Annotated in this window: 104 protein-coding genes, 1 tRNA gene and 1 riboswitch (1 of these 106 running past the window's edge); of the genes, 49 read left to right on the top strand and 56 right to left on the bottom strand. The window is 71.9% G+C overall.

Annotated elements, in window-relative coordinates:
• The 7 genes from ACIP5M_RS22455 to ACIP5M_RS22425 form a co-directional block, all read left to right on the top strand.
• A protein-coding gene (locus ACIP5M_RS22455) for an MBL fold metallo-hydrolase (RefSeq protein WP_401199656.1) crosses the window boundary here: on the top strand, nt 1-171 show its 3' portion. Its footprint begins 879 nt before the window's first position; the window shows 171 of its 1,050 coding nt (coding positions 880-1,050); its start codon lies beyond the left edge, outside the window; its stop codon occupies nt 169-171.
• Between the two features lie 94 nt (nt 172-265).
• Nucleotides 266-355, top strand: a riboswitch (cobalamin riboswitch).
• Nucleotides 356-484: 129 nt separating this feature from the next.
• Complete coding sequence (locus tag ACIP5M_RS22450) at nt 485-1,735, top strand: prenyltransferase/squalene oxidase repeat-containing protein (RefSeq protein WP_401199654.1); 1,251 nt, start codon at nt 485-487, stop codon at nt 1,733-1,735.
• Nucleotides 1,735-2,385: an SCO2322 family protein gene (locus ACIP5M_RS22445; protein WP_401199652.1), complete on the top strand. Its 651-nt coding sequence runs from the start codon at nt 1,735-1,737 to the stop codon at nt 2,383-2,385. The genes ACIP5M_RS22450 and ACIP5M_RS22445 overlap by 1 nt, the downstream gene beginning before the upstream one ends.
• A gap of 140 nt (nt 2,386-2,525) precedes the next feature.
• Nucleotides 2,526-3,743: an energy-coupling factor transporter transmembrane component T gene (locus tag ACIP5M_RS22440; RefSeq protein WP_401199650.1), complete on the top strand. Its 1,218-nt coding sequence runs from the start codon at nt 2,526-2,528 to the stop codon at nt 3,741-3,743.
• Complete coding sequence (locus ACIP5M_RS22435) at nt 3,740-5,671, top strand: ABC transporter ATP-binding protein (protein ID WP_401199648.1); 1,932 nt, start codon at nt 3,740-3,742, stop codon at nt 5,669-5,671. The genes ACIP5M_RS22440 and ACIP5M_RS22435 overlap by 4 nt, the downstream gene beginning before the upstream one ends.
• Nucleotides 5,668-6,579, top strand: coding sequence for an ECF transporter S component (locus ACIP5M_RS22430; protein WP_401199646.1), 912 nt, complete (start codon nt 5,668-5,670; stop codon nt 6,577-6,579). Before ACIP5M_RS22435 ends, ACIP5M_RS22430 begins: the two co-directional genes overlap by 4 nt.
• 283 nt (nt 6,580-6,862) lie before the next feature.
• Nucleotides 6,863-7,318, top strand: a complete 456-nt coding sequence (locus tag ACIP5M_RS22425) for a transglycosylase SLT domain-containing protein (protein WP_401194178.1) — start codon at nt 6,863-6,865, stop codon at nt 7,316-7,318.
• 112 nt (nt 7,319-7,430) lie between these two features.
• On the opposite strand, the gene ACIP5M_RS22420 is transcribed toward ACIP5M_RS22425, so the two are convergent.
• Genes ACIP5M_RS22420 through ACIP5M_RS22410 form a run of 3 tightly spaced genes read right to left on the bottom strand, consistent with a single transcriptional unit; the run spans nt 7,431 to nt 12,123 of the window.
• The gene (locus ACIP5M_RS22420) at nt 7,431-7,805 is read right to left on the bottom strand and encodes a hypothetical protein (RefSeq protein ID WP_401199644.1); all 375 of its coding nucleotides are present in this window, start codon (nt 7,803-7,805) and stop codon (nt 7,431-7,433) included.
• Nucleotides 7,806-7,834: 29 nt separating this feature from the next.
• Nucleotides 7,835-9,319: an ADP-ribosyltransferase gene (locus ACIP5M_RS22415; RefSeq protein WP_401199642.1), complete on the bottom strand. Its 1,485-nt coding sequence runs from the start codon at nt 9,317-9,319 to the stop codon at nt 7,835-7,837.
• Complete coding sequence (locus tag ACIP5M_RS22410; RefSeq protein ID WP_401199640.1) at nt 9,316-12,123, bottom strand: helicase HerA domain-containing protein; 2,808 nt, start codon at nt 12,121-12,123, stop codon at nt 9,316-9,318. Before ACIP5M_RS22410 ends, ACIP5M_RS22415 begins: the two co-directional genes overlap by 4 nt.
• Nucleotides 12,124-12,716: 593 nt before the next feature.
• Between ACIP5M_RS22410 and ACIP5M_RS22405 the strand changes: the two genes are divergently transcribed.
• Nucleotides 12,717-14,063 (top strand): M48 family metalloprotease, encoded by a 1,347-nt coding sequence (locus ACIP5M_RS22405; protein WP_401199638.1) that lies wholly within the window; start codon nt 12,717-12,719, stop codon nt 14,061-14,063.
• Complete coding sequence (locus tag ACIP5M_RS22400) at nt 14,060-16,006, top strand: hypothetical protein (RefSeq protein WP_401199636.1); 1,947 nt, start codon at nt 14,060-14,062, stop codon at nt 16,004-16,006. The genes ACIP5M_RS22405 and ACIP5M_RS22400 overlap by 4 nt, the downstream gene beginning before the upstream one ends.
• A gap of 100 nt (nt 16,007-16,106) precedes the next feature.
• On the opposite strand, the gene ACIP5M_RS22395 is transcribed toward ACIP5M_RS22400, so the two are convergent.
• Complete coding sequence (locus tag ACIP5M_RS22395; RefSeq protein WP_401199634.1) at nt 16,107-17,276, bottom strand: steroid 3-ketoacyl-CoA thiolase; 1,170 nt, start codon at nt 17,274-17,276, stop codon at nt 16,107-16,109.
• A gap of 244 nt (nt 17,277-17,520) precedes the next feature.
• Between ACIP5M_RS22395 and ACIP5M_RS22390 the strand changes: the two genes are divergently transcribed.
• Entirely contained in the window at nt 17,521-18,765 is a 1,245-nt protein-coding gene (locus ACIP5M_RS22390) for a cytochrome P450 (RefSeq protein ID WP_401199632.1), read from the top strand.
• A gap of 292 nt (nt 18,766-19,057) precedes the next feature.
• On the top strand, nt 19,058-19,267 hold the full coding sequence (locus tag ACIP5M_RS22385; RefSeq protein ID WP_401199630.1) for a hypothetical protein: 210 nt from the start codon (nt 19,058-19,060) through the stop codon (nt 19,265-19,267).
• Between the two features lie 90 nt (nt 19,268-19,357).
• Here ACIP5M_RS22385 and ACIP5M_RS22380 read toward each other — a convergent pair whose 3' ends face one another.
• Nucleotides 19,358-21,379 carry a bifunctional glycosyltransferase 87/phosphatase PAP2 family protein gene (locus ACIP5M_RS22380; protein WP_401199629.1) on the bottom strand — a complete coding sequence of 674 codons (2,022 nt, stop codon included), beginning with the start codon at nt 21,377-21,379 and terminating at the stop codon, nt 19,358-19,360.
• Nucleotides 21,380-21,498: 119 nt separating this feature from the next.
• Between ACIP5M_RS22380 and ACIP5M_RS22375 the strand changes: the two genes are divergently transcribed.
• The gene (locus ACIP5M_RS22375; protein ID WP_401199627.1) at nt 21,499-21,849 is read left to right on the top strand and encodes an antibiotic biosynthesis monooxygenase family protein; all 351 of its coding nucleotides are present in this window, start codon (nt 21,499-21,501) and stop codon (nt 21,847-21,849) included.
• 147 nt (nt 21,850-21,996) lie between these two features.
• Here the strand turns inward: ACIP5M_RS22375 and ACIP5M_RS22370 are convergent, their stop codons facing one another.
• A complete protein-coding gene (locus ACIP5M_RS22370; RefSeq protein WP_401199625.1) occupies nt 21,997-22,392 on the bottom strand; it encodes a nuclear transport factor 2 family protein in 396 nt (131 codons plus the stop codon).
• Between the two features lie 108 nt (nt 22,393-22,500).
• Between ACIP5M_RS22370 and ACIP5M_RS22365 the strand changes: the two genes are divergently transcribed.
• Complete coding sequence (locus tag ACIP5M_RS22365) at nt 22,501-22,995, top strand: GNAT family N-acetyltransferase (protein WP_401199624.1); 495 nt, start codon at nt 22,501-22,503, stop codon at nt 22,993-22,995.
• A gap of 10 nt (nt 22,996-23,005) precedes the next feature.
• Here the strand turns inward: ACIP5M_RS22365 and ACIP5M_RS22360 are convergent, their stop codons facing one another.
• Nucleotides 23,006-25,075, bottom strand: a complete 2,070-nt coding sequence (locus ACIP5M_RS22360; protein WP_401199622.1) for a DHA2 family efflux MFS transporter permease subunit — start codon at nt 25,073-25,075, stop codon at nt 23,006-23,008.
• Nucleotides 25,076-25,085: 10 nt separating this feature from the next.
• Nucleotides 25,086-25,907 (bottom strand): hypothetical protein, encoded by an 822-nt coding sequence (locus ACIP5M_RS22355; RefSeq protein ID WP_401199620.1) that lies wholly within the window; start codon nt 25,905-25,907, stop codon nt 25,086-25,088.
• Nucleotides 25,908-25,956: 49 nt separating this feature from the next.
• Here ACIP5M_RS22355 and ACIP5M_RS22350 point away from each other — a divergent pair, with 49 nt between their 5' ends.
• Nucleotides 25,957-26,130 (top strand): peptidoglycan-binding protein, encoded by a 174-nt coding sequence (locus ACIP5M_RS22350; protein WP_401199618.1) that lies wholly within the window; start codon nt 25,957-25,959, stop codon nt 26,128-26,130.
• A gap of 28 nt (nt 26,131-26,158) precedes the next feature.
• On the opposite strand, the gene ACIP5M_RS22345 is transcribed toward ACIP5M_RS22350, so the two are convergent.
• Complete coding sequence (locus ACIP5M_RS22345) at nt 26,159-26,701, bottom strand: DapH/DapD/GlmU-related protein (protein ID WP_401199616.1); 543 nt, start codon at nt 26,699-26,701, stop codon at nt 26,159-26,161.
• 460 nt (nt 26,702-27,161) lie between these two features.
• Here ACIP5M_RS22345 and ACIP5M_RS22340 point away from each other — a divergent pair, with 460 nt between their 5' ends.
• Complete coding sequence (locus tag ACIP5M_RS22340; protein ID WP_401199614.1) at nt 27,162-27,854, top strand: HAD-IA family hydrolase; 693 nt, start codon at nt 27,162-27,164, stop codon at nt 27,852-27,854.
• 158 nt (nt 27,855-28,012) lie between these two features.
• On the opposite strand, the gene ACIP5M_RS22335 is transcribed toward ACIP5M_RS22340, so the two are convergent.
• The 4 genes from ACIP5M_RS22335 to ACIP5M_RS22320 all read right to left on the bottom strand — a co-directional run bounded on the left by ACIP5M_RS22335 (nt 28,013) and on the right by ACIP5M_RS22320 (nt 31,997).
• Nucleotides 28,013-28,993, bottom strand: coding sequence for an LLM class flavin-dependent oxidoreductase (locus tag ACIP5M_RS22335; protein ID WP_401199612.1), 981 nt, complete (start codon nt 28,991-28,993; stop codon nt 28,013-28,015).
• 13 nt (nt 28,994-29,006) lie between these two features.
• The gene (locus ACIP5M_RS22330; RefSeq protein ID WP_401199611.1) at nt 29,007-29,537 is read right to left on the bottom strand and encodes a hypothetical protein; all 531 of its coding nucleotides are present in this window, start codon (nt 29,535-29,537) and stop codon (nt 29,007-29,009) included.
• Between the two features lie 67 nt (nt 29,538-29,604).
• Complete coding sequence (locus tag ACIP5M_RS22325; protein WP_401199609.1) at nt 29,605-30,492, bottom strand: alpha/beta hydrolase; 888 nt, start codon at nt 30,490-30,492, stop codon at nt 29,605-29,607.
• A gap of 92 nt (nt 30,493-30,584) precedes the next feature.
• Nucleotides 30,585-31,997 (bottom strand): MFS transporter, encoded by a 1,413-nt coding sequence (locus ACIP5M_RS22320; RefSeq protein ID WP_401199607.1) that lies wholly within the window; start codon nt 31,995-31,997, stop codon nt 30,585-30,587.
• 166 nt (nt 31,998-32,163) lie between these two features.
• Here ACIP5M_RS22320 and ACIP5M_RS22315 point away from each other — a divergent pair, with 166 nt between their 5' ends.
• Nucleotides 32,164-33,099, top strand: a complete 936-nt coding sequence (locus tag ACIP5M_RS22315) for a helix-turn-helix domain-containing protein (RefSeq protein ID WP_401199605.1) — start codon at nt 32,164-32,166, stop codon at nt 33,097-33,099.
• A gap of 34 nt (nt 33,100-33,133) precedes the next feature.
• Here the strand turns inward: ACIP5M_RS22315 and ACIP5M_RS22310 are convergent, their stop codons facing one another.
• The 11 genes from ACIP5M_RS22310 to ACIP5M_RS22260 form a co-directional block, all read right to left on the bottom strand.
• Complete coding sequence (locus ACIP5M_RS22310; RefSeq protein ID WP_401199603.1) at nt 33,134-34,405, bottom strand: acyltransferase family protein; 1,272 nt, start codon at nt 34,403-34,405, stop codon at nt 33,134-33,136.
• Between the two features lie 268 nt (nt 34,406-34,673).
• Nucleotides 34,674-35,921: an FG-GAP repeat domain-containing protein gene (locus ACIP5M_RS22305; protein WP_401199601.1), complete on the bottom strand. Its 1,248-nt coding sequence runs from the start codon at nt 35,919-35,921 to the stop codon at nt 34,674-34,676.
• Complete coding sequence (locus tag ACIP5M_RS22300) at nt 35,918-36,691, bottom strand: hypothetical protein (RefSeq protein ID WP_401199599.1); 774 nt, start codon at nt 36,689-36,691, stop codon at nt 35,918-35,920. The genes ACIP5M_RS22305 and ACIP5M_RS22300 overlap by 4 nt, the downstream gene beginning before the upstream one ends.
• A gap of 29 nt (nt 36,692-36,720) precedes the next feature.
• Nucleotides 36,721-37,917, bottom strand: a complete 1,197-nt coding sequence (wecB, locus tag ACIP5M_RS22295) for a non-hydrolyzing UDP-N-acetylglucosamine 2-epimerase (protein WP_401199597.1) — start codon at nt 37,915-37,917, stop codon at nt 36,721-36,723.
• 410 nt (nt 37,918-38,327) lie between these two features.
• Complete coding sequence (locus ACIP5M_RS22290) at nt 38,328-40,010, bottom strand: FAD-dependent oxidoreductase (RefSeq protein WP_401199595.1); 1,683 nt, start codon at nt 40,008-40,010, stop codon at nt 38,328-38,330.
• A gap of 9 nt (nt 40,011-40,019) precedes the next feature.
• The gene (locus ACIP5M_RS22285) at nt 40,020-41,291 is read right to left on the bottom strand and encodes an MFS transporter (protein ID WP_401199593.1); all 1,272 of its coding nucleotides are present in this window, start codon (nt 41,289-41,291) and stop codon (nt 40,020-40,022) included.
• A 14-nt stretch (nt 41,292-41,305) separates the two neighbouring features.
• Nucleotides 41,306-42,091 carry an SDR family NAD(P)-dependent oxidoreductase gene (locus ACIP5M_RS22280; protein ID WP_401199591.1) on the bottom strand — a complete coding sequence of 262 codons (786 nt, stop codon included), beginning with the start codon at nt 42,089-42,091 and terminating at the stop codon, nt 41,306-41,308.
• 109 nt (nt 42,092-42,200) lie between these two features.
• Nucleotides 42,201-43,637, bottom strand: a complete 1,437-nt coding sequence (locus tag ACIP5M_RS22275; protein WP_401199589.1) for an MFS transporter — start codon at nt 43,635-43,637, stop codon at nt 42,201-42,203.
• A 74-nt stretch (nt 43,638-43,711) separates the two neighbouring features.
• On the bottom strand, nt 43,712-44,764 hold the full coding sequence (locus ACIP5M_RS22270; RefSeq protein WP_401199587.1) for a ParB/RepB/Spo0J family partition protein: 1,053 nt from the start codon (nt 44,762-44,764) through the stop codon (nt 43,712-43,714).
• Nucleotides 44,765-44,961: 197 nt separating this feature from the next.
• Nucleotides 44,962-45,885 (bottom strand): UTP--glucose-1-phosphate uridylyltransferase GalU, encoded by a 924-nt coding sequence (gene galU, locus ACIP5M_RS22265; RefSeq protein WP_401199585.1) that lies wholly within the window; start codon nt 45,883-45,885, stop codon nt 44,962-44,964.
• Nucleotides 45,886-45,947: 62 nt separating this feature from the next.
• Nucleotides 45,948-46,535, bottom strand: a complete 588-nt coding sequence (locus ACIP5M_RS22260; protein ID WP_401199583.1) for a TetR family transcriptional regulator — start codon at nt 46,533-46,535, stop codon at nt 45,948-45,950.
• Nucleotides 46,536-46,849: 314 nt separating this feature from the next.
• Between ACIP5M_RS22260 and ACIP5M_RS22255 the strand changes: the two genes are divergently transcribed.
• On the top strand, nt 46,850-48,082 hold the full coding sequence (locus tag ACIP5M_RS22255) for an IS701 family transposase (protein WP_401199581.1): 1,233 nt from the start codon (nt 46,850-46,852) through the stop codon (nt 48,080-48,082).
• A gap of 67 nt (nt 48,083-48,149) precedes the next feature.
• Here ACIP5M_RS22255 and ACIP5M_RS22250 read toward each other — a convergent pair whose 3' ends face one another.
• The 3 genes from ACIP5M_RS22250 to ACIP5M_RS22240 form a co-directional block, all read right to left on the bottom strand.
• Nucleotides 48,150-49,517: a phosphomannomutase/phosphoglucomutase gene (locus tag ACIP5M_RS22250; RefSeq protein WP_401199580.1), complete on the bottom strand. Its 1,368-nt coding sequence runs from the start codon at nt 49,515-49,517 to the stop codon at nt 48,150-48,152.
• A gap of 127 nt (nt 49,518-49,644) precedes the next feature.
• The gene (locus tag ACIP5M_RS22245; protein ID WP_401199579.1) at nt 49,645-50,610 is read right to left on the bottom strand and encodes an NAD-dependent epimerase/dehydratase family protein; all 966 of its coding nucleotides are present in this window, start codon (nt 50,608-50,610) and stop codon (nt 49,645-49,647) included.
• Nucleotides 50,607-51,293: a ScbR family autoregulator-binding transcription factor gene (locus ACIP5M_RS22240; protein ID WP_401199577.1), complete on the bottom strand. Its 687-nt coding sequence runs from the start codon at nt 51,291-51,293 to the stop codon at nt 50,607-50,609. The genes ACIP5M_RS22245 and ACIP5M_RS22240 overlap by 4 nt, the downstream gene beginning before the upstream one ends.
• Nucleotides 51,294-51,399: 106 nt before the next feature.
• Here ACIP5M_RS22240 and ACIP5M_RS22235 point away from each other — a divergent pair, with 106 nt between their 5' ends.
• Nucleotides 51,400-52,392, top strand: coding sequence for a ScbA/BarX family gamma-butyrolactone biosynthesis protein (locus tag ACIP5M_RS22235; protein WP_401199576.1), 993 nt, complete (start codon nt 51,400-51,402; stop codon nt 52,390-52,392).
• A 140-nt stretch (nt 52,393-52,532) separates the two neighbouring features.
• Here ACIP5M_RS22235 and ACIP5M_RS22230 read toward each other — a convergent pair whose 3' ends face one another.
• Nucleotides 52,533-53,114, bottom strand: coding sequence for a TMEM165/GDT1 family protein (locus tag ACIP5M_RS22230; RefSeq protein WP_401199574.1), 582 nt, complete (start codon nt 53,112-53,114; stop codon nt 52,533-52,535).
• Nucleotides 53,115-53,623: 509 nt separating this feature from the next.
• On the opposite strand from ACIP5M_RS22230, the gene ACIP5M_RS22225 reads away from it, so the two are divergent.
• The 4 genes from ACIP5M_RS22225 to ACIP5M_RS22210 all read left to right on the top strand — a co-directional run bounded on the left by ACIP5M_RS22225 (nt 53,624) and on the right by ACIP5M_RS22210 (nt 58,804).
• Nucleotides 53,624-54,277 (top strand): HNH endonuclease family protein, encoded by a 654-nt coding sequence (locus tag ACIP5M_RS22225; RefSeq protein WP_401199572.1) that lies wholly within the window; start codon nt 53,624-53,626, stop codon nt 54,275-54,277.
• 128 nt (nt 54,278-54,405) lie between these two features.
• Entirely contained in the window at nt 54,406-56,067 is a 1,662-nt protein-coding gene (locus ACIP5M_RS22220; RefSeq protein WP_401199570.1) for an alkaline phosphatase D family protein, read from the top strand.
• Nucleotides 56,068-57,156: 1,089 nt separating this feature from the next.
• The gene (locus ACIP5M_RS22215) at nt 57,157-57,783 is read left to right on the top strand and encodes a DedA family protein (protein WP_401199568.1); all 627 of its coding nucleotides are present in this window, start codon (nt 57,157-57,159) and stop codon (nt 57,781-57,783) included.
• 502 nt (nt 57,784-58,285) lie between these two features.
• Entirely contained in the window at nt 58,286-58,804 is a 519-nt protein-coding gene (locus ACIP5M_RS22210) for a hypothetical protein (protein ID WP_401199566.1), read from the top strand.
• A gap of 260 nt (nt 58,805-59,064) precedes the next feature.
• Here the strand turns inward: ACIP5M_RS22210 and ACIP5M_RS22205 are convergent, their stop codons facing one another.
• Both ACIP5M_RS22205 and ACIP5M_RS22200 read right to left on the bottom strand, forming a co-directional pair.
• Entirely contained in the window at nt 59,065-59,292 is a 228-nt protein-coding gene (locus tag ACIP5M_RS22205) for a DUF2277 domain-containing protein (protein ID WP_401199564.1), read from the bottom strand.
• 15 nt (nt 59,293-59,307) lie between these two features.
• Nucleotides 59,308-59,970 carry a hypothetical protein gene (locus ACIP5M_RS22200; RefSeq protein ID WP_401199562.1) on the bottom strand — a complete coding sequence of 221 codons (663 nt, stop codon included), beginning with the start codon at nt 59,968-59,970 and terminating at the stop codon, nt 59,308-59,310.
• A gap of 305 nt (nt 59,971-60,275) precedes the next feature.
• Between ACIP5M_RS22200 and ACIP5M_RS22195 the strand changes: the two genes are divergently transcribed.
• The gene (locus tag ACIP5M_RS22195) at nt 60,276-60,551 is read left to right on the top strand and encodes a hypothetical protein (RefSeq protein WP_401199560.1); all 276 of its coding nucleotides are present in this window, start codon (nt 60,276-60,278) and stop codon (nt 60,549-60,551) included.
• Nucleotides 60,552-61,008: 457 nt separating this feature from the next.
• On the opposite strand, the gene ACIP5M_RS22190 is transcribed toward ACIP5M_RS22195, so the two are convergent.
• A complete protein-coding gene (locus ACIP5M_RS22190) occupies nt 61,009-62,070 on the bottom strand; it encodes an HNH endonuclease (protein WP_401199558.1) in 1,062 nt (353 codons plus the stop codon).
• 178 nt (nt 62,071-62,248) lie between these two features.
• Between ACIP5M_RS22190 and ACIP5M_RS22185 the strand changes: the two genes are divergently transcribed.
• Complete coding sequence (locus ACIP5M_RS22185; protein ID WP_401199556.1) at nt 62,249-62,842, top strand: hypothetical protein; 594 nt, start codon at nt 62,249-62,251, stop codon at nt 62,840-62,842.
• A 618-nt stretch (nt 62,843-63,460) separates the two neighbouring features.
• Here ACIP5M_RS22185 and ACIP5M_RS22180 read toward each other — a convergent pair.
• Entirely contained in the window at nt 63,461-64,063 is a 603-nt protein-coding gene (locus tag ACIP5M_RS22180) for a hypothetical protein (protein ID WP_401199555.1), read from the bottom strand.
• Nucleotides 64,064-64,747: 684 nt separating this feature from the next.
• Here ACIP5M_RS22180 and ACIP5M_RS22175 point away from each other — a divergent pair.
• Complete coding sequence (locus tag ACIP5M_RS22175; protein ID WP_401199553.1) at nt 64,748-64,909, top strand: hypothetical protein; 162 nt, start codon at nt 64,748-64,750, stop codon at nt 64,907-64,909.
• A 383-nt stretch (nt 64,910-65,292) separates the two neighbouring features.
• Here ACIP5M_RS22175 and ACIP5M_RS22170 read toward each other — a convergent pair.
• Nucleotides 65,293-65,367 (bottom strand) — tRNA-Val (locus ACIP5M_RS22170).
• A gap of 105 nt (nt 65,368-65,472) precedes the next feature.
• On the opposite strand from ACIP5M_RS22170, the gene ACIP5M_RS22165 reads away from it, so the two are divergent.
• From ACIP5M_RS22165 to ACIP5M_RS22155, 3 genes are all read left to right on the top strand, one after another.
• Nucleotides 65,473-66,717 (top strand): hypothetical protein, encoded by a 1,245-nt coding sequence (locus tag ACIP5M_RS22165; RefSeq protein ID WP_401199551.1) that lies wholly within the window; start codon nt 65,473-65,475, stop codon nt 66,715-66,717.
• 286 nt (nt 66,718-67,003) lie between these two features.
• Nucleotides 67,004-67,552 (top strand): DUF4383 domain-containing protein, encoded by a 549-nt coding sequence (locus tag ACIP5M_RS22160; RefSeq protein WP_401199969.1) that lies wholly within the window; start codon nt 67,004-67,006, stop codon nt 67,550-67,552.
• A 95-nt stretch (nt 67,553-67,647) separates the two neighbouring features.
• Nucleotides 67,648-67,866, top strand: coding sequence for a zinc ribbon domain-containing protein (locus tag ACIP5M_RS22155; protein ID WP_401199549.1), 219 nt, complete (start codon nt 67,648-67,650; stop codon nt 67,864-67,866).
• A 78-nt stretch (nt 67,867-67,944) separates the two neighbouring features.
• Here the strand turns inward: ACIP5M_RS22155 and ACIP5M_RS22150 are convergent, their stop codons facing one another.
• The 4 genes from ACIP5M_RS22150 to ACIP5M_RS22135 all read right to left on the bottom strand — a co-directional run bounded on the left by ACIP5M_RS22150 (nt 67,945) and on the right by ACIP5M_RS22135 (nt 73,204).
• A complete protein-coding gene (locus ACIP5M_RS22150) occupies nt 67,945-68,604 on the bottom strand; it encodes an O-methyltransferase (RefSeq protein ID WP_401199547.1) in 660 nt (219 codons plus the stop codon).
• The gene (locus ACIP5M_RS22145) at nt 68,601-69,431 is read right to left on the bottom strand and encodes an HAD family hydrolase (protein WP_401199546.1); all 831 of its coding nucleotides are present in this window, start codon (nt 69,429-69,431) and stop codon (nt 68,601-68,603) included. The genes ACIP5M_RS22150 and ACIP5M_RS22145 overlap by 4 nt, the downstream gene beginning before the upstream one ends.
• Nucleotides 69,428-71,920, bottom strand: a complete 2,493-nt coding sequence (locus ACIP5M_RS22140; protein ID WP_401199545.1) for a phosphoribosyltransferase — start codon at nt 71,918-71,920, stop codon at nt 69,428-69,430. The genes ACIP5M_RS22145 and ACIP5M_RS22140 overlap by 4 nt, the downstream gene beginning before the upstream one ends.
• Before the next feature lie 108 nt (nt 71,921-72,028).
• The gene (locus tag ACIP5M_RS22135) at nt 72,029-73,204 is read right to left on the bottom strand and encodes an HpcH/HpaI aldolase/citrate lyase family protein (RefSeq protein ID WP_401199543.1); all 1,176 of its coding nucleotides are present in this window, start codon (nt 73,202-73,204) and stop codon (nt 72,029-72,031) included.
• Nucleotides 73,205-73,398: 194 nt separating this feature from the next.
• On the opposite strand from ACIP5M_RS22135, the gene ACIP5M_RS22130 reads away from it, so the two are divergent.
• On the top strand, nt 73,399-74,154 hold the full coding sequence (locus tag ACIP5M_RS22130; protein ID WP_401199967.1) for a TerD family protein: 756 nt from the start codon (nt 73,399-73,401) through the stop codon (nt 74,152-74,154).
• 104 nt (nt 74,155-74,258) lie between these two features.
• Here ACIP5M_RS22130 and ACIP5M_RS22125 read toward each other — a convergent pair whose 3' ends face one another.
• The 6 genes from ACIP5M_RS22125 to ACIP5M_RS22100 form a co-directional block, all read right to left on the bottom strand.
• Complete coding sequence (locus ACIP5M_RS22125) at nt 74,259-74,999, bottom strand: Tellurium resistance (RefSeq protein WP_401199541.1); 741 nt, start codon at nt 74,997-74,999, stop codon at nt 74,259-74,261.
• A 114-nt stretch (nt 75,000-75,113) separates the two neighbouring features.
• Nucleotides 75,114-76,253 carry a DUF475 domain-containing protein gene (locus tag ACIP5M_RS22120; RefSeq protein ID WP_401199539.1) on the bottom strand — a complete coding sequence of 380 codons (1,140 nt, stop codon included), beginning with the start codon at nt 76,251-76,253 and terminating at the stop codon, nt 75,114-75,116.
• Nucleotides 76,254-76,278: 25 nt separating this feature from the next.
• On the bottom strand, nt 76,279-76,854 hold the full coding sequence (locus tag ACIP5M_RS22115; RefSeq protein WP_215013771.1) for a TerD family protein: 576 nt from the start codon (nt 76,852-76,854) through the stop codon (nt 76,279-76,281).
• 182 nt (nt 76,855-77,036) lie between these two features.
• On the bottom strand, nt 77,037-77,612 hold the full coding sequence (locus ACIP5M_RS22110; RefSeq protein ID WP_030160471.1) for a TerD family protein: 576 nt from the start codon (nt 77,610-77,612) through the stop codon (nt 77,037-77,039).
• A gap of 152 nt (nt 77,613-77,764) precedes the next feature.
• Entirely contained in the window at nt 77,765-78,223 is a 459-nt protein-coding gene (locus ACIP5M_RS22105) for a peroxiredoxin (protein WP_401199537.1), read from the bottom strand.
• Nucleotides 78,224-78,385: 162 nt separating this feature from the next.
• The gene (locus ACIP5M_RS22100; RefSeq protein WP_401199535.1) at nt 78,386-78,811 is read right to left on the bottom strand and encodes a DUF3052 domain-containing protein; all 426 of its coding nucleotides are present in this window, start codon (nt 78,809-78,811) and stop codon (nt 78,386-78,388) included.
• A gap of 395 nt (nt 78,812-79,206) precedes the next feature.
• Between ACIP5M_RS22100 and aceE the strand changes: the two genes are divergently transcribed.
• On the top strand, nt 79,207-81,939 hold the full coding sequence (aceE, locus tag ACIP5M_RS22095) for a pyruvate dehydrogenase (acetyl-transferring), homodimeric type (RefSeq protein ID WP_401199533.1): 2,733 nt from the start codon (nt 79,207-79,209) through the stop codon (nt 81,937-81,939).
• A gap of 104 nt (nt 81,940-82,043) precedes the next feature.
• Complete coding sequence (locus ACIP5M_RS22090; RefSeq protein ID WP_401199531.1) at nt 82,044-82,859, top strand: potassium channel family protein; 816 nt, start codon at nt 82,044-82,046, stop codon at nt 82,857-82,859.
• On the opposite strand, the gene ACIP5M_RS22085 is transcribed toward ACIP5M_RS22090, so the two are convergent.
• Nucleotides 82,840-83,220, bottom strand: coding sequence for a peptidase inhibitor family I36 protein (locus ACIP5M_RS22085; protein ID WP_401199529.1), 381 nt, complete (start codon nt 83,218-83,220; stop codon nt 82,840-82,842). The two genes, ACIP5M_RS22090 and ACIP5M_RS22085, sit on opposite strands and share 20 nt — an antisense overlap.
• Before the next feature lie 398 nt (nt 83,221-83,618).
• On the opposite strand from ACIP5M_RS22085, the gene ACIP5M_RS22080 reads away from it, so the two are divergent.
• From ACIP5M_RS22080 to ACIP5M_RS22070, 3 genes are all read left to right on the top strand, one after another.
• On the top strand, nt 83,619-84,290 hold the full coding sequence (locus ACIP5M_RS22080) for a TetR family transcriptional regulator (RefSeq protein ID WP_401199527.1): 672 nt from the start codon (nt 83,619-83,621) through the stop codon (nt 84,288-84,290).
• A 236-nt stretch (nt 84,291-84,526) separates the two neighbouring features.
• Nucleotides 84,527-85,666, top strand: coding sequence for an alpha/beta hydrolase (locus ACIP5M_RS22075; protein WP_401199964.1), 1,140 nt, complete (start codon nt 84,527-84,529; stop codon nt 85,664-85,666).
• 75 nt (nt 85,667-85,741) lie between these two features.
• Nucleotides 85,742-86,614, top strand: coding sequence for a DUF4429 domain-containing protein (locus ACIP5M_RS22070; protein WP_401199525.1), 873 nt, complete (start codon nt 85,742-85,744; stop codon nt 86,612-86,614).
• Nucleotides 86,615-86,629: 15 nt separating this feature from the next.
• Here ACIP5M_RS22070 and ACIP5M_RS22065 read toward each other — a convergent pair whose 3' ends face one another.
• Both ACIP5M_RS22065 and ACIP5M_RS22060 read right to left on the bottom strand, forming a co-directional pair.
• On the bottom strand, nt 86,630-87,694 hold the full coding sequence (locus ACIP5M_RS22065) for an aldo/keto reductase (RefSeq protein WP_401199523.1): 1,065 nt from the start codon (nt 87,692-87,694) through the stop codon (nt 86,630-86,632).
• Complete coding sequence (locus tag ACIP5M_RS22060) at nt 87,691-88,116, bottom strand: MerR family transcriptional regulator (protein ID WP_401199522.1); 426 nt, start codon at nt 88,114-88,116, stop codon at nt 87,691-87,693. Before ACIP5M_RS22060 ends, ACIP5M_RS22065 begins: the two co-directional genes overlap by 4 nt.
• A 79-nt stretch (nt 88,117-88,195) precedes the next feature.
• Here ACIP5M_RS22060 and ACIP5M_RS22055 point away from each other — a divergent pair, with 79 nt between their 5' ends.
• Nucleotides 88,196-89,014 carry a serine hydrolase domain-containing protein gene (locus ACIP5M_RS22055; RefSeq protein ID WP_401199961.1) on the top strand — a complete coding sequence of 273 codons (819 nt, stop codon included), beginning with the start codon at nt 88,196-88,198 and terminating at the stop codon, nt 89,012-89,014.
• Here ACIP5M_RS22055 and ACIP5M_RS22050 read toward each other — a convergent pair.
• Nucleotides 89,001-89,663, bottom strand: coding sequence for a pirin family protein (locus tag ACIP5M_RS22050; protein WP_401199520.1), 663 nt, complete (start codon nt 89,661-89,663; stop codon nt 89,001-89,003). The genes ACIP5M_RS22055 and ACIP5M_RS22050 overlap by 14 nt on opposite strands.
• 81 nt (nt 89,664-89,744) lie before the next feature.
• Here ACIP5M_RS22050 and ACIP5M_RS22045 point away from each other — a divergent pair, with 81 nt between their 5' ends.
• From ACIP5M_RS22045 to fabF, 5 genes are all read left to right on the top strand, one after another.
• Nucleotides 89,745-90,962 (top strand): CdaR family transcriptional regulator, encoded by a 1,218-nt coding sequence (locus tag ACIP5M_RS22045; RefSeq protein ID WP_215013755.1) that lies wholly within the window; start codon nt 89,745-89,747, stop codon nt 90,960-90,962.
• A gap of 89 nt (nt 90,963-91,051) precedes the next feature.
• The gene (locus tag ACIP5M_RS22040) at nt 91,052-91,969 is read left to right on the top strand and encodes an ACP S-malonyltransferase (RefSeq protein ID WP_401199517.1); all 918 of its coding nucleotides are present in this window, start codon (nt 91,052-91,054) and stop codon (nt 91,967-91,969) included.
• Nucleotides 91,970-91,988: 19 nt separating this feature from the next.
• Nucleotides 91,989-92,993, top strand: coding sequence for a ketoacyl-ACP synthase III (locus ACIP5M_RS22035; RefSeq protein ID WP_401199515.1), 1,005 nt, complete (start codon nt 91,989-91,991; stop codon nt 92,991-92,993).
• 55 nt (nt 92,994-93,048) lie between these two features.
• The gene (locus ACIP5M_RS22030; protein WP_215013752.1) at nt 93,049-93,297 is read left to right on the top strand and encodes an acyl carrier protein; all 249 of its coding nucleotides are present in this window, start codon (nt 93,049-93,051) and stop codon (nt 93,295-93,297) included.
• A 79-nt stretch (nt 93,298-93,376) separates the two neighbouring features.
• Complete coding sequence (gene fabF / locus ACIP5M_RS22025) at nt 93,377-94,642, top strand: beta-ketoacyl-ACP synthase II (RefSeq protein ID WP_401199513.1); 1,266 nt, start codon at nt 93,377-93,379, stop codon at nt 94,640-94,642.
• 143 nt (nt 94,643-94,785) lie between these two features.
• Here the strand turns inward: fabF and ACIP5M_RS22020 are convergent, their stop codons facing one another.
• Entirely contained in the window at nt 94,786-95,280 is a 495-nt protein-coding gene (locus ACIP5M_RS22020) for a DUF3145 domain-containing protein (RefSeq protein WP_401199512.1), read from the bottom strand.
• Between the two features lie 250 nt (nt 95,281-95,530).
• Between ACIP5M_RS22020 and ACIP5M_RS22015 the strand changes: the two genes are divergently transcribed.
• Nucleotides 95,531-96,430, top strand: coding sequence for an SGNH/GDSL hydrolase family protein (locus ACIP5M_RS22015; RefSeq protein ID WP_401199510.1), 900 nt, complete (start codon nt 95,531-95,533; stop codon nt 96,428-96,430).
• A gap of 111 nt (nt 96,431-96,541) precedes the next feature.
• Here the strand turns inward: ACIP5M_RS22015 and ACIP5M_RS22010 are convergent, their stop codons facing one another.
• Nucleotides 96,542-98,980 (bottom strand): beta-glucosidase, encoded by a 2,439-nt coding sequence (locus tag ACIP5M_RS22010; protein ID WP_401199508.1) that lies wholly within the window; start codon nt 98,978-98,980, stop codon nt 96,542-96,544.
• A gap of 151 nt (nt 98,981-99,131) precedes the next feature.
• On the opposite strand from ACIP5M_RS22010, the gene ACIP5M_RS22005 reads away from it, so the two are divergent.
• From ACIP5M_RS22005 to ACIP5M_RS21990, 4 genes are all read left to right on the top strand, one after another.
• Complete coding sequence (locus tag ACIP5M_RS22005; protein WP_401199506.1) at nt 99,132-99,713, top strand: TetR/AcrR family transcriptional regulator; 582 nt, start codon at nt 99,132-99,134, stop codon at nt 99,711-99,713.
• An 84-nt stretch (nt 99,714-99,797) separates the two neighbouring features.
• Nucleotides 99,798-100,739: an endonuclease/exonuclease/phosphatase family protein gene (locus ACIP5M_RS22000; protein WP_401199504.1), complete on the top strand. Its 942-nt coding sequence runs from the start codon at nt 99,798-99,800 to the stop codon at nt 100,737-100,739.
• A 53-nt stretch (nt 100,740-100,792) separates the two neighbouring features.
• Nucleotides 100,793-101,497: a carbon-nitrogen hydrolase family protein gene (locus ACIP5M_RS21995; RefSeq protein ID WP_401199502.1), complete on the top strand. Its 705-nt coding sequence runs from the start codon at nt 100,793-100,795 to the stop codon at nt 101,495-101,497.
• A 13-nt stretch (nt 101,498-101,510) separates the two neighbouring features.
• Nucleotides 101,511-102,236: a hypothetical protein gene (locus ACIP5M_RS21990; RefSeq protein WP_401199500.1), complete on the top strand. Its 726-nt coding sequence runs from the start codon at nt 101,511-101,513 to the stop codon at nt 102,234-102,236.
• Nucleotides 102,237-102,304: 68 nt separating this feature from the next.
• Here ACIP5M_RS21990 and ACIP5M_RS21985 read toward each other — a convergent pair whose 3' ends face one another.
• The 4 genes from ACIP5M_RS21985 to ACIP5M_RS21970 all read right to left on the bottom strand — a co-directional run bounded on the left by ACIP5M_RS21985 (nt 102,305) and on the right by ACIP5M_RS21970 (nt 105,177).
• Nucleotides 102,305-102,640 carry a winged helix-turn-helix transcriptional regulator gene (locus ACIP5M_RS21985; protein ID WP_401199498.1) on the bottom strand — a complete coding sequence of 112 codons (336 nt, stop codon included), beginning with the start codon at nt 102,638-102,640 and terminating at the stop codon, nt 102,305-102,307.
• Between the two features lie 160 nt (nt 102,641-102,800).
• Nucleotides 102,801-103,601: an EI24 domain-containing protein gene (locus ACIP5M_RS21980; protein WP_401199496.1), complete on the bottom strand. Its 801-nt coding sequence runs from the start codon at nt 103,599-103,601 to the stop codon at nt 102,801-102,803.
• 66 nt (nt 103,602-103,667) lie between these two features.
• Nucleotides 103,668-104,090, bottom strand: a complete 423-nt coding sequence (locus tag ACIP5M_RS21975; RefSeq protein ID WP_401199494.1) for an organic hydroperoxide resistance protein — start codon at nt 104,088-104,090, stop codon at nt 103,668-103,670.
• Between the two features lie 64 nt (nt 104,091-104,154).
• The gene (locus ACIP5M_RS21970; RefSeq protein WP_401199492.1) at nt 104,155-105,177 is read right to left on the bottom strand and encodes an NADP-dependent oxidoreductase; all 1,023 of its coding nucleotides are present in this window, start codon (nt 105,175-105,177) and stop codon (nt 104,155-104,157) included.
• 95 nt (nt 105,178-105,272) lie between these two features.
• On the opposite strand from ACIP5M_RS21970, the gene ACIP5M_RS21965 reads away from it, so the two are divergent.
• The gene (locus ACIP5M_RS21965) at nt 105,273-105,698 is read left to right on the top strand and encodes a MarR family winged helix-turn-helix transcriptional regulator (protein WP_401199490.1); all 426 of its coding nucleotides are present in this window, start codon (nt 105,273-105,275) and stop codon (nt 105,696-105,698) included.
• A gap of 16 nt (nt 105,699-105,714) precedes the next feature.
• On the opposite strand, the gene ACIP5M_RS21960 is transcribed toward ACIP5M_RS21965, so the two are convergent.
• Nucleotides 105,715-106,446, bottom strand: coding sequence for a hypothetical protein (locus tag ACIP5M_RS21960; protein ID WP_401199488.1), 732 nt, complete (start codon nt 106,444-106,446; stop codon nt 105,715-105,717).
• Nucleotides 106,447-106,524: 78 nt separating this feature from the next.
• On the opposite strand from ACIP5M_RS21960, the gene ACIP5M_RS21955 reads away from it, so the two are divergent.
• A complete protein-coding gene (locus tag ACIP5M_RS21955) occupies nt 106,525-107,124 on the top strand; it encodes a hypothetical protein (RefSeq protein ID WP_401199486.1) in 600 nt (199 codons plus the stop codon).
• A gap of 51 nt (nt 107,125-107,175) precedes the next feature.
• Here the strand turns inward: ACIP5M_RS21955 and ACIP5M_RS21950 are convergent, their stop codons facing one another.
• Nucleotides 107,176-107,901 (bottom strand): esterase/lipase family protein, encoded by a 726-nt coding sequence (locus ACIP5M_RS21950; protein WP_401199485.1) that lies wholly within the window; start codon nt 107,899-107,901, stop codon nt 107,176-107,178.
• 211 nt (nt 107,902-108,112) lie between these two features.
• On the opposite strand from ACIP5M_RS21950, the gene ACIP5M_RS21945 reads away from it, so the two are divergent.
• On the top strand, nt 108,113-109,150 hold the full coding sequence (locus ACIP5M_RS21945; RefSeq protein ID WP_401199483.1) for a rod shape-determining protein: 1,038 nt from the start codon (nt 108,113-108,115) through the stop codon (nt 109,148-109,150).
• Complete coding sequence (locus tag ACIP5M_RS21940; protein WP_401199481.1) at nt 109,147-110,700, top strand: GAF domain-containing protein; 1,554 nt, start codon at nt 109,147-109,149, stop codon at nt 110,698-110,700. Before ACIP5M_RS21945 ends, ACIP5M_RS21940 begins: the two co-directional genes overlap by 4 nt.
• A gap of 46 nt (nt 110,701-110,746) precedes the next feature.
• On the opposite strand, the gene ACIP5M_RS21935 is transcribed toward ACIP5M_RS21940, so the two are convergent.
• A complete protein-coding gene (locus ACIP5M_RS21935) occupies nt 110,747-111,187 on the bottom strand; it encodes an Lrp/AsnC family transcriptional regulator (RefSeq protein WP_401199958.1) in 441 nt (146 codons plus the stop codon).
• Nucleotides 111,188-112,073 lie beyond the last annotated feature (886 nt).

Raw genomic sequence — 112,073 nt, 5'->3', positions numbered from 1 at the left:
CCGTGGGGGCTGGCGGAGCGGATGGAATGGAACCGGCCCTGGGAGCAGATCCCGTACGGCTCCCGCAACATCGCCGTCTCGGAGGCCGAGGCCCACCTGCGGCGGCTGGTGAAACAGGGCCGCGCGGAGCCGGTCCCGGGCAGCGACCCGGTGGCGTACCGCGCCCTGTGAGCACCGGGCGGTAAGGGGCGCCACCGGCCGGCGCCACCGGCCGGTCGGGCTACGGGCCGGTAGAGTGAGCCCGTCGTCCACACTCTCGTACGGGGGGAAGCCGGTGCGATTCCGGCGCTGACCCGCAACCGTGACCCACCCCCGGCGCCTCCGCGGCGCCGCCCGGGCGGGGAGCCGGAATGCCCCGTACCGACGTGCGCGGCTCGCGCCGCCGGGTCCCCCGGCGGCCGGCACCGTCGAGGTAAACGGAGCCGGAGCCCGGTACCCCCGCGTGCCTGCCTCCCGCTCCCCAGCAGGAGAGGCACCCGCCCCCATGAACGTCCGCCGCAGCGCCGCCGCGCTCGCCGCCTCCGCCGTGCTCTGCGTGGGCGTGGCCCCCGCAGCCCTCGCCGACACCGCGCCGCCCGCCTCCCCCTCCGCGCCGCCGGTGATCCCCTCCGGGCTCTACGGCAAGAACGACCCGACGTACGACGGAGTGTGGCGGCAGTCCTTCGCGCTGCTCGCCCAGCACACCGTCGGCGTCAAGCCCGCCCCGCAGGCCGTCGACTGGCTCGTGGGCCAGCAGTGCGCGAACGGCGGCTTCGCCTCCTTCCGGGCGGACGCGGGCGCGGCGTGCGGGGCGACGACGATGTTCGACACGAACGCCACCGCCGCGGCCGTGCAGGCTCTCAAGGCCCTCGGCGGCAAGGACGAGGCGGTCAAGAAGGGCGTGGACTGGCTGAAGTCCGTCCAGAACGAGGACGGCGGCTGGGCCTTCGTCCCCGGCTCCCCCAGCGAGGCCAACTCCACCTCCCTGGTGATCAGCGCGCTCGCGGTGGCCGGCGAGAAGCCGGCCGAGGTCAGGTCGAAGGCCGGCAAGTCGGCGTACGAGGGCCTGCTCCCCTTCCAGCTGGGCTGCGCCGCCGAGCCGGCGTCCGACCGGGGCGCCTTCGCGTACCAGCCGGTCGACGGCAAGCTGCTCGCCAACGGCGACGCTACGGCCGCCGCGGTGCTGGCCGGCCTCGGAAAGGGCTCGGCCGTCGTCCCGTCCGGCACGGACACCCCTGCCGCGCCGCTGCCCTGCCCGGGCGGAGCCACCGACCCGGCGTCCGCCGCCCAGGGCGCGGCCGGCTACCTGGCCGAGGCGCTCAAGAAGGACGGTCACCTGACGGCCGTGACCCCGGGCCAAGTCCTGCCGACCCCGGACACCGGCAACACCGCCGACGCGGTGATCGCCCTGGCCGCCGCCGGCCACAAGCAGTCCGCGGCGGGCGCGCTGGAGTGGCTCAAGGGCAACTCCGCCGAGTGGGCCAAGGGCAGCCCGGCGGCCCTCGGCACGCTGATCCTGGCCGCGCACGCGACCGGCACCGACCCGAAGTCCTTCGGCGGCGCCGACCTCGTCTCGCAGCTGAACGCGACCGGCCCGGCCCCGCAGGGCGCGGACACGAGCGCGACCGAGGTGGACGGCGACGCCGGCAAGGGCTCCGGCAACCAGAACGTCTGGTGGATGATCGGCGCGGGCGCCGCGGCCGGTGTGGGCATCGGCATCCTGCTGAGCGGCCGCCGGAAGAAGAACCAGCTCTGATGCGCCGCCTGCCCGCGTGGGCCGCTGTGTTCGGCATCGTCCTGACCCTCCTGGCCGCCACCCCGGCGATGGCGTCGAGCTACCGCTACTGGTCCTTCTGGGACGGCTCCGGCGGCGGATGGGCGTACGCCACCACGGGCCCGTCGATGGCCCGTCCGGCGGACGGCTCCGTGCAGGGGTTCCGCTTCGCCGTGAGCAAGGACGCCGGGGACCAGGCCGCGCAGCCGCGGGCCGCGGCCGACTTCGGGGCCGTGTGCGGGGCCACCGCGCCGGTGGAGGGCCGCAAGCGGGTGGCGGTCGTCATCGATTTCGGAGTCCCGGCGGACGCCCCGGCGGGCGAGGCCCCGCCGCAGGCGGAGCCGCGGACGGCCTGTGCGCAGCTGCCCGCGGAGGCCACGGCGGCCGAGGCGCTGGCGGAGGTCGCCAAGCCCCTGCGGTACAACGGCGCGGCGCTGCTGTGCGCGATCTCGGGCTACCCCCGGCAGGGCTGCGGCGAGCCACTGGCCGACGGCCCCGCCGAGGCGGGCACCCCGCAGCCGAAGCCCCCGGTGCAGGACGACGGCCCGTCGGCGGGTCTGCTCGCGGGCCTCGCGGCGGTGGCCGCCCTGGCCGCGGCCGCCGTCTGGCAGTCCCGCCGCCGCAGCCGATGACGCCCCCGGCCGACACGCCGGACCCGACGACCGGAGCCACCGGGTCCGGTGCGGCCGAGCACGGCGCGACGGCCGCCGGCGGCGGCCGGGCACTCACGGGGGCCACCCGCCGGAGGGCTGCTCCCCGCACGGGGTACCCCGTGCGGCCGCAGGCCGGGCGCGTCCCCACCGGAGCCGCACCCGGCGACGCGACCCCGCCGGGCCGGAGCGGGCCCGCGGCGTCAGGCGCCCCGCAGGGGCCGACGTACAAAAGGAACAGGCCCTGGCAGGCCCCCGAGGCGCGCCGGGCCACCGCCCTGCACGCCGGTGCCTGGTGGCTGTGGGCCCTCGGTCTCGCCACCGCCGCCTCGCGGACCACCAACCCGCTCCTCCTCGGCCTCGTCGTCGGCGTCGCCGGATACGTGGTCGCGGCCCGCCGCACCGCCGCCCCCTGGGCGCGTTCCTACGGGGCCTTCCTCAAGCTCGGCCTCTTCGTCATCGGCCTGCGGCTCCTCTTCTCCACGCTGCTCGGCTCCCCCCTCCCCGGCACGCACACCCTCTTCACCCTCCCGGAGCTCCCCCTGCCCGCCTGGGCCCAGGGCATCCGGTTCGGCGGGAAGGTCACCGCCGAGCAGCTGGTCTTCGCCTTCTACGACGGGGCCAAGCTGGCCGCCCTCCTCATCTGCGTGGGCGCCGCCAACGCCCTCGCCAACCCGGCGCGGCTGCTGAAGTCGCTCCCGGCCGCCCTGTACGAGGCCGGGGTCGCGGTGGTCGTGGCCATGACCTTCGCGCCGAACATGGTCGCCGACGTCGTCCGGCTGCGCACCGCGCGCCGGCTGCGCGGCCGCCCCACCGGCGGGATCAAGGCCATCCTCCAGATCGGCCTGCCGGTGCTGGAGGGCGCGCTGGAGCGTTCGGTCGCGACGGCAGCGTCGATGGACGCGCGCGGCTACGGGCGTACGGCGCACGTCCCGCCCGCGGTGCGGCACACCACCAACGCCCTCACCCTCGGCGGTTTGCTCGGCATGTGCGCGGGCACCTACGGGCTGCTCGCCGCGCAGGGCGCCGGCTACGGGCTGCCCGTTCTCGGCATCGGCCTGGTCCTGGCCCTGGCCGGGCTGCGGCTCGGCGGCCGCCGGTCGGTGCGGACCCGCTACCGGCCCGACCGGTGGGGCGCCCGCGCGTGGCTGGTCGCCGCATCGGGTGCGGCCGTCGCCGCCCTCCTCGTATACGCGGGCACCGTCGACCCCGAGGGCCTGCGGCCGGGGGTGGTCCCGCTGGTCGCGCCCGCGCTGCCGCTGTGGCCGGCGGCCGCGATCCTGATCGGCCTGCTGCCCGCCTTCGTGGCACCCGTACCGCCCAAGGAGGCGTCCCAGTGATCCGCTTCGAGCAGGTTTCCGTCACGTACGAGGGCGCGGCCGGTCCCTCGCTCCAGGGCGTCGACCTGGTCATCCCGGAGGGTGAGCTGACGCTCCTGGTCGGCCCGTCCGGGGTCGGCAAGTCCACGCTGCTGGGGGCGGTCTCCGGGCTGGTCCCGCATTTCACCGGGGGCACGCTGCGGGGGCGGGTGACGGTGGCGGGCCGTGACACGCGCACGCACATGCCGCGGGAGCTCGCGGACGTGGTGGGGACGGTCGGGCAGGATCCGCTCGCGCACTTCGTGACGGACGTGGTGGAGGACGAGCTGGCGTACGGGATGGAGTCGCTGGGGCTGGCCCCCGCGGTGATGCGGCGGCGCGTGGAGGAGACCCTCGACCTGCTCGGCCTGAACGAACTCCGCGACCGGCCGATCGCCACCCTCTCCGGCGGTCAGCAGCAGCGGGTCGCGATCGGATCGGTGCTGACGCCGCACCCCCGGGTCCTGGTGCTGGACGAGCCGACGTCCGCGCTGGACCCGGCGGCGGCGGAGGAGGTGCTGGCCGTGGTGCAGCGGCTGGTGCACGACCTGGGCACGACCGTGCTGATGGCCGAGCACCGGCTGGAGCGGGTGGTGCAGTACGCCGACCGGGTGCTGCTGCTGCCGGGGCCGGGGGCGGTACCGCTGCTCGGCACCCCGGCCGAGATCATGGCGGTCTCGCCGGTCCACCCCCCGGTGGTCGCCCTGGGCCGCCTCGCGGGGTGGTCCCCGCTCCCGCTCTCCATCCGCGACGCCCGCCGCCTGGCCGGCCCCCTGCGCTCCCGCCTCTCGCCTCCCGGCGGGGGTCACGGGCCCCACCCCAGCCCCCACCTGTCCGTTCCCGACCGTCACGACGTCTCCCAGGGCTCCGCCCCGGACCCCGCGCCTCACACGCCGGCGAGGCCGGATGCGGCCCCGTCCGCTTCTGACAACAGCACCACGTCCCAGGGCTCCGGACTGGCCGGGGGCTCGGCCGAGGTCGACGGAGGGCCCGTGGCGCGTCCGTCCTCGCCGGCGTGTGAGGCGCGGGTCCGGGCGGAGCCCGGTTTCGGGAAGGGGCGGGGTGGGGGAAGCCGCCCGCAGGGCTCCCGCCCCGGCCTGCTGGCCCGCTTCCGCAAGGCCTCGGCCGCCTCGCCCCCCGCCGCCCCCGCCCCGGCGGGAGTGGTCGCCGAGGCCCGGAACCTCGGCGTGCGGCGCGGCCGCGTCGAGGTGCTGCACGGGATCAGCCTCGAGGTGGCCCCGGGCGAGACGGTGGCCCTCATGGGGCGCAACGGCGCCGGCAAGTCCACCCTCCTCGGAGCCCTGGTCGGCACCGTGCCCCCCGCCACCGGCACCGTCACCGTCGGCGGCGCCACCCCGCACCGGACCGCCCCCGCCGAGATGGTCCGCCGCGTCGGCCTCGTCCCGCAGGAGCCCCGCGACCTCCTCTACGCCGACACGGTGGCCGCCGAGTGCGCCGCCGCCGACTCGGACGCCGGCGCGGCCCCCGGTACCTGCCGGGATCTGGTCTCCGCCCTGCTCCCGGACGTGCCCGACGACACCCACCCCCGTGACCTGTCGGAGGGCCAGCGCCTGGCCCTGGCCCTGGCGCTGGTGCTCACCGGCCGGCCCGCCCTGCTGCTCCTCGACGAGCCGACCCGCGGGCTGGACTACGCCGCCAAGGCCCGCCTCGTGGAGATCCTGCGCGCCCTGGCGGCGGACGGCCATGCCATCGTCCTGGCCACCCACGACGTGGAACTCGCCGCCGAGCTGGCCCACCGCGTGGTGGTCCTGGCCGGCGGGGAGGTCGTCGCGGACGGCCCCACCGCCGAGGTGGTGGTCTCCTCCCCCGCCTTCGCGCCGCAGGTGGCCAAGATCCTCGCGCCGGACCACTGGCTCACCGTGCCCCAGGTCGCCGAGGCCCTGTCGTGAGCCGGCGCTCTCTGCTGCCCCCGCGCGGCACCGGGACCGCACGGGCCGTGCGCACCGCCCGGCCCGTGCGGGTCGGGCCCCGGGCCGCCGCGGCCCTGGTTCTCGTCACCCTCATCGGCGTCGCCGCCTTCGGCTGGCCCCTCCTCGCCGACCGGCAGTCGGGACTCGCCCACTCCCAGGACGCCCCCTGGCTCTTCGCGGCGCTGCTCCCGCTCCTCGTCGCCGTGGTCGTCGCGACCATCGCCGACCACGGCATGGACGCCAAGGCGGTGGCGATGCTCGGGGTGCTCGCCGCCGTGGGGGCGGCGCTGAGACCGCTGGGCGCGGGCACCGCCGGCCTGGAGCCCATGTTCTTCCTGATGGTGCTCAGCGGCCGCGTCCTCGGACCCGGCTTCGGCTTCGTCCTCGGTGCGGTGACGATGTTCGCGTCCGCCCTGCTGACCGGCGGTGTCGGGCCGTGGATGCCGTTCCAGATGCTGGCGATGGGCTGGTTCTCGCTGGGCGCGGGGCTGCTGCCCGGGCCGGAGCTGATCAGGGGCCGGGCGGAGCTGCTGATGCTGGCGGCGTACGGCTTCGTGGGCTCGTTCGCGTACGGCACGGTCATGAACCTCCAGGGCTGGGTGATCCTGCAGGGCATGGGCCAGGGCATCTCCTTCCACCCCGGGGACCCCCTGCCGGCGAACCTCACGCGTTTCGCCGCGTACTGCCTGGCGACCTCGGTGGGCTGGGACCTGGGCCGGGCGGCCCTGACGGTCGTACTGACGCTGACGCTGGGCTCCACGCTGCTGAAGGCGCTCCGCCGGGCAACGCGAAAGGCCGCTTTCTACGCGCGTGCGTCCTTCGATTCGAGGGACGAAACCGGCCTCGACCCGGCCCCCGAGAGGGGTACGAACACACACGAAGGGTGACATTCGGGCCCTTCGGCGGTGAGCCGCCCCACAGGACCCAGGTCACATACGAACCGGCATAGTGGCCTGTCGATGCCCCGTATGTCCCGTGTTGTGCCGCCTCCCACCTGCACGGATGCCGCTCCTGGCCAAGAGGGGCCGGTGTGCCCCGTCTGCGAATCCCGTTAGTAAGGGGGTTCGTTGCCAGGGGGTCCGGGGGTCTGTAGAACTGGATGAGTCGCAAGGCGCCGGGGTGCTTCACCCCCGCCGACGAACCCCTCTCCTCCGCGTGAGTGGCTCACGCATGTCTTCGGCATGCCCGCGACCGCCCTTGTCCCCTTCGGAAGGTCAATCCGTGTCCAACGCCGTCATCCGCCGCATCGCCGCTTCCAAGAAGACCCTCGTGGGCTCCGTCCTCGCCCTGGGCGTCGCCGGTTCCATGCTTGCCGCCGTTCCGGCGCAGGCCGCCCCGACGAGCGCCAAGGCGATCGCCCAGCAGATGATCAAGGACCCGGCCCAGTTCGCTGCGTTCAACAACATCGTTTCCCACGAGAGCGGCTGGGACTACACCGCCACCAACGCCTCCTCCGGCGCCTACGGCCTGGTCCAGGCCCTGCCGGGCTCGAAGATGGCCTCCGCCGGCGCGGACTGGAAGACCAACCCCGCCACCCAGATCAAGTGGGGCCTGGACTACATGAACGAGCGCTACGGCTCCCCGGTCGGCGCCTGGAACTTCTGGCAGAACAACCACTGGTACTAAGCCACCAGCGGACAGCAGACACAAGAAGCCGCTCGGCCGGGACCTCCCGGCCGAGCGGCTTCTTCACGAAAGCCGTGCGGCCGACGCGAAAGCGCCGGCCGCACGGACGTGTTCAGCCCTTTTCCGCTTCCAGCGCGGCCAGGCTCGGAGCCTGCCCCTCGGCGTCCGCAGGCACGTGCCCGGCCTTCGGGTCGTCCGGCTGACCGGTCCAGTGCCGCAGCGCCTCCAGCGCGGTGAGCCCCTGCGCCTTCGACTCCCGCAGCCGGTCGGTCCAGGCGAAGGCTGCCGCGCGGGAGGCGGTCCCGGCGGCGGGCAACGCAAGGAAGCCGGCAGCGGCCTCCGTGGTCGAGGCCCAGAGATGGCCCACGGTCACGCCGCCGCGGATCACCGGCGCGTAGACGACGGCGGTTTCCGTCCGGTAGGCGTAGTCGTCGGGCATGCTCACCGTGGTGAACTGCGGGTCCTCGGACATGGGTCCGCGTCGCATTTTCTCTCCCTCTCGATGGGGCGCTCTCATCAGCGAATGATCTCACCGTGGACGTGATAGCGGTGGTCGTCCTCGTCGTAGGTGGCGTCCGTGACGAGGTAACTCTGGCCACGGCCGAGGAGCAGTTCACGTTCCGAGTCGAACTGGGACAGGCCTTCCATGTAGATGGCCGGGGTGCCCTCCGGGACCTTGAGGTGGAGTACGACTTCCTTCTCGGGGGCGAAATCGGGATCCGACCCGAGAGCCGTGGAAAGGTATCCCGGGTCGGTCTGGACACTGCCTTTGACCTTCTCGATGGGGCAGTTGAAGGAATTCAGTCCGGTCTCCCGCATGACGGTGAGGTCCTCGGGGACGGGCTGGAGCTCCAGCCCCTCGTCCATCCTCTGAATGCTGTTGTCGACTTCCGGCGAGCCCGGCGCGTGGCCGCGCAGATAGCCGTTGATGTCCTTGTAGTCGGGCGCACCCTCCTCGCCCTCCTTCTTCTCCCCGCTGTAGCCGTAGAGCGCGTCCCGCTGCTCGCCGGTCAGGAGGTTCTGAGCCTCGGCCCATTCCGTCCGGCCGTACTCGGCGCCCTCCTCGTTGCTGGAGAACTCCCGCACCGCGGAGCCGTCATCGGGGCCCTCCGGTGCGGATTCCGGGGCGGCCGCCTGCTGCGGCTCGTCGGAGGCCTCGGCCTCCTGCTCCTCTTCGTCGCGCGGCAGTTCCGGCGCGGGCGGGGATGCCTCGTCCGGCTCCTCGACGCCGAGTGATGCGGTGTACTCGGGCGAGTACGGCACGGAGTCGTCGTAGGGCTTGAGTTCCAGTTCCAGCTCGGGAAGCTCGTCGTCCGGCTCCTCGGGCGTGGGGTCGTCGTCCCCCGTCACGTCGCCCGCATCGTCATCGCCGCCGTCCTCGACGTCCGCCACCTCGTCACCCTCAGCCGCCGCTTCCGGCTCGGCAGAGTCGTCAGGTGTCTCGGGCTCGTCCGGCTCGGCGTCGTCATCCTCCACCGCATCATCGGCGTGGTCATCCTCCGCCGAGTCGTCCGCGGCCTCGTCAACCGCCGACGGCGCCTCCGGGGCCGCCGAGTCCTCCAGGGTCTCGGGCTCGTCCGGCTCGGCGTCGTCGTCCTCCGCCGAGTCGTCCGCGGCCTCGTCAACCGCCAACGGCGCCTCCGGGGCCGCCGAGTCCTCCAGGGTCTCGGGTTCGTCCGGCTCGGCGTCGTCGTCCTCCGCCGAGTCGTCCGCGGCCTCGTCAACCTCCGACGGCGCCTTCGGGGTCGCCGAGTCCTCCAGGGTCTCGGGTTCGTCCGGCTCGGCGGAGTCCTCGGCATCGGCATCGTCGGTGTCCGCCGCCTCGTCGGGGGCTTCGGGTTCCTCCGGCTCGGCGTCCGGGTCCGCCGACGCGTCGGGGGCGGCCTCGAGGGGCGTCGGTTCCGGGGCCTCCTGCGGTTCCCCGACGGGTTCCGGGACCTCCGGTGGTGGAGGAGGCGACGGGGCGTCCGCCGTGGATTCCGTTGTGTCGAGCTCGCTCATCGCGTGTCCCCCGTGGACGGTTGCGGCACCGCCGGCTTGCGCGGCCGGCGTTCGAAGACGGTGAGTGCGCGGGCGAACCGCTTGGGCCACTCCTCCGACGGGTCCGCGCAGCCGACGATCTGCTCCAGCGCGGACGGCGTGTGGCGCCCGTGGTAGTACTGCCGGGTCTTCGTCCCCTTGCGGGCCTTCCAGCGCGGTTCGGCGACCGGGCAGGGGTCGGCCCCGTCGAGCTGGGCCCGCATCATCGCGGCGACGTGCCCGGCCAGGGCGGCGGGCGAGTCCGGGGCGCCCACGCGGCTGTGCACGGCGCGGTCGACGGCCTGGCCGATGGCGCAGTCCAGCAGGCGCCGGTCCGAGGTCCGGTACGGAGCCAGGTCGCGGCGCATCGCCTCCCCCGGCAGGGGTGTGGTCCAGCCCAGCAGGTGCGCCGCCACCGCCATCTCGGCCCAGAGGGTGATACGGAGCTCGTCCTGCTCGGTCAGGCGTTGCGCGGTGCGCAGTTGCCGCAGCGTGCAGGGTGCCGCCGAGCAGTCCTCGCCGCAGGCCCCGCTGCGCGGCGTGACCATCGGCGCCGGGGACGCCGGGCGGATGGCTGCCGCGTCCTCGCGCGCGGTGCCGTCCTCCATGCGCACCAGCAGGGGGTAGTCCATGCCGTCGGTGAAGACGGCGGCCTCACCGGGCTTGAGGGTGACCAGGTACTCCGACTGTGCCTCGGTGATGTTCATCGTGGCGCCGACCGCCTCGCGGTCATCCCGCGCCGGGAGGCGGTGGACGACCTTGGCCGCGGTGTTCTTGATGACGTCGGGCACGAGCTTGCTCGGGATCTGATCGGCGATCACCAGGCCTTCGCCGTAGGCGCGGATCTCGGCCAGCAGGCCCGCGAACATCTCCACCGCGTGGGCGCTCGCCCCGCCCTCCTCCGCCCGCCGCAGCAGCCGGTGGGCCTCTTCGAAGACGGTCATGTGGCGCAGCGGGAAGGAGATCCGGCGGGTCGTGCGCTGTTCCATGCGCAGGTACTCGATGAGGCGGATGAGGATGGTCCCCATCAGGAACGCCTTGTCCTTGTCGTCTCCGACGTCCTCGATCTCGAAAACAACGTTCCGCTTGAGCAGTTCGCCGAAGTCGATGGGGTGACCGCCCTCCAGGAACCGGCCGGTGGTGCCGAGCCGGAGGCTGGCGAGCCTGATCTTGATGAAGCCCTGGACGTTGTCGGTGATCTCCTTGCCGTAGCCGATCTCGGCGACGATGCGCAGCGCCGTGTGCTCCAGGTCCTCCAGCGTCGGATAGCGCGGCTCGGTCCCGGCGAACCGCGGTTCGCCGAGGGTCAGGTCCCAGCCGAGGTCCTCGTAACAGCGGGTCAGAGCGGCGCTCAGCACCTGCGGGAAGGGCTCCTGCGGGTCGAAGGAAGCGAGGAAGAGGGCGCGGACCATGTCGAGGTGGGTCTGCAGGGGGAAGCGTTCCCCGTCCGCGAAGACGGACGGTTCCAGGGGGTTCAGGCCCGCGGGGAGGGAGTCGCGGTCACCGGGCTTGATGACGATGACCTCGTGCTCGTCACCCAGGCGCGCGGACATGAACCGGTACTCCGCCTTGGCCGGCTCGACGACCAGCCACGGCAGCCGCTCCCGCGTGGCCGCTTCGAGCAGGCCGCGTACGGTCTGGGACTTGCCGCCGCCGGTCGCCCCGCACACGAAGGTGTGCCGGTTGAGGGTGGAGCGCGGCAGGTCCAGGGCGCCCACTGGGCCCCGGTTGCGGTCCAGGACCGTGCCGAGCCGGATCGGGGCGGCGCCCGGCGGGGCGGTGCGGGCTGCGTTCTCCGGGGTCACGTCGAACTCCGGGCGCAGGGCGAACCGTACGCCGGGTATCTCCTGGGCCGGGGGCCGGGCCAGCGCCGCCAGCAGCTCCGAACTCCCGTGGAAGGGGAAGCTCGCGGGCTCCGACGGGTGGGCCGGCGGGCCGGCCGTGAGCACCGTCGGGAGGTCGCCCACCTGCCCGGTCGGCTTGAGCGCGTAGGGGAGCCCTTCGAGATCCGCCGACGCGCAGACCAGGGCGGCCACCCGCTGGGCCTCGTCGGGCGTACGGCCACCGGCCAGGAGGCGTATGCGCCACAGCCCGGTGGCCGGGGCCTTCGCCAGCTCCCTGTGCCGGCGTTCCAACCGCGAGGCTTCCAGGGCGTATTCGGGCGAGCCCGCCGCCTTGGACTGTGCCCTGCGCTGCCGGTCCGCGGCCTCGCCCGTCAGCTCGTCGAGCTCCTCGGGCAGCACCGGCTCGGCCAGCACCAGCCAGGCGAACGCCTCCTGCCACACCCCGAGCAGGCAGTCCTCGAGGGTGGGGCGCAGCCGGGACGCCCCCTGGTCCCGGGATTCGTCGTCGACCAGCAGTCCGTCCGCCACTCCGGCGACGGCGGTCCAGTGCGGGAACCGCGCCAGGGCGCCGGCGGCGACGCCCGGGGCCTGCCGTCGCGCCCGGGCCCCGGCGGGGAGCCGGAGCAGGGCCGTGTCCGGATCCGAGGGGTCGTCGCCACCGGCCAGCGAGGAACCGCCCAGGAAGACGTCGAGGGGGTGGGCCGCCGACGGACGGGACCAGCCGACGAGGATGCCGCCGCGGCCCGGGTCGGCGGGGTTGCGGGCGTGGAAGGCGGAGACGAGGGCGGCGAACCGGTGCGCGCGCAGCTCGTCTTCGGGGCCGGAGGGGCGGGAGGCGTCGGGCCGCTTCCGGGGCACCTCGGCCAGCGCGTAGGTGGGCATGCCGAGGAAGCGGTGCCATACCTCGCCGGGGGTTTGCCCGGGTGCGGTGTACGACGTCATCGCCGGCTCGTGTCCGGTCCGCGTCCGCGCAGCGTGGTCGACACAGTTCCGCCCCCGTCGTTCGGTCTCGTCGCCAGCATCCTAGAGTGATCAAGGTTCCGCTCCAACCTGCTTACGGGGCCGTCCCATTGCCCGGAAGTCAACTGGACGTCAGGCCGCGTCTGATGCAGCATGACCCGTCTACAGGTCGATGAATGACTCTCCGCTTCGGCGGATTCGGGGGCGGGTCGAAATCACTGGGATGTCCCATGGACCGTCTGCCGGGAGCATTTGGCCAACTGTTTCCATTTCAGCGCCATATGTAGCGCCAGGCACCACTAGGGCGGAACTCCGTGAACCAACCCGTCGATCCTCGGCAGCCTCAACATCCCCCGGGTAGCGGCGAATTCGCCGAGCCGGTTTCCCCTCAGGCTCCGCCGCCGAACCCGTACGGGCAGCAGCATCCCGGGCCCCAGGGGCAGGCGGCTCCGCCGGGCGCACCGTTCGTCCCGCAGCAGGCCGGGCCCTACCCGCCGGCTCCGCCGGCCGCGGCGCCAGGACCGGGAACGGCACCGGGTTACCCGGCCGCTCCTTCCGCTCCTGCCGCGCAGGCGATGGGCTACCCCGCGACACCCCCGAACCAGCCGCCGGGCTACCCGGCCGCTCCCCCCGCGCAGGCCCCCGGCTACCCCGCCGCCCCGCCCGCGCAGCCGTACGCGGCCTACGGCCAGCCGTACGCGCCCACTCCGCCGGCGCCGGCGCCGACACCGCCGCCGCATCAGCAGCACCAGCAGCAGCAGGCGCCCGGTCCCTTCGGTGCACCGGCCCACTCCGCAGGCTTCCAGCCCACCGGCCACCCGCCGGCGGGCACTCCCGCCCCGTCCGCGCCGCCCACGCTCGCGAAGCCGGAGCCCGGGCAGGCGCCGCCGATGCCCGGTGGAGCCCCGGCGCCCGCGTACCCGCCGGTCCCGCACCAGCCCGGCGCGTACGACACCGCCGGCTACCAGGCCCCGTACGACCCGACCGCGCCGCCGCCCACCCGTCGCGGCGCGGACTCGTCGTCCATCACCACGCTGCTGCTGAACCTTCCCCTCTTCCTGGGCAGCTTCCTCGTCATCTGGCTGATCTCCCAGCTGTTCCCGACCGGGCTGGACATCGTCTTCGTCATCGCCTGGCTCGCGTCCGGCGCGCTGATGTTCCACCGCCCGACCGAGCGCACCCTGGCCCGCTTCCTGTACAAGGTCCGCCAGCCCACGGCCGCCGAGCTGGCCCGGCTCCAGCCGCTGTGGGACGACGTCACCCGGCGCGCCGGTCTCGACGGCTCGCGCTACGACCTGTGGGTCGAGGACAGCGACCAGGTCAACGCCTTCGCCGCCGCGGGCCACATCGTCAGCGTCACGCGCAAGTCGCTGGGCGGCCTCCCTCCGGAGCAGCTCTCCGCGGTCCTCGCCCACGAGCTGGGGCACCACGTCGGCGGGCACGCCTGGTCGGGGCTGCTCGGTGTCTGGTACGCGTTCCCGGCCCGGATCGTGATGTACGTCGTGAAGTTCCTCGTGACCTTCATCTTCCTGGTCGCCGCGCAGATCGCGTGCCTCGGCGCACTCGTCTTCGCGCTCGTCATCGGCGCGATCGCGGTGTCCCTGGCCCTGACCTTCCCGCCGGCGCTGGCCCTGTTCGCCGTACCGGTCCTCCTCGCCTGGGCGGGCCGGGCCGGTGAGCTGCGGGCCGACCGGTTCGCCGCGGAGATCGGGTACGGGCCCCTGCTGCTGGCCACGCTGACCGGCTGGCTCGACCAGGGCTCCGACGACGACCACGGCCAACAGGGCGTGATGGCCCGGCTGATGGCCACGCACCCGCCGATCCACCAGCGCATCCGCGCCCTGGAGCCGTTCGCGTACGGGCCCGCCGGCCCCGCCGGACCGGTCGGGCACGGAGGACCGACCGGGAGCCTGCCCTCATGACCGTGCAGAACTCCGAGGCCGCGCCGCCCGGCCGGTACCTGCGCCTCTTCGACTCGGGGCAGCGGCTCGGCTGGACCTACCGCGACCCGGAATCGCTGCGCACCCCGTTCCCCGAGCCGGAACCGCAGCGCCAGCCCATACCGGTGGCGTACGAGAACCGGGCGCACGCCGCCCGGCTGGCCCACGAGCAGCGCAAGGGGTCCACCGCCAAGGTCGGTGGCGGGATCGCGGCGCTCTTCCTGCTCCTGGCCACCGTGGGCGGCACCATGATGGTCGTACTCGCCGTGGCCGCCGCGGCGGCGACGGTGGCCCTGGTCGTCCACGCCGGGCAGTCGGCCACGACGGCCGGCGCCCACCTGGAGGCCAAGCGCGCTGAATTGGAGCACCACTTCCAGTACGCCTGGCAGTCCTGGCACCAGCGCGCCCTCCAGCACGCCGCGGCCCAGGACCAATGGGTGCGCAGCCTCGACGCGTGGGGCGCGCTCCCGGCGGGCCCCGGCACGCGGCGCCTGGACATCTTCGGCGGCAGCCAGCGCAGCCGGGAGGGCTTCCTCACGGTCTTCGGCACCTCGACCCTCCAGCAGCAGCCGCTGATCGTGCTGGACCTGACGCAGGCCCTCATCTGCGAGGAGCTGTCCGCGCTCGCCGAGGTGGCCGGTGTCCCCGTCGACGTGCAGCTGCTGCCGAGCCGCATGGCCGAGAGCGGCATCCTGAGCGGCCTCACCGCGCAGGAGCTGGTCGACAGCCTTGTGGAGGCCGTGTACGCCGGGGACTCCGAGGGCAGCCGGGCCGCACGGGCCCTGGACACCAGGATCCTGCAGCAGCTGTGCGGGGTGCTGGGTGCCGAGGTCACTCCGGCCCGTCTGGGAGCGGGCCTGCGGGCGCTGATGGGCGAGATCGACGACACCGATGCCCTCACCCGCGATGAGCGCAACCGCATCGCGGACGATCTGCTGGCCGACAAGAACAAGGACCAGATGCGGGACAGCCTGCTGCGGCTCGCGTCGTTCCTGCATCCGCTGGAGCGCCTGGGTGCGGAGCGCGGCGGGCGCGGGCCCGGCTATCTCACCTGCATCGCGCTGGACTTCAGCACGGGATCGGCCAGTACGGAGCTGCTGGCGGACCTGGCGGTGCAGAGCGTGACCCGGCGCCTGGCCACCTTCCAGGAGACGGCGCCGTCGGTGGTCGTCGCGCTGGGTGAGCAGGGCCTCCAGCGGCGGTACCTGGAGCAGCTGGCCAGTGTCTGCGAGCGCCGGGGGGCACAGCTCACCGTCCTGCACCCGCACTTGCGGGAGGGGTCGCAGGAGGTGATCGGCGGTGGCACGGTCGGCTTCATGAAGCTGGGCAACCATCAGGAGGCCGGTATCGCGGCGGACTTCCTGGGCCGCCACCACTCCTTCGTCCTGCACTCGCTGACGGACACCGACGGGACGACGGTCAGCACCTCCCTGGCCAAGACGGTCGGGTCCTCGGTGAGCCGGGGCACCACGTACAGCGAGTCGGTGACCCGCGGCTCGAACTGGGGCAGCTCCAGCACCTACCAGGGCGGGGACAATCCGTTCTCGACGAGCAGCTCCAGCAGCTCCGGGGGCAGTCACAGCAAGACCACCGGCACGTCGACCAGTACGACCCACTCGACGAACGAGTCCACCTCGTACACGACCAGCGAGGGCACGAACACCAGCTTCGCCCGCGGCCGGCAGCGCGTCTACGAGTACGCGGTCGAGCCGACGCAGCTCCAGGCGCTCGCCGACTTCAGCCTGTTGCTGGTGGAGCGCAGGCCGGACGGTTCGGTGACGGTGCACCCGGCGGACTGCAACCCGAACATCGTCCTGCTGGACGGGGTGAGCACCCAGCCGCTGCCGTGCGCGGCGCCGGTGGCGCCGGCCGCGCCCGCCCCCCACGCCGTGCAGGCCGGGTACGGGGCCGGCGCGATGCCGTAGACAGCGGCTTCGGCAGGCATGTGAAGGCCCCGGTGGCCGGCCTCCCCAGGCCGGTCTCCGGGGCCTTCTGCATCCCATCCCACGGGGTCTGTGTGAGCGCCTACAGGCGCTGGATGATCGTGCCGGTCGCCAGCGCCCCGCCCGCGCACATGGTGATCAGCGCGAATTCCTTGTCGCGCCGCTCGAGCTCGTGCAGGGCGGTGGTGATGAGCCGGGCGCCGGTGGCGCCGACGGGGTGGCCGAGGGCGATGGCGCCGCCGTTGACGTTGACCTTCTGGAGGTCCTGGTCGAAGACCCGGGCCCAGCTGAGGACGACGGAGGCGAAGGCCTCGTTGATCTCGACGAGGTCGATGTCCTTGAGGGACATGCCGGCCTTGCCGAGCACGGCGCGCGTCGCGTCGATCGGCCCGTCGAGGTGGTAGTGCGGGTCGGCGCCGACGAGGGTCTGGGCGACGATCCGGGCGCGCGGCCGCAGCTTGAGCGCGCGGGCCATCTTGCGCGAGGCCCACATGACGGCGGCGGCCCCGTCGGATATCTGCGAGGAGTTCCCGGCGGTGTGCACGGCGGTCGGCATGACCGGCTTGAGCCGGGCCAGTGCCTCCATGGAGGTGTCGCGCAGGCCTTCGTCGCGGTCGACCAGCCGCCACATGCCCTGTCCGGCGGCCTGTTCCTCCTCGGTCGTCGGGACCTGGACGGCGAAGGTCTCGCGCTTGAAGCGCTCCTCGGCCCAGGCGGCCGCGGCCCGCTCCTGGGAGAGCACGCCGAGCCGGTCGACGTCCTCGCGGGTCAGGCCGCGGTGCCGGGCGATCCGCTCGGCGGCCTCGAACTGGTTGGGGAGGTCGACGTTCCACTCGTCCGGGAAGGGTTTGCCGGGCCCGTGCTTCGATCCCGAGCCGAGCGGGACCCGGCTCATGGCCTCGACCCCGCAGGCGATGCCGATGTCCATGACCCCGCCGGAGATCATGTTGGCGACCATGTGGTTGGCCTGCTGGGAGCTGCCGCACTGGCAGTCGACGGTGGTCGCGGCGGTCTCGTAGGGCAGGCCCATGGCGAGCCAGGCGTTGCGGGCCGGGTTCATCGACTGCTCGCCGGCGTGGGTGACGGTGCCGCCGACGATCTGTTCGACGCAGTCGGGCTGGATTCCGGTACGGGCGAGGAGCTCGCGGTAGGTTTCGCCGAGGAGGTAGGCGGGATGGAGGTTGGCGAGCGCGCCCCCGCGCTTGCCGATCGGGGTGCGTACGGCTTCGACGATGACGGGTTCCGCGGCCATGAGCTCGTCCTCTCCTGCACTGCGCCAGTGCGGCGGGCCGTCCCGGCGCCCCGCCCCGAACTAGTACGCGTTCTAGTTCTCCCCCGCAGTCTTATGACCTGGGGCCCCGTCACGCAAGGGTCTTGCACGCGCCCTGCACGGATTCCACACGCAACAGTTGGCGCCGCGGCCCTTGTCACTTCTAGAACTCGTTACTACCTTCAAGCCAACTTCTGATGGGCCGTCAGACTTTGGAGTTGCCCCGATGTCCTGTCCCGCGCTGCCCGAAGGCTTCGACGCCACCGACCCCGACCTGCTCCAAAGCCGGGTCCCGCTCCCGGAGTTCGCACAGCTGCGGCAGACCGCCCCCGTGTGGTGGTGCCCCCAGCGGCGGGGCGTCACCGGCTTCGACGACGAGGGCTACTGGGCCGTGACCCGGCACGCGGACGTCAAGTACGTCTCCACGCACCCCGAGCTGTTCTCCTCCACCACCAACACGGCGATCATCCGATTCAACGAGCACATCCAGCGTGATGCCATAGATGCCCAGCGTCTGATCATGCTGAACATGGACCCGCCGGAACACACCCGCGTACGCCAGATCGTGCAGCGCGGTTTCACCCCGCGGGCCATCCGCGGCCTCGAGGACGCCCTGCGGGACCGGGCCCGGAAGATCGCGCAGGAGGCGGCGGCAGCGGCGGCCGACGGCAGCTTCGACTTCGTCACCCAAGTGGCCTGCGAGCTCCCGCTGCAGGCCATCGCCGAACTGATCGGCGTACCGCAGAAGGACCGCGCCAAGATCTTCGACTGGTCGAACAAGATGATCGCCTACGACGACCCGGAGTACGCGATCACCGAGGAGGTGGGTTCCAACGCGGCGATGGAACTCATCGGCTACGCGATGTCCCTGTCCGCCGAGCGCAAGGAGTGCCCGGCCAAGGACATCGTCACGCAGCTCGTGGCCGCCGAAGGCCAGGGCAACCTGGCCTCCGACGAATTCGGCTTCTTCGTGCTCCTGCTGGCCGTGGCGGGCAACGAGACCACGCGCAACGCCATCAGCCACGGCATGCACGCCTTCCTGACCCACCCCGACCAGTGGGAGCTCTACAAGGCGACCCGCCCCTCCACGGCCGCGGAGGAGATCGTCCGCTGGGCCACGCCGGTGGTGTCCTTCCAGCGCACCGCCACCCAGGACACGGAGCTGGGCGGCCGGAAGATCAAGGCGGGCGACCGGGTCGGCCTCTTCTACTCCTCCGCCAACCACGACCCCGAGGTCTTCGAGAACCCGGGCGCCTTCGACATCACCCGCGATCCGAACCCCCATCTCGGCTTCGGCGGCGGCGGCCCGCACTTCTGCCTCGGCAAGTCCCTGGCCATCATGGAGATCGACCTCATCTTCAACGCCCTGGCCGACACCCTGCCGGACCTCCGCCTCACGGGCGAAGACCCGCGCCGCCTGCGCGCGGCCTGGCTCAACGGCATCAAGGAACTCCGCGTCAGCCACGGCTGACGACGGACCCAGGACGGCAGGGACCACACCTCCCACGCCCCGGCCCCTGCCGTCCGCTGGCCCGTTCGGGTGGCGCCCCGGCCGCACCGGGGTGATCCTTACAGACAGCGGCGATCCAGCCGGAGGGCCGCCGGAGCCAGTGCGCCCCGGCGCCCTCCGGCCTGACCACGCCGACATCGCGGAGGTCACCTCAAGGTAGGGAGCACGCCATTCCGTACGGCCGCAGAGCGGTTCGAAGGTCGTCGCTCTGTACGGCCCGGGGGCGCTGAACGAGGGGGCGCGCGTCGTCCTGTTGGGAGACAGCGGCGAGAAGGTGGTCTCCGCCGCCTACAAGGGCCGTGATCTTGACTGGAAGTTCGTCAGGACGCTCTCCCCCGCCGCCGGCGGCGGACGGGACGTGTACTACGTGACCCTGGACGAGTTCCCGTTCGACGGCTGGCTCGACCTGACCGTCCAGGCCGGCGACCGGCGCACGGCGGACCGGGTCTCGCTCGCCTGGTAGCCGGGGCGGCGAGAGGGCGGCGGGGACGCTCGTCCGGCGTCCCCGCCACGAAGCCCGCCGTCTGGGAGGCGGTCGGGTTCGGATGCCCGCTCAGGACGCCCGTGCGGGGGTCTTGAGCTGGGCTCCCCCGCTCGGCTCGGTGGCCGTTCGCTGCGGCGGCACCTGCAGGTGGAGGCGGCGCGGGCCCGACAGCGCGTACACGAGGCCGAAGCCGGCGGCGACGACTGCCGCGCCGCCGACCGCGTCGAGCACCCAGTGGTTGGCGGTGGCGACGATCGCGCAGACCGTGATCAGCGGGTGCAGCACGCCGAGCAGCTTCTGCCAGCCCTTGGGTGCCAGCACCACGATCACGATCCCGCACCACAGCGACCAGCCGAAGTGCAGCGAGGGCATCGCCGCGTACTGGTTGGAGATCGCGGTCATGGCCCCGTACGACGGGTTGGCCAGGTCCTGCGGCCCGTGGACGGTGTCGATGAAGCCGAGCCCGGGCATCAGGCGGGGCGGGGCGAGCGGGTAGAGCCAGAAGCCTATGAGGGCGAGGACGGTGGCCAGGCCGAGGGAGGCCCGGGCCCAGCGGTAGTCGCCGGGGCGGCGCCAGTACAGGATCCCCAGGATCGTCAGCGGGACCACGAAGTGGAAGGAGGTGTAGTAGAAGTTGAAGAACGCCTCCAGCCAGGGGGTGTTCACGACGGCGTGGTTCACGGCGTGTTCGATGTCGATGCCCAGCACCCGCTCGATGCCGTGGATCTGGCTGCCGTTGCCCTCGGCGAGGGAACGGCTGGTGGGGGCGGCGGCGCGGATGTGCGAGTAGAGCGAGTAGCCGACCCGTATCAGCAGGAGTTCCAGCAGCAGGTTGGGCCGGGACAGTACGCGCCGCCAGAACGGCAGCAGCGGCACCCGCGACCAGCGGGCGGCGGCCGGGCGTCCGTAGGCGGTGGGTACGGGTTCGCGCCAGTACGGCGACGAGCGCGGCAGGAACGGCACGGCGCAGGCGGCGGCCAGCGCGGCGAGGAGCAGCACGTTGTCGCGTACGGGGGCCAGTGCGGCCAGGTTCGGCAGCAGTACGTCGCTGGGCAGGGTCATGGCGAGGACCACGGCCACCGGCCACACGGGCCGGTCGGCGGCGCGCCGGCCGACCTTGCCCGCGACGGCGAGCAGGACCCACAGCAGCTGGTGGCGCCAGCCGGCCGGGGACACGGCGACGGCCACGCAGCCGGTGATGGCGACGGCGAGCAGCAGCTGCCCGTCGCGGGCGTAGCGGGCGGCGCGGCGCAGGCCGAACCAGGTGATCCCGGCCGCGAGGGCGACGTAGAGGACGATCTCGCCGGGGCCGCTGAGCCCGAGCCGCAGCAGCGCGCCGTGCACGGACTGGTTGGCGAGGCCGTCGGGGGCGCCGCCGAGGCCGGTGCCGGCCACGTGCTGGATCCAGTACGTCCAGGAGTCGCGGGGCAGCGCCGCCCAGGACAGGGCGGTGGCTCCGGCGAAGGTCAGGGCGGCGGCACGGGCGGTGGGGCGGCGGCCGGTCAGCCACAGCAGCGGGGCGAAGAGCAGCAGCGCGGGCTGCAGGGCGGCGGCGAGGCCGACGAGGAAGCCGGCGGGGCGTTCGCCGGGGACGCGGAAGACGGCCAGGAGCACCAGCAGGACGGGCAGCACGGCGGTCTGCCCGGGCGAGGCGGCCTCGCGGACGGGCAGCGAGACCATCATCAGGGCGGTCAGCACGGGCGCGGCGAGCAGCGCGGTGCGGCGCGGGACGGGGTCGGGCAGACCGCGCGCGGCGACGAGCCCGACCGCGGCGACGAACAGCAGCGTCACGCAGGTCCAGGCGACCTCCAGCGACGGCGCGGCGAGGCCGAGGAGGGGCTTGAGGACCAGCCCGGCGAAGGGGGTGCCGGTGAACTGGCCGGCGTCGTAGAGCGTGCCGGGGAGGCTGCCGGGGAGGTGGAAGCCGCTCAGCCACTCGCCCGGTGGGACGCGCAGCACGGCGGCGGCCTGTCTGACGGCGAGGGCGCCGGCCAGCGCCCACAGCAGGAGACGTGCCGCCCCGAGTCTGCCGCCATCGCCTATGACTCCGGCATGTCCGTTCGCACCGCTGTGCTCTGCCGCGTTAGCCACGCCTCGCCGGCCTCCCGCCCTGTTGACCGCAACCCTGACTTTGCCTGGCTGCCGCGTTTGGTGCCCCGTTCCATTACCTGGACGACGATATCTCCCGCGGGATACCTAGGATGGCCCGCATGAGCATCGTGAAGATCAATGCGCTGACCGTTCCCGCCGAGCAGCGGGAGGTGCTGGAGCAGCGCTTCGCCTCGCGGGCGGGGGCTGTGGAGTCCTCGGACGGCTTCGAGTGGTTCGAGCTGCTGCGGCCGGTGGAGGGCACCGACCAGTACCTGGTCTACACGCGCTGGCGCTCGGAGGAGGATTTCCAGGCGTGGATGGAGGGGCCGATGAAGGCCGCCCACCAGGGCGGGAGCGGGAACGCGGGCGCGGACGGCGGTGAGGGCGGCGGGCGGCCGAAGCCGGCGGCGACCGGGTCGTCGGTGTGGTCCTTCGAGGTCGTGCAGCAGGCGGCACCGAAGAAGGCCTGAGACATGGGACACGTGTGAGGCCCGGGGCGGCCGCCGGCCGGCCGCCCCGGGCCTCACACCCCCTGCTGTCTCCGGGCCTCGGGCTCGGACCTCGGGCCTTGGGCCTCGGGGCTCGGGGCTCGGGTCGGGGGTCTGGGGTCTGGGGCTTCAGCTCCAGAAGGTGTCTTCCTCGTCGATGTCCGCGGTGCACTGGTCGACGTCGGTGATCTTCCCGCCGACGATGGTGAAGAAGAGGCCCTGGTGGATCTCGATCCCCCGGTCCCCCCGGTCACCGCGCGCGGTATGGAAGCTCATGACGTGCCCGCGCCCGTCCGCCAGTACCGATTCCAGGTGGACCTGGAAGGTGCCCTTCGTCTCCTCGCCGAGGCGGCGGTAGAGGTCGAGGACGTTCTCCCGCCCCTTGTGGTGCCCCGACAGCGGGTTGCTGCCGGGCACGTGGTGGATGACGTCTGCGGTCATCAGCGAACCGACGGTCTCCAGGTCGCCCTTGCCGAAGGCCTCGTAGCCGCGGCGGACCACGGCACAGTCGGGATGTTCAGCCATGTCTTTCACACCCTCCACGCGCACGCGATTTGTCATCTTTTCTCATCATCGACCCGTGCCTGTGGATATTCCACGCGGGGGATCGGCCGCGAACTCCACAATGACGCCATGAGCACTTCCACCACCTCATGGACCGTGGCCGCCGAGCCCTTCACCACTCCCGACGCCACCGCCCTGCGCCGCGCGTACTACGCCGAGGTCGCCGGGCGGTACTGGAAGCGGACCGTGACCGAGGACGAGATCGACCAGGGGATGCTGGACTTCCCTGCCGACGATCTGGCCCCGCCGACGGGCCGGTTCGTGGTCGGCCGGCTCGATGGCGAGCCGCGCTCCTGCGGCGGGATACGTCTGATCGACCCCGTCACCGCCGAGCTCACACGGGTGTACGTCGACCCGCGCGCCCGCGGTACCGGAGGCGGGGCGGCGCTGCTCGAGGTCTTGGAGGCGGAGGGCCGCGCGCTGGGAGCCGAGCGGGTCCGGCTGGACACGAGGTCGGATCTCGTCGAGGCCCGCGCGTTGTACGCGCGCAGCGGGTACGAGGAGATACCCGCCTACAACTCGGGCCCGTATGCGGAGCACTGGTTCGAGAAGCGCCTCGTCTGAGCGGTCCGCGTCAGCGCACCGCGTGGTCCCGCCGCGGCGCGGCGTCGTAGGGCTCCTCGGCGTCGGATCCGCAGAGCTCGGCGTTGATCTCGCTGACGAGCTCGACCAGGTCGGTCGGCCGGTCCGGGCCCCACCAGTCGCCGAGCAGTTCGGCGAGGGAATCCTGGCGTGCGGCCGCCAGCTTGGCCGCCGCCTCGCGGCCCTTGTCGGTCAGGACCAGCGGCAGTCCGTCGCGGACGGCGAGCCCGCGTTCCTCGATCTGGCGGGCGGCCTCCGTGATGGCCTTCAGCGGGACGATGGTCCGCTCGGCCAGCAGGGCGGGTTCGGCGGAGCCGTACTTGTTGATCCGCAGCAGCAGCCAGCTCGCCGCGGGCAGCAGGTCGTAGCCCGCCTTGTCGGTGATCTTCTCGTAGACGTGCCGGCGGCCTTCCCTGGTGCCGAGCACCGACAGGGCGCGGGCGACCTCGTCGCGGGAGGAGCGTTCGACGGGGTTGGAGGCGAGGGTCTCCGTCACGTCGGGTGCGGTGACCGAGGCGCGCAGCTTGTCCTCCCTCAGGAACCAGGCGACGAGGAAGGCCAGCAGGACGACGGGCACGGCGTAGAGGAAGACGTCGGTGATGGAGGTGGCGTAGGCGTCGAGCACGCGGGGGCGCAGCTCGGCGGGGAGTGCGCCGATGGCCCGCGGGTCGGCCTCCAGTTGCGGCGCGCTCGCGCCGGGTGGCAGTGGGATGCCGGCGAGGGCGGTGGCGAGCTTGTCGTCGAGCCGGTTGGTGAAGACCGTGCCGAAGATCGCGACGCCGAAGGAGGCGCCGATGGAGCGGAAGAAGGTGGCGCCCGAGGTGGCGACGCCCAGGTCGGCGTAGCTGACGGCGTTCTGCACGACCAGTACCAGCACCTGCATGACGAGGCCGAGTCCGACGCCGAAGACGAAGAAGTAGGCGCTCATCTCCCAGGTGGAGCTGGTGCGGTGCAGCTGGTGCAGGAGGAGCAGGCCGAGGGCGGTGACGGCGGTGCCGGCGAGCGGGAAGACCTTCCACCGGCCGGTGCGGCTGACGATCTGGCCGGAGCCGGTGGAGGCGAGCAGCATGCCGAGCACCATCGGCAGCATGTGGACGCCGGACATGGTCGGGGAGACGCCCTGGACCACCTGGAGGAAGGTCGGCAGGTAGACCATCGCGCCGAACATCGCGAAGCCGACGACGAAGCTGATCACCGAGCAGAGGGTGAAGGTGCGGATGCGGAAGAGACCGAGCGGCAGGACGGGTTCGGCGGCCTTGCGTTCCACGAGGACGAAGACGACGAGCAGCACGGCGCCGAGCACGGCGAGCCCGATGATCCCGGCCGAGCCCCAGCCCCAGGTGCCGCCGAGGGAGGCGACGAGCACGAGGCAGGTGGCGACGCAGGCGACGAGGAAGGTGCCTAGGTAGTCGATGGTGTGCTTCGAGGAGCGCACGGGGATGCGCAGGACCGCGGCGATCACGACGAGGGCGACGAGACCGATGGGGAGGTTGATGTAGAAGACCCAGCGCCAGGACAGGTGGTCGACGAAGAGCCCGCCCAGCAACGGGCCCAGGACGCTGGTCGCGCCGAAGACGGCGCCGAAGAGCCCCTGGTACTTGCCGCGCTCGCGGGGCGGGACGATGTCGCCGACGATCGCCATGGACAGCACGATCAGTCCGCCGCCGCCCAGGCCCTGGAGGGCGCGGTAGCCGATGAGCTGGGGCATGTCCTGGGCGAGACCGCAGAGGGCGGAGCCGATGAGGAAGAGGACGATGGCGTACTGGAAGAGCTTCTTGCGCCCGTACTGGTCGCCGAGCTTGCCCCACAGGGGGGTGGCGGCGGTGGAGGCGAGCATGTAGGCGGTGACGACCCAGGACAGGTGGGCCATGCCGCCGAGGTCGCTGACGATGGTGGGCAGTGCGGTGGAGACGATGGTCTGGTCGAGTGCGGCGATGAGCAGGCCCAGGAGCAGGGCGCCGATGGAGACGAGCACCTCGCGGGAGGTGCGTTCGGCGGCCGGACCGGACTTCTGCGAGCCGGGACCGGGGTCCGGGGCTTCCGTGGTCACATCCTGAGCCATCGATTCCTCCTCAGGCCGGATCAACATCTCCATCCTGCGTGGTGTGTCCGGTTATGGCCTCTCGGACGGGGTTGGGTGGCGCGCGGCGGGTCTGCATAATCGCTGGCAACAGCCAGGGAGGCATTCCAGTGAGCGGTGAGCACTGTCCAGATTGCGGCGCTGTGGGCGCCGGCTGCCGGTGTGCGCCGGTTGCGGGTTTCGACCCCTTGCGCGTCCGTCCGTACGTGTCGTTGCCCGATCCGGCCGAAGCCGACGACGCGGCGCCCCCGCCGCCTCCGCCGCTGCCGCGCGTGGTGGTGCCGGAGCAGGGCGGCACCCCGGCGTACGGGATACCCGTACCGCCGGTCCAGCCGCCCTGGCCGGATTCGGACGCGACGGTCCGCCTGCCGTCGGTTCCGGCGGCGGGTCCGGCGGGTCCGGTGGCGCCGGCATCGGCACCCGGGACGGCGCTGTCCGAAAACACACGGGGCGGGGGCCCCGAGGAGCGGACCGGTGGCCGGGCTTCCCGGCGGCTGCTGCCGATCCTGCTCGGTGCCGGCGCGGTGATCGCCGTGGGCGGGACGGCGGCGGCACTGTGGGTGCTTCCGGCTTCCTCCGGGAGTGATACCGCGCTGCTCGACGCGAAGGCGTCGTCGCCCGTCCCGAGCATGGCCCCGGCCGAGTCGTCCCCGGGCCCGAGTACCTCGTCGACGGGCAGCCCGTCGGCTTCGGCCTCGCGTTCGGCGTCACCGAGCGCTTCGAAGTCGGCCTCGCCGAGCGCGTCGCGCTCCTCGGCGTCGGCATCCCCGAGCACGTCGCCGAGCCCGAGCCGCTCCGCGAGCCCTTCTTCCAAGCCTCCGGCACAGGGGCCGACCCTGCGCTACGGAGACTCGGGCCCGGAGGTGGAGAAGCTCCAGCGACTCCTGGCGGCGCGCGGCCTGTACTCGGGCAAGATCAGCGGCCGGTTCGACTGGAAGGTCGAGAACGCGGTGTCGACGTTCCAGTACGAGAACGACATCGACGAAGACGAGTGGGGCGTCTACGGCCCGGTGACCCGACGGGCACTGGAGGGCTAGACGATCGCCGGCGAGGGCGCTGGGGCCATCACCACTTTCGGTGCACTGTCGCCTTGCTTCCGGTCACCAAACTCGCCGGCGGAACGTCCTCGGCCACGACCGCGCCGGCCGCGACCACGGCGTCACGGCCGATGCTGACGCCGGGCAGGATCGTGGCACCGGCACCGATCCACACGTTCTCCGCCACGTCGATGGGTGCGCCGGTGAGGTACAGCCGCCGCTCCCCCGGATCAACCGGGTGGCCGCTGGTGATGAACGTGACCTTCGGTCCGATCATCACGCGCTCGCCGATCCGGATGCCGGCGTAGTCCAGGAACGTGCAGTTCTGATTGATGAAGACGCGCTCGGCGAGGTCAAGGTGCAGGCCGTGGTCCGTGTAGAACGGCGGATAGATCGTGACCCTCGGCGGCAGCGGCTTGCCGAGGATCTGTTCGAACAATTCCGCCTTGCCCGCTTCGTCTTCGAAGGGCAAGACGTTCAGGCGGGAAGTGAGCTCGGTGACCCGCAGGACCCTCTCGGCCATGGCCTGGAACTCGGCACTGTGGATGCGCATGAGACGGTCACTGGGCATGCCACGATCCTTCCTGTGTACCGGTGAGTGGACAAGACCCGCCGGATCATCAAAGCCGCGGGTGGCGACGGAAACGAAAACGAGGGCCTACAGGATCGCGTGACCGGTTGAAGTCGTCCCCGGATCCGACGCCCGGCGCCATGGCGGCCGGCCGTGGGGACCCCCTCAGCTCACCGCCGCCGAACTCGTCACGCCGCAATGATGCGGGCCGGCCGTGCCCGCCTCCACCGCCAAGCCAGGGGCTCCGCCACGCCCGCAGTCACCTGCGACACCTCCTCCCGACACCTCCTCCCGTACCTGCCCGCGGGAAGAAGTGGGGCATCGGCAAGCTCACACCCGCGGTGGTGGCGCGGATCGCCCATGTTTTGTATCGTGTAGGAACAAAGTGGTTCCGTCCTCATTCCCTGACCGGGGGACGGAACCACTTGTTCTCTTCTCCCGCCCCCTCTGGAGCCCGCCGATGCCGGCCAGCACCACCCCCACCACCGCGCCCGTCGTCCTCACCGCCAAGGCCCTGCTCCTGGACATGGACGGCACGATCGTCAACTCCGACGCGGTGGTCGAGCGCTGCTGGCGCGACTGGGCGGTGTCGCACGGGCTGGACCCCCAGGAGGCCCTCAAGGTGGTCCACGGCCGCCAGGGCTACGCCACCATGGCCGTCCTCCTGCCGGACCGCCCGATGGAGGTCAACCACGCGGAGAACGCGGTGATGCTCGCCCGCGAGACCGCCGACACGAACGGGGTGGTCCCGGTCGCGGGTGCCCCTGCGTTCATGGCGGCGATCGACGGACTGCCGCATGCCCTGGTCACCTCCGCCGACGCCGCCCTGGCCACGGCCCGGATGACCGCGGCGGCCCTGCCGATGCCCGAGGTCCGGGTCACGGCCGAGTCCGTCGAGGCCAGCAAGCCCGACCCCGAGGGCTTCCTCAAGGGCGCGGCCGCGCTGGGCGTGGCCCCGGCCGACTGCATCGTGTTCGAGGACTCCGCCGCCGGCATCGCCGCCGGTCGGGCCGCGGGCATGCGCGTGATCGGCGTCGGCCCCCGCGCCGCCGCCCACACCCCGACGGCCCACGTCGCCGACCTGACGGCCCTCGCCGTGACTCCCGCCGCCGACGGCTCGATCCACCTCACGCTCCACCCGGCAGCCGCTTAGGGGGTGTCTTACGGATCAGGCCGGGCTCACGGTGTCCGGCACCGCGCCTCGCCGCGTTGTCCTCACTCGCCGCCGCTCCGCGTCGACTCCCTCGTCCGCCTTGCGATGCACGGCACCAGACACCGCTCCCTCATCCGGCCTGATCCGTAAGACACCCCCTAGCCGGACTGCCTGGCCCAGGCCGTCGTGGCCAGGGCCGCCGGCTCGGGGGCCGGGAGGGCGAAGGCCTCCGCCAGGAGTTCGTACGAGCGCAGGCGGTCGGCCGGGTCCGGGGTGAGGGTGTTGATGATCAGCTCGTCCACGCCGTGGGTCAGGGCCAGCGTCGTCAGCGAGCCGTGCACCTGCTCCGGCGTCCCGGAGACCAGAGCCGTGCGGTGCACCTTGGCCCGCTCCAGTTCCGCGCCCGTCCAGCGGTGCCTGCGCGTGGTCTCGTACGAGGGCATGGGCCGGTCGTGGCCGAGGTCCTTGCGGGCCCGCCACAGCAGGAGGCTCTGGGCGAGTTCCTCGGCCCGGCCGGCGCTGTCGGCGGTCACCACGCGCACGGCGAGCGCCCCGCCCGCCCGTCGGCCGGTGGACTCGGTGAACGCGTCGCGGTAGTCGCCGAACGCCTCCCGGCCGCCGCCCGGGGAGAAGAAGTGCCCGAAGGCGAAGGCGGTGCCGAGCCGCCCGGCCAGCCGTGCCGACTCGCGGCCGGCGCCCAGCAGCCACATCTGCGGCGGTACGGGGGCATGCGGGACGACCCCGTCGGGGCCCAGCAGGGCGCACAGGCGGGCGAGGCGTTCGGGGAAGTCGCGCGCGGGCCCACCGGCGCGCCCGATCCCGAGGTCGACCCGTCCGGGGTGGAGGGAGGCGAGGACTCCGAAGACCTCGGCGACCTTCGACGGTTCGTAGCGGGGCAGGAGTACGCCGCCGGTTCCGATCCGCATGCGGGAGGTGTGGGCCAGCAGGGCCCCGGCGAGGATCTCCGGCGCGCTGCTCGCGAAGCCCGGGGAGCCGTGGTGTTCGGCGGCCCAGTAGCGGGTGTAGCCGAGTGCTTCGGCGGCGCGGGCGAGGTCCACGGAAGCGCGCAGCGCCTGGTCGGGGGTGTGGTCCTCGCCGACCGGGGTCTGGTCCAGTACGGACAGGCGCAGCTGCGTCATGAGGTGGTGCCTTTCAGTGCTGGTGGGCGGGGGCCGGGGTGGGGACGCCGGAGGCGCCGGCCACGGTCGCGGGGACGATCCTGAAGTCGGCCTGGAAGACGAGGTTGTGCAGGTCGGCGGCGGCGATGGCCCGCATGGTGGGGAGTTCGGCGGCGGCCTGCGCGTCGTCGAAGACGTTGAGCGGCCATTCGGAAACGGTGGCTCCGCGCAGGTGCGGGTGGTGGAAGGAGCTGCCGTAGTGCGCGTACAGCGTCACCGGCGGGATGTCGGCGGCCGACTGCTCGTCCCACCACAGCGTCCAGGCGTGGAAGAGGCTTCCGTCGCCTGCGCGTTGGACGCCGGTGGCGTCCACCACGCCCTGGCCGAGGAGCAGTTCCTCGTTGAGTTCGCGCAGTGCCTGGCGGGCGTAGGGGTCGAGGAGCCGGGTGGCGGTGCGGAAGTGCTCCTCTTTGTCGGGACGGGTGACGGCGTCTCCGTGGCGGCCGTCGCGCAGATCGGCGAAGTGCCGCAGCAGGGCGTCGAGGTTGGGGACGTCGGCGGTCATGTCGGCTCCGTGGGTCAGGGTGTGTGGTGTGACGTATGAGGTGTGGAGATGAGGGGGGACGGGGAGGTCAGGTGCCCGTCCCGTCCGGGGTGGTGAGGAGGTGCAGGGCCAGTCCGAGCCAGGCGCGCAGGGATACCGTCGAGTGGTGTCCGGGGCCGCCGGGGCCGCGGCCGGGCTGGAGGAACGCCCCGTGGCCGGTCTCCTTGAACTCCCGCAGGGCGACTTCGACTCCGGCCGCCCGCAGCAGGCGCGCGTAGCGGTGCACGTCGTCGCAGACGGGGTCGAGTTCACCGGTGGCCATGACGACCGGGGCGAGTCCGCGCAGGTCGGAGGCCTCGAAGGGGGTGCTGTAGAGGCGCGTTCCGTCGGAGGCGACCGGCCGTCCCGGCTGGCGGTAGTCCTGCCAGGCCGCGGTCAGGTAGGGGGCCGTCGGGAACATGTCGGGGAAACGGTGGTACGAGGCGGCCGCGCAGCGGGGGTCCAGGGGCGGGTAGGCGAGGACCTGGGCGGCGAGTTCCAGCCCGCGGTCGCGGCAGGCGAGGGCGGCGGAGGCGGCGAGGGTGCCGCCCGCGCTGTCCCCGCCGACGGCGACGAGAGGCCGGGGAGCGCCGGTGTCCTCGGTGGCGGTGGCCTGCTCACGGGCCCAGCCCAGTGCGGACAGGATGTCCTCGACCATGGCCGCGTGGCGTACGTCGGGGGCGAGCCGGTAGTCGACGCTCACCACCGCGAAGCGGGAGAACTGGGCGAGTTCGGCGGTCGCGGCGTGCCAGTCCCGGGCGGATCCGGCGCGCCAGCTTCCGCCGTGGGCCCACACCAGCCAGCCCTGGGGGGTGGCCTCGGCCGGCGGGAACACGCGGGCCGGGAGGGGCCCGGAGGGGGTGGGGATGGACACCTGTTCCCAGCGGACGGCGGCGGCACGGCCGGGACCGTCGGCTGATCGTGTGGGTGTTGCCATCGGGGTTCCTTTCCTTGGGTGGTCAGCGCTCCGCGCCGTGCCCGAGGCCAACGTTCGCGGCCCGGGCAGGGCTGTCACAAGGCGGAGTTGCCTTAGTGGGCGCGGGTGCTGCGGAGGAAGAGAGCCGTGGTGAGGGTGCCGGCGAGGACGATGGCGGTGTTGACGATGATCGCGGTGGTGATGCCGGCGTGGATGTCGGTGTTGGCCGCCGCGATCGCGGACATGATCGGCGTGCCCATCGTGATACCGATCTGCTGGGTCATCGTGGCCAGACCCGTCGCCATGCCCTGCTCGTGATCCGGCAGACCCGTCGTCGCGGTCACCATGAACCCGACGATCACCAGCATGTTCCCGATACCACCCGCGAACGTGGCCACCAGCAACAGCCACATGCTCGCCGACGTCTCACCCAACGCGATCAGACTCAACGTCGCCGCCGCCTGCAACAGACCACCGACGATCAGCGTGGTGCGGGTGCTCGTCGCACCGATCACCCGCGGAGCGATCGAACCACCGATGACCGTACCGATCCCCAGCACACCGAACGACAGACCGGCCGTCAGCGGCGAGAAGTCCAGGACCTCCTGCAGGTAGAGCGTCATCAGGAAGACCAGGCTCGTCTCCGTCAGGAACGCGATCAGACCCGCGATATTGCCCCAGGCCACCGTCTTCTTCTTCAGCACACTCACCGGCACCAGCGGACCGGCCGACCTCGACTCGATCGCATAGAACACGATCAGCAGCACCACACCCGCCGCCAGCCAGCCCAGCGCAGCACCCGAACCCCAACCGTGCTCACCCGCCTGCGTCAACCCGTAGATCAAAGCCAGCAGACCCAACGTCACCGCGGTCGCACCCGGCAGATCCAGCTTCGGACGCGTACTCGGACGAGACTCCTTGATCACGGCGGGAGCGATGAGGAGCACGGCCAGCGCGACCGGGACGTTGATGAAGAACGCCCACCGCCACGACAGCAGATCCGTCAGCACCCCGCCCAGGATCGCGCCCGTCGTGAACCCGGCAGACATCAGAGCACCGTTGAGACCCAGCGCCTTCTGACGCAGCGGGCCCTCCGGGAACGACGTCGTCAGCAGAGACAGACCCGCCGGCGTCACCGCCGCCGTCGCAAGCCCCTGGAATACACGCGCCACGATCAGCATCTCCGGACTGTTCGCCAGACCACCCGCCAGGGAGGACAGGCCCAGAACCGCCAGACCCACCAGGAACAGCCGACGCCGCCCGAACAGATCCGCCACCCGGCCGAACAGCAGCGTGAAACCAGCCGCGCACAACGCGAACGCCGTCGCGATCCACTGCAGATTCGACAACGAGAAACCAAGACCGTCACCGATCACCGGCAACGCCACATTCAGGATCGAAAAGTCCACCGCCAGCATGAACTGCGCCACCAGCAACACCACCAGAACGAGCTTCAAACGCCCGTCCAGACGAACCGGACCCTCCCCCACGCCCGTATCGACCCGCGCACCTTCGACAACAGCCACGGCCACACTTCCTCTCGATCACGCAACACGGTGTTGCGGGATCGACTCTGGACCGGCCGGAAAGGGTTACCCAGCCCCCTGGTTGTGCTGGCGCCGCGCAAGCTAGCACTGCCAGGGCCACCTTCAGGGGCCGCGCTCGGTGCCCTCCCCCGGCACACTGGAACGCATGGACACACCCACCGCCCTGGGCGAATTCCTCCGTACCCGCCGGGCCCAGCTGCAGCCCGAGGACGTCGGGCTGCCCTCCCACGGCACGCGTCGGCGCGTGCCCGGGCTGCGTCGTGAGGAGCTCGCGCTGTTGGCCGGCGTGAGCATCACGTACTACACGCACCTGGAGCAGGGGCAGAGCACGAACGCCTCGGACAGCGTCCTCGACGCCCTGGCGCGCGCCCTGCGGCTGACCCCGGACGAGCACGCTCACCTGCTCAACCTGGCCCGCCCGCCGCGCGCGAAGCGGGCGCAGTCGCCCCGGCCCGAGTACGCCCGGGACACCACGCGCCGGCTGATCGCCTCGATGCCGCAGGTCCCCGCCGTCGTCCTGGACGGCCGTAACAACGTGCTCGCCTGGAATCCGCTGGGCCATGCCCTGCTCGCCGGGCACCTGGACTTCGCGAGTCCCGACGATCCGGCCGTACGGCCCAACCTCACGCGGATGCTGTTCCTCGACCCGCACACCCGCGAGCTGTACACGGACTGGAAGAACGAGGCCAGGGTGGCGCTCGCGGCGCTGCGCCTGGTCGCGGGGCGCAATCCGGAGGACCGCGCACTCGCCGAGCTCATCGGTTCCCTGATGCTGCAAAGCCCCGATTTCGCGACGCTGTGGTCGAAGCACCCGGTGCGGGACTGCACCGTCGGGACGAAGACGCTGCACCATCCGGTGGTGGGCCCGCTGACGCTCGACTTCGAGAACCTGCACCTCACCGACGGCACCAACCACCGGATGCTGCTCTACAGCGCCCCGGAGTCCTCCCCGTCCGACGCGGCGCTGAGCATGCTGGCGAGTCTGACGGCCGGTGCGGTGGGCGGCGCTCCGGGGCGGGAAACCCCGAAGCCCGCGTCGGCGGATGCGGACGCGGGCGGGGGCGCGGGCAGAGAGCGGTAGGACCGGTGCGGGGCGCCTACGGGACGGGCGGGGGTCAGCTGGTGCGGCCTGCCGTCGCGACGGGGACCGGGTCCGGGGCGGGGACGGCGGTGGGGTCGGGAACGGCGGCGGGGGCAGTGGCCCGGCTCCCGTACGGTTCGCTCACCGCGGCCGGGGCCTGCTGCGTACGGCGCCGGCTGCGGCCGAAGCGGCGCATGGCCGGCATCTCGACGAAGCGGAACAGGAGCCAGCCGCCGAGCAGTGAGGCGCAGAAGAAGCCGGCGATGACGAGGAGGGCCACCGGGACGCTGTAGGTCTCGGTGCCCAGCAGCGAGCGGAGGTAGAAGATCGTGACGCCCTGGACGAGGTAGAACCCGAAGGACACCTCGCCGAGCCAGACCATGGGCCGGCTGCGCAGGAAGGTGGCGCGGCCCTCGACGTCGGCGCTGGCGGTGGCGCCGATGAGGGCGGCGACCGGGATGATCGTGGCGACGACGAAGCCGTACTGGAACGGGGCGACGAGCGCGGCGGCGTAGCCGAGGACCGTCAGGGCAAGGGCGGCGCCGAAGCCGACGCGCTTGGGCCACAGGCCGGCCAGGACGACCCGGGCGAGCAGGATGCCGAGGGCGAACTCGAAGACCCGGCCGAGCGGCAGCAGGTAGCCGAACCAGAACTGCATGCCGGAGACGGGGGTGATGGTGGACTTCGGGGTGTCGGGGACGAGGTAGGTCGAGATGAGCTGGATGGCGACCATGCCCGCGACCATGAGGGCGCTCCACACCCACAGGGCGTTCCCGCGGATCTTGCGGATCGGGATGATCAGCAGCGGGAAGAGCACGTAGAAGAGGAGTTCACTGCCCAGGGACCAGCTCGGCGGGTTGACACTGAGGTTGACGGTGGGCTGCGGGAACCAGGTGTGGATCAGGAACAGGTTCGGCAGCCAGTCGGCGACGCTGGTGACCGCCGCGCCGGCGAAGAGGATCATCGCGGCGGCGAAGACGACGACGTGGTTGGGGAAGATCTTCAGCAGGCGGCGGCGGATGAAGGCGGTGAAGCGCTCGCCGGGCTTGGAGGCCCAGGCGAGGACGAAGCCGGACAGGACGAAGAAGAAGGAGACGCCCAGGTAGCCGGCCTTGCTGAAGGCGGTCGAGAACCAGTCGGCGATCGTCGCGTCGGCGAAGGGGTTGATGGGGGCGTTGGGCGGGATCGGGGAGTCCGTCAGGGACGAGTGGAAGAAGAAGACGAGGAGTGCGGCGAAGAACCGCAGGCCGGTCAGTGAGGGCAGCTTCGCCCGCTTCGCGGCGTCGGAGGACGTCGAGGAGGCCACAGGAGATCGCTCTTTCGGAAGAGGTTTCGTGAGGGACGGCGGCCGGGGCCGTGCGCCGGCGCGTGCGGTGCACGGTCCCGGCGGCGCGAAGGGGCGTCGCGGGACTGCCCGGAGGGACCGCGGGACGGCCGGGGGGCCGGCCGAGCGGTCCGAGGGGACCGGCCGGGGTGGGGCCGGGGGGACCGGCCGAGGTGGGGCCGTGGGGACCGGCCGGGAAGGGCGTGGGGACCGGCCGGGAAGGGCGTGGGGACCGGTCCTGGGTGCGGGCCTACTGCTCGATTTCGTTGCGGTAGACCATGAGCTTGGCGTCCTTGGCCACGTAGTAGTTCTGTACGGAGTAGGCGATGGTGGCGAAGTCCAGCCGGCCGTCCCCGTTGAAGTCGGCCGTGGCGATGCGGGCGACGGATTCCTCGGACACCCGCCACTTGGCCCAGACGCCGTTGGCCGCGTCGATGGCCTTGTAGTACATGACGCCCTGCCAGGGCCACGGGCCGCGCAGTGCGACGAGGAACTCCTCGTCGCCGTCGCCGTCGAAGTCGGCGCAGACGATCTGGTGGCCGGGGCCCTCGCCGTTCTCGTTGGGGTCGCCGTACACGTCCAGCAGGACGCGGTTCCAGCCGTCGCCGTCGGCGGCCTTGGTGTAGACGGCGACGGTGTTTCCGTGGAAGGGCTCGATGGCGGCGACGTAGGCCATCGGGTCGTCTCCGAGGCGGCCGGCGTTGAGGTCGCCGCTGCCGCGGAAGCCGGTCTGTTCGAACTGGGTGAGCTCGCCGGTGCCGATGAGCTCGCGGATCCACTCCTGGCGCGCCTCGTCGTAGTAGAGCCAGGTGACACCCTCGTCGGAGGCGAGGAGCAGGGATTCGAGGTCGGAGCCGGGGACCAGGCCCTTCTTCTTCTCGGCGCCGTGGATCATGCGGAAGTGGCTGTCGTCGATGACGGTCATCGGCCATTCCTCGGCGGTGTGCACGTCGTCGGGCTGGGTGAACAGGACGACGGGCAGGACCGCGTGGACGTCTTCCTTGGCGACGATGGGCAGGCCGATGATCTGGAGGCGGTCGGTGCGGGTGAAGTGGCCGGCGCGCAGGCGGTGCATTCCGGTGGCGCGGCCGACGTAGTGGCGCTTCCAGCGCGATTCGTCCTTGTCGGGGGTGCCGGGGTTCTCCAGCCAGTCGATCTTGCCGCCCTCGGTGTTGGCGTCGTGGATCGTGCCGATCGGTCCGTAGAGGTCGTAGCAGACGATCACGTCGGGGTGGCCGTTGCCGCTGACGTCGGCGAAGTCGGCGCCGACGGGCATCTTGATGCGGTCGGCTATGAGGCGGCGGGTCCAGTCGCCGTCGTTGGCGTACCAGTAGATCTCGCCGAGGCGCAGGCCGTAGCCGAAGAGGTCGGGCTTGCCGTCCCCGTCGATGTCGGGGGCCTCCAGCCAGTAGCCGTCACGGAGCTGGTCGGCGACGACCTCGGCGGTGAACTTCGGGGTGCGCAGGGCGGTTTCGGTGTTCTTGCCGGCGGCGGTCATGAGCGGTTCTCCTGGAGGGTCGGGACGGGCAGGGTGCGCAGAGCGCGGGGTACGGGGTGGTACTCGAGGGCGAGCCAGATGCAGTCGGTGTCGGCCCGGTACTGGTGCATCGGGTAGTGGTAGGTGCACTGGGGGCCGGTCGCGCAGAAGGGGTCCGGGGTGGTGTAGCCGGGGCTCATCAGGACGTCCTGGTAGAGGGAGGCCTGGTCCTGGTTGCGGAACCGCTGCATGCGTCCCAGGCCGTGGACCTGGGTGTGGACCTCGATGAAGTCGTGCTTGTTGTGGATGAAGCAGTCAGTGCCGGCGGGTGAGAACCACAGATTGGCGCGGACGTCGAACTCCCGCAGGTACTCCTCCGAACGGCTCTCGCCCAGCACGTAGGTGGGGTCGAACAGGACGGTGTTGATGTCGTCCTGGGGGCTGCGGTAGAGGGGTGTCTCCCGGGGGAAGTCACCGTGGTCGTCCAGGTCTGCGAGGTGTGACCAGCCGGGCTCCTCGATGATGCCGCTGACATCGGCGTCTTCCGCGGCGGGGCGCAGCAGGAGCAGGGCGTCGGCCTGCTCGATCCGGGTGTCGGCGAGCACCGTGGAGGAGAGCGGGGGGATGGTCTTGCGGAATTCCTCGGCGATGGTCACGGGCGTCACGCCGGGGTTGACGACGATGGTGCGGCCTTCGACGGTGTAGTCCACGGCGTCGCGGACGAGCGCGGCCCTCAGGTACGGGGTGCTGAAGTTCAGCGGGCGTTCGATGGCGGACGGGGTGGCGCTCATGCGGGGCTTCCTCTCGGTGTCGGTGCCGGTCAGGTGCGGGCGAAGTCGGCGGTACGGGCGAGTTCGACGCTGAGCTCGTCGACGGTGGTCTCGGGGACGAAGGGGAGGGGGGCGGGCCCCAGGCCGAAGTAGTGGGCGAGGGCGGCGACGGTGCGCTCGGTGGCCCGGCCGTCGCCGTACGGGTTGGCGGCGTTGGCCATCCGGTCGTAGGCGTGCCGGTCGCGCAGCAGTCCCAGGGTGTGGGCGACGATGCCGGCGGTGTGGGTGCCGACGAGGCAGGCGGTGCCGGCGACGATGGCTTCGGACCGCTCGGTGACGTCGCCGAGGACGAGGGTGGGCTTGCCGAGGGCGGGGCCTTCCTCCTGGCTGCCGCTGCTGTCGGAGACGATGACGTCGGCGCGGGCCATGAGCTTGCAGAAGCTCAGGTAGGGCAGCGGGTCGACGACGGTGATGTGCGGGTGGGCGCCGATGTGGGGCAGCAGTGCCTCGCGGACGACCGGGTTGCGGTGCAGGGGGACGACGACGCGGACGCCGGGCTCGTCGGCGATCTCGGCCAGGGCCCGGCCGATGTTCGGCAGGTGCGGCCATGCCTCGCGGCGGTGCGCGGAGGCGAGGACGACACGGCGGGGGTCGTGGTCGAGGTCGGCGAGGGCCGGGTCGCCGTAGTCGGTGGCGCGGCCGCTGGCCCAGCGCAGGGCGTCGATGACGGTGTTGCCGGTGACGGTGACGGTGTCGGCGGCGATGCCCTCGCGCAGCAGGTTCGCCAGGTTGCCGGGGGTGGGGGCCAGGTGGAGGGCGGCGATCTGGGCGACGAGGCGGCGGTTGCCCTCTTCGGGGAAGGGGGAGCCGAGCCGGCCGCTGCGCAGCCCGGCCTCGACGTGGACGACGGGGATCCGCTGGTGGAATCCGGCGAGGGCGCCGGTGAGGGTGGTGGCGGTGTCGCCGTGAACCAGGACCGCGTCCGCGGGCCGGGAGGCGAGGTAGTCCTCCAGGCCGCGCAGTGAGCGGTAGGTGACCTGGGAGAGGGTCTGCTTGGGGGCCATCACCTTGAGGTCGACGTCGGCGGTGAGGCCGAAGGCGTCGAGGGTTTCGTCGAGCATCTGGCGGTGCTGCCCGGTGGAGATCACGACGGGCTCGAAGCGCGGGTCGTCCTGGAGGGCGCGGATGACCGGCGCGAACTTGATGGCTTCCGGCCGGGTGCCGAGGACTACGGCGACGGAACGCATGGTTTCCTCTTCTTCCTTGTACGGGGAGGTCGAATACGGGAGTCGAGCCGGGGCAGGGTGGAGAACAGCGCGGCAAGGCGGTGCCGCGGGCCTGCTGACGGGGTGGTGGCCAGGGGATCGGATCTCGCTGCGAGGGGGCCTTTTCGGCTGCCCTCTTCCGGCCGAGACACAGCTTTCCCGGAGCGGGTCGGGGAGTCAACGAACGCCGGCGGGCGCTCGAACACCTGCGCGGGAAAACGCAGAAGCCCTGCGCACCGGAGACCGGGCACAGGGCTTCTGAGCTGGGAAAACGCGGGTGTACGCCAGGGACGTGCAGGGTGGCTGCACGGGGACGGCAACGCGTCGGCGGCTCACCGCGGACGGCTGCGCGCCGGCGGCCGGCCGGCGGCCGACGGGCGGCTGGCGGGCGGCTAGCGGGCGGGCTTGATGGACATGGAGTGGCGGAAGAAGTCGGAGGGGTCGTACCGCTTCTTCACCTGCTGCAGGCGCGGGTAGTTGTCCTTGTAGTAGAGCGTCTGCCACGGCACGCCGGAGCGGTTGCGCCGCGGGTCGGTGATGTCGCGGTCGGGGTAGTTGATGTAGCAGCCGTCGGTGTTGTCGTCGATCAGCGGCACGCCTCCGGTCGCCGAGAAGAAGTCCTCGTAGAGGTCCCGCAGCCAGCCGAGGTAGTAGCCGTCCTCGCTCTCGTCCTCCCAGAAGGTCTGGAAGCACATCTTGAAGATGGAGGACCGCTGGGCGTTCGCCGTCGCGTCGGGAGCGGCGGCGTTGACCTGCCCGCCGAAGGAGAACAGCACCAGCATGGTGTCCGGATTGGTGAAGTCGGGCCGGCTCATGTAGCGGTACAGCGCGGAGATCTGGTGGTCGGTGAAGTTCTTCTTCATGTACGCCGACTTGTGCGCCCCGCGTGAGGTCGGATTGGTGATGGTCGGATTGTTGGTGCCGACCAGGCGGGTCGCCTGGAGCCAGGGCAGGGTCTTGGGCTCGGCGAACTGCGGCATCGCGGGCAGCTCTCCGGTGGGGCGGGTGAGCGCCTTGGGGGTGACGCCGGTACCGGCCGTGATGGCCGCCAGGTAGTCGTCCAGCAGCTTCCGGGCGTTCGGCACGGTCGCGTCGACCTGGGTGAACATGCCCAGGCTGCCGTGGGCCTTGGAGCTGACGTTGAACAGGCTGGAGAGGTTGCGGTACGGGGAGTCGGGCCCGCTGTTGGCCGCGTGCCAGGCGCCGAAGTTCTTCAGGAGCCGGGTGAACTTGGCCTCCGTCAGCTGCTCCCACGGGAAGTCGACGGCGCTCACCAGGACCGTCGACGGCGGGGATATCAGCTGGTCGGCCGGCTCGGACCCCTTGGCGTCCGGGGAGCGGAACCAGTAGCGCGTCACCAGACCGAAGTTGCCGCCGCCCCCGCCGGTGTGCGCCCACCACAGGTCGCGGTGGGGGTCGTTCTTCTCCCGGGTGGCCACGACCGTGCGTACGCCGCCCTTCCCGTCGGTCACCACCACCTCGACGGCGTACAGGTGGTCGACGACGAGGCCGTGGGCGCGGGAGAGCAGGCCGTAGCCACCGCCCACGATGTGCCCGCCGGCGCCGACGCTGTAGCAGATGCCGCCGGGGATGGTGACGCCCCAGCCCTTGTAGAGGGCCTCGTACACGTTCATCAGGCGGGCGCCCGGCTCGACGACGAACGCGCGGAAGGCGGGGTCGTACCCGACGTGCGTCATCTCCGAGAAGTCGATGATGACCTCGGTCTCGGGGTGGGCGGCGAAGTCGGCGAAGCAGTGGCCGCCGCTGCGCACCGAGACGCGCTTGCCGGCCCGGACCGCGTCCCTGAGGGCGCGCTCGGCGTCCGCGGTGGAGCGGACCATCTTGACGTACTCGGGGCGTGCGACGAAGCGCTGGTTGTTGCCGGTGGTCAGCAGCGGATAGCGCGGATCGCCCGGCTTGACGACGGCTCCGGTCCCGGCGGCCGCGGCGGCCGCGCCCGAGGGGGCGGGGGAGGCGGCGGCCGCGACGGGGCCGGACAGCGCTCCGGCCACGGCCGCGCCTCCGACGACGGCGGCACTGCGGGTGAGCATGGTCCGGCGGTCGACACCGTTCATGGGTCTGCCTCAACTTCCGTTCGATGGTGGGGTGCCGTGCCCGGCACCGGCGGAGAGGGATGGAGCGGGGAGCGGTTGAGCGGGGAGCGATTGAGCAGGGGCGGATCGAGTGGGCAGCGGGCGCGGCGGCCCGCTCTTGCGGTCGAGCCGGCCGGAGAGCGCCGCGGTGCCCAGGCCGGCCGCGGCCAGCCCGGCGCCGATCCAGGTCGGCGCGGTCCAGCCCAGGCCGTGCGCGACGGCGAGGCCGCCGAGCCAGGCCCCGAGGGCGTTGCCGAGGTTGAAGGCCGCGATGTTCGCGGCGGAGGCGAGGGCCGGAGCCCCGGCCGCCTGCTGCATCACGCGGGCCTGGAGCGGGGGTACCGTCGCGAACCCGACCGCCCCGAAGACGGCGAGGGTGATCGCGGCGGGCAGGGCGGCCCGCGCGGTGAAGGTGAACACCACCAGGACCAGGCTGAGGCCGCCCAGGATCACGTACAGGCTGGGCATCAGGGCCCGGTCGGCGGCCCGGCCTCCGAGCACGTTGCCCACGGACAGCCCGACGCCGAAGAGGACGAGGAGCCAGGCGACCGCCCCGTCGGAGAAGCCGGCGAGTTCCGTCATCATCGGCGCGAGATAGGTGAAGGAGGCGAAGAGCCCGCCGAAGCCGAGCACGGTCGTCATCAGGGCCAGCCACACCTGCGGCTTGCGGAAGACGGCGAGTTCACCGCGGAGCGAACCGCTCTGCGGCCGTGGCTGGGCCGGGACCAGGGCGATGAGGGCGAGCAGGCCGACGACGCCGATGCCGGTGACCGCCCAGAACGTCGAGCGCCAGCCGAACTGCTGGCCCAGCGCCGTTCCCAGGGGCACGCCGAGGACGTTGGCCAGGGTGAGGCCGGTGAACATCAGGGCGATGGCACTGGCCCGCCGGTCCGGTGCCACCAGGTCGGCGGCGACGACGGACCCGATGCCGAAGAACGCGCCGTGGGTGAGGGCGGCGATCAGCCGGCCGCCCATGAGGGCGGTGTAGTCACCGGCGAGCGCGCACAGCAGATTGCCCGCGATGAAGATGCCCATGAGGGCGACGAGCATCGTCTTGCGCGGCAGCCGGGCGCCGGCCGCGGTCATCAGGGGGGCGCCGACGACCACGCCGAGCGCGTAGCCGGTGACCAGCATGCCCGCGGAGGGGATGGACACGGACAGGTCGCCGGCGACGTCCGGGAGCAGGCCGACGATGACGAATTCGGTGGTCCCGATGCCGAAGGCACCGAGCGCGAGGGCGAGGAGGGGAAGGGGAAGACGCATCGGCCCGGCCCCGGTCAGATCTGCCGCAGGGCGCCGCCGTCGACGCTCCACTCGGCGCCGGTGACCTGGTCCGCGAGGGGGGAGAGCAGGTAGGCGACGACACCGGCGACATCGTCGGGGGTACCGATACGGCCGCTCGGGAGCCGGCGTTCCTCGCGGATGAAGTGGTCGACGGCCTCGTCGGCCGGCAGGCCGAAGCGGCGGCCCAGCTGTTCGGCGAAGCCGCCGGGCGCGTCGAAGAGCGCCGTTCGGGTGGGCCCCGGGGAGACCACGTTCGAGCGCACGCCCCGTACGCCGAACTCGGCGGCCAGGGACTTGGACAGCGACAGCAGTGCCGTCTTGGTGGCGGCGTAGTCGACGATGCCGGGGTCGGGGAAGCGGGCGGCCTCGCTCGCGATGTGGACGAGGGCTCCCGATCCCGCGTCCAGGAGTGCGGGCAGGGCGGCGCGGGTCATGCGTACGGCGGAGTGGAAGTTGACCTCGAAGGTGCTCTTCCACTGCTCGTCGGTCACGTCGAGGAAGCCCGTACGGGATTCCAGGGCCCCCACGTTGTTGACGAGGCCGTCGAGCCGGCCGTGGCGCTCCAGCACGGTGTCGACCACCTGCCGGGCGGCGTCGGGGTCGGTGAGGTCGGCGGTGACGGTGCTCACCCGGTCGCCGGGGGAGTCGGTGCTCCACGGCTTGCGGGCCACGCCGACGACGGTGGCGCCTTCGCCGGCCAGCAGGCGGGCGGTTGCCCCGCCGATGCCGGACGAGGCTCCGGTGACGAGGTAGACACGGTCTTCGATACGCAGGTCCATCAGGGGTCCTTGGGAAGGGGAGGCGACCCGGCCCGGTCGGCGGGTCCGCTGGTGCGGAGCCGGTGGTGCCGGGTCGCCTCTTCGCGGGGGATGCCTCGGCTCGACGCGCTCAGCCGGTGGCAGCGGGGTTCTTGGCTGCCTTGGCGCGGAGGAAGAGGACGGTGGTGAGGGTGCCGAGGAGCACGATGGCGGTGTTGACGATGATCGCGGTGGTGATGCCGGCGTGGATGTCGGTGTTGGCCGCCGCGATCGCGGACATGATCGGCGTGCCCATCGTGATACCGATCTGCTGGGTCATCGTCGCCAGACCCGTCGCCATGCCCTGCTCGTGATCCGGCAGACCCGTCGTCGCGGTCACCATGAACCCGACGATCACCAGCATGTTCCCGATACCACCCGCGAACGTGGCCACCAGCAACAGCCACATACTCGCCGACGTCTCACCCAACGCGATCAGACTCAACGTCGCCGCCGCCTGCAACAGACCACCGACGATCAGCGTCGTGCGGGTACTCGTCGCACCGATCACCCGCGGAGCGATCGAACCACCGATGACCGTACCGATCCCCAGCACACCGAACGACAGACCGGCCGTCAGCGGCGAGAAGTCCAGGACCTCCTGCAGGTAGAGCGTCATCAGGAAGACCAGGCTCGTCTCCGTCAGGAACGCGATCAGACCCGCGATATTGCCCCAGGCCACCGACTTCTTCTTCAGCACACTCACCGGCACCAGCGGACCGGCCGACCTCGACTCGACCGCATAGAACACGACCAGCAGCACCACACCCGCCGCCAGCCAGCCCAGCGCCGCACCCGAACCCCAACCGTGCTCACCCGCCTGCGTCAACCCGTAGATCAACGCCAGCAGACCCAACGTCACCGCGGTCGCACCCGGCAGATCCAGCTTCGGACGCGTACTCGGACGAGACTCCTTGATCACCGCGGGAGCGATCAGCAGCACCGCCAGCGCGACCGGGACGTTGATGAAGAACGCCCACCGCCACGACAGCAGATCCGTCAGCACACCACCCAGGATCGCGCCCGTCGTGAACCCGGCAGACATCAGAGCACCATTGAGACCCAGCGCCTTCTGACGCAGCGGACCCTCCGGAAACGACGTCGTCAGCAGAGACAGACCCGCCGGCGTCACCGCCGCCGTCGCAAGCCCCTGGAACACACGCGCCACGATCAGCATCTCCGGACTGTTCGCCAGACCACCCGCCAGCGACGACAGACCCAGAACCGCCAGACCCACCAGGAACAGCCGCCGCCGCCCGAACAGATCCGCCACCCGGCCGAACAACAGCGTGAAACCAGCCGCGCACAACGCGAACGCCGTCGCGATCCACTGCAGATTCGACAACGAGAAACCAAGACCGTCACCGATCACCGGCAACGCCACGTTCAGGATCGAAAAGTCCACCGCCAGCATGAACTGCGCCACCAGCAACACCACCAGAACGAGCTTCAAACGCCCGTCCAGACGAACCGGACCCTCCCCCTCCCCCACAGCCGCGTCAACCCGCGCGCCCTCGACAACCGACATCGCCATACTTCCTTTCACACACTTGATGGAGGCCTCCCGCGCGGAAGGCCGGTACTCACCGGGGAAAATCCGGCTCAGGCAGGGGTTTCCGCCGAGGCACGGCGGCCCAGTTCGTCGGACAACTCCTGCCAGTCCCGCGCGACCTGGGCGGCCGCGGCGGCCGCGGTCTCGGCGCGGTACAGGGGGACCGCGGCGATGAGCCGTTCGCGCTGGCGCAGCCCGCTCACCTGGAGGTCGAGCATGCGGAGCAGGAGCCGCCCTGCTTCGCTCAGCCTGAGCAGGGGGTCCTTGCAGAGGCTGCCGACCAGGGTGGGCAGTGACTGCCCCTGGCCCCGGTCGCCGCCCTGTCCCCGCTCCCGGGCCGGCGCCGTTGCCGGAGCGGGGGGCGGGGTGTTCGCGGAGCGGCGCAGGGTGGCCGGTACGGGGTCCGCCCCCTCGTCGATCCGGCGCCGCACGTCCCGTACGGTCGACGGGGCGATGCCCGCCTCCCGGGCGATCTGGCGCAGGGAGGCGGTGGGACGGCCGGCGAGCAGCCGGGCGGCCGCCTCGCGGCCGCGTGCCGGGTCGGACGGCCGTACGCGCCCGTCCTGGCCGACCCGGGCCTGCGGCACCGGTGCCGCCGGACCCTCGCGGCGGCGCAGGGCCGCCACGGTTTTGGGCGCCAGCCCGGTCCGCCGTGCGATACCGCGGTCGGACCAGTCCGGGTGGGACCGCAGGATCCGCAGCGCCGCGGCGGTCCGCTCCGCATGGGTCAGCGGGAGCCCGTGACTGATGTTGGCCTCGACGGAGAGGACGAACGCGTCCTCGGCACTTCCGTCGAAGTACCTCACCCCGACCGTGCGCTGACCGCGCAGTTCGGCGGCCCGCAGCCGGTGCGTCCCGTCGATGATCCGCATGGTGGCGCGGTGCACGAGCAGAGGCGGCAGCGCCTGGCCGGACTGGGCGAGGGCCTGTGCATGGCTCTCGTCCACCCGGACGGTGCGCGGGGAATCGGCGGAGAGCAGGGAGCCGAGGGGTACGTCGGCCACGGCGCCGGGGGTGTCCGCCGCGCTCACCGCCTTCACCGCGTTCAGCGCGCTCACCGCTTTCACCGCGCTCACCGCTTTCACTGCGTGCAGGTTCCTCATGTGGTTCACCTCCCTTCGTGCACTCGGTGGGCCGGACGCCGCTGCGGTCGTCGGCTCCGGTGAAGAAATTACGTAACTACTGTTCGGTAACTACTCGGAGAGCCGAACCCCGGTGAGATTTGGGCAACTTGGCCAAGTGGCGGTGCGGGCGGGGTGGGCGACCGGCGCGAATCCGCGGTCGCCCACCGGGCGGCGGATCAGACGCCGACCAGCTCCTGCGACCGCATGAACTCCCGCAGCCAGGACAGGAATTCGGGCCCGAGGTCATCGCGTTCGCACGCGAGCCGCACCGTCGCCCGCAGGTACTCGGCCCGGTCCCCCGTGTCGTAGCGCCGGCCGGAGAACACGACGCCGTGCACGGGGCGGCCCGCGCGGACGAGGGCGCGCAGCGCGTCCGTCAGCTGGATCTCACCACCGCGGCCGGGGCTCGTGGCGCGCAGGACCTCGAAGATCTCGGGGTCGAGGAGGTAGCGGCCGATGATCGCGAGGCGACTGGGCGCGGTGCCGGGCTCCGGCTTCTCCACCAGGTCGGTGATGCGCACTCCCCCGCCTCCGGCCGCCTGTTCGGACAGGCCGGACTGCTCGACCGCGGCGCAGCCGTACAGGTGGATGGAGTCCGGATCGACCTCCATGAGGGCGACGACGCTGCCGCCGTGCCGGGCGCGGACGTCCGCCATCCGGGCCAGGAGCGGGTCGCGGGGGTCGATGAGGTCGTCGGCCAGCAGGACGGCGAACGGCTCCTGACCGACGTGGGGGGCGGCGCACAGGACGGCGTGACCGAGCCCCTTGGGGTCCCGCTGGCGCACGTAGTGGATGTCGGCGAGCTCGGTGGAGGCGCAGACGCTGTCGAGCTTGTCCTGGTCGCCGCGCCGCTGGAGGGCCTCCTCCAGCTCGTAGTTGCGGTCGAAGTGGTCCTCGAGGGCACGCTTGTTGCGGCCGGTGACCATGAGGATGTCGGACAGCCCGGCGGCGACCGCCTCTTCGACCACGTACTGGATGGCCGGCTTGTCGACGACCGGCAGCATTTCCTTGGGGGTCGCTTTGGTCAGCGGGAGGAAACGGGTACCCAGACCGGCGGCGGGGATGACTGCCTTGGTTATGCGGGAAGGTGTGGAATTCATGCCACCGAGGCTAGATGCCGCCGGTCCCCGCGGGTCCCCATTTCCCTTTGTTTTCGGCCTACTTAGGCATTTTCGGTTTCGGCGGCCGGCGCCGCGATACCGCGGTACAGGACCCGCCACAGCTCACGCAGTTCCTCGACGGCCGCACCCGGTCGGCGGATCCGGCCGTGGCGTACCCGCGCGACGGTGCCGCACATCAGGTGTGCCGTCAGCAGGGCGACCGGGCGCGGGTCCACGTCGGGGCGCAGCAGGCCCTGTTCGGCCGCCTGCCCGAGCAGGGCTCTGACCTCCGGCAGCCAGGAGCCGCACCACTCGGGGCCGGCGCCCGCGCGTTCCTGGGTCAGTCGCGCGGCGGCGCGTACGACCGCGTCCGTCTCGATCAGCCGGCCCAGGGCGAGGACGAGGGCGCAGACGGTGTCCAGCGCCGTACCGCCCCCGCGGGCCGTGACGTTCTCGACCACCGCGCGGGTGGCGGACCGGCCGGATTCCTCCACCACCGAAGCGAGTTCCGCCTTGGTGGAGAAATGAAAGGTGAGCGCGCCGATGGAAACTCCGGCGGTTCGGCTCAGCCGGGAAAACGATGTCCCGTCATATCCGTTGCGGTCGAATTCGACGCCGGCCACCGCGATCAGGTGATTCCGGGTGAGCACTCCGCGCTCTTGTTTTCCCAATGAACTCTCACTGCCATCCAGGTCGTTCCCGACTCGCCGGGCATGCGGTCCGGCGAGGCAGCACCAGCCTTGCCGGGGCTCCGCGGCCGCACAACGCCGACTTGGCGAAGAAGCGCCCGCGCTCCCGGCTTCCCCGTCGTCCCGCCGGACCGGCGGCCGCACCTCCAGGACCAACGTGCCGAAGTCGCGGCGCAGACGCCAGGTCTGCGCTAGAAAAAAAACGAACGTTCTGTATTCTAAAATCGTCCACCACCGCGCCGGAGCCCGTCGGCGTCCGCAGTGAAGGGGGAGAGATGACGGCAGACACACGGCCCAGCGCCCTGGTTGCCATGGACACCACGTTGGACGAGTTCACCGAACAGCTCTTCGGCCACTTACCGCGCGCCGACCAGCGGCGCTGGGCCAGGGTCTACCTCCAGGGGCTTCTGACGACCCCGGGGAAGAAGTCCGTACGCCGGCTCGCCGCGTCCGTCACCGCGTCGCCCACCGCCTCCCAGTCGTTGCAGCAGTTCATCAACGCCAGTCCCTGGGAGTGGGAGCCGGCCCGCCGCGAACTGCTCCGCTGGATCGAGGAACGGCGCCCGGTGCACGCCTGGACGATCGGACAGGCGGTGTTCCCCAAGCGGGGCGAGCACTCGGTCGGCGTGCACCGCCGCTTCGACCCGGCTGCCGGACGTTCCGTCAACTGCCAGTTCGGCTTCGGGCTCTTCCTCGCCCTGGGCGGCATCAGCGTGCCCGTCGACTGGCGGCTGCTGCTCCCCGAGACGTGGGCGTCCGACCCCGTCCTGCGCCGTCGGGCCCGCATCTCGCCCGAGGTCGCGCACCGGACGCCGGAGGCCCTCGTCCTGGAACTCGTCGACGCGATGGCCGCGCACACCTCCTCGGCACACGCGCCGGTGGTCGCCGACCTGAGCCGCCTGAGCGGCGCCGGCACGCTCCTCGGCATGCTCGGCCGGCGCGGCCACGACTTCGTCGTGTCCGTCCCGCCGAGCCTCCCGGTCTGTGCCGCCGGATTCGCCCCCGGTCGCGGCGAGATGGCGGCGGGGACCCCGGGACGGGAGATCACGGCCGGCGACTTCGCCCGCGTCGGCAACACCCGCCACCCGTACACGGCGCTGCTCGCCGGACCGGACGCGCGGCCCCAGCGGCTGCGCATCCACTCGGGGCTGGTCCGCGTGCCGGCGGCCGAGACGAGTGCCCCGGGGGCGCGCCGGACGTACCGCCTGTTCGGCGAACGGCGGCCCGGACCCGGGCAGAGCGGCGGCCCGGTCTGGATCACCAACATGACCGAGCATCGCATGGACGACCTGCTGCACCTGGTGCGACAGTCTGCCGAGTCCGCCAGGACCCTGGCCTCACTGGGCGAGGACTTCGGGCTCCTCGACTTCGAGGGCCGGTCCTTCCCCGGCTGGCACCACCACATGACCCTGATGTCCGCCGCGTACGCCTACAAGGGACTGCCGGCCCTGCGCGAGCGGCAGGGCCGGCAGGGGTACCCGGCGCTGGAGGTCAGGCAGTCGGCGTGACCGGTCGTACGGGAGGGGGAGAGGGGGTGTCTCGCGGGTGTCGGGTGTCTCGGGTGTCTCGGGTGTCTCAGGCGCGGATGAGGGCGAGGGCCTCGTCACGGACCGCGGCCAGGGTCGCCTCGTCACGGGCCTCGACGTTCAACCGCAGCAGCGGCTCGGTGTTGGAGGCCCGGACGTTGAACCACCAGTCCGCAGCCGTCACCGTCAGACCGTCCAGCTCGTCCAACGTGACACCCTCCCGGCCCCCGTAGGTCTCCTTGACCGCCGCCAGCCGGGCCGCCTGGTCCGCGACCGTCGAGTTGATCTCCCCCGATCCGGCATACCGGTCATAGGAAGCCACCAGCCCCGACAGCGGACCCTCCTGCGTGCCCAGCGCGGCCAGCACGTGCAGCGCGGCCAGCATGCCCGTGTCCGCGTTCCAGAAGTCCTTGAAGTAGTAGTGCGCCGAGTGCTCACCACCGAAGATCGCACCCGTCTTCGCCATCTCCTCCTTGATGAAGGAATGGCCCACCCGGGTGCGGACCGGCATGCCGCCGTTCTCCTTCACCACCTCCGGCACCGACCACGAGGTGATCAGATTGTGGATCACCGTGCCCGCCCCGCCATGACGGGCCAGCTCACGCGCCGCCACCAACGCCGTGATCGCCGACGGGGAAACCCCCTCACCCCGCTCGTCCACGATGAAACACCGGTCCGCGTCACCGTCGAACGCGATCCCCAGATCCGCGCCCTCTGCGGTCACCCGCGCCTGCAGGTCCACGATGTTCTTCGGATCCAGCGGGTTCGCCTCGTGGTTCGGGAACGTGCCGTCCAGCTCGAAGTACATCGGAACCACGTCCAGCGGCAGACCCTCGAACACCGTGGGGACCGTGTGACCGCCCATACCGTTGCCCGCGTCCACCACCACCTTCAGCGGACGGATCGCCGACAGGTCCACCAGCCCCTTCAGGTGCTCGGCATAGCCGGCCAGGGTGTCCTGCTCCGTCACCCTCCCCGGAGCCGTGCCGGCGGCCACGGCGGGCGCGCCCTCGTCCGACCACTTCTCCACCAGCGCCCGGATCTGCGACAGCCCCGTGTCCTGACCCACCGGCGCCGCACCCGCCCGGCACAGCTTGATCCCGTTGTAGCGGGCCGGGTTGTGCGACGCCGTGAACATCGCACCCGGCAGATCGAGGGAACCCGACGCGTAGTACAGCTGATCCGTCGAACACAGCCCGATCAACGTCACATCCACCCCACGGGCCGCCGCACCCCGCGCGAAGGCCGCCGACAGACCCGGCGACGACGGACGCATGTCATGACCCACCACGATCGCCGCAGCACCCGTCACCTCCACGAATGCGGCACCGAACAGCTCCGCCAGGGACTCGTCCCACTCGTCCGGCACGACGCCACGCACGTCATACGCCTTGACGATGTTCGAAAGGTCGGGCATTTCAGCTCCTTCAGGGATGACCGCAGACCGGATGGCCGGATGGCCGGATGGTTCCGGACGCTACCCCGCCGGCCTACCCCCGACGGCCCGCCTGGCTGTATCGCGCCGAGGCTTTGGCACATCGCCGTCACCCGGGGAGGAGCCCACCCCTCTCCCGGTACCACGGGGCCGCCGTACCCAGCCGCGCCAGCGGGCCGGGCCCCGGCTCGATCCCGGCGAGCCGCCACGCCGCGTCGGAGCGGTACCAGTGGTCCCGGGCCAGCAGCGTGAACTGGCGCTCGCTCACCCAGCCCGGCCGTGCCGCCAAGGCGTCCAGGCACCTGCGCCAGGGCCAGTCCTCGGCCGGGCGCGCCGGCAGCACCCCGTGGTCGGCGAGGGCGTCCATGAGGTCCCCGTTGCGTACGGGATCGGGGTGGTGGGCGTGCAGGATGCCCGACGCCCGGGCCGCCGGGGTGCCCTCGCCGAGCGCGAACGCCGTGATGAGCCGCGCGAGATCGCCCACGTCCACGAAGGAGGCCCGTCCCTCGCCTCCGCCCCACCCCGCCGGTACGCGCCGGAAGGCGTCGACCAACGCGGGTACCACCCAACGGTCGCCCCGCCCCAGCACCAGACCGGCGCGCAGGACCAGTCCTCCGGCGTCGAGGACCGGCGCCTCGCCCGCCAGCCGGCTGCGGCTGGCCGGCGACACCGGCGCCGGGACCAGCTCGCCCACGTCCTGTCCGCGATGCGGTCCGGGACCGTAGACGGCGCAGGTCGACAGCTGGACGATGCGCTCCACGCCGGCCCGCCGCGCCTCGGCCACCAGGGCCGCGGTACCGGCGGAGTTGACGGTCTCGCACCGTGCCTCGTCCGGTCCGATGTAGGAGGCCAGGGAGAGGATGGCGTGGGCACCGTCGCACACCCCGCGCAGGGAATCCGCGTCGGCCAGGTCCGCGTCCACCCAGCGCACGCCGTTCCCGGCGCCGGCGGCAGTGGACGGCGTACGGGAGAGCGCGCGCACCGCGACGCCCGGCCCGGCTCCCGCCAACCGGCGCAGGACCGCCGACCCGACGAAGCCGGTCGCGCCGGTGACGACCACGTGGCGCACGCTCACGCGGGCCGCTCCAGCTCCCGCTCGAGCTGCGGATCCGGCTGGTCCGCCCCCGGATTCGTCGGAGGCAGCGTCAGGCGCAGGTGCCTGCGGGTCTCTTCGTTGGCCACGGCGGGCAGCAGGTAGCGCCACAGCGAGGCGATCCGCTGCGGCAGGTCGGCCCGCCCGGTGGACGCCTGGGAGAAGAGCTGGGCTCCGGTGAAGGAACTGACCAGAACCCACGCCAGCTCGTGGTCGTCGACATCGGGCTGGAGTTCCCCCTTGGCGCGGGCGAAGCGCAGCTGCTGGCGGAACTCGAGCAGCCAGGCCTGGTAGGCGACGTCGTCGCGCAGGCCGAACTCGCCCTGCTCCACGGCCAGTCGCACGCCCGCGCGGAGCACCGGATTGTGCTGGAGCTGCTCGGCCAGGTAGAGCGTGATGTCCACCAGGTGCTGCAGCCCGTCCTCGCCGGCCGGGAACTCCAGCCCCTCGCCCTGTCCGACCATCACGGCGTAGGCGAGCTCCTCCTTCGAGCCGAAGTGGAAGTACATCCCGCCCTGGGTGACGTCGGCGCGGTTCATGATCTTACTGATGCTGGCCCCGCTGAAGCCGTACTCGTCGAAGACCTCGGCCGCCGCCCGCAGGATGGCCGCCCTGGTCTGAACCGCCCGCTGCTGGGGCGCGCGTTGCCGCTTCCGCTCGGACATGGAGCCTCATTCCTCTCGACAAAAAAAACGAACATCCTCTATTTTAAGTCCCGGCGCCATTCAAGCACCACCAGTTCGCGTCCAACGTTTCAAGGGGGGCTCACCCGTGACCGTGTTAGCCGAACATGCCGAACATGCGACTTCGCCGATCTCCGCGCTCAGCAGTGCCTTGCCTCGCGAGTACGTACACAAGAGCGCCCACTCCGAGGTGCTCCTCACGGGGTGGCGCGCCATCGCACCCGACGAGTACGTCATCACCGCACAGTGGCCCCGGACCCACAGCTTCTACACGCCGGTCGCGGGCCGCCACGACCCCCTGCTCCTCGCCGAATCCGTACGCCAGGCGATCCCGCTGCTGTGCCACGTCGCCTACGAAGTCCCCTTCGGCCACCGGCAGATATGGGACACCTTCAGTTACGCGATGAACCCCGAGGCCATGATCGTGGGCTCGTCCCCCGCCGACATCGAACTGCGCGTCAGCTGCTCCGACATCACGCGCCGCGGCCGGCGGCTGGCCGGCCTCACCCTGCACGTCACCGCCACCCGGGACGGCGTCTTCCTGGGCCACGCCGAGGCCGCCTTCACCAATCAGCCGCCCGCCATCTACCAGCGCCTGCGCGGCAGTTACGCCGACCTCGACCGGGTGACCGCCCGGATCCTCCCGCTGTCGCCGCCGATGACACCCCGCCGCGTGGGCCGCGACCGCTTCCACGACGTGGTCCTCTCCCCGACCAGCTCCACCGACCGCACCCAGCTGCGGACCGACATCACGCACCCGATCCTCTTCGACCACCCCGTCGACCACGCCCCCGGGATGCTCCTGCTGGAGGCGGTCCGGCAGGCCGCGTACAGCGCCGCCTTCCCCCGGCAGGGCTTCCTGACCGCCATGGAGATGCGTTTCTTCCGCTACGCGGAGATGGACGCACCGTGCTGGATCGAGACGACCCCCGCGCCCGAGGGCACGGGCACGACGGGCCACCTCCCCGTCCGCGTCGCCGCCCGGCAGAACGGCGAGGACGTGTTCACCGCCACGGCGACCGTCACCGCCACCGCGGCCGTGACGGCGGCCGCCCCGCTGCGCAGCTGCACCGCGGCCTGACGGCCCCGCCGGGGCGCCGCAGGCCGTCCCCCCTGCCCGCGGCGCCCCGGCGGACCCCGCCCTCACCGGCCCCCTGGGCCCCTGGCCGCCCGAGCCGCTCCGCGGCGGACGCCTCCGCCCCGCCGGGGCATCCGTGCAGGTCAGCCCGCGATCGCCTCGTACAGCGAGAAGACGGCCAGCGCCGCCATGACCGCGGCCGCCACCTTCGTGATCAGCCGCAGCGGTACGTACTTCATCAGCGTGCGGCCGCCCAGGATGCCGATGCCCGCGACCGCCCACAGCGCGAGCACGGCGCCGACGCCGACGGAGAGGGGGTCGTCGTAGCGCGCGGCGAGGTTGGCGGTCATGATCTGGGTCAGGTCGCCGAACTCGGCCGCCAGGATCAGCATGAAGCCGGCCCCGGAGACCTTCCAGAAGGACTGGTCGGCGGGCGGCTCGATCTCCTCCTCCCCGTCGCTCTTCTTCAGAAGCAGCACGGCCGCGCCCGCGAGGAAGAGGACGCCGACGACGGCCTGGACGAGCCGGTGCGGGAGCAGGGTCAGCACGCTGCCCGCGGCGATGGCGAGCGCGACGTGCACGGCGAAGGCGGCGGCGACGCCGGCGAAGACGTACGAGGCGCGGTAGCGGGTGCCGAGCATCAGGCCGGCGAGGGCCGTCTTGTCGGGGAGTTCGGCGAGGAAGACGACGCCGAAGGCGAGCGCCGTGACGCTGAAGCTGAACACGGGGGTGAACCTCGATCGGTCGGGCAGGGCGCCATCGGACCGAGAGACCTGGGGTGTATCAGGGGTCGCTTCGGCTCGGCGGCGCCCCGGCTGGCGTATGCGCACATGAACGCGCCTACGCCTGGACAGGACACTGCGGCCGAAGGTCTCGCTGGCCGGCCGCTTCCGCGGCCTGCCTCCGGGCGCCGGCTGGGGTGACCCAGCAGTATGTCGACGGTCCGGCGAAGAGCTACTCCCCTTCTGCTCCGCCCAGGGTACGGGACGTCGACGGGTGCCCGGAACGGGCCTTTGGTCCCGTACGGCCCTCCGGGCTGCCGCCCGCCCCGCCCCTCGACGCCGACGGAATCGCAACTTCCGTTTGGAGGGGGATGGTTGGCGGGGGTTGATGTGACGTGCTCATGTCGCCACGCTGTCACCTGGCGCCCATCCCTGCGACACCCGGCGCCGCCACCATGGCCGCGGCCCGCCCGGGTCCGTACGGCCTTCCCCCCGCATCCAGGGAGCCCCTCATGGCACTCATATCCAGCATCTACGCGCGTCGAATCGGGGTGCTCGCCTCCGCCGCCGCGCTCGCCGCCCTCACCTCCCTCGTCAGCGCCCCGACCGCCCAGGCCTCCCCTCCCACCCCCATCAGCGCCGCGGCCGCCCGCTCCTACCTGGCGACGGTGACCCCGAAGGCGGAAGGCTCCACCAGCGGCTACAGCCGCGCCCTCTTCCCGCACTGGAGCACCGTCTCCGGCACCTGCAACACCCGCGAGACCGTCCTCAAGCGGGACGGCGTGAACGTCGTCCAGGACTCCGCCTGCGCCGCCGTGAGCGGCAGCTGGTACTCCGAATACGACGGCGCCACCTGGACCGCCGCCTCCGACCTCGACATCGACCACGTCGTCCCGCTCGCCGAGGCCTGGCGCTCGGGCGCGAACTCCTGGACCACCTCCAAGCGCGGGCAGTTCGCCAACGACCTCACCCGCCCGCAGCTCATCGCGGTCACCGACAACGTCAACCAGGCCAAGGGCGACCTCGACCCCGGCAAGTGGCTGCCGCCGCGGACCGCCTACCGCTGCACGTACGCGCGGATGTGGGTCCAGGTGAAGCAGTACTGGGCGCTGAGCATGGACTCGGGTGAGAAGGCGGCCCTGGTCGACGTCCTCAACGGCTGCTGACGGCTGCTGACCGCTGCTGACTGCAGGTCGTCGGCGCAAGTTGTCGATCTCTCCCCCGCCAGGGGGAGGCGAGGCTCCCCCTCCCCGTCGTACCGTGATCGAAGGGGCTTTGGAGGAGGGGGAGTTGCATGGCCGGATTGCGTCTGGGTCCACTGCTGCGCCATGTCGACTGGGACACGGGCGGTTCCGCGACGATATGGGTCGAGGCGGACCGCCCGTGCACGGCCGAGGTGCGGTGCGCCGACGGGGCGGGTGGCAGCGAGCGGACCTTCCAGATAGCCGGCCACCACTACGCGCTGGTACCGGTGACCGGCCTGACACCGGGGTCGTCCACGGCGTACGAGGTGCTGCTCGACGGCGTGCGGGTGTGGCCGCTGCCCGACAGCCGCTTCCCGCCGAGCACGATCACCACCCCGGCCGTGTCGGGCCCCGGCCGGCCCGGCCCCGAGCTGCGCATCACCTTCGGCTCCTGCCGGCAGGCCGCGCCGCCCGCCACCGGCCGGCGCGGGCCGCACGGCGCGGACGCGCTCGACACCCTCGCGGCGCGGCTGGCCGCCGACCCGGAAGCGGTGCGCCCGGACCTCCTGCTGCTGCTCGGGGACCAGGTCTACGCCGACGCGCTGTCCCCCGAGACCCGGCGCTGGCTGGCGGCCCGGCGGGATCTGCGGGAGGCGCCCGGCGCCCAGGTCGCGGACTACGAGGAGTACACCCGTCTCTACTACGAATCCTGGCTCGACCCGGAGATCCGCTGGCTGCTGTCGACCGTGCCGAGCCTGCAGATATTCGACGACCACGACGTCATCGACGACTGGAACACGAGCGCGGCCTGGCTGGAGGAGATGCGGGCGACCCCGTGGTGGCGGGAGCGGGTGCTCAGCGGGCTGATGTCGTACTGGGTGTACCAGCACCTCGGGAACCTCTCCCCCGCCGAACTCGCGGCCGACGGGCTCTACGGGGCGATACGGAATACCCCGGACGGCACCGATCTGCTGCGCGCCTTCGCCTCCGCTGCCGATGCCGATCCGGGCACGGTGCGCTGGAGCTACCGGCGCGACTTCGGCCGCACCCGGCTGCTGATGGTGGACACCCGGGCGGCGCGGGTGCTCGCCGAGCACGACCGCGCCATGCTCGACCCGGCGGAGCAGCAGTGGCTGCGCGACAACGCGTTGGCCCAGCACGGCGGTTACGACCACCTGCTGATCGGTTCCTCCCTGCCATGGCTGATGCCGCCGCTGATCCACGACGCGGAGACGTGGAACGCCGCGCTGTGCCGGGGCGAGCGGGGGCCGCGGTGGGCACGGATCGCGGAGGACCTGCGGCGGCGCAGCGATCTGGAGCACTGGGCGGCGTTCCCGGCCTCGTTCGCGGCGCTGACCGACCTGATCGAGGAGGTGGGCACGGGACCCCGGGCACCGGCGACGGTGTGCGTCCTGTCGGGGGACGTGCACCACGCGTACGTGGCCGAGCCCCTGATACCCAGCACGGCGCGCGTGTTCCAGCTGACGTGCTCGCCGGTGCACAACTCCATTCACACCGCGGTGAAACTGGGCTTCCGCCTGGGCTGGTCCCGCACGGGCCGGTGGCTGGGCCGCGCCTTCACCCGCCACGGCCGCACGGGCCGCCCGCCCGTGAGCTGGCGCCGCACGGGCGGCCCGTGGTTCGGCAACCAGTTGATGACCCTGACCCTCACGGGCCGCTCGGCCCACCTCCGCCTGGACCAGGCCCGCAAGAAGCGCAAGCAAGCCCACCTGACCCCGGTCCTGAACCGAAACCTCACACCCCCGCAGTAACGGACCCCAGGACGCACACGCGGCCCCGGCCGGGATGCCTTGGGCCCAGGCGGGGGCGGTGCCGAACCCACGGCCGGGGCGCTTCCAACCCACGGCGGGGGGTTCGGACTCCAGGCCCGGGCCATTGCGGCCCCAGGCCCAGGCGGTTCGGGCTCCACGCCCGGGCGGTTCCGGCTCCCGCGCCGGGGAGTGTTCCGGGCCCCAGGCCCGGCGGCTCCGGGCCCCACGCCGGGCGGTTCCGGGCCCCACGCTGGCGGTTGCGTCACCAGCGCCGACACGGCCACGGCGGACCGCCCCGCGCAGCAGCAGGGGTTCCGGCATTGATCGGCGGTTCGGTTCTATACGGGAGGAGGGGCCCGCGCGGGCCCACCGGACCAAGGACACCACGAACGAAGTTCGGACACGGGCCAAACGGATCGGGCAGAGGCCGAAGGAGACTCCAGCACCGGCAGGCGGATCGGGCAAAGGCCGAAGAAGATCCCGGCACCGCTCAGGCGGGGCCAAGTCGACCCGCACATGGCGTAGGAGGTGGCGTTACCGGCCGGAGCAAGGTTCGGCCGCCCGGGCCGGACCACCCCGACACTGGTCGGTCGAGCGCTGGCGCAGGCAGTCCCGTACGAGACGAGGGGAGGGATCCGCCACCAGGCCCAGTATCGATGGAATCCGACCGCTGACCGGGCAAATCCCACCCGCAGCCCGGTGCCTCCGACGCGCGCGCGGGGCCAAAACCGGCACATCGCCGGATCGACTCCACCGCCAGGTCGGCCAGCCCATCGGCGCGCCACCTGTCGAATCCCCCACGACGCCAGACGAGTCGGGCGGGGGCCCAGACGGCGCTTCCCAGGGCAGACGGTTCCGGCCGCCCCCTACCCCGGCGCCCCGGCCCCTACCCGCTTCTCCGGCCTTGTCGCCCCGATACACGGCCCAGCGCGCGAACCTGACACACCGGGGGATGCGGGTACCGCCCCGGGCATCCGGGGTACGGGCGCCGGGCGTACGCTGTATGGCTGTCAAGCCGCTCCTGCCGCTCCCCCGCGACGTCGCGGCGCTTCATGCCGCAGCACGTGAACCGGACTGGGGAGTCCCGCCTTGTTTGAGACTCTGGGGTCGCTGACCGCGAGCCCATGGATCTACGCCGTGGTGGCGGTGTCCGTCGTGCTCGACGTCTTCCTCCCGGTGCTGCCGAGCGGGGTCCTGGTGATCACTGCCGCCGCGGCCGCCGCGGCCGCAGGGGCGGCGGGTCCCGTGCCGGTGCCCGAGCAGGTACCGGACATCCTGGCCCTGCTCGTCATCGCCACGACCGCTTCGGTACTGGGTGACATGGCCGCGTACCGGCTGGCGCGGCGCGGCGGTGCCCGGCTGGACCGGGCCATCGCCCGCTCCCGTCGGCTGACGCGGGCCCACGAACGCCTGGGCACGGCCCTGGCCCGCGGCGGCGGCGCCCTGGTGGTCATCGCCCGCTTCGCCCCGGCCGGCCGCTCGGTGGTCTCCCTGGGCGCGGGCAAGACCCACCGTAAGGTGGCGGAGTTCCTGCCCTGGTCGGTGCTGGCGGGCATGGCCTGGGCGGGCTACAGCGTGGCCCTCGGCTACTTCGGTACCCAATGGCTCGGCACCCAGTGGCTCGGCACGGCCCTCTCCATCGTGGCCCTGTTCGCGGCTGGCGCCCTGGCAGCCTTCGTAGTCCGCCGCCCCCCGTCCCCGACGCCGGCGGCATAACGCCTCCACCGGGACCCCACCTGGCCGACTTGCAGGGACAGGCCGGGTACGGCGTCCAGTACCCGGGGACGATACGCAAGGGGTGGCCGCCCGCGCCGGACCGGCGGACCCGACCCCCAGCGCCACCAACGGCGTCCCCAAGCCAGGCAGGGCCCAGGCACGCACCCGAACCCCTGCCCATGCCCAGGGGCGGCCGGAACGGCAGACGGACCTCCCCGCTCGGCAAGCCGAGAGCCGCACCCCGCCCACCCGGCACTCCCCTACCCAGCGGGCCCGGTCCACCCCACGGCAGCCGGCGGGACGGGCCGCGGGCCGAGGCGTTCGCGCCCGCGCCCCCAAGCGGAATCGATTCAGCCGGGCGGAGCAGTGGCTCACCCGTTCACCCGGCCCCGATCGCCGCTGCCGGGCTGGGCTCTTAGCGTCACAGAACGGTGCGCATCCGAATCCGCGTCACATCCGTGCCCTGGCCGCGCCGTTTCGAGGAGCCCGAGGAGTTCTCTCCATGCCCGCCAAGCAGCCCGCCAAGACCCTCGCCAAACCGCCCGTCACCTCGCGCCGCCTGGTGGCGGTCGCCGCCGCGACCCTCGTCATCGCGGCCGCCTCTCCCGCCACCCTCGCCCACGCCCGCGCCTCCGCCACCGTCTCCCCCGGCATCGTCGCCCCCGGCGGCCGGGTCAGCCTCAACATCGCGGGCTGCGGCACCAGGACCGGTCGCGCCACCTCCACCGCCTTCGGCGACGTACGGCTCAACCCCGGCAGCCCGGCGGCCACCAACCTCATCGGCAGCGCCACCGTGTTCGGCAACGCCAGCCCCGGCGCCCACCGCGTCACCTTCGAGTGCGGAGGCCCGGGCGGTGAGAGCGTCGTGGTCTCGCTCCAGGTCACCCCGGGCGCCGCGCGCGGCGGCACCGGCGGCAGTATCGACTCGATGAGCAAGGCTCAGATCGCCGTGGGCGGCGCCCTGGTCGCGAGTGCGCTAGGCGCCGGAGTGTGGGTGATCCGCCGCCGCACGGCCGGCTGACCCCACCGTCCCACCCCGCGGAGTGGCGGTTCACCGCACCCGAACGTGCGGCTGCTGCCGCGCCGCCCGACCGGCCCGCCCCGCCCGGGGGGGGACGGACCTCCCCTCCCCGGATCGACGGTAGGCATACAACACAACCGGGCACTCGAACGCGCCCTGCGCAACGTGCACGCCCACCTCTACGCCGGGCACGGAACGGCAAGCCGTTCCCCGGCGGAGGACGCCATACAGGCAGCCGGCAACGTAGCGCCCCGCCACCGTCACACGGTCGCGGCGGCCTGCCCCCGTACGACCATTCCGTCGAGGAGCAGCCGGGTGGCCTCGGCGACGGCGTCGACGGCCTCCTCGAACACCTCGCGGTTGTGCGCGGCGGGCGCCCGGAACCCGGACACCTTCCGTACGTATTGCAGGGCTGCGGCGCGGATCTCCTCCTCGGTGGCCTTCTCGGGGATGGCGGGCGGGCGCAGGGTCTTAATGGAGCGGCACATACCTCCACTATCCCGCTAGCGCGGCAGCTCGGCCCCGGAAAGTCTGAGGATCAGGGCGGCCTGCAGCCGCGCGCGCAGCTCCGGGTCCCCGACCTCCTCCAGCAGCCCGATGGCCTGCTGGGTGGATTCGGCGGCCCGCCGGTCGTCACGCAGTGAGGTGGTCTGGTTGGCCATGTGCCTGAGCGCGATGTCGGCCCGCCGGTGGAAGAGCTGCCCGACCAGGGCCGTGACCAGCCCCACCGAGCTCGTCACGATGCCGAGATACAGCTCCCCGCCGGCCTCGGCCTTCCACACGGCCAGTCCGATCCCGAAGAGCAGAATCGCCGTCCCGATTCCCGCGAAGCACTGGCTGGTGACGAAGCTGCTGCGCGCCTGGGTGAGCCCGTAGGCGTAGTACTCGACGAGGAGGGGCGTGAAGTCGTCGCGCCGGTCACCGAGCTGCGGCGTAGCCTCCGCGGGTCGCCGGATCCCGCCGACGTCGTCGAACTTAGGCGCCCCCACCTCGGCAGGCGACTCGGCGGTGGAGGCAGACCTCGCGAGCTGCGCGAACAGCCGGTCCCGCTCCTCCGCCCGCTTCTTCTCGAACCCAAAGCCCACCGCGCGCGGGACCACCACCAACACCATCGAGGCGGCGACCACCGCCACGACCACCCCACCCCACGCGAGCCACTCCCCCATCCCCCGACGATCCCACGCCCCGCCCTCCCGGCATAGGCCCCGCAACCGTCAGGCAGGCGACAGGCCAGGAAAGCACCTCCTCAATGCTCAACGATCACTCCGCCCCCGCGGCGAGCAAGTAGACCTCCACCCCAAGCCCGCGGCCATGAGCTGACCAGCTCAGACTCCTCGAGAACGGGTCAGCTGCACGGGTTGACGCCGCCCAAACCATGATCCTATTGTCCGCCTTGCGTATGGCTGCAGCCAACGCCAATGAAGCCGACCGGCTCTGGTGAATGCCGAAATCCGAGTAAGTGAGGGTAGTCGTGGGGGTACTGCTCTCCTATCTGGTTCTTTTCCTTATTGCATGCGGTTTGATGGCGCTGCAGATTGTCGGCCTATTCCTGCTCACACTGAGCCTCACTCTGCTTATCCGACGCTTCGCCATTACACTCAAGCGGCGACCCGATGGGCACTTCCCGAAAGCGAAGTCAGTGGCACCATACGTGCTGGGCGGCATCGGCATTTTCTTGCTGACATCCGCTTCTACAGCGCTCTTCATCGGAAAGAAGTCAGGCATTTTAGAAACCTGGGCGATATAATCCGAAGGTTGTCGAAGCTAATATCGGTCGGCTGCGGGCGCGGTGGTTGCTGCACCTTCGTGCTGGACATCACCAGTTTGGAAGATCGCATGTCCACCCACCCCGCGAACGGCCAAGCCTCTGACCTGCAAGGCCGCCGTCTTCGCCGACCTGCGCATCCGGAACGGGCCCGGCCGCACCTGCGGAGTTGATCGCGTCGTGCTTGTTCGGGATTTCGTAGACGACCTCGCACGGGGACAGCGATGTCCGCAGTCACCACAGGACGCTCTTGGTCACTTCACACATGATCGGGGGGCCTTCGGCTGGTGCGCGCAGACGGTTTCGAACTGCTGACATCTGTGTTGTAAGTGCACCCGACGCCGACTGGGCACCATGGCAGCCCTGGCTATGGCTGCCGCCCTGAGTCCTCCGGAGCGCCCTCTGTGTGCCCACGTTGATGTCAGCAGTGGATGTCAGATCACGGGTTCGGCATCTGCTCGTCAGCCGCCCTGCGTGGCCGTGCAATGGCTTCCGCGGCGCGCCTGTCAGCTGCATGCTTTCGCTCGATGGATGCCCGCAGTTCCTCAGGGGTCGGCCACGGTGCACGCCGATGGATCATGCGGTGACAGTTGGCACATATGAGGGCGAGATCGCTGAGCCTGGTCCGCCCCTCGCCCGCTTCGTGCAACGGCACGACGTGATGGCACTCGATGTACCCAGCACCGCGGTCGCCGTAGACCTGCTCGAAGTCGAACCCACAGGCCTCACACGCCAGCCGACCACCGCGCTGAACCACAGAAGCGATCTTCTTCTTCCGCAGGCTCTTTTTCCGCTCGCGGGCCTGGTGCCGGCGCATGAGGAGCCGCCCCTCAGGAGCGCTGTAGTCGTCGAACTCCTCGTCCTCGGTCGGCGCAAGGTTCTGCAGCTCGCCGGTCGCGATGCCCTGCCGGATGAGCCGAGCGACCTCGGTCATCTCGTCGGGCCGGGCAAGGAACTCCGTCAGCACCGCAACGTCGAGGGCCCCGCCATTTGTGGGCTTGCCCTGGTACTCCGGATGCCGCGTGGCGATGTCGAACGTCTTGCGCGCCACTCCATTCGGGTTGCGGAACTTCTCGTTGCGCTCCGCATCGGCGTGGATGGGAAGCAGCTGGAGCAGGCCTGACAGCTCGACCACCCTGCCATCCTGAGCGTCCAGCCCCTTCCAGGCGTTCTCCATCACGAGCTGACAGGCAAGGATGATCTCGTCCCGGGCCCAGTCAGGGTTCTTCACGGCTTTGACCTGGAAACCTGCCCGCTTCAGCCACGCCGCGGCGTGCTCCTTGCCTCCGCTGAACTCATCGGGTCTGAGGGCTCGCCCCTGATCCCACTGGTGCGCCACGCCGGCTATGGCTTTGGAGTCGTACTCCCGCCCGTCGTGCACCACAACGTACGAGCGGGCCTCGGCGAAACCGTACCTCGCCAGGAACTCATCCCGCCCCAACTGGTCGTACTCCGCAATGGCCTTGAGTACGGACTCCGGTGTGATCGCTCCTCTACGCATGGCGGCAGCGTACGGCCCACCGCTGACGGTCACCTGCCGCCCGACGCAAGCAAGGCCGGGCGCCGTGCGCCTCGTCATGCGCCGTATGCCCTCTTGCGCGGCTCGCTCCCAGCCTGCACGGTTTCGTTCAATGCTGCTCGGCACTCAGGTGCCACGGGGGGGGGAAGGGCGGTAGACCATGGCAACCGTGACGGGGTGGGCCGAGAAGACCTTCGGCGACGCCGCAGGCCCGTTGGCCGAACTGATCCCCGCCAGCCTGGTTCGAGCCCATGCCCGAGCCCGTAGCGGCCACGAGGGAGTACAGACCCAGACGCTGGAGGCATACGGACACGGCTTGTACGCCGCACAGTACGAGGAACTGGAAGTGGGCCTCGCCTCACTCCCCGCGGCCACGCCTGTGCGCTTACAGGGACGAACCCTCATAATCCTTCGCGACCATGTGATCTATCCGCTCCGCTACGCGAAGAAGGACGTCCCCGTCACGGCGGCGCGACTGCGACGCGCCACAGGCTTACGAGCCGACCTGATACGCCGGCACGGCCCCGAGCCCATGCAACAAGCCTTCGACCTGGGCCTCGACGAGTTTGACGACCAAGAACCCCATCCCGACCTCGCCCTGCTGTCAGAGGACGTCAAGCTCGTGCTCGTCGCCTACGCCTGCTCCATGACTCAGGGCGTCATGCGCATCGGATGGGGCTCCGCCGAACTGCGCCGCGAGGACCGCTACCTCATCTGGCATCACCACGAGCCACTTCACGCGCCATCACGGTAAGAAGCACCCCGTCTTGCCTGACCGCTACCCCTGAGCACGAATTAGGCATTAGACCCCCTGACCTCCACTGGCCGGGCAATAGATGTCAGAGGCCCCCAACCGGGATCGGTTGGGGGCCTTCGGCGCTGGTGGGCGCGGACGGTTTCGAACCGCCGACAACCGCGGCTGACTGCTCGAGCTGGCACGGATGTGGCACGGGCCGTGCGCCGACACCTGCCTTGTATGCTCGCCCAACGGCTACCACTGACGGGCCGGCCCCAGGGTGCGGCGCCTCTCCCGACCCCTCGTGAGTGCCACGTGCCACCCACGTTGATGTCAGCTACGGATGTCAGCGGTCGGTCATCACCAAGACCACTTCTCTCTCCGAAGCGCCTGCTTCTTCGCCTTGGCTTCCGCCTCCTCGGGGCCTGCCGCCCAGTGGGCTGTTCACTCGCCCTGATGCAGGTGGCACTGGCCGCTACCTACGATGGCCAGCCTCTTGCACCGACCACCGCCCTTCTTCGAAGCCCCACACCTCGGCTGCAGCGGGGCACACGGCTCCGGAGGCCCCGTGCGTCTCCTGTTTCCCCTGGGGGGCCCCGCGGGGACAGAAGCGCTGGCGCACTGAACGGGCAGCTGTCAGGGAGTGGGTTCCGCCGAGCCTCCTGATACTGACGCATTGGGGGTGCACCCGGGTGCACCGAGAGCAGTCATCTTCTCGACGAACTCCGCTTCATGCTCGTCGATGTATACGAGCTCAGGCTTCGCCACCTCTGGCGTGCGTTCGGTAATTGCCCTGCCAGCGATGCCCAGGGCGCTGCCGATCTCGCCTCCGATGTCCAGAGCTTCGTTGATCTGCTTCGCCTGCGCAGGCGGCTGCTCGATGTCTCGCAGGGTGCCGATGTAGAGCCGCATCGCGTTTCCCGCGTCTTCAAACTTGCCTCCGGCGTCTGCGATGGCCTGTGGGTCTGCGGGGAGCCCTGCCTTGTCGTCCTCCAGCAGCTTTGCGATGGCCCTGCGAGCATCAGCCCATTTGGTGACCACCGGCCCGGCTTGCCTTTCACACGCTGAGCTGGCCTTGACGCGCCAGTCAGCCATGTCGATGGGGGGATCTGGGGGCGGTCTGAATGCAAAATAGAGGCCGATGATGCCGGCAATCGCCCCGAGGGTGCCGAGCCACCAACCGACGTGCTCCTTAAGGCGGCTGCCGAGGCTCCGCGGGGATGCATTCTCTGGGTCCACGACACCTGCCTCCAGCGCTCCAGGGTTGAGGACACCATCTCCCCGCCCTCGTCGCTCGGCGCGGCTAAGGTGGGCGGCTCGACGCGGCAGACAGACGCAGCCAGCCCCTGTACACCGACGTCCGGAGGCTGTGGTGGGCGCTCAGGCGGCTGCGGCTGACCCTGGCCCATTTGAGGTACGAGGGCGAGCTGCGGAGGGGCTATCGGCGTCCCGGAGACGACCCCGGGCGGATGCTGGTCAGGCACGGTGGGCGGGGACGTTTTCGAACCGCCGACATCTACTTTGTCAGCTCGCCCAGCCCTGACCCGTCACCCGTTCAGCCCAGGCCGCGACGCCTCTCCGCGACCGCCCGGCACTGTCGATGTTCACCCCCGTTGATGTCACCCATGGATGTCAGCCCAGCAGGCGGCGCCCCTGGTACCACTTCGAAGCGCCGCTTCGGCTTCCTTCTCTATCGGCTGCGCCGCCCGGCACTCTGCCGACGCCCCGACGCCTGGCATGCCCACAGATAGGCCTCGTGTGTAGCCACCGCCCCTATCCGGCGCACTGCTGGCCCCATCGCGCCCAATCCTTCGGCGCCGACCAGCACCATCCGTAAGGAATATTCAGGATGAAAGTAATGAATCGCGTATCACGTGAGGCAACATACCCACGCGATCACCAAGCGGATGCGAAGAAGCAGAAGTGACCCGCATGGTCGGCATTCTCGCCAAGGCACCCACGAGTGCAGCCGGCGTGCGTACCGTCGCCTTCCCGGGCTCGCTGGTGGAGAGCCTGGCCGCTCATCGCTACACGTACGCCGAGCCGGGCCGCACCGGGCTGGTCTTCACTGGGGCCGGGGGCTGACAGCTTCGCCGGAACGACTTCCGGCGCCTGTGGCTCCGGGCCCTGGAGACGACCGGCCTCGAAGACGTCACTTCCACCACCTGCGCCACACCGGGAACACTCTCGCCGCAACCGGCGGCGCCACGACCCGTGAGCTGGTGCCGCGGGTGGGGCAGTCCTCGGTGCGGGCCGCGCTGATCTACCAGCACCTGGTGAACGGGCGTGAGCACGCCATCGCCGCTCACGTCGACGAGCAGATCAGGAAGGTCCGGCCAGCCGGGCCTGAAGGTGAATGTGGCATGTATGTGGCACGACGCCCCTTCGTCGCCTCCCCGGCCGGGTACGAACAAGGCCCAGGCTTCCGGTTTAGTACCGGCGACCTGGGCCTTTGTCGTGCTGCTTACTGGTGGGCGCGGACGGTTTCGAACCGCCGACATCTGCTTTGTAAGAGCAGCGCTCTACCCCTGAGCTACGCACCCGTGGATGAGTGGACAGCCTACATGGCGGGCACACCCCCCACGCAAACCCGTTCCAGTGGGAGAGAATGGTCCGGGGCAAGGCGGACGCGGCACGGGAGAGGGATTGTGGCGACGGCATCCCGGCGTTGGTTCGGTGGGCGGGACGAGAGTCGGCGGGCGGGTGCGCAGGCGGCGAAGGATGCCGCCGCTGCGGCGTTCTACGAGCTGGACAGTGCGCAGCGGGATCTGCGGATCTCGATCGAGACCATCGCGGCCGCCGACGGTTCGCCCGCCGCGCGGCAGGCGGGCGAGGGGTTCGCCGCGCTGGGGCAGCGGATCGACCAGGTCAGCCACGTCTACATCGAGGCCGTCGACGCGCACGACCTGGACCGGCCCGAGCTGGAAGGCTCCGTGGCGGCGCGGGCCCGGGAGGAGCTGACGCGGGCGCGCGACGAGCTGGTGCGGGTCAAGGGGGAGCTGGACCGGTTCGCGCAGGGGATCCAGCCGCTGCTGGACAAGGCGGAGACCCAGCTCGCCCGGGTCGCGCCGGCCCGGGAGCGGGCGAAGGCGGCCCTGCTGGCGGCCAGTGACGCGCTGGATGCCGTACGGGCCAAGGGGATACGGGCCGACGACCTGGCGGCGCGGCTGGCCGCGCTGGGGCCGGAGCTGACCAAGCTGAACGAGGGCGCGGGCCGGCACGGAGTGCAGGAGACGGTCCAGCGCGCCGACCGGATCCTGCGGGACGCCGAGGCCGTACGGGCCGAGGTGGCGCGGCTGCCCGAGCGGGCCGCGGAGGTCGACCGGCGGCTGGTGAGCCTGCGGACCCGGGCGCAGGCGCTGCGCAACCGGGCGGACCGGGTGGAGCCGGTGCTCAGCGAGCTGCGCCGGCGGTTCAGCGCGGCGTGCTGGCAGGACCTGCAGCACGTCCCCGACGAGGCGGTACGGGACATCGCGCACGCGGAGGACCGCCTCCACGAGGCCACCCAGGCGCGCGAGGAGCAGCGCTGGGCCGATGTCGGGGGGCTGATCGATGCCGTACGGGCCTCCCTGGAGGCGACCGACGAGGCGGTGTCGGCGGCGCAGGACCGGCTGACGCGGCTGGAGGCGGTGGCGCGGAACCCGCAGGCGGAGGTGGACCGGACCCGGTTCGCGATCCGGGACGCCCAGCGGCTGGCGATGGCGGGCCGCAGCGTGCCCGATCCGCGGCACGCACGGCCGCTGGACGAGGCGGTGGCCCGGGTGGACCGGGCGCTGGCGGGGCTGGAGGGCCGGCATCCGGACTACTGGGCGTTCCTGCTGGAGATGCAGGACGTACGGGCAGCCGTGAACCGGGTGGTCAACGGGATCCGGGCCGAGCGCGGCCAGGGCTGACCCGCGCAGAGTTGTCCGGTGGGGTCCGGCGGCGGATGCTGGAGGTTCCGGGAACGGAGCAGAGGAGGGCGGTATGGCTGCCCACACATTCCACCGGCCTCGCACGACCCGCGCCCGCACACGGGCCGACGCCCGCGTCCGCGCGCGGAACGAGCCACCGCGCGAGCCCACGCGTGAGTCCTACGCGCCCCATGCGCTGTACGGGTGCCACGAGCCGCACGAGTCCTACGCGCCGTACGTGCCCCATGAGCCGAACGTACGGAACGAGCCCCCGGCCCCCCACCAGCTGCTGCAGCGCGTGCTGCATCCGGTCAACGCCCGGCTGAACGAGCACCTGCCCGCCGATCACAAGCTCAGCAAGGTCTACCGGGTCGGCGCCGGCCTGACCGGGCTGCTGCTGGTCGCCTTCGGCATCCTGGGGCTCATCGACCGGATCGGGTTCTTCGACACCGGCGGGGACACGGTGCTCGCCCTGAACACCAACGGCGCGCTGAGCGTCCTGTCGATCTGCATCGGGGGACTGCTGTTCGCCGGGATGCTGATCGGCGGAACATTCGCCTCCACCCTGAACATCGCACTCGGGCTGGCGTTCATCCTGAGCGGCTTCGTCAACCTCGCCCTGCTGGACAGCGGTTTCAACTTCCTGGCCTTCCACATCCAGAACGTCCTGTTCAGCTTCGTCGTCGGCGTGATGCTGATGTGGTTCGGGATGTACGGGCGGGTGGGCAGCGCGCTGCCGCACGACAACCCGTACTGGCGCGCCCGCCACCCGGAGCAGGCGGCCCGGGAGCAGCGGGTGGGGCGTGCCGCGTACGGACGCCCTCAGCAGCCGTAGCCGGAGGCAGCCGTAGCCGGAGGCGGCCATAGCCATAGCCCGTAGCCGGAGCCGTAGCCGTAGCCCGAGAAGAGGACACCGCCTAACCTTGGCGCATGCCTCGATACGAATACCGCTGCCGGACCTGCGACGACACCTTTGAGGTCAGCCGGCCCATGGCCGAGTCGTCCGCGCCCGCCGACTGCCCCGCCGGGCACGCCGACACCGTCAAGCTGCTCTCCGCCGTCGCCGTCGGCGGGACCAGCAGCGCCCCCGCGCCCGCTCGGGCCATGGGCGGCGGGGGCGGCTGCTGCGGCGGTGGCGGCTGCGGCTGAGCCCCGAGGCCGCATCCGAGGCCGAGCCCGCCCCAAGGCCGAAGAGGCCGAGCCCCGAGGCGGAGCCCCGCGGCCGGGCTAGCGCCTGCGCGAGAGCGTGATGCCGTCCGAGATCGCCAGCAGGACCGAGTCCATGCGGGGATCCGCCGACACGTGGTCGTTGAAGGCGCGGACGCCCGCCGCGGAGCCGGTGGCCGACTCGTCGAGGACCGTGCCGTGGTACAGCGTGTTGTCCGTGACGATCAGGCCGCCCGGACGCAGCCTCGGCACGAGCTCCTCCCAGTACGCGATCTGGTTCTCCTTGTCGGCGTCGATGTAGGCCATGTCGATGTGCGGTTCGGCCGGCATCGCCCGCAGGGTCTGCAGGGCCGGCGCGATGCGCAGCTCGATGCGGTCCGCGACGCCCGCCGCCTCCCAGGCCTCACGGCCGTACGCCGTCCACTCCTCCGAGACGTCGCAGGCGATCAGGCGCCCGCCGTCCGGGAGGGCCTGGGCCATGGAGAGCGTGGAGAAGCCGGTGAACGTGCCGATCTCCACGATGTGGCGCGCGCCCGTCAGCCGGACCAGGAAGGCCAGCAGCGGCCCCTGCTCCTCCGCCGACTGCATCCCGGCGACGTCCGGGAACCGGGCGTACGTCGTCTCCACCAGCCCCCGCTGGATCTCGTCCAGCGGGGGGTTGTGGTCGAGCATGTACCGGTAGAGCTCGTCCGTGATCTTGGTGCTGTTGCCCTTGGTCATGCGCCCAGTCTGCCCAGTCGCTCCGCCTCGCGGGTGAACGCGCGGACCATTTCCTCGCCGGCGAGGACGCCCGCCGTGGCCAGGGCCGTCACCGAGGGCGCCGTCCACCCCGCGTCGGCCAGTTCTCCGTGCCCGGGGCGCCATCCCGCGTCCGCCGCCAGCAGCAGGTCCGCGTCGAGGAGGGAGTCGCCGGCGGCGAGGGTCGCGGTCGCTCCCGTACGGCGGGCCACCTCGCGCATCGCCGCGCTCTTGGTGAGCGGGCGCGGCACCGCGTAGACCTTCCGGCCCTGGAGGGAGACGGTCCAGCCGCGGCTCTCGGCCCACTCCGTCAGCGACTTGAGCCATGCGTCGGGGACCAGGGCCCGCTCGACGACGAGGTACGCGAAGAGGTCCTCGGCCACCCGCGCCTTGCGCAGCCACGCCGGGTCCGCGGTCGCCAGCAGGTGGCCGTGCACCTCCTCCAGGGGGGCGCACTCCTGCGCCAGGCGGGCCGCGACCTGCCGCCGCCAGTCCCGGTCGGGCACCCCGTCGACGAGCAGCTGGCCGCCGTTGGCGCAGATCGCGTACCGGGCCGGACGGCCGGGGAAGCGGATGCGCTGGTACTGCTTGCGCGTGCGCGTCGTCGTCGGAACGAACACGACCGACGGGTCCGCCGTCAGCTCCGCCAGCAGTCCCGCCGCCGTCTCGGTCATGTAGGACAGCGGCTTGCTCTCGTGGACCTCGACGCACAGCAGCCGCGGGGCCACCGGGTCGGGCATCGTCAGGCCGAGGGCCGCCGTCGAGTAGATGAGCGTACGGTCGAGATCACTGGCTACCAGGACAGTCACTTCGAGGCCACAGCCTTTCCGTCGGCGCCGGTGGCGCCGCGTGTGAATCGCGGGTGGATGAGTCCGACGCAGGTGTACGGCAGTCCGTCGACCTCCTCCACCGGGACCCCGCGCTGCTCGGCGAGCAGCCGTACGTGGTCCAGATCGGCTCCCGCGCCACGCTGCGCGAGGATCTTCCACGGCACCCGGCGCAGCAGCACCCGGGTGGTCTCGCCGACCCCGGGCTTGACGAGGTTCACGTCGTGGATGCCGTACTCCTCACTGATCCGCTCGACCGCCGCCCAGCCCTCCCACGTCGGCGTGCGGTCGGCCGCGAGCAGCTCCTTGACCTCCTCGCCGACGGCGTCGGCCACCTCGTCGAAGTGGGCGGCCACGGTGTCGACGAAGGCGACGGAGACATCGGCCCCGGCGAGCTCGCGGTAGAACTTCGCGCCGTGGAAGTCGGCGGGACCGACCAGGTCGGACCTCAGCACCGTACGGGAGACGAGTCCGGAGACGGTGGAGTTGAGGCAGGCGGAGGGGATCAGGAAGTCCTCGCGGGTGCCGTACGTCTCCACGCACGAGCCGGGGTCGGCGAGGACGACGATCTCGGGGTTGAAGCCCTCGAACTCCGCGAGGGCGGCCTTCAGCTCGCGCGTGATGGCGCCCTTGCCGGTCCAGCCGTCGACGAACACGACGTCGGCCGGGTCGTGGTGGGCGGCCAGCCAGCGCAGGGCGTTGGCGTCGATGCCGCGGCCGCGCACGATGGAGACGGCGTAGTGCGGCAGGTCCAGCCCGTGGCGGGCGCGGGCCCAGCGGCGCATCAGCACGCCGACGGGGGTGCCGGCGCGGGCCAGCGACACGAGGACCGGGGAGGGGGAGCGCTCGGCGAGGACGGTCTCGGTGACGGTGCCGACCGCCCGGGCGATACGGGCGGCCGAGGCGGCCAGGGCGCTCTGGTAGAGCTCCTGGTACTGGGGCGACGGCTGGTACTCGACCGGCAGCGACTCGGCGTAGTGCGCGCCGCCCGCCTGGATGGCCTCCTCGCGCTCCTCGGTCGGGGCTTCCAGCTCGACGCCGGAGAAGTCCTGGAGCAGCCAGCCGACGTCTTCGGCGGCGTAGGAGGAGAACGCGGGGCCGCGCAGGGGCTCGGACATGATCGGCTCCTGCCGGTGAGGGGGTACGGAAGTCGGCACGTAGGACGGCACGCAGACCAGCAGCACGCGCCCGGTGTGCGGGGCGAGGGCCGCGAGCAGCCCGGTACGGAGTTCGGGGGTGTCCCCGGCCGAGTCGACGACGGCGACGACGGTGTCGAAGCCGGCGCCCGCGACGTTGTAGGCGTAGCGGTCGCCGGGGCCGTCCGCCGGGGTGTCGTGGGCGGGGAAGACGAGCCGGGTGCGGATGGCGTAGCCGGGGTCGTCGACGGCGAGCACGGGTGAGCGGGTGGTGGTGGAGAAGCGGACCTCCCGGGCGGCGCCCGACTCCTCCAGCGCCTTCGCGAGGCGCAGCGGGGTGTACATCAGCTCTTCGTTACCGAGTACGAGGACCCGTCCTGGCCGTTCTCCCAGCGCGTCGGCGAGCCGGCCGGTCAGGGCGGGGAGCACCGCGTTCAGCGCTTCCCGGTGCGCGGCGGTGAAGCCGTGGCGGCCGCCGTCCGGAAGGCCCGCGGGCCAGGCGAGGGGGACGCGTTCCCAGGCGTCGGCGCCCCGGCCGGAGCCGTCCGGCCCCACAGGCGTGTGAGGCGCGGGCGCGGCGGCTTCGTACTCCTCCACCAGCGCCCGGCCCTTGGCCAGGACCCCCTCGGGGAGGGAGACCGTGCCCGAGGCCAGGGCTATCAGGTCGACACGGGCTCCCAGTTCGGCGGCGAAGGCCGTGAGGCGGTCGCGGTCGGACGGGGAGCGCATGTCAACGAGGGCGACGACCACGTAGTGCGCGCGGGGGTGGCGGGCGTGCAGGTCGCGGATGGTGTTCAGGACCGTGTTGCCGGTGGAGAACTCGTCGTCGACGAGGACCAGCGGGCCGGTGCCCGCCAGGAGTCCGGGGTCCTCCGGCAGCAGCAGGTGCGAGGTGGCGTGCGAGTGGGCCTCCTCGAAGCCGCCCGCCGGGGCGAGGCCCGCGACCGGGCGGCGGGTGGAGTGCAGGTAGGGGGCCGGGCCCAGGCCGTCGGCCACGCAGTGGCCCAGCCCGGTGGCGGTCTCGGCGTAGCCGAGGACGACCGCCGAGGCGGCGCCCTCGGGGCCGAGCAGCGCGCGGACGCGCTCCCCGAGCCCGTAGCCGGCGGCGTACACGGCCGCCGGGGACTGCGGGACGTGCTTGCCCAGCACCTGCGAGACCAGCAGGTGCGCCCGCTTGGGGTTGCGGCGCAGCGCCAGTCCGAGGAGTTCCGTCAGCCTCGGTCCCCCTGCCGCCGCTTCGGCGTCGTGCAGCCGGACCCCCAGCCGGTCCGCGACCCACGTTCCCGACCACACCGTGTCGATCGTCTTGCCTTCCCTCGTCATCATCCTCGTCATCGCCGTCGTCCTGGCCATCCGGCCGTCATCGGGCCGTCACCGTCACCGTCATCGGGGCCGTCTCCGTCATCGGGGCCGTCTCCGTCATCGGGGCCGTCTTCGGCCCGCTCACACCTGGAGCCCGGCCGTGAGCAGGTCGACGAAGCCGACCTCCTCCTTCGCCACGCCGAAGACCTCGGCGCGCAGCATGGTGCGCTCGGCCCAGGCCCGGTGGGGCTTCACCTCGTTCATCTTGTTCGTGTAGGCGGAACGCATCACTCCGCCGCCGCCCCGCTCCGGGCGCAGGATGTCCTGGGCGTCGCAGAACTCCTCGTGGGAGACCACCGACAGGGCGTGCACGGGCGTCACGTGCGCGGGGTGGATGCACGTCTTGCCGAGGAGCCCGTTGGCCCGGTCGAGTTCGATCTCGCGCAGCAGCCCGTCCAGGTCGTGCTCGATCAGCGCGGTGCGCAGTTCCTCCACGCCCTCCGCGAGGAAGGGGCTGCGGCGCAACTGGGGCTTGAAGAGTCGCTGCTGGCTGCGGAAGTACTCCCACACCGGGCCGGTGACCGTGAAGCCGGTGCCGTCGGCGCGGCTCAGGACGTTGACGACGTCCGCGATCACGCCGGCCACGATCTTGACGTCGTAGGCGGTCATGTCGGGGGTGCGGCGCAGTCCGTAGGCGGAGCAGAAGTCGGTCACGCCGAGCCGCAGGGCCAGCACCCGCTCGCGGTGGCTGTTGACGGTGCGGGAGATGCCGGCGAGGGTCTCGGCGCGGGTCTCGAGGTGGAGCAGGTCCGGGGTCTCCAGGACGGGCATGGCATACAGCCGGGCCAGCCCCGCGGCGGTCTCTGTCTCGGCCAGGGCGTCGAGGAAGGCGCTGCCGCTGCTCTCGTTGAACTTGGGCAGTACGAATCCGGCCAGCCGCCGCACGGAGCCGCCGAGGCGGCGCACCAGGTCCGGTATCTGCTCGGGGGTCCGGACGCGGATGAACAGCAGCGGGAGTTCGGCGGCGTCCGCGCCCTCGGCGTCGAGTTCGGCGAACTGCCGGACGAGGTTCTCCTCGGCTCCGGCGACGTCGCCGTCGCTGATCGAGTCCTCCAGGCAGAGGACCATCGAGACCACCCCGCGGTCGGCCTGCTTGCGGATGTCCCCGGCGAGCCGGGGGCGGGTGGCCGGGCTGTAGAGCGTGGCGCCGAGCGCCGCGGCGAGGATGCGGGCGGGTGAGGCACCGGTGAATTCCGCCGGTTCCTGGTGGAAGAGGTCCTTACGGACGGTGGGCGATATATGCCCAAAGTGACGCATGTGCTTCCCCCGTACTGCCTCGGCGGCCCAACTGGCGTGGCCGGTAATAGTACGTACGAACGTCGGTCAAGAGTTCCTCAAGCACATGAAGTTCGGGTAACCCTCTTGCACGATGCCCACCTCTCGCGTTCAGGACACAGCTCTACGGGGGGCCGCATTGTCCCGCTCCACCCCGGGAGGGCAGGATGACGGGCATGACGCACGCGATGCAGAAGGGCTCCAACATCCCGGTGACCGCCGTGGCGGTCCGGGCGGTGCTGCGCTGGACCGACGGCCCCGAGGTACCGGACGTGGACGCCTCCGCGCTGCTCGTGGGCCCGGACGGCCGGGTGCGTTCGGACGAGGACTTCGTCTTCTACAACCAGCCCCGGCACCCCTCGGGGGCCGTCTGGCGGCTCGGCAAGAAGCAGCTCGGCGATTCGATCACCGACGCCGTCCAGGCCGACCTGCGCTCGGTGACCCTGGCCGTGGACCGGATCCTGGTGGTCGCCTCCGCCGAGGACGTCCCCTTCCAGCGGGTCCGCGACCTGCGGATCCTGCTCTACGACGCCACCGCGGCCGGCGGCTCCGAACCGCTGGCCCATTTCGACGTGCGGCCCGAGACCGGCGCCGAGACGGCGCTGATCTGCGGGGAGCTGTACCGCCGGGGCGAGGGATGGAAGTTCCGCGCCCTCGGCGAGGGGTACTCCAACGGGCTGGTGGGCCTGGCGACCGACCACGGGATCTCGGTCGACGAGAGCGCCTCGGAGGCCCAGTCCGGCCCCGCGCAGACGCCCGGCGACGACCGGACGGCCGCCATGGCCCCGCCCGCGCCGTCCACGCAGGCCCCGCCGGCCGCCCCGCCCGCCTACGGCTACCCGCAGCCGGTCTCCCCGGCCCCGGTGCCCGCCCCGGGCGGCGACCCGTCCTTCCGGCTCCCGGTGCAGGGCCCGCAGTTCATCCGCCGCTGAGCCCCGCGGCCCCGCCCGCCGGACCGGCCCGAGCCCCCGGGCGGCCCGTGTCGGCTCGTGCCCGGCCCGCGCCGGCCCGGCCGGAGCGCTGCACCGGGCTCCGGTCAGGCCTTGGTGTTCTTGTAGCCCCGCCCCCACTGGAGCCCCCAGCCGTACAGCCGGTCCAGCTCGGCCTGGAACCCGTACACGAACTTCACCTCGCGCCGCACGATCAGCTCTCCCTTGACCTTCTCCAGGGAGACGACCGCGCACGAGCGGGCCTGCGGGGCCCGCTCGTCCAGCGGGATCTCGATCCGCGGTCCGGTGACGGGGTAGAGGGTGACCTGGGCGTGCGTCCGGTCAAAGGCCGGCGTCTGGTCGTAGATGTAGACGAAGACGAGCAGCCGCTTGATGTCGTCGGCGTGGTCGAGGTTGATGTAGACGGTCTCCCCCGACGGCGAGCCGAACCGGTCGTCGCCGCTGAGCTTGATGTACGGCGGATCGTTGAGGTCGCCGAGCAGGTTGCCCAGCGGCTGGACGACGCCCCGGGTGCCGTCCGTCAGCTCGTAGAGGCATCCGATGTCGAGGTCGACGTTGACCATGCCCTGGGTGTGCGCCTGCACCATGTCCGGCTTGAACAGCTTGAACGGATGCCGGAAGAGCCGGCCGCTCTGCCCGTGGTTCCCCCCGATGTCCGAGGTGCGCATGCGCCAGGACAGGTTGACCCGCAGATTGCCGTGGACCGCCCCCTGCTTGGTGAGTGACACCGTCGGATGTCGCCTGGTCAGCTCGATCGCGTTCGACGAGGCGCTGCCCGACTGGAACTGCACGGCACGGCTGCCCATGATGCCGTCGAAGAAGCCCATCCCTACCCCCCTGGTCCCCCTGCGTTCCCACGGAAAACACGGCGACGGCCGCGCGGTCCCGTGGATCCGCGCGGCCGCCCCTTCGTACTGAATGGTTCCGCAGTCAGGGCCGGGTCACACCCCGGCCTTGGCCTCCGCGGGCTCGTCGCCCTCCCCGCCCTCGGCTTCGATGCGCTTGTTGCGGCGCACCGAGGACCAGAAGGACCAGGCGATCAGGACGACGCCGACGAGGCCGGTGATGACCTCGTTGATCTCGTGCTGGATGGTGACGAGCAGGATCACGGCGAGCGCGCCGATGGCGTAGTGCGCGCCGTGCTCCAGGTAGACGTAGTCGTCGAGGGTGCCCTGGCGGACCAGGTAGACCGTCAGCGACCGGACGTACATGGCACCGATGCCGAGGCCGAGGGCCATGAGCACGATGTCGTTGGTGATGGCGAAGGCGCCGATGACCCCGTCGAAGGAGAAGGAGGCGTCGAGGACTTCGAGGTAGAGGAACATGAAGAAGGCGGCCTTGCCGGCCATGGCGACGGCCGAGACGGGCTTGCCGCTCTTCTTCGCCTCTTCCTCGGCCTCGTGCTCGGCCTCCTCCTCTTCCTCCAGCTTGTTCTCGAAGTAGCCGGAGAGGCCGCCGACGATCATGTAGGTGATCAGGCCGAGGATGCCGGAGATCAGAACGGTCTGCGCCTTGTCCACGTGGGCGCCGCCGTGCTGGTGGGCCTGGGTGGCGAAGGTCATCGAGGTGATGACCAGGATGATCAGCGCGATGCACGCGGACAGCATGTCGATCTTGCCGAGCTTTGCGAGCGGACGCTCCAGCCAGGCGAGCCACTTGATGTCGCGGTCCTCGAAGATGAAGTCGAGGAAGATCATCAGCAGGAACATGCCACCGAAGGCCGCGATGGCCGGGTGGGCGTCCGTGACCAGTTGCTTGTAATGGTCCTTCTCGGTCATCGCCAGCTGGACGGCCTCGATGGGCCCGATCTTGGCGCTGATCGCGACGATGACGACGGGGAAGACCAGTCGCATACCGAAGACTGCGATGAGCACGCCGACCGTGAGGAAGATCTTCTGCCAGAAGGCATTCATCTTCTTCAGGATTCCGGCGTTGACCACCGCATTGTCGAAGGACAGCGAGATCTCGAGGATGGACAGGATCGCCACGATTCCGAAAGCGGTCCACCCCCCGTAGAACACCGCTGCGACCAGACCGAGCGCAGTGACTGCGAACGACCAGCCGAAGGTTTTGAGAACCACTGGCACCCCATCGTCTTGTACGGCTTTACGAAACGTTGACCCCGAAGTCTAGAGCGATGCCCCGCAGGCCCGACGCGTACCCCTGCCCTACCGCACGGAACTTCCATTCACCCCCGTACCGGTAGACCTCGCCGAAGATCATCGCGGTCTCGCTGGAGGCGTCCTCGGAGAGGTCGTAGCGGGCCAGTTCCTGGCCGTCCGCCTGATTGACCACGCGGATGAAGGCATTGCTGACCTGGCCGAAGCTCTGCCGGCGGACGTCCGCCTCGTGGATCGAGACCGGGAAGACGATCTTGTCCACGCGCTCCGGGACCTTGGTGAGGTCGATGATGATCGACTCGTCGTCACCCTCGCCCTCACCGGTGAGGTTGTCCCCCGTGTGTTCGACGGATCCCTCGGGGCTCTTCAGGTTGTTGTAGAACACGAAGTACTCGTCCCCGAGGACCCGGCCGTCGCTGCACAGCAGCGCGCTGGCGTCGAGGTCGAAGTCTGCTCCCGTGGTCGAGCGCGCGTCCCATCCGAGCCCGATCAGAACCCGGGTGAGGTTCGGTGCGGCCTTGGAGAGGGAGACATTGCCCCCCTTGGCGAGTGTGACGCCCATGTTGTGGTCCTCCCCGGACGACGGTGTGGCGGTGGGTAAGGCCGGCAAGCCGGAAACAGCCGCGAGCCGCTGCGGCGGTACGACGGCTCTGCGGTACAGCGGGTACAGCGGGTACAGCCGTAAAGCCCGTCCGGCGCCGTACACACAGTGCACGGCGCCGGACGGGTGAACTGCTCTCGGGCTCAGACGTTGACGCCGAAGTCCTGCGCGATGCCGCGCAGGCCGGAGGCGTAACCCTGGCCGATGGCGCGGAACTTCCACTCCGCGCCGTTGCGGTACAGCTCGCCGAAGACCATGGCGGTCTCGGTCGAGGCGTCCTCGGAGAGGTCGTAGCGGGCGAGCTCGCTGTTGTCGGCCTGGTTCACGACGCGGATGTACGCGTTGCGGACCTGGCCGAAGCTCTGCTGGCGGCTCTCGGCCTCGTAGATCGAAACCGGGAAGACGATCTTGGCGACATCGGCCGGGACACCGGCGAGGTTCACCTTGATCGCCTCGTCGTCGCCCTCGCCCTCACCGGTGGTGTTGTCACCGGTGTGCTCGACCGAGCCGTCCGGGCTCTTCAGGTTGTTGAAGAAGACGAAGTTCGAGTCGTTGGCGACCTTGCCCTGGTCGTTGGTCAGGATCGCGCTGGCGTCGAGGTCGAAGTCGACACCGGTGGTGGTGCGAGCATCCCAGCCCAGACCGACGATGACCGCCGTCAGGTTAGGCGCGGCCTTGGTCAGCGAGACGTTGCCGCCCTTGCTGAGGCTGACTCCCACGGGTCCTCCATTGGGTTCTGTGTGGGGCGGGGCCCCGTCGTGCGTTTGCTACCGGATCAACGTTTCGATCCTAGTGACGGGTTCCCGCTTGTAGGCGGGTTTTCGCGGGGAACCGCGAGGACGACTCCCGGCGGCTCCCTGCGAGGGTGCCCTCAGAGGCTGTCGAGGGCCTTGATGTACTCGTTCAGGTCACGGGCGTCGGGCAGCCCGTTGACGACGGTCCAGCGCACCACGCCGTCCTTGTCGATGATGAAGGTGCCGCGAACCGCGCAGCCCTTGTCCTCGTCGAAGACCCCGTACGCGCGGGAGGTCTCCCCGTGCGGCCAGAAGTCCGACAGCAGCGGGTACTCCAGGCCCTCCTGCTCCCCGAAGACCCGCAGGGTCGGCACGGAGTCGTTGGAGACGGCCAGGAGCTGCACGTCGTCGTTCTGGAAGCGCGGCAGCTGGTCGCGCAGCTCGCACAGCTCGCCGGTGCAGACGCCGGTGAAGGCGAACGGGTAGAAGAGCAGCACGACGGCCTTCTCCCCCCGGAAGTCGGAGAGCCGCACGGTGGCGCCGTGGTTGTCCTTGAGTTCGAAGTCCGGGGCCTTTTCGCCGACCTCGATCGCCATGTGTCGCATCCCTTCGTTCCTGCTCGTCCGCGTTGGGCTGTTCGGGTGGTGCCCACCCTATGGCCACAGGGTCCGGCCTGTGGACCCGCAACGCACACACCCCGCCGACCGGGCCGGAACCTGGTGGGCGGGGCGTGTGTCCGCTTGGCTGCGGGCTGGGGATCAGCGCTTCTTGGCGGCCGTCTTGGGCGTCACCAGCTTGGTGGCGGCCCATTCCTTGCCGACGGGGGAGCCCTTGGCCAGCGAGAGGCCGGCGGTCTCTGCGGCTTCCTTGATGTCGCTGGCCTCGACGTAGCCGGGGCGGCCCGTCTTGGGGGTCAGCAGCAGGATCAGTGCGCCGTCCTCGATCAGCTCGGTGGCATCGACCAGTGCGTCCGCCAGATCGCCGTCGTCCTCTCGGAACCACAGCAGCACGGCGTCGGCGACGTCGTCGTAGTCTTCGTCGACGAGTTCGCCGACGAGCTGCTCAACGACGTCACGGAATTCCTGATCGACGTCGTCGTCGTAGCCGATCTCCTGGACCACCTGTTCGGACTGGAAACCCAGCCGGGCGGCCAGGTTCTCCGCGTGGTCCGCGGTCGCGCTCACGGGGTGCCTCCTGCTCATGTTCGGTGAATGTCTTCGGCGGCGCGCGTACGCGCAGCATTGGACGTAGTCCACACGGGCGCGGCGGATCGCGCAAGTACCCGGCCGCCGAGACCGTCGAAACGGTGACGATTGCGGCCGTCTCGCCGCAACTTTCAACCTTCCCGCGTACGTCTCTCGTGATCCATCCCACACCATTCCGGGCCATTCGGCATCGGTTGAGGACTTTCCCACCTGTTCGAGCGGCGAACGGTCTTACGAAGTCGTTGACCGGTCTGGGCGTAGGGTTGGGAATACCCAGCGGTAGAGATGACGATTTCGGCCGGGCGTAAGACCATGGGAGGCGGCGCCCCCCGGTTACGGCCTCAGCACGACTCCCCCGACAGCGAAGGAACAGCGTGGCTTCCGCATCCGATCGCAATCCGATCATCATTGGCGGCCTGCCGAGCCAGGTCCCGGACTTCGATCCGGAGGAGACGCAGGAGTGGCTCGACTCCCTGGACGCCGCCGTCGACGAGCGTGGCCGTGAACGCGCCCGCTACCTGATGCTGCGGCTGATCGAGCGGGCTCGTGAGAAGCGCGTGGCCGTGCCCGAGATGCGCAGCACGGACTACGTCAACACGATCGCGACCAAGGACGAGCCGTTCTTCCCGGGCAACGAGGAGATCGAGCGCAAGGTCCTCAACGCCACCCGCTGGAACGCGGCCGTGATGGTCTCGCGCGCCCAGCGCCCGGGCATCGGGGTGGGCGGCCACATCGCCACGTTCGCCTCCTCCGCCTCCCTGTACGACGTGGGCTTCAACCACTTCTTCCGGGGCAAGGACGAGGGGGACGGCGGCGACCAGATCTTCTTCCAGGGCCACGCCTCGCCCGGTATCTACGCGCGCGCCTACCTCTTGGACCGGCTCTCCGAGCAGCAGCTCGACGCCTTCCGCCAGGAGAAGTCCAAGGCCCCGTACGGCCTGTCGAGCTACCCGCACCCCCGGCTGATGCCGGACTTCTGGGAGTTCCCGACGGTCTCGATGGGCCTCGGCCCGCTCGGTGCGATCTACCAGGCCCGGATGAACCGGTACATGGAGGCGCGCGGGATCGCGGACACCTCCAAGTCCCACGTTTGGGCGTATCTCGGAGACGGCGAGATGGACGAGCCGGAGTCGCTCGGCCAGCTGTCCATCGCCGCCCGCGAGGGCCTCGACAACCTGACCTTCGTCGTCAACTGCAACCTCCAGCGCCTCGACGGCCCGGTGCGCGGCAACGGCAAGATCATCCAGGAGCTGGAGTCGATCTTCCGGGGCGCCGGCTGGAACGTCATCAAGCTGATCTGGGACCGCTCCTGGGACCCGCTGCTGGCCCAGGACCGCGACGGCATCCTGGTCAACAAGATGAACTCCACCCCCGACGGGCAGTTCCAGACGTACGCCACCGAGTCGGGCGCGTACATCCGCGAGCACTTCTTCGGCGGCGACCAGCGGCTGCGCGCGATGGTCGAGAACATGACCGACTACCAGATCCAGCACCTGGGGCGCGGCGGCCACGACCACAAGAAGGTCTACGCGGCCTACGCGGCGGCCAAGGCCCACAAGGGCCAGCCCACGGTGATCCTGGCGCAGACGGTCAAGGGCTGGACCCTCGGCCCGAACTTCGAGGGCCGCAACGCGACGCACCAGATGAAGAAGCTGACGGTCGACGACCTCAAGCGCTTCCGCGACCGCCTGCACATCCCGATCACCGACGCGCAGCTGGAGAGCGGCGCGCCGCCGTACTACCACCCGGGCCGCAATTCGCCCGAGATCCAGTACATGCACGACCAGCGCAGCGCGCACGGCGGTTACGTGCCCACCCGCGTGGTGCGCGCGAAGCCGCTCGAGCTGCCCGACGAGAAGGCCTACGCGGCGGCGAAGAAGGGCTCGGGGCAGCAGTCGATCGCCACCACGATGGCCTTCGTCCGCATCCTGAAGGACCTGATGCGGGACAAGGAGATCGGCAAGCGCTTCGTGCTGATTGCGCCCGACGAGTACCGCACCTTCGGCATGGACGCCTTCTTCCCGAGCGCCAAGATCTACAACCCGCTGGGTCAGCAGTACGAGGCGGTCGACCGCGACCTGCTGCTCGCGTACAAGGAGTCCCCGACCGGCCAGATGCTGCACGACGGCATCTCGGAGGCGGGCTGCACGGCCTCGCTGATCGCCGCGGGTTCGGCGTACGCGACGCACGGCGAGCCGCTGATCCCGGTCTACGTCTTCTACTCGATGTTCGGTTTCCAGCGCACCGGTGACCAGTTCTGGCAGATGGCCGACCAGTTGGCGCGCGGTTTCGTCCTGGGCGCGACGGCCGGCCGGACCACCCTGACGGGTGAGGGGCTCCAGCACGCCGACGGTCACTCCCAGCTGCTGGCGTCGACGAACCCGGGCTGTGTCGCGTACGACCCGGCCTACGGCTACGAGATCGCGCACATCGTCCAGGACGGTCTGCGGCGCATGTACGGGCCGGAGGCGGAGGACGTCTTCTACTACCTGACGGTCTACAACGAGCCGATCCAGCACCCGGCCGAGCCGGCCGACGTCGACGTGGAGGGGATCCTGCGGGGCATCCACCGGGTGTCGCAGGGCACGGAGGGCACCATCGGGGCGCAGATCATGGCCTCGGGCGTGGCGGTTCCGTGGGCGCTGGAGGCGCAGCGGATCCTGGCGGCCGAGTGGAACGTGCGTGCGGACGTCTGGTCGGCGACCTCCTGGAACGAGCTCCGCCGCGAGGCGGTCGAGGTCGAGGAGCACAACCTGCTCCACCCGGAGGAGGAGCAGCGCGTCCCGTACGTGACGCGGAAGCTGTCGGGGGCGGAGGGGCCGTTCGTGGCGGTCTCGGACTGGATGCGGTCCGTCCCGGACCAGATCTCGCGGTGGGTGCCCGGCTCGTACACGTCGCTGGGCGCGGACGGCTTCGGCTTCGCCGACACGCGGGGTGCGGCCCGGCGCTTCTTCCACATCGACGCGCAGTCGGTGGTCCTGGCGACGCTCACCGAGCTCGCCAAGGAGGGCAGGATCGACCGTTCGGTCCTGAAGCAGGCGGTCGACCGCTACCAGCTGCTGGACGTGGCGGCGGCGGACCCCGGCCCGGCGGGCGGCGATGCCTGACGCCTGACGCGGTCCCGCCCGAGTGAGCGCGGACCGCGTCGGAGGAGGTGCCCCCGGCGTCGCCGGGGGCACCTCCTCTTTACTTTTTCCTTACGATGCTCCGTATGAAGGAACCCTCACGTCAGGCGCGGTGGGAGCGGCGGACCCAGACGCCGCTGCTCGTCCTCGCCCTGTGCTTCGCCGCCGCGTACGCCGTGCCGATCGTCGCCCCCGACGCGAGCGCGGAGGTGCACCGGGCGTGCACGCACGCGGAGTGGGCGGTGTGGGGGGCCTTCGCCGCCGACTACCTGGTGCGGCTGGGGCTGGCCCCGGACCGCAGGGTCTTCGTGCGGACCCATTGGCTGGACCTGGCGGCCGTGGTGCTGCCGCTCGTCCAGCCACTGAGGCTGCTCCGGCTGGTCGCCACGCTGCTGCTGGTGGGCCGGCGGGCCCGGATGGCTCCGCAGGTGCGGCTCACGACCTACGTGGCCGGGGCCGTCGTGGGCCTGCTGATGTTCGGCTCGCTGGCCGTGCTGAGCGTGGAGCGCGACGCACCCGACGGGAACATCAAGAACCTGGGCGACGCCGTGTGGTGGTCCTTCACCACCATGACGACGGTCGGGTACGGCGACCACTCCCCCACCACCGGCCTGGGCCGGGTCCTGGCCGTCGGCCTGATGCTCTCGGGCATCGCCCTGCTCGGTGTGGTGACGGCCAACATCGCCGCCTGGTTCATCGCCCGCTTCGAGCGCGACGACCAGGTGGAACGGCTCCAGCTGGCCGCCATCCGGGAATTGCAGGGCGAGGTACGGGCGCTGCGCGCCGAGGTCGCGGCCCTGGCCGGCGCACCGGCGGGCGCCCCCGGGCCGGCGGGACCCGCCGGGCCGGCCGAGCAGCCGGCCGCCCCGGCGCCGCGCGAGGTTACGTCTCCCACACCTTGAACGCCCGCACCTGGTAGGGCGACTGCGGCAGCCAGACCCCGTCACCCGGGTAGGTCTGGAACTCGCCGGTCTCCGCGCACACCGCCGACTGGTACGTGGTCACCGGGCGGCCGGTCCGGTTGGCGAGCGACTGGGCGCTGGTCCCGGCGGGCAGGGCCGTGCAGCTGTTGATCTCCAGGGTGCTGAGCTCGTGGGTCTGCCGGGCGCCCTTGAACTCCGGCTTCGCCCACAGGCACAACTGCCCGGTCGCGCAGGCCCCGAGCGTGGCCGGGCCGGCGGCGTGCGCCGCGCCGGAGGTGCTCGGGATGAGGGCGGTGAGGGCCATGGCGGCTACGGCGAAACTCGTGCTCCACGTACGCATGACGGGTCAACTCCTTGTGGACGGACGGGCCCCGGACCGTTTCCGAAGCTCCGCCGGCACCACGCTGACCTGGGCCGAGGGGCGGGCGGAAGGGGCGGCGGGCGGGTCCACCCTGATAGGCGACAGCCCCGGCGGAACCGGCCGGCGGGGCCTGGGCACCACCGGAGTTGACGCCTCCGACGCGGTCCGCCCCCGCGTCCGCGGCGGCGTTCCCGACCGGAGGCGGCTCCTCCGCGTGCGGCTCGTCCCCGAAAGAGGCGCCGGACGTACCGTCCACGGCGGCGGCTGACCGTGAGTGACAGTGCGCAAAACGGCTCGGCGCTGCAGCCCCCGTGACGCCGGTCACAGATACCCTGACCGCTCACTCAGCGTCAGATCAGCCTCGAGAGGATCCCGCAGTGACGACCGACGAGCGGCCCGCGCCGGCGGGCGGGCTGCGCGAGCGCAGGAAACGGCGCACCCGGGACGCGCTGCTGCGCGCCGCCCTGCTGCTCTTCATCTCCCAGGGGTACGAGCAGACGACCGTCGACGAGATCACCGACGCCGTGGAGGTGTCCCAGCGCACCTTCTTCCGCTACTTCGCCAACAAGGAAGAGGCCGCCTTCGCCGTCCAGGACCTCGTCGAGTCGCACTTCTTCGCCGCGCTGCAGGCCCGCCCGGCCGCGGAGGGCCCCTTCGCGGCCATACGGGGCGCGGTGCTCGCCGCCTGGGACACCCTCGAGGAGGCCATCGCCGAGGTGGTCCCCGTCGAGCTCTACATGCGCAGCTACCAGCTGATCGAGTCCACCCCGGCGCTGCTCGCGGTGCACCTGCGGCGCTGCACCGATCTGGAGGAGCGCATCGCGCGGCTGGTCGCCGCCCGAGAGGGCCTGGACGTGGACGCCGATCCGCGGCCGCGGGTGGCGGTCGCCGCGTTCTCGGGCGTGATGAGGGTCACGGGGCGGCTGTGGGGGCAGGGCCAGGACGCCAGCGTGGCCGCCATCCGGCGCATGACGGAGGCGTACCTCGACCAGATCGGACCGGCCCTGGCCGCCAACTGGCGCGGGGCGCCCGCCCCGGGCCGGATCTGACCGTGCCGGTCGGCGCACCGGTTGCCCGCACCGGACCCGGCGGCCGTACGCCGGCGCGCGCTGCGCACCGTCCCGCGGCCGGCCGTGAGCCCCGTCACCTGGCGTCCCAACGCCGGTACGGGTCTCCTACGCTGGTCCCAGTGAACCTGCCCGGCCTTGCCCCCTCCACCGCCCACGGCGCCGAAACGCGCCCTGCCGCCCTGCGCACCCTGCTCGCGCTCGCGGTGGTCTTCGTCATGCTGGCCATCACCGGCTGGACGGCCGTGCACCGCCCCGAGGGCGGCACCCCGCTGCGGGCCACCGCGCTCGCCGCCTGGGCGCAAGCCCGGATCGACGGCCGCCCCGTGCCGCCCGCGGACGCGCCCGTACGGACGGTGGCCCGCTTCTTCGCGGGCCTCGACGGCGCCCAGCGGGCCCGGCTCGCCGACGGCTACCCCCTGGTGGTGGGCAACCTCGACGGGGCTCCCGTCTCCACCCGCTACCGGGCCAACCTGCGGGGGCTGGAGCAGGCCGGGAAGGTCGAGGAGGAGCGCAGCCGCGACGTCGCGCTGACCCCCGCCGACCGGGCGAACGCCACCCGCCGCGCCCACCGCTTCGCCTCGCTGGCCGAGCCCGGCCGGCAGATCCTCGCCTTCGACCCCACGGGCGGCGGCCTGGTCGCGGAGGTCTTCGGAGACCTCGACCGGGCCCGCCGGGTTTCGGTGATCGTCCCGGGCGTCGACACCGACCTGCTCACCTTCGAGCGCACCCAGCGCCGCTTCACCGCCCCCGTCGGCATGGCCGAGTCCCTGTACGGGGCCCAGCGCGCGGTCGGGCCGGACGGCGGGACGGCGGTCATCGCCTGGGCCGGCTACGTCGCGCCCACCGGGGTGGGCATGGACGCCGCCACCGGCCACATGGCCGTCGACGGAGCCGTCCGGCTGAAGGCGCTGGCGACCTCCCTGCCCGGGGACTCGACCGTGGCGCTGTTCTGCCACAGCTACGGATCGGTGGTGTGCGGGGTCGCCGCGCACGAACTGCCGTACCGCGTGACGGACGTGGTGGTCGCGGGCAGCCCCGGGATGCGCGCGGCGAACGTCGCCGCCCTGCACACCTCGGCCCGGATCTGGGCCACGCGGGACGAGGGCGACTGGATCGCGGACGTACCGCACCTGGAGGTCGGCGGGCTCGGCCACGGGGCCGATCCGGTGTCCCGGGAGTTCGGTGCGCGGCTGGTTTCCTCGGCGACGGCCAAGAGCCACACCGGCTATTTCGCGCCAGGGACCGACTCGTTGGACAACTTCGCCAAAATCGGAACCGGTGCATTCGGTTCCGTTGTCTGTTCGACCGGCGACGACACGTGTCGACGCGGAACTTCCGGGGCAGAGCAGGACTGACGCGCGTAGAGGCCCGGAAAACGGGCTCCGCAACGAGGGGGACGCGCGGGACCGCCGCCCTTTACCATGTGCCGCATGGGTGACGTACTGGCCGGAAACCATGCCGTCTGGGAGTTCGACTCGGACTCGGTGCTCATCCGCTTCACACGGGGGATAAGAACGCCGAGGACGCCGAGGCTCTTTCACGCCCTCGGCTCGCGCCGGATCCCCCTGGAAGCGGTGTCCGAGGTGACCGTGACCGCCGGCAGGCGGGACACGGTGGTACTGCGCGCCGTGCCGCGGCCGGGCGCGGATCCGCTGATGGAGGCCGCCGCGGGCCAGCTGAAGGAAGCGTGCGACCCGTACCGGCTGGTGCTGCCGGGCGAGCGGGCGCCGCGGGCCGCCGCCTTCGCCGATGCGCTGCGCTCCCGCCTCGGGCCGGACGCCGCCGAACCGGCGGGGCGTTTCCTGGTCGCCGCCCCGCCCCCGCCCGTGCACCTGAAGGCGTACGACGCGCGGGTCGGGTTCGACGGCTCCGCCGTCACCTTCCACTGGTCCCGTACGGGCGCGACCAGCACCAAGTGGAAGGCTGGCGACCAGCGGTACGCGCTCTCCGAGGTGACCGGGGTCGAGTGGAGCTCCCCGGAGGGCCCGGACGGCCACCTGCGCCTCCTCGTGCGGGACGGCACCGCCGACCCGCGTCCGGACCACGACCTGGCGTCGGCCGTCTTCGGCGTGGGCTACGGCGCGGTGCACGAATCCCTCCCGTTCGCGGCAGCGGTCCTCGCCGCCCTGCGCGGCCGCACCCCGGTGGCGTCCGTACTCCGGGCCCGCTCGGGGGACGAACGCACGGACGAACGCTCCGGGGACGAACGCCTGCGGCACCTGAGCGAGCTCCACAACGCGGGGGTCCTGACGGACGCCGAGTACGCGGCCCTGCGCGACCGCTGCGCCGCGCAACCGCTGTAGCGGCCGCCGCGGAGTTCAGGACTCGCGGCTCGCCGAGGTGAACGCCATGTCCGGGTAGCGGTCGCCCGCGACCCGGTCGGCGATCGGCTCCAGCAGGGCCAGTTCCGGCTCCGTCAGGGTGATCCGCGTCGCCGCGGCGTTCTCCGCGAGGCGCGATGCCTTGCGGGTGCCCGGGATCGGGATCACGGTCAGCCCGTGCACGGTCGCCCGCTGCTGCACCCAGGCCAGCGCGATCTGCGCCGGGCTCGCCCCGTGCGCCCTGGCGACCTCCCGGACGGGAGCCAGCAGCGCCGCGTTCGCCTTGGCGTTGTCGCCGTTGAACCGGGGCTGGTTGCGCCGGTAGTCCCCCTCGGAGAGGTCCGCCGACGCGTCGGCGAAGGATCCGGTCAGGAAGCCCCGCCCCAAGGGGGAGTACGGCACGAAGGCCACGCCCAGCTCCGCCGCCGCCCCCACCGCGCTGCGCTCCACGTCCCGGCTGAACAGCGACCACTCCGACTGGAGCGCCGCGATCGGGTGGATCGCGTGGGCCTCCCGCAGCTCGTCCCCCGTGACCTCGCTGAGCCCCAGCCGGCGCACCTTGCCCTCCTGCACGAGCTCCGCCATGGTGCCCACCGACTCGGCGAACGGCACGGCCGGGTCACGGCGGTGCATGTAGTAGAGGTCGATGACGTCCACGCCGAGCCGCCGCAGGCTGTCCTCCACCGCGCGGCGGATGTAGGCGCGGTCGTTGCGGATGCCGCGGTAGTGCGGGTCGTCGGTGCGCTCCAGGGCGAACTTCGTCGCCAGGGTGACCTCGTCCCGGTGGGCCGCCACGAAGGGGGCGAGGAACTCCTCGTTGCGCCCGCGCCCGTAGGCGTCCGCGGTGTCGAAGAGGGTGACGCCGGCGGCCAGTGCCGCCTCCAGGGTCGCGCGGGACTCCGTCTCGTCGGCGTCCCCGTAGAACTCGCTCATGCCCATGCAGCCGAGGCCCTGTATCCCTACCAGCGGGCCGCCCTTGCCGAGCTCGACCTGCTCGATGACCGTGCCGTGCGTACCGTGCGCCTGCGTGCCGTGCGTGCCGTGCGTGCCGTGCTCCGTCATTGCCGTGCCTTCCCCGCGACCGTGTTCATCGCAGCCGTTTTGCTCGAATACATGCCGATTTTGTAGTCCAGTACGGCGAGCGCGTCCGTCAGTTCCGTGATCCGCGCCCGCACCTCGTGCCGGGTCCGCTCCAGCAGTTCGCGCCGCTCGCCGACCGTGTGCTCGCCCTCGCGGACCAGTTCGGCGTAGCGGACCATGTCAGCCACCGACATCCCGGTGGAGCGGAGCTTGCCCACGAACTCCAGCCAGTGGAGGTCCTCGTCGCTGAAGCGACGCTGCCCCGAATGGGAGCGGTCCACGTGCGGCATCAGGCCGATCCGCTCGTACCAGCGCAGCGTGTGCTGGGTCAGCCCGGTCCGGGCCTCGACCTCGCTGATGGTGTACCGCGTCTGCGTCAGGCTCAGGCCCTGGCTCTGGCTCATGGGCCCCACGCTAAAACCCTGGAGTGCACTCCAAGCAAGTAGGCTCGGGCCCATGGAGAGCATGGAGGCCGCCAACAGCATGGAAAGCCTGCGGATCATCGAGAGCTGGCCGGTGCCGACCGCCGCGGCGGCCGTCGTGCGCGCCGACGGGAGCCTGGCCGGCTCCCACGGGCCCGTCGGCCACCGCTTCGCCCTCGCCTCGGTCACCAAGCCGCTCGCCGCGTACGCGGCCCTCGTCGCGTACGAGGAGGGGGCGATCGAGCTCGACGAGCCGGCCGGGCCCGAGGGCTCGACGGTCCGTCACCTCCTCGCGCACACCAGCGGCCTGGCCTTCGACGAGCACCGGGTGAGCGCCCCGCCCGGGCAGCGCCGGCTGTACTCGAACGCCGGTTTCGAGGTGCTCGGCGACCACATCGCCAAGGCCACCGGCATCCCCTTCGCGGAGTACCTGCACCAGGCCGTGTGCGAGCCGCTCGGCATGACCGCGACCACCCTGGAGGGCTCGCCCGCCAAGGACGGCGTCTCCACCGTCGCCGACCTCGTACGGTTCGCGGCCGAGCTCCAGGCGCCCCGGCTGCTCGACGTCCGCACGGTCGCCGCGGCCACCTCCGTCGTCCACCCGGGCCTCAAGGGCGTCCTGCCCGGTTACGGCCACCAGTCCCCCAACGACTGGGGGCTCGGCATGGAGATCCGCGACGGCAAGTCCCCGCACTGGACGGGCACCTCGTCCTCGCCCCGCACCTTCGGGCACTTCGGGCAGGCCGGCACCTTCCTGTGGGTGGATCCGGACGCGCGCGCCGCGTGCGTGGCCCTGACGGACCGCGCCTTCGGCCCGTGGGCCGTGGAGGCCTGGACCCCGTTCACCGACGCGGTCCTCGCGGAGCTCAGGACGCGCTAGGGAACTCCCAGATCAGCAGCTCCCCGGGCGATCCGGCGGTGATCACCAGGTCCCGCTCGTCGGTGATCCGCACCGAGTCCCCCGGTCCGAGCTCCTGACCGTCCAGGCGCAGGTCCCCGCGCACCACGTGCAGGTATACGCGCTCCGCCGCCGGTACGGGGACCCGCTCGCCCGCGCCCGGCCGCCGGACGTGCAGCACGGCGCCGGCCGCGGGGACCTCGTAGGGCGTGCCGTCGGTGATGCCCCGGACCACCTCGTACGAGGGGTCTCCCCCCGCGGCCAAAGGCGCGAGCCACATCTGCACGAAGCGCAGCGGCACCTCGCCGTCGTTGCGCTCCACGTGCCGCGCCCCGGATCCGGCGCTGAGCCGCTGTACGTCGCCGGGGCGGACCAGGCCCTTTTCGCCGGTGCTGTCCTGGTGCGTGAGCTCGCCCTCCGCCACCCAGGTCACGATCTCGGTGTGGCTGTGCGGGTGCTCGTCGAATCCGGCGCCGGGCCGCAGCAGTTCCTCGTTGCAGGCCAGGACCGGGCCGAAGCGCAGGTTGTCCGGGTCGTAGGACGCCCCGAAGGAGAAGGCGTGCCGGGTGGTGATCCCGGCGGCCGGATCCCCGCCCTCGTACCGGTCGGCACCGCGACGTACATCAATCATGGGAGCCACCGTAGCCGCCGGACCGGGGCCGGACCCGGGACCGGACTCCGCGCGGGCTTCCCGATAAGGCAGTCTTGTCCCGTGCCCCAACCCGAACGTGAGCATTCCCCCGCGACACACGCCGCGCATCCCGCGCCCGCCCATCCGCACACCGCGACGCTGCGCCGACTGGAGAAGTCCTCCGGCCGGCTCGCGGCGAACGCGATCGCGCGCATGGACGAGACCCTGCCGTGGTACCGGGCGATGCCCCCGGAGAACCGGTCCTGGATCGGCCTGGTCGCGCAGGCCGGCATCGCCGCGTTCACCGAGTGGTTCCGGCACCCGGAGACCCCGCAGGCCATCTCCACCGACGTCTTCGGGACGGCTCCGCGGGAGCTGACCCGGGCGATCACCCTGCGCCAGACCGTCGAGATGGTCCGCACCACGATCGAGGTCATGGAGGCCGCGATCGACGAGGTGGCGGCGCCGGGCGACGAGTCGATCCTGCGCGAGGCCCTGCTGGTGTACGCCCGGGAGATCGCCTTCGCGACGGCCCAGGTGTACGCGCAGGCCGCCGAGGCGCGCGGCGCGTGGGACGCCCGGCTGGAATCCCTCGTCGTGAACGCGGTGCTGTCCGGCGAGGCCGACGAGGGCGCGCTCTCGCGGGCGGCGGCGCTCGGCTGGAACTCCCCGGAGCACGTGTGCGTGGTGCTGGGCACCGCGCCCGAGGGGGACAGCGAGCTGACGGTCGAGGCGATCCGGCGGGCGGCCCGCCACCACAAGCTCCAGGTCCTGACGGGGGTACTCGGGGACCGCCTGGTCGTCATCGCGGGCGGCAGCGACAACCCGATGCAGGTGGCGAAGTCCCTGATCGGGCCGTTCGCGGCCGGTCCGGTGGTGGCCGGCCCGGTGGTGCCCGACCTGCTGAACGCGACCAAGTCTGCGCAGGCGGCGGCCGCCGGACTGAAGGCCTGCACGGCCTGGCAGGACGCCCCGCGGCCCGTGCTGGCGGACGATCTCCTGCCGGAGCGGGCGATCGCCTCCGATCCCGCCGCCAGGGAACAGCTGGTGGAGGAGATCTACAGACCGCTGGAGGAAGCGGGCTCCGCGCTGCTGGAGACGCTGAGTGTCTATCTGGAACAGGCGAGCAGCCTCGAAGGGGCGGCGCGGATGCTGTTCGTGCACCCCAACACGGTGCGCTACCGGCTGCGACGTGTGACCGACGTCACCGGCTGGTCACCTTCCGATGTCCGCTCCGCGTTCACGCTGCGGATCGCCCTGATTCTGGGGCGTCTGGCCGACGGCGATCCCCAGTCCTAGACTTTTGTCGGACATCAACAATTACCCCGACCGTTCTTGGTCCCTGTCCCCACGGGCGGCAGGGACCATCCACAAGAGAGAGTGTGAGGGTGCTCGTACTCGTCGCTCCCGGCCAAGGCGCTCAGACGCCTGGCTTCCTGACTCCCTGGCTCGACCTCCCCGGCGCCCGTGACCGCGTCCAGGGCTGGTCCGACGCCATCGGGCTCGACCTCGCCCACTACGGCACGAAGGCCGACGCGGACGAGATCCGCGACACGGCCGTGGCCCAGCCGCTGCTGGTCGCCGCCGGTCTCCTGTCCGCCGGCGCTCTGGGCGCCCGTACGGCCTTCGGTGCCGTCGCGGGCCACAGCGTCGGTGAGATCACCGCCGCCGCGTACGCGGGCGTGCTCTCCGAGACCGACGCCCTGACGTTCGTCCGTACGCGCGGTCTGGCCATGGCCGAGGCCGCCGCCGTCACCGAGACCGGCATGGCCGCCGTCCTCGGCGGTGAAACGGACGTGGTCGTCGCCCACTTGGAGAAGCTGGGCCTGACGCCCGCCAACATCAACGGCGCCGGTCAGATCGTGGCCGCCGGCACCATGGCGCAGATCGACGCGCTGGTCGCCGACAAGCCCGAAGGCTCCATGAAGGTCGTCGCCCTCAAGGTCGCGGGCGCCTTCCACACGCACCACATGGCCCCGGCGGTTTCCACGCTGGAGAAGGCCGCCGCGGACCTGTCCCCGGCGGACCCGGCCCTAACGTACGTGTCGAACAAGGACGGCCACGCTGTCACCACGGGCGCCGACGTCGTCGCCCGCCTGGTGGGCCAGGTCGCGAACCCGGTCCGCTGGGACCTCTGCATGGAGACGTTCGCCGAGCTGGGCGTCACGGGGATCATCGAACTGTCCCCCGGCGGCACCCTGACGGGTCTGGCCAAGCGCGCGCTGAAGGGCGTACCGAGCGTGGCTCTGAAGACCCCGGACGATCTCGACAAGGCCGCGGCGCTCGTCGCCGAGCAGACGGCCTGAGAGAAGGAGCCCACAGAGCATGTCCAAGATCAAGCCGGCCAAGGGCTCCCCGTACGCCCGCATTCTCGGCGTCGGCGGCTACCGTCCGACGCGCGTGGTGCCCAACGAGGTCATCCTCGAAACGATCGACTCGTCCGACGAGTGGATCCGCTCCCGCTCCGGTATCGCGACCCGGCACTGGGCCTCGCCCGAGGAGACCGTCGCCGCGATGTCGGTGGAGGCCTCGGGCAAGGCGCTGGCCGATGCCGGCGTCTCCCCCGAGCAGATCGGTGCGGTGATCGTCTCGACGGTCTCGCACTTCAAGCAGACCCCGGCCGTCGCGACCGAGATCGCGCACCGGATCGGTGCGGGCAAGCCCGCCGCCTTCGACATCTCCGCGGGCTGCGCCGGTTTCGGTTACGGCCTGACCCTGGCCAAGGGCATGGTGGTGGAGGGGTCCGCCGAGTACGTCCTCGTCATCGGCGTGGAGCGGCTCTCGGACCTGACCGACCTGGAGGACCGCGCGACGGCCTTCCTGTTCGGCGACGGCGCCGGCGCCGTGGTCGTCGGGCCCTCGAGCGAGCCGGCCATCGGCCCCACGGTGTGGGGTTCGGAGGGCGACAAGTCCGAGACGATCAAGCAGACCGTCCCGTGGGACGAGTACCGCACCGGCGACACCGCCGAAAAGTTCCCGGCCATCACGCAGGAGGGTCAGGCGGTCTTCCGCTGGGCCGTCTTCGAGATGGCCAAGGTGGCCCAGCAGGCGCTCGATGCCGCCGGGATCACCGCGGAAGACCTGGACGTCTTCATTCCGCACCAGGCAAACATGCGGATCATCGACTCGATGGTGAAGACTCTGAAGCTGCCGGAGCACGTCACGGTCGCCCGTGACGTGGAGACCACCGGCAACACCTCGGCCGCCTCGATTCCGCTCGCTATGGAGCGGCTCCTGGCGACCGGTGCGGCGAAGAGCGGCGACACCGCGCTCGTCATCGGCTTCGGGGCGGGACTCGTCTACGCCGCGACGGTCGTTACCCTCCCCTAGGGCCGGACTCCGCTTTCCCGGCCCGCATACCAGTTACCCAGAGAAGGAGCGCCACATGGCCGCCACGCAGGAAGAGATCGTCGAGGGTCTCGCCGAGATCGTCAACGAGATCGCCGGCATCCCCGTCGAGGACGTCGAGATCGACAAGTCCTTCACGGACGACCTGGACGTCGACTCGCTGTCCATGGTCGAGGTCGTCGTCGCCGCCGAAGAGCGCTTCGACGTCAAGATCCCGGACGAGGACGTCAAGAACCTCAAGACGGTCGGCGACGCCGCGAGCTACATCCTGAAGCACCAGGCCTGAGCCTGACGAGCGTTTGTCGCCACCCGGCGGTGGCGCCGTGAAAATTCAGCACCCTCTGAGACGTGGAGAAAGAATTCCTGTGAGCCCGACCAATCGCACCGTGGTCGTCACCGGTATCGGCGCAACCACTCCGCTGGGTGGCGACAGCGCTTCGACCTGGGAAGGTCTGCTCGCCGGCCGCTCCGGCGTGAAGCCCCTGGAGGGCGAGCGCTTCGCCGACCTCCCGGTTCGTATCGCCGCTCTGGCCGCCGTGGACCCGAACGAGGTCCTGCCGCGGCCGCTGGCCCGCAAGCTCGACCGCTCGGCGCAGTTCGCCGTCATCGCCGCCCGCGAGGCGTGGGCCGACGCCGGCTACACCGCCGCGGCGGGTGAGGACGGCGGTGTCGCCCCCGAGCGTCTGGGCACCGTGATCGCCTCCGGCATCGGCGGTGTCACCACCCTGCTCGACCAGTACGACGTACTGAAGGAGAAGGGTGTGCGCCGGGTTTCCCCGCACACCGTTCCCATGCTCATGCCCAACGGCCCGTCCGCCAACGTAGGCCTGGAGATCAACGCCCAGGCGGGCGTGCACACGCCCGTCAGCGCCTGCGCGTCCGGCGCCGAGGCCATCGGCTACGCCGTCGAGATGATCCGCACCGGCCGTGCCGACGTGGTCGTCGCGGGCGGCACCGAGGCGGCGATCCACCCGCTGCCGATCGCCGCGTTCGCCAACATGATGGCGATGTCCAAGAACAACGAGAACCCCGAGCAGGCCTCCCGCCCGTACGACAAGGCCCGTGACGGCTTCGTCCTGGGCGAGGGCGCGGGCGTCATCGTCCTGGAGTCCGCCGAGCACGCCGCCGCGCGCGGTGCCCGGGTCTACTGCGAGGTGCTGGGCCAGGGTCTGTCCGCAGACAGCCACCACATCGCGCAGCCGGAGCCGACCGGCCGCGGGGTCGCGGCCGCCGTGCAGAACCTGCTCGACAACACGGGCCTCGACCCGGCCGAGCTGGTCCACCTGAACGCGCACGCCACGTCCACCCCGCAGGGTGACACGGCCGAGCTGAAGGCCCTGCGCAAGGTGCTGGGCGACGACCTCGACCACATCGCGATCTCCGCGACCAAGTCGATGACCGGTCACCTGCTGGGTGGCGCGGGCGGCATCGAGACCGTCGCGACCGTGCTGGCCCTGTACAACCGGCTGGCGCCGCCGACGATCAACCTCGACGACATCGACGAGGACATCGACGCGGACATCGTCCGGGGCGAGCCGCGCAAGCTGCCGGCCGACGGCCCGATCTCCGCGATCAACAACTCCTTCGGCTTCGGCGGCCACAACGTGACCCTGGCGTTCCGTACTGTTTGATGCGCCTAAACCGGCGCCGCTCTCGCGGACGGGGTTGCTCGCCGTTGGGGTTGCTCAATTGCTGGTTGCGGTGCCCGTCGGCGAAGACCACGACAAGAAGGCCCATCCGGATCCCCCGGATGGGCCTTCTTCGTGCGCCGGCGCTAGACCACTTGGTGGAGCCAGCGGACCGGGGCGCCCTCGCCCGCGTAGCGGAAGGGCTCCAGTTCGTCGTCCCACGGTTTGCCGAGCAGTTTGGCGATCTCCGCCTCCAGGTCGGTCTCGCCGCGCGCGGACCGGGCGAGGGCGGCGCGCAGCCGGTCCTCCGGGACCAGGATGTCGCCGTGCATGCCGGTGACGGCGTGGAAGATGCCCAGCTCCGGAGTGGAGCTGTAGCGCTCCCCCTCGGCGGTCGGGCAGGGTTCGGCGGTCACCTCGAAGCGCAGCAGGTGCCAGCCCCGCAGGGCGGAGGCGAGCTTCGAGGCGGTGCCCGGTTCGGCCTGCCAGGAGAACTCGGCTCTCCAGGTGCCCGGGGAGGCGGGCTGTCTGATCCAGTCGAGGTTCACCCGCACCCCGAGCACGCCCGCAACCGCCCATTCCACGTGCGGGCAGAGCGCGCGCGGTGCGGAGTGCACGTACAGAACTCCACGTGTCGTCACCGGGACCTCCAGTGTGGGACGAGGTCGGGAATAAACTCCAGAAAACGGACAGTATGTGACGTGATGTAATGTAACGGAAATTATTTGACATTGCGCAACGGGACCTGCGGCCGAAACGCCACGGGAAAAAGCTACCGTGAGTCAGGGGTCATGGTGTGACGTACGGTCGCTCCGAGGCCCGTAAACACAGAGCTTTCACTCAGCAGGACCCCCCGAAGGATGTGGGGGCGTCAAGGAGGGGACCATCCCGATGCGCACCACCGCTGCGCGCCGCCGTGCGCGCCGGACCCTCGCGGGAGCGGGAGCGGCGGCCGTGCTGCTGGCCGGGACGGTGGCAGGATGCGGGCCGGGCGGGTCGAGCGGCGCGGGGGACCGCGGGGCGCAGGCCGTCGCGCCGCGCTGGAACACCGCGCCCGCCTCGATCGCGGCCGTGGGCGACTCCATCACGCGGGGTTTCGACGCCTGTTCGGTCCTCGCCGACTGCCCGGAGGTTTCCTGGGCCACCGGCAGCGACCCGGAGGTCCACTCCCTCGCGGTGCGGCTCCTCGGGGACGCGGAGGCCCCGGCCCGCAGCTGGAACTACGCGGCGACCGGCTCGCGGATGGCCGACCTGCCGGGGCAGCTGGCCGAGGCGGCCGTGCACAAGCCCGACCTGGTCACGGTGATGGTGGGCTCGAACGACGCCTGCCGGCCCACGACTTCGTCGATGACGCCGGTGGCGGAGTTCCGGGCCGGTTTCGAAAAGGCCCTCGCGGGCCTGCGGTCCGCCTCCCCCGCCTCCCAGGTCTACGTCTCCAGCATTCCCGACCTCCAGCGGCTGTGGGAGCAGGGCAAGGACAGCCCGATGATCCGTCAGGTGTGGAAGCTGGGCATCTGCCAGTCGATGCTCGCCGATCCGCTGTCCGCGGTCTCGGGGGCGACGGCCCGGCGCGAGCAGGTGCGGGCGCGGGTGGTCGAGTACAACGAGGTGCTCCGCGAGGTGTGCGCGAAGGACGCGCTGTGCCGCTACGACGGCGGCGCGGTCTTCCAGTACCCCTTCGCGGCCGATCAGTTGAGCCGCTGGGACTGGTTCCATCCGGGCAAGGAAGGGCAGGCGCGGCTGGCGGAACTGGCACACCGCCAGGTGACGGCGGCGCAGCCGCCGCGTTGACGCCGCGCGGGGCCGGTGGGCAGGGGGCGGGTGTCAGGGCCCGCCCCCTGCCCGGTCTTTTTATTGAGCCCAGCGGGGGTGATTTCCGGCCATTCCCGTTGTTACGGTGCGTTACGGCATGTCGAGCGTCGCCGTGAGCCGCGCCCGGCCGTGCGCGCGGCTGGCCCGGACCTCGTAGGAGCCGCCGATCCGCCGCCAGCCGTGGGTCTCCTCGTCCCAGACCTCGAAGGCCCGGGCGGGCAGGGCGATCTCGGTCTCGACGCTCTCGCCGGGGCCCGCCTCGACGCCCGCGAAGCCGGCCAGCCAGCTCGCCGGGCGTTGCGCGGCGTCGGCGACGGGGGCCAGGTAGATCTGGACGACCTCGCGGCCGGGCCGGGTGCCGGTGTTGGTGACGCGGACCCTGGCCGTCGTGCCGGTGACCTCCAGGGAGTCGTAGGTCCAGTCGGTGTAGCCCAGGCCGTGCCCGAAGGGGAAGGCGGGCGCGATGCCCTGCGCCTCGTACGCCCGGTAGCCGATGAACAGTCCCTCGCCGTACTCCAGGCGCCCCTCGGTGGGGACGACCTCGGTGACGGGCGCGTCGGCGAACCGCGCGGGCCAGGTGGTGGGCAGCCGCCCGCCCGGCTCCGTCCCACCGAGGAGTACGTCGGCCAGCGCGGCCCCGCCCTCCTGCCCGGGGAACCAGGTCAGCAGCACCGCGGCGACCTCCTCGCGCCACGGGAGCTCCACCGGGGAACCGGCGTTGACCACGACCACGGTGTTCGGATTGGCGGCGGCGACGGCGCGGACCAGGTCGTCCTGGCGGCCCGGGAGGGCGAGGTCGCGGCGGTCGAAGCCCTCGGACTCCACGCGCTCGGTCGTGGCAACGACCACGACGGCCGTCTCCGCGGCGCGGGCGGCCTCCACGGCCTCGGCGATCAGCTCGTCGGGATCGCGCCTCGGGCCGAGGTGGAGCAGCGAGAACATGATCGCCTTGAGCGGCAGCGCGGTCATGTCCGGGACGTGGAAGGTCAGCGAGACCTCGACGGGCTCCCCCTCCGTGAGGACGGTCCGGGCGCGCTCGCTGGGGGCGCCGAAGAAGGCCTCGAAGGGGTCGGCCTCGTCGCCCATCTCCTGGACGCCCTCCCAGAGGGTCTCGCCGCCGACGGCGAGGGCGAAGGCACCCAGCCCCCGGGTGCCGAAGGCGTGCTCGCCGCTCTCGCGCGGCAGGAACGTGCCGGTGACCTCGATGCTCGCCATGGTCTCGTACGTGACGCCCGCGGGCAGGTCGTCACCGATCCACTGCACCTGGCCGGTCGGCAGGCTGCCTTCGCCGAGGACCGCGCCGGAGGCGTCACGGCAGACGGCGCGCAGCTCGAAGCCCTTGTCGGCGGGGGCCGGTTCGTCGGAGGGGTCGGCTCCGACGGTGAAGGTCAGGGACCCTTCCGGGAGCGCGGCGGTGAGGCCGTCGAGGGGGGAGACGATCCGCTCGGGGAAGACGGTGGCGGAGCCGCCACCGAGGACCCGGGCATCGCGGGCGGCGGCGCCGATGAGGGCCACGGTGCCGGCGGTGGCGTCGAGGGGCAGGGCGCCGTTCTCGTTGCGGAGGAGGACGAAGCCGCGCGCGGCGAGTTCGCGGGCCAGCGCCTGCCCGTCGATCGGGGCCGGGACCTGTGCGACCACGGCCGGGGCGCCCTCCAGGGCGCCGACGCGGGCGGCGAGGCGCAGGACGTTGCGCACGGCCTCGTCGACGGCGGACTCGGGGACCTCGCCCGCGCGGACCGCCTCGGCGAGGGCGGGCCCGTAGACGGTCTGCGGGCCCGGCATGGCCACGTCGAGGCCGCCCAGGATGTCCCCGGTGGTGGACCGGGCGGCCATCCAGTCGGAGACGTTGTACCCGTCGAAGCCCCACTCGCCGCGCAGGACCTCGTTGACCAGGTGGTGGTGCTCGGTCATCGTCGTGCCGTTGACCCGGTTGTAGGCGGTCATGATGCCCCAGGGGCGGGCGCCCGCGACGATGGCCTCGAAGGGCGCCAGGTACAGCTCGCGCAGCGGGCGGGGTGCGATGACGCTGTCGACGGTGAACCGCTCGGTCTCGGCGTCGTTGCCCACGAAGTGCTTGACGGTGGTGCCGACCCCGCCGTCCTGGACGCCGTTCACGTAGCCGCTGCCGATGGCGCCGGTGAGGTACGGGTCCTCGGAGTAGCACTCGAAGTGGCGGCCGCCCAGCGGGGAACGGTGCAGGTTCACGGTGGGCGCGAGGAGGACGTGGACTCCCTTGCGGCGGGCCTCCTGGGCGAGGAGCCGGCCGGCGCGGCGGGCGAGGGCCGGGTCCCAGGCGGCGGCGAGCGCGGTCGGGGAGGGCAGGGCGATGGACGGGTCGTCGGCGGTCCAGCGCACGCCGCGCACCCCGATGGGGCCGTCGGACATGACCAGGGACTTCAATCCGATTTCGGGGAGCGCGGGCAGCGACCACATGTCCTGGCCGGCCAGCAGCCGGGCCTTGGTGTCGAGATCGAGCTTGCCGAGCGCCACTTCGACGACGCTGGTGCGGACCTGATCGGCATCGGTCACGGCCGTGCCTCCTCGTTGAGTGCGGTGGAGCGGTGCGGTGACCCCATCGTGGACCCGTTGCCTGTAGAGCGGTAGGGTTCGTAATCCGTTCGTGATGATCCGATGCCGTACGGTCTGCTGGAGCGTTCGAGTGGAAGGGGTGCCGGGGGCGATGGCCAGGGCGAGGAGCGAGGAGCGGCGCGGGGAGATCGTCCGCGCGGCCCTCGAGGTGATCGCGGAACGCGGCTACCGGGGCGCGTCCCTGGGCACGGTCGCCGAGCGCGTGGGCCTGACCCAGCAGGGTCTGCTGCACTACTTCCCGACCAAGGAGGCCCTGCTGGTCGCGGTCCTGGAGGAGCGCGACCGCTGGGACACGGGCGGCGGCTCGCGCGCCTCGGCGGACGCCTGGCGGCTGGACCTGCTGGCCTCGCTGGTGGAGTACAACGCCATGCGCCCGGGCGTCGTGCAGACCTTCTCCGCCCTGCTCGGCGAGAGCGTCACCGACGGGCATCCGGCGCGGGAGTTCTTCACCGAGCGCTACGCCCAGGTCCGCGGGGAGATGGCGGCGGTGCTGCGTGCCGAGTTCGGCGAGCGCCTCCCCTCGGGGCTCACCCCGGAGCAGGCCGCCCCGCTGCTGACCGCGGTCATGGACGGCCTCCAGTACCAGTGGCTGCTCGCCCCGGAGTCGGTGGACATGCCGGCGGCGTTCCGCTCCTTCCTGACGCTGCTGCGCGGGCCGGCCACCCGCCCCTGACCGGCACCGGACCTGCGGATACCTTGATCGACGGTACGAACCGACAGACGAGGGACGGCAGGTCGCATGCGCGGGTCCGCACTGATGAAGACAACCGCCGGGGTGGCGACGGCGCTGATCCTGGCCGCCGCGTTCGTTGCGCCCTCGGCCGTGGCCGGCGAGGCCGTTGACCGCGCCGGTGCGCCGGCCACGCTCGAATGGCCCGAGGCCGGGGTCGCCGTGGCGAAGAACCTCCAGGTCATGTCCTGGAACATGTGCGGCTCGCAGCGCTCCACGTGGCACTGCGAGGGCACCGGCACGCCGCAGCAGAAGATCGACGTGGTCAAGTACCACGTCCAGAACAACTACGTCCACGCCGCGCTGCTCCAGGAGGTGTGCGAGGACGACCTCACCGAGCTGATGGCCCAGCTGGGTCCCGGCTGGACCAAGAGCTTCACCCCGTACCAGTGGTCGCAGGGAGCGGCCGGGAAGTGGAACAGCCGCTGCGGTGAGGACACCGGGCGCGCGGACCGCATCGGGACGGCGATCGTGCTCAAGGGCCAGATGGCGGACGCCCGGGAGTACGCGACGACGCAGCCGTACGTCGGCCAGCAGCGGCCGTTCCAGTGCGCGACGGCGGTGTACTGGAACGTCCGGCTGTGCAACGTCCACACCTCGCCCCTGGGCAGCAACCCGGACCACCCCGACTGGGACTACCGCGACGACCAGCTCGCGGAGATCAAGGCCATCGTGAACACCTTCCCCAGGACGCTCTTCGGCGGGGACTTCAACTCGCTGCCCCCGGACGACCCGAACAACAAGGACGCCTGGGTGTGGCCCGCCGGTCTCTACTCCACCGGCCCCGGCACCGAGGGCTACCAGGAGTGCGACCAGACGGGCGCCTCACGCACCGGCAGGCCCACCCACGACTCCGGCAGGAAGATCGACTACCTGTTCGGCAGCGAGACCCGGCGCTGGTGCGCGGTGGCCGACTCGGCGTTCTCCGACCACCACGTCCTGATCGAGTCGGTGGCCGTCCCCGCCTGACGGTCCGAAGGGCGGTTTCCGGCAGGCCGTCGGCCCCTGGCATGCTGGGCCCGGTGAAGATCGCCGCAGCCCAGCTGACCTGCCTTCCCGCCGATGTGCCCGCCAACGCCGCACGGGCCGCCGCCCTTGCCGTGCGGGCCCGGGCGGAGGGCGCCGAGCTGGTGGTGTTCCCCGAGTTCACGCTCACCGGCTACGAGTTGGCGGCCCTGGCCGCCGATCCCGGGCTGTGGACCGGCGCGGACGACCCCCGTCTGGACCCGCTGCGCTCGGCGGGCGTCGCCACCGCGGTCAACGTCGCGCTGCCCGGCGCCGGCCCCCGGCCCCTCATCGCCACGCTGGTGTACGGCGCGGACGGCACGCACCTGACCACGTACGCGAAGCAGCACCTCTTCCGGCACGAGCAGGACCTCTTCGAGCCCGGCGCGGGCGACGGCCGGTTCGAACTCGGCGGGATCCGCTTCTCGTTGGGCATCTGCTACGACAACCACTTCCCCGAGCTCCCGGGCCGGGGCGCGGCCGACGGCTGCCGGGTCCACCTCGCGAGCTCCCTGTACGGGACGGGCGACGGGATCGGCGAGCGCGCCACCGTGCATCCGGGGATCGCGAGGGAGCACGGCGTGTACGTGGTCCTCGCCAACCACGTCGGCCCCGCGGGCCCGTGGACCGGCTGCGGTGGCGCGGCCGTGTGGGCCCCGGGCGGCGCCCTGCTGGCCGAGGCGGACGACCGTACCCCCGGCGTGGCGCTGGCCTCGGTGTGATGGGGTGGCCGGCATGACGACCGACTTCGAGACGATCACGGTTCCCGAACACCTCCACGGATATCCGGGGGTGGCCTTCGGCGGCTACGTGGCGGGCGTACTGGCCGGGCGGGCCGCCGCGCAGGACGTACGGGTGGACTTCCGCCGGCCCGTGCCGACCGGGGCGCCGGTCCGGCTCGCCGCGACCCCCGACGGCGGCTGCGCGCTGACGGACGGCGAGCTGCTGCTGGCCGCCGCGGTCCCCGCCGCATTCGTCCCGCAGGTGCCCGCCGCCCCGTCCTGGGAGCAGGCGCGAGCGGCCGCCGAGGCCTACCGCGCGGCCCCGCCGGACGGGCAGACCGACTGTTTCGGCTGCGGCCTGGACCGCACCCCCGCGACCGGGCTGCGCCAGCACTGCGGCCGGGTACCGGGCCGCGATCTGGTCGCCACCGCCTGGACCCCCGGAGCGGAACTCGCGGGCCCGGACGGGCTGCTTCCGCCGGAGCTGGTGTGGGGCGCCCTGGACTGCCCCGGGAACGCCGCCGGGCGCCTGCTCGACGACCGGCCGGCCGGTGCGGTCACGGCCGCGCTGGCCGCCCGGCTGGTGCGACCGGTGCCGGTGGGCGAAGGGCTCGTCTCGTACGCGTGGATGCTGGCCACGGAGGGCCGCAAGTACCGCGTGGGCACGGCCCTGGCCACCGCCACGGGCGAACTCTGCGCGGCCGCCGAGGCCCTGTGGGTGGTCCCGCGCGTGCCGTGACCGGAGGCGCTCAGTCCTGAGGCGCTCTGTCCTGAGGCGCTCTGTCCTGAGGCGCTCTGTCCTGAGTGCTATGCCGTGTCGGGCAGGAGGTGCTTGGTGCCCCACTCCCCCAGCGCCTCCAGGGCCGTGTTCAGCTCCTCGCCCAGCGGGGTCAACGAGTACTCGACGCGCGGCGGGACCTCCTGGTACACCTCGCGGTGGACGATGCCGTCGGTCTCGAGCTCGCGCAGCTGGGCGGCGAGCACCTTCTCCGAGACGCCCGGGACCAGCCGGCGCAGTTCACCGAAGCGGCGCGGGCACTGGGCCAACTCCCACAGGACCGAGACCTTCCACTTCCCGTCGATCACGGACATCGCCGCGGCGAGCCCGCAGTGATCCGCACCGGGCCTCTGTGCCACCGACATCGCGCACCCCTCCCACCTGCTCGCTCACCTTGGGGTAACCAAACCCCCACTCCAAAGTGCGTACGTGAGCCCTTCATTGAGCTGCCACCAGGCTAGACGTCAGGACCGGCGGCGCACCGCAGAACCGCCCTCCCCCGCTGAAGCAGCGGTCAAGCGGTGGTCAGGAGTACGCGGGAGGCGGCGGCCCGAACCCGCCGGCCACGGTCTCACCGGCCGGAGCCTCCTCGGGCCGGAGCAGGTCCCGCGCCATCAGCGTGGCCCCCGCCACCGCGCCCGGCATCAGGAACACCGCGACCAGCGGGATCAGGAACGCCAGGGCCAGCGGCACCCCGAAGCCGAGCACCAGCAGCCGCCGCGACCGCATCAGCGCCAGCTGCTCGGGCAGCTCCACCTTGCGCCGCTGCAGGGCGACGGAGGTGAGCTCCTGGGTCAGGAAGTACCCGGTGACGCAGAACCCGAGCACCGGAACCACGGTCTGCCCGACCACCGGGAGGAAGCCGAGGACGAACAGCAGGATCCCGCACAGCAGCACCCGGCCGAGCACCTTCAGGCTGTCGCGCGCCGAGATCCACAGCTCCCGCCAGAACGGCAGACCGGACTCGGGGACCTCGCCGCCCTCGCTGCGGTCGACCTGCTCCGAGAGGGACTCGTAGAACGGCTGGCCGATGAGCAGGGTCACGGCGGTGAAGGTGACGACGGCGAGGAAGAGGCCGAGGCAGAAGACCAGCGCGGTCAGGAAGCCGCGGAAGAGACCGGTCCACGGCGAGGACCAGCCGTCGGCGAAGGGCGTGGCCCAGGTGGCCAGGTCGTCGGCGCCGTAGCCGAGCCCGGTCAGCGCCCCGGCGTAGAGGACGAGGGACACCAGCCCGGGCAGCAGCCCGAAGCCCAGCCACCGGCCGTGGCCGACCACCCACCGCTGACCGGCCAGCAGATACCGGAAACCCCCCGCAAGATCACGCATGGCGCCAGTCTACGGCGAAGGCCGCACCCCGGTTCCGGGGTGCGGCCTTCGCTGAGCGGTGCCGGATCAGACGGCGAGCTCGACGGTGATGTTGCCGCGGGTCGCCTTGGAGTACGGGCAGACCTGGTGGGCCTTCTCGATGAGGTCCTTGGCGGTGGCGGCGTCCACGTTCGGGATCACGGCGGAGATCTTGACGATCAGGCCGAAGCCCTCGTCGTTCTTGCCGATGCCGACCTCGGCGGTGACGGTGGAGCCGGATATGTCGGCGTTCTCGTTCTTGGCGACGACGCCCAGGGCGCCCTGGAAGCAGGCGCTGTAGCCGGCGGCGAACAGCTGCTCCGGGTTGGTGCCGGCGCCGCTGCCGCCGAGCTCCTTCGGCGGGTTCACGACGACCTCGAGCTGGCCGTCGTTGGTGGCGACGCGGCCGTCACGGCCGTTCTCGGCGGTGGCAACAGCGGTGTACGCGACGTCGGACTGCTGGATGGACATGTAGAGAAATCCTCCTGGTAATCGCCGCGACTCGCGCCCACGGTCACGACGGCGTGGGATGAGCCTAACCGGTGAAAGAAACGATCATCTTTCCGGTGTTCTCACCGCGCATCAGACCGAGGAAGGCGGAGGCCGCGTTCTCGACGCCCTCGACGACCGTCTCGTCGTAGCGCAGCTCGCCGGAGCGCAGCCAGCCGGCCACGTCCTGGACGAACTGCTGCTGGAGGCCGGCGTGGTCGTTGACGAGGATGCCCTGGAGGCGCAGCCGCTTGCCGATGACCTGGACCAGGTTGCGCGGGCCGGGGGCGGCCTCGGTGTCGTTGTAGTGGGCGATCGCGCCGCAGAGGGTGGCCCGGCCGTTCACGTTCATGGAGGAGATCGCGGCCTCCAGGTGCTCGCCGCCGACGTTGTCGAAGTAGACGTCGACGCCCTGGGGGGCGGAGTCGCGCAGCTGCTCGCCGACGGGGCCGTTCTTGTAGTTGAAGGCGGCGTCGAAACCGTACTTCTCCGTGAGGAGCGTCACCTTCTCGTCGGAGCCGGCGGAGCCGATCACCCGGGAGGCGCCCTTGATCTTCGCGAACTGGCCGACGAGGCTGCCGACCGCACCGGCCGCGCCGGAGACGAAGACGGAGTCGCCCTCCTTGAAGGAGGCGACCTCGAAGAGCCCGGCGTAGGCGGTCAGGCCCGGCATGCCGAGGACGCCGAGGTAGGCGGAGAGCGGGGCGAGCGAGGCGTCCACCTTGGTGGCGTGCTTCGCGTCCAGCTCCGCGTACTCGCGCCAGCCCAGGCCGTGCAGGACGTGGTCGCCGACCTCGAAGCCCTCGGCGGCGGAGGCGACGATCTCGCCGACCGCGCCGCCGTCCATCGGCTGGTCGAGCTGGAAGGGGGGTATGTACGACTTCACGTCGTTCATCCGGCCGCGCATGTACGGGTCCACGGACATGTGGAGGTTGCGTACGAGGATCCGGCCCGCGGCGGGCTCGGCGGACACCGGCACCTCGCGCAGGGCGAAGTCCTCGGCGACGGGCCAGCCCTGCGGGCGACGGACGAGGTGCCACTCGCGGCTGATGGCGGGAATCTCGGACATGCGGCGCTCCTGGTAAGAACGAAATTGCTTCACTAGGTGAAACAACCATGCGCCTGGATATTTCATGTTGTCAAGTAAATGGGTACTCTGGATCCATGCCCAGTCGTCGCGCAGACCCAGTGACCCTTGAGGTCGTCGAGCTCATCGGCGACGTCGTGGCCCGTTACCACATGGAGTACGAGAACGCGGCCGCCAGCCACCAGCTCACGGGCGCCCAGGCCCGCGTGCTGAACCTGCTGGCGCTGGAGCCGCTGCCGATGCGCCGGATCGCCCAGAAGCTCCGCTGCGAACCGTCGAACGTGACCGGCATCATCGACCGGCTGGAGAGCCGGGGCCTGGTCGAGCGCCGCCCGGACCCGGCCGACCGCCGGGTCAAGCTGGCCGCCCCCACCGAGGAGGGCGTACAGACCGCGGACCGGCTGCGCGAGTCGCTGGACTTCGCGCGCGAGCCGCTGGCCGGACTGTCCACGGCCGAGCGGGCGGTCCTGCGGGACCTGCTCAAGCGGATGCTGGGCGGCTAGGACGCCTGACCGGCCCCTACCAGCACCTCCAGCCGAGAAAGCCGCAGTCCTCGGTCGGCGTGGGGGTCGGCGCGGGCGACGTGGCGACCGGGGGCGGCGGCGTGCCACCAGTGGCGGTCGGCGAGGGCTTGCCCGATTTGGTCGGCTTTACGGTTGCCCCCGGGCCGGGAGTCCGGGACGCCGGCCCCGAGGCCGTCGGCGCGGGGGCCGACGATGCCGGAGCCGGCTGCGTCACGGCCCCGGCGGAGGCGCCGGGCCCTGCCGTCTTCGCCCCGCTCGCGGCGGCCTTCGCGGACCCGGCCTTCGCGGACGGCAGCACCGAGGGCGCGGCCGGGTCCCCCTTCAGGCTCGGCAGCGGATCCGGCGCCTTGGGTCCCGCGTCGTCGGTCAGCACCACCGTGGCGGCCCGGTCGGAGCGGTCCCCGTCGGCGGCCATGCGCGCGACGACCACCGAACCGCCGGTCGCAATCAGCATCCCGAGGGCGATGGTCAGCAATGTCCGGCGGCGCCGCCGGTGCGTGGCACGGCGGCGCGCACCGGCCCGGCGCTCGTTCGGCGCCGACAGCACGACGAGGGAGTCCGCGAACACGTCGGCCAGCGCGGCCGGCGGCACGGGCTCGGCCACGGGGGCCGCGGGCACGGCGGGGCCGCCGGGCGCGACGGCTACGAGGTACTCGGCCGGGGTGCCGCACCCGGCGCACGCCAGTGCGCCGTTGAGGTGCCTTCGGCATGCGGGGCAGTAGTTCATGGCGCCCGCAGGCTATGTGCTCGACGGCTACATCCGTATCCCGGGAACGTAAGGATCCTGTGTGGAATCGTGATCTCCATGACAGCGAACCCGACTCCGAGGCCCTCGGGACCCTTCGGACCGGCCGCGTTCCAGCTGGTGCTGCTGCGGCGGATGGCCGACTTCCAGCCCGACCTGGCCGACGAGGCCCGCCGCCGGCTGGGCGCCTCGCTCGCGGACCAGCGGGAGGCGAACAAGCGCTGGCAGGCCATGGTCCGCTCCCCCAGGTCCCGCGGGGCCCTGGCCCGCTACCGCTCGGTGCTGGGGCCGCCGGAGTCCACCGGGCAACGGCGGATCGGAGACCTGGAGTGCGAGGCCCTGCTGTGGCCGCTGCCGCTCTGGCCGGACCTGCGCTTCGAGGTGCTGGCCGCGCCGGACGGAGCCGTGTGGAACGAGTGGCTGGTACGCGCCCCCGGCGCGCGGGGGCCCGTACTGCGGTCGCCGGACGATCTGCTGCCCTGGTCGGCGACGGTGGACGAGGTGGCGCGGGCCTTCGCCCCGGTGCGGCCCATGGAGGGCACCGCGCCGACCCGCTGGCGGCTCGCGTTCGCCGCGCGGGACAGGCCGTGCGTGGCGGAGTTCACCTACGGCCTGCTCCAGCGGGTCTCGTTCGAGGACACCGGCCGGTCCGCGCCCTGAGGGGCGTCTCGTCGATCGGGCCGGCCCAGGCCGGATCCTCCTGGACCCTCCCTAGGAGGCCAGGAAGGCGCGGACGCCCGCCGAGGTCCCGTCGTCGCCGAGCAGGTCGTTGTGCTTGAGGCAGCCGACCGGCGTGTTGGCGGCCCCGGTCAGCGGCACGCTGTCGTCCGGGTTCACGATCTCGTCGCAGTTCGACCAGAAGGTCGCGTACTTCACCGCGCCCGGGGTCTCGTCCCCGCCGTTCAGGTTCTTCACCACGTACGAGCCCGGCGTCATGTCCCGGCAGGCCTGGTCCCACAGGGCGCAGGCCCACGCGGTGGAGGTGCCGCGGTTGGGTCCGGCCAGCGAGACCCAGTGGCCGACGGCGGCCTCGCCGCCGCCGAACTTCACGTACCAGCGGCTCACCAGCGAGCCGAAGGAGTGCGCGACGACGTCGACCTTGGCCGCGCCGGTCTGCCGGCGGACGTCCTCGACGTAGGAGGCGAGCCGTCCGGAGAGGACCTCGTTGACCGACTGGTGGGTGTCGTAGCCCCAGGAGAAGAGCTCCGCATCGGAGTACCCGGCCGCCCGCAGGTCCTCGCGCAGGGCTCCCCACACGCCCGGATCGGCGTTGTAGCCGTGGACGAACACCACCGGATTGCGCGATGACGCCGGGCGCGATGACACCAGGTCAGAAGCCTCCGGCATGACCCGGTCGGCGGCACGTGCCGAGACGGGCGCGAGCAGCACCGGGCAGAGCGTCAGGAGCGCCAGCAGTCTCTGGCGGGTCGTCAGCATCGAGTCCCCTTTACCTTGTTACGCGTGAGTAGCGCGTGCGGTGCGGGCATCGTGCTGCCTGTCGGTACAGAAATCCACCCCCATGCAGGCGCGACGGACCCCCCGGCCGGAGCATCCCAACGGGCGGATAGCCCCAAATGCCCGAGATGATAGGAAAACCGACCGGCATTCCGCCGGTCATCTTGCGTCAGCGCTCTCGGGAGGATCTGCCGTGACCGTCAGTCTTGAGCAGTTGCGCCGCTGCCACGTCGCCGTCGACCTGGGGGCGGCGAGGACCCGCGTATACGTGAAGGGCGCCGGCCTGGTCGTCGACGAGCCCAGCGTGGCCGCCGTGAACACGCGGACCGGCGCACTCATCGCCGTCGGAACCTTCGCCGAGCGGATGACCGGCCGCACACCCGACTACATCCGGGTCGTACGCCCCGTCTCCGGCGGCACCGTCGTCGACATCGAGATGGCCCAGCGGATGCTGCGCCACCTCCTCGGCGAGAAGCTGCGGCGCGCCCTGCGCCGCAAGCCCCGGCTGCGGGCCGCCGCCTGCACCCCGCACGACGCGGACCCGCTGGCCCAGCGGGCGGCCGTGGAGACCCTCGTCGGACTCGGCGCCCGCCGCGTCGAACTCGTCGACACGCTGATCGCGGCGGCCGTCGGCTGCGGCCTGCCCGTGGAGCAGCCGACCGCGACCATGATCATGGTGTGCGGAGCCGCCGCCACCCAGGTGGCCGTCCTCTCCCTCGGCTCGATCGTCACCGCCGAGCGGATCCCGGTCGGCGGCGAGGCCATCGACCACGCCGTCGTCCAGCACCTGCGCCACGCGCACGAGCTGATGCTGCCCAGCCAGGCCGTCCGGCCGCTCCAGCTGGCCCTGCACGGCAACGGCATCACGCCCGACGGCCCGGCCTCCACCCTGATCCACGGCCGTGACGTCGCCACCGGACTGGCCCGCTCCGTCCACGTGGACACCGCAGCCGTACGCGACGCCATCCACACTCCGCTGACCGCCGTCCTCGACGGCATCGGCAAGGTGCTGCGGGACTGCCCGCCGGACCTGGTCGCGGACCTGACGGACAAGGGGATCATGATGGTGGGCGGCAGCGCCCTGCTGCCCGGACTGGACCAGATGCTGCGCGACTCCACCGGCATGCCCGTCGCCATCGCGGAACGGCCCGACGTGTGCGCCGTACTGGGTCTCGGCGCGATGCTCGAAGGGAAGATCGCCCCCATGGTCCTCAACCCGCTGGCCGAATGACGGATGCCGGGCAGGAGCCGGCGCGCCTCCCGGTGCTGCTGGAGGCGGTCCTCAGCGTCGGCTCCGAGCTGGAGCTGCACGCCACCCTCCAGCACATCGTGGACTCGGCGGCCGAGCTCTGCGCGGCACGCTACGGAGCGCTCGGGGTCGTCGACCCCGAGCGCGTCCGGCTGACCGAGCTCTTCACGGCCGGGATGACCGACGAACAGCGCGCCGCGATCCCGCACCTGCCGGACGGACGCACGGGCCTGCTCGGCGCCCTCATCAGCGACCCCCGGCCGCTGCTGCTCGACGACCTCGCCAAGGACCCCCGGTCGGCCGGATTCCCGCCCGGCCACCCGCCGATGCGCAGCTTCCTGGGCGTCCCGATCCGGGTGCACACGGAGGTCTTCGGCAACCTCTACCTCACCGAGAAGGCGGGCGGCGGCCCCTTCACGGAGGACGACCTGGCCCTCGTACGCGTCCTGGCCTCGCAGGCGGGCATAGCGATCGGCAACGCCCGGCTGTACGAGACCGCGCGCCGCCGGGAGCGCTGGATCGAGGGCGCCGCCGCCGTGACGACGACCCTGCTGGCCGGCCGGCCCGCGGCGGACGCGCTGATGTGCGTCGCCGAACGGGCCCGGCTGCTGGCGGACGCGGCGGCCGGGGTGGTCCTCCAGCCGACCCCCGAGGGCGGCATGGAGATCGTCGCCGCCTCCACCCACGGGGACCCCGGGGACCTGGTCGGCACCGCCATCGCCCCCGGCTCCCCCGTCCTGGAGCAACTCCTGGGCGGCGAACCCGTCTTCATAGAGGACTCCGCCACCGACCCCCGGATGACCACGCACGTGCGCGAGCGCTTCGGCCCGAGCATGATGCTCCCGCTCCAGAGCGGCGGCCAGCTGATCGGCACCCTGGCCCTGCCGCGTACCCGGGGCGGCCCGCCGTACGACGCGGTGGACCGGCTGCTGGCCTCGCAGTTCGCCTCGCAGGCGGCGCTGGCCCTCGTCCTGGCGGACGCACAGCACGACCGCGAGCAGCTGGCCGTCTACGAGGACCGCGACCGGATCGCCCGTGACCTGCACGATCTGGTGGTCCAGCGGCTGTTCGCGACGGAGATGATGCTGGAGAGCACGAGGAAGCGGTCGGCGTCCGCGGAAGCCGGGGACGCGGTCGGCGAGGAGCTGAGCCGCGCCGTCGACGAGCTGGACTCCACCATCCAGGAGGTCCGGACGGCCATCTTCGCCCTCCAGCAGCCGCCGACGGACGCCCCGACCACCTTCCGGGGCCGGGTCCTGCGCGAAACGGGCGGGGCGGCGGTCCTGCTCGGCTTCCAGCCGTCGGTGCACTTCGCGGGAGCGGTGGACGCCCTGCTGCCGGAACCGGTGGCGAGCGACCTGCTCTCCGCCCTGCGCGGTGCCCTGGCGGCGGCCCACCGGCGGTCGGGGGTCACCTCCATCGAGGTGAAGGTGGACGCGGCCCCGTCGCGGGTCCGGCTGTCGGTGTCGGACGACGGGCGTACGGATGCGGGAACGCGGGGGACGACGGTGACGTGGGAGTCGCAGCTGTAACCCTCCGGCGGGGGTGGCCCGAGGCCGTGGACGGCGGGGCCGGGGATCAGGTCTGGGCCGGGCGGGTCGCGGCCCGCAGGGCGATCCGGGTGCTGGACTGGGCCACCCCGGCATCCCGCTTGAGCCGCCGCAGGAGCCCGTCGAGCGCGGCGGGGTCGGCGGCCCGGGCCCGTACGAGGTAGTCGTACTCCCCCGTCACGTGCACCACCTCGGTGATCCCGGGGAGCTTCGCGACCTGCTGCTCGAACTCCTCGTTCGTGGTGTCCTGGCGGAGCGTGAGGTCGATGAAGACGACGAGCCCGCCCCGCGTGTCGGCAGCCGGATCCACGACGACGGTGAAGCCGCGGATCACCCCGTCCCGCCGCATCCGGCGCACCCGGTCGGCGGTGGCATTGGCGCTGAGGCCGACCCGGACGCCGAGATCCCGGTACGAGATCCGCGCATCCTCCTGCAGGATGCCGAGGATTTCCCTGTCGAGGCGGTCCATTCCGCGATTGTCGCAGCCGGGGCCGATATGCGCGCCCTTCCGCCAGGTCCGGGCCCGAACCCTCTCCTCCATGAGCGAACTGATGACACCGGCCTTCGCCGGAGCCGCCGCGGGCCTGGGCGTGGCCATGCCGATGGGCGCGATGAGCGTGCTGCTGATCCAGGAGGCGATGCGCAGCCGCCGGGTGGCGGTGGCCGCGGCCGCCGGCATCGCGGCCGTCGACCTCGGCTACGCCGCCGTCGCCACCGCCCTCGGCCCCTGGGTGGCGTCCCACGTCTCCCCCGTCGAAGCCTGGGTCCGCCTGACCTCGGCCCTGATCCTCCTGACCATCGCCGCCCACGGCCTCACCAAGTCCCGCCACCCCTCCCCCCGACCACCATCCGAAACCCGCAACGCCCTTCCAGCCTCCCCACCGACAAAGACACGGGCGCCCCTTCCCGCTGCCCCACCGCCCGAGGCGCGGGCGCCCCTTCCCGCCTCGCCGGCAACCGAGGCGCAGGGGGCCATTTCAGTCCCGCTGGCGGCCGAGGCGCGGGGGCCGGTTTCAGCCTCGCCGGCGTTTGAGGCGCGGGGTCCGGGGCGGAGCCCCGCGGCCCCGACCGAGGCGCGGGGGCCCGTTTCAGCCTCGCCGGCGACCGAGGAGCAGGGGCCCGTTTCAGCCCCGCCGGCGGCCGAGGCGCGGGGGCCGGTTTCAGGCCCGCCAGCGGCCGAGGCGCGGGGGCCCGTTTCAGCCTCGCCGGCGTTTGAGGCGCGGGGTCCGGGGCGGAGCCCCGCGGCCCCGGCCGGCCCGGCTCACCACCCCGACCCACACCCCCCCCCCCCCCACCCCCCCCCCACCCCCCCCCCGGCCCCCCCCACCCCCCCCCCCGGGGACCCCGCGGCGGGG

This window comes from Streptomyces sp. NPDC088762 (genome assembly GCF_044750905.1).
Taxonomy (GTDB): domain Bacteria; phylum Actinomycetota; class Actinomycetes; order Streptomycetales; family Streptomycetaceae; genus Streptomyces.
The sequence above is the reverse complement of the archived record's forward strand: the minus strand, read 5'-3'. Positions and strand labels throughout refer to the sequence as shown.

Excerpts from the sequence above, each read along its gene's own strand:
- ACIP5M_RS22450 (WP_401199654.1), top strand. The coding sequence starts at position 485 with ATGAACGTCCGCCGCAGCGCCGCCGCGCTCGCCGCCTCCGCCGTGCTC.
- ACIP5M_RS22445 (WP_401199652.1), top strand. The coding sequence starts at position 1,735 with ATGCGCCGCCTGCCCGCGTGGGCCGCTGTGTTCGGCATCGTCCTGACC.
- ACIP5M_RS22425 (WP_401194178.1), top strand. The coding sequence starts at position 6,863 with ATGTCTTCGGCATGCCCGCGACCGCCCTTGTCCCCTTCGGAAGGTCAA.
- ACIP5M_RS22420 (WP_401199644.1), bottom strand. The coding sequence starts at position 7,805 with ATGCGACGCGGACCCATGTCCGAGGACCCGCAGTTCACCACGGTGAGC.
- ACIP5M_RS22415 (WP_401199642.1), bottom strand. The coding sequence starts at position 9,319 with ATGAGCGAGCTCGACACAACGGAATCCACGGCGGACGCCCCGTCGCCT.
- ACIP5M_RS22410 (WP_401199640.1), bottom strand. The coding sequence starts at position 12,123 with ATGACGTCGTACACCGCACCCGGGCAAACCCCCGGCGAGGTATGGCAC.
- ACIP5M_RS22405 (WP_401199638.1), top strand. The coding sequence starts at position 12,717 with ATGGGCTACCCCGCGACACCCCCGAACCAGCCGCCGGGCTACCCGGCC.
- ACIP5M_RS22400 (WP_401199636.1), top strand. The coding sequence starts at position 14,060 with ATGACCGTGCAGAACTCCGAGGCCGCGCCGCCCGGCCGGTACCTGCGC.
- ACIP5M_RS22395 (WP_401199634.1), bottom strand. The coding sequence starts at position 17,276 with ATGGCCGCGGAACCCGTCATCGTCGAAGCCGTACGCACCCCGATCGGC.
- ACIP5M_RS22390 (WP_401199632.1), top strand. The coding sequence starts at position 17,521 with ATGTCCTGTCCCGCGCTGCCCGAAGGCTTCGACGCCACCGACCCCGAC.
- ACIP5M_RS22375 (WP_401199627.1), top strand. The coding sequence starts at position 21,499 with ATGAGCATCGTGAAGATCAATGCGCTGACCGTTCCCGCCGAGCAGCGG.
- ACIP5M_RS22370 (WP_401199625.1), bottom strand. The coding sequence starts at position 22,392 with ATGGCTGAACATCCCGACTGTGCCGTGGTCCGCCGCGGCTACGAGGCC.
- ACIP5M_RS22365 (WP_401199624.1), top strand. The coding sequence starts at position 22,501 with ATGAGCACTTCCACCACCTCATGGACCGTGGCCGCCGAGCCCTTCACC.
- ACIP5M_RS22360 (WP_401199622.1), bottom strand. The coding sequence starts at position 25,075 with ATGGCTCAGGATGTGACCACGGAAGCCCCGGACCCCGGTCCCGGCTCG.
- ACIP5M_RS22345 (WP_401199616.1), bottom strand. The coding sequence starts at position 26,701 with ATGCCCAGTGACCGTCTCATGCGCATCCACAGTGCCGAGTTCCAGGCC.
- ACIP5M_RS22340 (WP_401199614.1), top strand. The coding sequence starts at position 27,162 with ATGCCGGCCAGCACCACCCCCACCACCGCGCCCGTCGTCCTCACCGCC.
- ACIP5M_RS22335 (WP_401199612.1), bottom strand. The coding sequence starts at position 28,993 with ATGACGCAGCTGCGCCTGTCCGTACTGGACCAGACCCCGGTCGGCGAG.
- ACIP5M_RS22330 (WP_401199611.1), bottom strand. The coding sequence starts at position 29,537 with ATGACCGCCGACGTCCCCAACCTCGACGCCCTGCTGCGGCACTTCGCC.
- ACIP5M_RS22325 (WP_401199609.1), bottom strand. The coding sequence starts at position 30,492 with ATGGCAACACCCACACGATCAGCCGACGGTCCCGGCCGTGCCGCCGCC.
- ACIP5M_RS22315 (WP_401199605.1), top strand. The coding sequence starts at position 32,164 with ATGGACACACCCACCGCCCTGGGCGAATTCCTCCGTACCCGCCGGGCC.
- ACIP5M_RS22305 (WP_401199601.1), bottom strand. The coding sequence starts at position 35,921 with ATGACCGCCGCCGGCAAGAACACCGAAACCGCCCTGCGCACCCCGAAG.
- ACIP5M_RS22300 (WP_401199599.1), bottom strand. The coding sequence starts at position 36,691 with ATGAGCGCCACCCCGTCCGCCATCGAACGCCCGCTGAACTTCAGCACC.
- wecB (WP_401199597.1), bottom strand. The coding sequence starts at position 37,917 with ATGCGTTCCGTCGCCGTAGTCCTCGGCACCCGGCCGGAAGCCATCAAG.
- ACIP5M_RS22290 (WP_401199595.1), bottom strand. The coding sequence starts at position 40,010 with ATGAACGGTGTCGACCGCCGGACCATGCTCACCCGCAGTGCCGCCGTC.
- ACIP5M_RS22285 (WP_401199593.1), bottom strand. The coding sequence starts at position 41,291 with ATGCGTCTTCCCCTTCCCCTCCTCGCCCTCGCGCTCGGTGCCTTCGGC.
- ACIP5M_RS22280 (WP_401199591.1), bottom strand. The coding sequence starts at position 42,091 with ATGGACCTGCGTATCGAAGACCGTGTCTACCTCGTCACCGGAGCCTCG.
- ACIP5M_RS22275 (WP_401199589.1), bottom strand. The coding sequence starts at position 43,637 with ATGTCGGTTGTCGAGGGCGCGCGGGTTGACGCGGCTGTGGGGGAGGGG.
- ACIP5M_RS22270 (WP_401199587.1), bottom strand. The coding sequence starts at position 44,764 with ATGAGGAACCTGCACGCAGTGAAAGCGGTGAGCGCGGTGAAAGCGGTG.
- galU (WP_401199585.1), bottom strand. The coding sequence starts at position 45,885 with ATGAATTCCACACCTTCCCGCATAACCAAGGCAGTCATCCCCGCCGCC.
- ACIP5M_RS22255 (WP_401199581.1), top strand. The coding sequence starts at position 46,850 with ATGACGGCAGACACACGGCCCAGCGCCCTGGTTGCCATGGACACCACG.
- ACIP5M_RS22250 (WP_401199580.1), bottom strand. The coding sequence starts at position 49,517 with ATGCCCGACCTTTCGAACATCGTCAAGGCGTATGACGTGCGTGGCGTC.
- ACIP5M_RS22240 (WP_401199577.1), bottom strand. The coding sequence starts at position 51,293 with ATGTCCGAGCGGAAGCGGCAACGCGCGCCCCAGCAGCGGGCGGTTCAG.
- ACIP5M_RS22225 (WP_401199572.1), top strand. The coding sequence starts at position 53,624 with ATGGCACTCATATCCAGCATCTACGCGCGTCGAATCGGGGTGCTCGCC.
- ACIP5M_RS22220 (WP_401199570.1), top strand. The coding sequence starts at position 54,406 with ATGGCCGGATTGCGTCTGGGTCCACTGCTGCGCCATGTCGACTGGGAC.
- ACIP5M_RS22210 (WP_401199566.1), top strand. The coding sequence starts at position 58,286 with ATGCCCGCCAAGCAGCCCGCCAAGACCCTCGCCAAACCGCCCGTCACC.
- ACIP5M_RS22205 (WP_401199564.1), bottom strand. The coding sequence starts at position 59,292 with ATGTGCCGCTCCATTAAGACCCTGCGCCCGCCCGCCATCCCCGAGAAG.
- ACIP5M_RS22200 (WP_401199562.1), bottom strand. The coding sequence starts at position 59,970 with ATGGGGGAGTGGCTCGCGTGGGGTGGGGTGGTCGTGGCGGTGGTCGCC.
- ACIP5M_RS22190 (WP_401199558.1), bottom strand. The coding sequence starts at position 62,070 with ATGCGTAGAGGAGCGATCACACCGGAGTCCGTACTCAAGGCCATTGCG.
- ACIP5M_RS22185 (WP_401199556.1), top strand. The coding sequence starts at position 62,249 with ATGGCAACCGTGACGGGGTGGGCCGAGAAGACCTTCGGCGACGCCGCA.
- ACIP5M_RS22155 (WP_401199549.1), top strand. The coding sequence starts at position 67,648 with ATGCCTCGATACGAATACCGCTGCCGGACCTGCGACGACACCTTTGAG.
- ACIP5M_RS22150 (WP_401199547.1), bottom strand. The coding sequence starts at position 68,604 with ATGACCAAGGGCAACAGCACCAAGATCACGGACGAGCTCTACCGGTAC.
- ACIP5M_RS22140 (WP_401199545.1), bottom strand. The coding sequence starts at position 71,920 with ATGACGAGGATGATGACGAGGGAAGGCAAGACGATCGACACGGTGTGG.
- ACIP5M_RS22135 (WP_401199543.1), bottom strand. The coding sequence starts at position 73,204 with ATGCGTCACTTTGGGCATATATCGCCCACCGTCCGTAAGGACCTCTTC.
- ACIP5M_RS22130 (WP_401199967.1), top strand. The coding sequence starts at position 73,399 with ATGACGCACGCGATGCAGAAGGGCTCCAACATCCCGGTGACCGCCGTG.
- ACIP5M_RS22125 (WP_401199541.1), bottom strand. The coding sequence starts at position 74,999 with ATGGGCTTCTTCGACGGCATCATGGGCAGCCGTGCCGTGCAGTTCCAG.
- ACIP5M_RS22115 (WP_215013771.1), bottom strand. The coding sequence starts at position 76,854 with ATGGGCGTCACACTCGCCAAGGGGGGCAATGTCTCCCTCTCCAAGGCC.
- ACIP5M_RS22105 (WP_401199537.1), bottom strand. The coding sequence starts at position 78,223 with ATGGCGATCGAGGTCGGCGAAAAGGCCCCGGACTTCGAACTCAAGGAC.
- ACIP5M_RS22090 (WP_401199531.1), top strand. The coding sequence starts at position 82,044 with ATGAAGGAACCCTCACGTCAGGCGCGGTGGGAGCGGCGGACCCAGACG.
- ACIP5M_RS22085 (WP_401199529.1), bottom strand. The coding sequence starts at position 83,220 with ATGCGTACGTGGAGCACGAGTTTCGCCGTAGCCGCCATGGCCCTCACC.
- ACIP5M_RS22075 (WP_401199964.1), top strand. The coding sequence starts at position 84,527 with ATGCTGGCCATCACCGGCTGGACGGCCGTGCACCGCCCCGAGGGCGGC.
- ACIP5M_RS22070 (WP_401199525.1), top strand. The coding sequence starts at position 85,742 with ATGGGTGACGTACTGGCCGGAAACCATGCCGTCTGGGAGTTCGACTCG.
- ACIP5M_RS22065 (WP_401199523.1), bottom strand. The coding sequence starts at position 87,694 with ATGACGGAGCACGGCACGCACGGCACGCACGGCACGCAGGCGCACGGT.
- ACIP5M_RS22060 (WP_401199522.1), bottom strand. The coding sequence starts at position 88,116 with ATGAGCCAGAGCCAGGGCCTGAGCCTGACGCAGACGCGGTACACCATC.
- ACIP5M_RS22055 (WP_401199961.1), top strand. The coding sequence starts at position 88,196 with ATGGAAAGCCTGCGGATCATCGAGAGCTGGCCGGTGCCGACCGCCGCG.
- ACIP5M_RS22050 (WP_401199520.1), bottom strand. The coding sequence starts at position 89,663 with ATGATTGATGTACGTCGCGGTGCCGACCGGTACGAGGGCGGGGATCCG.
- ACIP5M_RS22035 (WP_401199515.1), top strand. The coding sequence starts at position 91,989 with ATGTCCAAGATCAAGCCGGCCAAGGGCTCCCCGTACGCCCGCATTCTC.
- ACIP5M_RS22030 (WP_215013752.1), top strand. The coding sequence starts at position 93,049 with ATGGCCGCCACGCAGGAAGAGATCGTCGAGGGTCTCGCCGAGATCGTC.
- ACIP5M_RS22015 (WP_401199510.1), top strand. The coding sequence starts at position 95,531 with ATGCGCACCACCGCTGCGCGCCGCCGTGCGCGCCGGACCCTCGCGGGA.
- ACIP5M_RS22005 (WP_401199506.1), top strand. The coding sequence starts at position 99,132 with ATGGCCAGGGCGAGGAGCGAGGAGCGGCGCGGGGAGATCGTCCGCGCG.
- ACIP5M_RS22000 (WP_401199504.1), top strand. The coding sequence starts at position 99,798 with ATGAAGACAACCGCCGGGGTGGCGACGGCGCTGATCCTGGCCGCCGCG.
- ACIP5M_RS21990 (WP_401199500.1), top strand. The coding sequence starts at position 101,511 with ATGACGACCGACTTCGAGACGATCACGGTTCCCGAACACCTCCACGGA.
- ACIP5M_RS21985 (WP_401199498.1), bottom strand. The coding sequence starts at position 102,640 with ATGTCGGTGGCACAGAGGCCCGGTGCGGATCACTGCGGGCTCGCCGCG.
- ACIP5M_RS21980 (WP_401199496.1), bottom strand. The coding sequence starts at position 103,601 with ATGCGTGATCTTGCGGGGGGTTTCCGGTATCTGCTGGCCGGTCAGCGG.
- ACIP5M_RS21975 (WP_401199494.1), bottom strand. The coding sequence starts at position 104,090 with ATGTCCATCCAGCAGTCCGACGTCGCGTACACCGCTGTTGCCACCGCC.
- ACIP5M_RS21970 (WP_401199492.1), bottom strand. The coding sequence starts at position 105,177 with ATGTCCGAGATTCCCGCCATCAGCCGCGAGTGGCACCTCGTCCGTCGC.
- ACIP5M_RS21965 (WP_401199490.1), top strand. The coding sequence starts at position 105,273 with ATGCCCAGTCGTCGCGCAGACCCAGTGACCCTTGAGGTCGTCGAGCTC.
- ACIP5M_RS21960 (WP_401199488.1), bottom strand. The coding sequence starts at position 106,446 with ATGAACTACTGCCCCGCATGCCGAAGGCACCTCAACGGCGCACTGGCG.
- ACIP5M_RS21955 (WP_401199486.1), top strand. The coding sequence starts at position 106,525 with ATGACAGCGAACCCGACTCCGAGGCCCTCGGGACCCTTCGGACCGGCC.
- ACIP5M_RS21950 (WP_401199485.1), bottom strand. The coding sequence starts at position 107,901 with ATGCTGACGACCCGCCAGAGACTGCTGGCGCTCCTGACGCTCTGCCCG.
- ACIP5M_RS21940 (WP_401199481.1), top strand. The coding sequence starts at position 109,147 with ATGACGGATGCCGGGCAGGAGCCGGCGCGCCTCCCGGTGCTGCTGGAG.
- ACIP5M_RS21935 (WP_401199958.1), bottom strand. The coding sequence starts at position 111,187 with ATGGACCGCCTCGACAGGGAAATCCTCGGCATCCTGCAGGAGGATGCG.